The organism is Faecalibacterium sp. 7 (genome assembly GCF_049562865.1).
Classification (GTDB): Bacteria; Bacillota; Clostridia; order Oscillospirales; family Ruminococcaceae; genus Faecalibacterium; species Faecalibacterium wellingii.
On record NZ_CP186911.1, the window covers coordinates 55,567 to 163,912 of the forward strand.

The 108,346-nt window shown below is 54.7% G+C and carries 123 protein-coding genes, 7 tRNA genes and 3 pseudogenes (2 of these 133 running past the window's edge); 54 read left to right on the forward strand and 79 right to left on the reverse strand.

Translation table 11 applies throughout. The annotated features are described in order from the left end of the window. From ACKXF7_RS00300 to terS, 8 genes are all read right to left on the reverse strand, one after another. Positions 1 to 499 carry the 5' end (the start) of a major capsid protein gene (locus ACKXF7_RS00300; protein ID WP_417966721.1) on the reverse strand. It extends 551 nt beyond the left edge of the window, so 499 of the gene's 1,050 nt are visible here — the first part of the coding sequence; its start codon is at positions 497 to 499; its stop codon lies off the left edge, out of view. Positions 500 to 517: 18 nt separating this feature from the next. Next, positions 518 to 868, reverse strand: coding sequence for a hypothetical protein (locus ACKXF7_RS00305; protein ID WP_371290649.1), 351 nt, complete (start codon positions 866 to 868; stop codon positions 518 to 520). Between the two features lie 13 nt (positions 869 to 881). Next, positions 882 to 2,048, reverse strand: a complete 1,167-nt coding sequence (locus tag ACKXF7_RS00310) for a head maturation protease, ClpP-related (protein ID WP_423741831.1) — start codon at positions 2,046 to 2,048, stop codon at positions 882 to 884. Then, positions 2,005 to 3,603 (reverse strand): phage portal protein, encoded by a 1,599-nt coding sequence (locus ACKXF7_RS00315; protein ID WP_423741832.1) that lies wholly within the window; start codon positions 3,601 to 3,603, stop codon positions 2,005 to 2,007. The genes ACKXF7_RS00310 and ACKXF7_RS00315 overlap by 44 nt, the downstream gene beginning before the upstream one ends. A gap of 14 nt (positions 3,604 to 3,617) precedes the next feature. Next, a complete protein-coding gene (locus ACKXF7_RS00320) occupies positions 3,618 to 3,854 on the reverse strand; it encodes a DUF6148 family protein (RefSeq protein WP_112148796.1) in 237 nt (78 codons plus the stop codon). 3 nt (positions 3,855 to 3,857) lie between these two features. Then, complete coding sequence (locus ACKXF7_RS00325; RefSeq protein WP_423741833.1) at positions 3,858 to 5,696, reverse strand: phage terminase large subunit family protein; 1,839 nt, start codon at positions 5,694 to 5,696, stop codon at positions 3,858 to 3,860. Positions 5,697 to 5,785: 89 nt separating this feature from the next. After that, entirely contained in the window at positions 5,786 to 6,274 is a 489-nt protein-coding gene (locus ACKXF7_RS00330; RefSeq protein WP_120081099.1) for a hypothetical protein, read from the reverse strand. After that, the gene (terS, locus tag ACKXF7_RS00335) at positions 6,258 to 6,992 is read right to left on the reverse strand and encodes a phage terminase small subunit (protein WP_249235883.1); all 735 of its coding nucleotides are present in this window, start codon (positions 6,990 to 6,992) and stop codon (positions 6,258 to 6,260) included. Before terS ends, ACKXF7_RS00330 begins: the two co-directional genes overlap by 17 nt. A 686-nt stretch (positions 6,993 to 7,678) precedes the next feature. Between terS and ACKXF7_RS00340 the strand changes: the two genes are divergently transcribed. Beyond that, positions 7,679 to 8,311, forward strand: a complete 633-nt coding sequence (locus ACKXF7_RS00340; RefSeq protein ID WP_423741834.1) for a hypothetical protein — start codon at positions 7,679 to 7,681, stop codon at positions 8,309 to 8,311. 63 nt (positions 8,312 to 8,374) lie between these two features. On the opposite strand, the gene ACKXF7_RS00345 is transcribed toward ACKXF7_RS00340, so the two are convergent. Beyond that, entirely contained in the window at positions 8,375 to 8,605 is a 231-nt protein-coding gene (locus tag ACKXF7_RS00345) for a hypothetical protein (protein WP_423741835.1), read from the reverse strand. 528 nt (positions 8,606 to 9,133) lie between these two features. On the opposite strand from ACKXF7_RS00345, the gene ACKXF7_RS00350 reads away from it, so the two are divergent. Both ACKXF7_RS00350 and ACKXF7_RS00355 read left to right on the forward strand, forming a co-directional pair. Continuing rightward, positions 9,134 to 9,487 carry a hypothetical protein gene (locus ACKXF7_RS00350; protein WP_423741836.1) on the forward strand — a complete coding sequence of 118 codons (354 nt, stop codon included), beginning with the start codon at positions 9,134 to 9,136 and terminating at the stop codon, positions 9,485 to 9,487. A 20-nt stretch (positions 9,488 to 9,507) separates the two neighbouring features. Further along, on the forward strand, positions 9,508 to 9,846 hold the full coding sequence (locus ACKXF7_RS00355; protein WP_423741837.1) for a hypothetical protein: 339 nt from the start codon (positions 9,508 to 9,510) through the stop codon (positions 9,844 to 9,846). Positions 9,847 to 9,910: 64 nt separating this feature from the next. Here the strand turns inward: ACKXF7_RS00355 and ACKXF7_RS00360 are convergent, their stop codons facing one another. Next, on the reverse strand, positions 9,911 to 10,141 hold the full coding sequence (locus ACKXF7_RS00360) for a hypothetical protein (protein WP_112148792.1): 231 nt from the start codon (positions 10,139 to 10,141) through the stop codon (positions 9,911 to 9,913). A gap of 511 nt (positions 10,142 to 10,652) precedes the next feature. On the opposite strand from ACKXF7_RS00360, the gene ACKXF7_RS00365 reads away from it, so the two are divergent. From ACKXF7_RS00365 to ACKXF7_RS00415, 11 genes are all read left to right on the forward strand, one after another. Next, the gene (locus tag ACKXF7_RS00365; RefSeq protein ID WP_423741838.1) at positions 10,653 to 11,000 is read left to right on the forward strand and encodes a hypothetical protein; all 348 of its coding nucleotides are present in this window, start codon (positions 10,653 to 10,655) and stop codon (positions 10,998 to 11,000) included. A 14-nt stretch (positions 11,001 to 11,014) separates the two neighbouring features. Next, positions 11,015 to 11,227: a hypothetical protein gene (locus tag ACKXF7_RS00370; RefSeq protein WP_349189681.1), complete on the forward strand. Its 213-nt coding sequence runs from the start codon at positions 11,015 to 11,017 to the stop codon at positions 11,225 to 11,227. 114 nt (positions 11,228 to 11,341) lie between these two features. Beyond that, the gene (locus ACKXF7_RS00375) at positions 11,342 to 12,205 is read left to right on the forward strand and encodes a hypothetical protein (RefSeq protein ID WP_423741839.1); all 864 of its coding nucleotides are present in this window, start codon (positions 11,342 to 11,344) and stop codon (positions 12,203 to 12,205) included. A 122-nt stretch (positions 12,206 to 12,327) separates the two neighbouring features. Continuing rightward, complete coding sequence (locus tag ACKXF7_RS00380; RefSeq protein WP_158401821.1) at positions 12,328 to 12,918, forward strand: hypothetical protein; 591 nt, start codon at positions 12,328 to 12,330, stop codon at positions 12,916 to 12,918. Between the two features lie 20 nt (positions 12,919 to 12,938). Further along, complete coding sequence (locus tag ACKXF7_RS00385) at positions 12,939 to 13,118, forward strand: hypothetical protein (RefSeq protein WP_423741840.1); 180 nt, start codon at positions 12,939 to 12,941, stop codon at positions 13,116 to 13,118. A gap of 105 nt (positions 13,119 to 13,223) precedes the next feature. Then, on the forward strand, positions 13,224 to 13,868 hold the full coding sequence (locus ACKXF7_RS00390) for a hypothetical protein (protein WP_423741841.1): 645 nt from the start codon (positions 13,224 to 13,226) through the stop codon (positions 13,866 to 13,868). A gap of 20 nt (positions 13,869 to 13,888) precedes the next feature. Next, a complete protein-coding gene (locus tag ACKXF7_RS00395; protein WP_423741842.1) occupies positions 13,889 to 14,851 on the forward strand; it encodes a DUF4942 domain-containing protein in 963 nt (320 codons plus the stop codon). Positions 14,852 to 14,956: 105 nt separating this feature from the next. Beyond that, a complete protein-coding gene (locus ACKXF7_RS00400) occupies positions 14,957 to 15,175 on the forward strand; it encodes a hypothetical protein (RefSeq protein WP_112148788.1) in 219 nt (72 codons plus the stop codon). A gap of 346 nt (positions 15,176 to 15,521) precedes the next feature. Next, entirely contained in the window at positions 15,522 to 16,412 is an 891-nt protein-coding gene (locus ACKXF7_RS00405; protein ID WP_423741843.1) for an SWIM zinc finger family protein, read from the forward strand. 217 nt (positions 16,413 to 16,629) lie between these two features. Beyond that, the gene (locus ACKXF7_RS00410; RefSeq protein ID WP_423741844.1) at positions 16,630 to 16,914 is read left to right on the forward strand and encodes a hypothetical protein; all 285 of its coding nucleotides are present in this window, start codon (positions 16,630 to 16,632) and stop codon (positions 16,912 to 16,914) included. A 68-nt stretch (positions 16,915 to 16,982) separates the two neighbouring features. Beyond that, entirely contained in the window at positions 16,983 to 17,213 is a 231-nt protein-coding gene (locus ACKXF7_RS00415) for a hypothetical protein (RefSeq protein WP_371290203.1), read from the forward strand. Here the strand turns inward: ACKXF7_RS00415 and ACKXF7_RS00420 are convergent. The 25 genes from ACKXF7_RS00420 to ACKXF7_RS00540 form a co-directional block, all read right to left on the reverse strand. Continuing rightward, the gene (locus ACKXF7_RS00420; protein ID WP_423741845.1) at positions 17,196 to 17,507 is read right to left on the reverse strand and encodes a hypothetical protein; all 312 of its coding nucleotides are present in this window, start codon (positions 17,505 to 17,507) and stop codon (positions 17,196 to 17,198) included. The genes ACKXF7_RS00415 and ACKXF7_RS00420 overlap by 18 nt on opposite strands. Further along, positions 17,491 to 17,814: a hypothetical protein gene (locus tag ACKXF7_RS00425; RefSeq protein WP_423741846.1), complete on the reverse strand. Its 324-nt coding sequence runs from the start codon at positions 17,812 to 17,814 to the stop codon at positions 17,491 to 17,493. Before ACKXF7_RS00425 ends, ACKXF7_RS00420 begins: the two co-directional genes overlap by 17 nt. 161 nt (positions 17,815 to 17,975) lie before the next feature. Then, complete coding sequence (locus tag ACKXF7_RS00430) at positions 17,976 to 18,503, reverse strand: hypothetical protein (RefSeq protein ID WP_423741847.1); 528 nt, start codon at positions 18,501 to 18,503, stop codon at positions 17,976 to 17,978. A 20-nt stretch (positions 18,504 to 18,523) separates the two neighbouring features. Next, the gene (locus tag ACKXF7_RS00435) at positions 18,524 to 19,144 is read right to left on the reverse strand and encodes a hypothetical protein (protein WP_423741848.1); all 621 of its coding nucleotides are present in this window, start codon (positions 19,142 to 19,144) and stop codon (positions 18,524 to 18,526) included. Further along, positions 19,105 to 19,689 carry a DUF1064 domain-containing protein gene (locus tag ACKXF7_RS00440; RefSeq protein ID WP_423741849.1) on the reverse strand — a complete coding sequence of 195 codons (585 nt, stop codon included), beginning with the start codon at positions 19,687 to 19,689 and terminating at the stop codon, positions 19,105 to 19,107. Before ACKXF7_RS00440 ends, ACKXF7_RS00435 begins: the two co-directional genes overlap by 40 nt. Continuing rightward, the gene (locus ACKXF7_RS00445) at positions 19,686 to 20,513 is read right to left on the reverse strand and encodes a rolling circle replication-associated protein (RefSeq protein ID WP_423741850.1); all 828 of its coding nucleotides are present in this window, start codon (positions 20,511 to 20,513) and stop codon (positions 19,686 to 19,688) included. The genes ACKXF7_RS00440 and ACKXF7_RS00445 overlap by 4 nt, the downstream gene beginning before the upstream one ends. 286 nt (positions 20,514 to 20,799) lie before the next feature. After that, positions 20,800 to 20,973: a hypothetical protein gene (locus ACKXF7_RS00450; protein WP_165852610.1), complete on the reverse strand. Its 174-nt coding sequence runs from the start codon at positions 20,971 to 20,973 to the stop codon at positions 20,800 to 20,802. Positions 20,974 to 21,466: 493 nt separating this feature from the next. Next, complete coding sequence (locus ACKXF7_RS00455) at positions 21,467 to 21,787, reverse strand: hypothetical protein (protein ID WP_423741851.1); 321 nt, start codon at positions 21,785 to 21,787, stop codon at positions 21,467 to 21,469. A gap of 26 nt (positions 21,788 to 21,813) precedes the next feature. Then, a complete protein-coding gene (locus ACKXF7_RS00460) occupies positions 21,814 to 22,308 on the reverse strand; it encodes a hypothetical protein (RefSeq protein ID WP_423741852.1) in 495 nt (164 codons plus the stop codon). Further along, positions 22,292 to 22,636 (reverse strand): hypothetical protein, encoded by a 345-nt coding sequence (locus ACKXF7_RS00465; RefSeq protein ID WP_223388807.1) that lies wholly within the window; start codon positions 22,634 to 22,636, stop codon positions 22,292 to 22,294. The genes ACKXF7_RS00460 and ACKXF7_RS00465 overlap by 17 nt, the downstream gene beginning before the upstream one ends. Continuing rightward, the gene (locus ACKXF7_RS00470) at positions 22,617 to 23,288 is read right to left on the reverse strand and encodes a hypothetical protein (RefSeq protein ID WP_423741853.1); all 672 of its coding nucleotides are present in this window, start codon (positions 23,286 to 23,288) and stop codon (positions 22,617 to 22,619) included. The genes ACKXF7_RS00465 and ACKXF7_RS00470 overlap by 20 nt, the downstream gene beginning before the upstream one ends. Before the next feature lie 2 nt (positions 23,289 to 23,290). Continuing rightward, positions 23,291 to 23,560 (reverse strand): hypothetical protein, encoded by a 270-nt coding sequence (locus tag ACKXF7_RS00475; RefSeq protein ID WP_423741854.1) that lies wholly within the window; start codon positions 23,558 to 23,560, stop codon positions 23,291 to 23,293. After that, positions 23,553 to 24,182, reverse strand: a complete 630-nt coding sequence (locus ACKXF7_RS00480) for a hypothetical protein (protein ID WP_158401836.1) — start codon at positions 24,180 to 24,182, stop codon at positions 23,553 to 23,555. Before ACKXF7_RS00480 ends, ACKXF7_RS00475 begins: the two co-directional genes overlap by 8 nt. Beyond that, entirely contained in the window at positions 24,179 to 24,367 is a 189-nt protein-coding gene (locus ACKXF7_RS00485) for a hypothetical protein (protein WP_112148771.1), read from the reverse strand. Before ACKXF7_RS00485 ends, ACKXF7_RS00480 begins: the two co-directional genes overlap by 4 nt. A gap of 327 nt (positions 24,368 to 24,694) precedes the next feature. Next, entirely contained in the window at positions 24,695 to 25,048 is a 354-nt protein-coding gene (locus ACKXF7_RS00490) for a hypothetical protein (protein ID WP_423741855.1), read from the reverse strand. Next, positions 25,048 to 25,584, reverse strand: a complete 537-nt coding sequence (locus ACKXF7_RS00495) for a 3D domain-containing protein (protein WP_423741856.1) — start codon at positions 25,582 to 25,584, stop codon at positions 25,048 to 25,050. Before ACKXF7_RS00495 ends, ACKXF7_RS00490 begins: the two co-directional genes overlap by 1 nt. Next, positions 25,574 to 27,001, reverse strand: a complete 1,428-nt coding sequence (locus ACKXF7_RS00500) for a DNA cytosine methyltransferase (protein ID WP_423741857.1) — start codon at positions 26,999 to 27,001, stop codon at positions 25,574 to 25,576. The genes ACKXF7_RS00495 and ACKXF7_RS00500 overlap by 11 nt, the downstream gene beginning before the upstream one ends. Beyond that, positions 26,998 to 27,315 carry a hypothetical protein gene (locus ACKXF7_RS00505; protein ID WP_423741858.1) on the reverse strand — a complete coding sequence of 106 codons (318 nt, stop codon included), beginning with the start codon at positions 27,313 to 27,315 and terminating at the stop codon, positions 26,998 to 27,000. Before ACKXF7_RS00505 ends, ACKXF7_RS00500 begins: the two co-directional genes overlap by 4 nt. A gap of 484 nt (positions 27,316 to 27,799) precedes the next feature. Then, on the reverse strand, positions 27,800 to 28,309 hold the full coding sequence (locus ACKXF7_RS00510) for a hypothetical protein (RefSeq protein WP_423741859.1): 510 nt from the start codon (positions 28,307 to 28,309) through the stop codon (positions 27,800 to 27,802). A gap of 90 nt (positions 28,310 to 28,399) precedes the next feature. Continuing rightward, the gene (locus tag ACKXF7_RS00515; RefSeq protein ID WP_423741860.1) at positions 28,400 to 28,675 is read right to left on the reverse strand and encodes a hypothetical protein; all 276 of its coding nucleotides are present in this window, start codon (positions 28,673 to 28,675) and stop codon (positions 28,400 to 28,402) included. 231 nt (positions 28,676 to 28,906) lie between these two features. Continuing rightward, complete coding sequence (locus ACKXF7_RS00520) at positions 28,907 to 29,155, reverse strand: helix-turn-helix domain-containing protein (RefSeq protein ID WP_112148765.1); 249 nt, start codon at positions 29,153 to 29,155, stop codon at positions 28,907 to 28,909. A gap of 135 nt (positions 29,156 to 29,290) precedes the next feature. Next, positions 29,291 to 29,776 carry a 23S rRNA (pseudouridine(1915)-N(3))-methyltransferase RlmH gene (gene rlmH, locus ACKXF7_RS00525; protein ID WP_423741861.1) on the reverse strand — a complete coding sequence of 162 codons (486 nt, stop codon included), beginning with the start codon at positions 29,774 to 29,776 and terminating at the stop codon, positions 29,291 to 29,293. Positions 29,777 to 30,268: 492 nt separating this feature from the next. Continuing rightward, positions 30,269 to 32,518, reverse strand: a complete 2,250-nt coding sequence (locus tag ACKXF7_RS00530; protein WP_423741862.1) for a DNA gyrase subunit A — start codon at positions 32,516 to 32,518, stop codon at positions 30,269 to 30,271. A 292-nt stretch (positions 32,519 to 32,810) separates the two neighbouring features. Next, positions 32,811 to 34,802, reverse strand: a complete 1,992-nt coding sequence (locus tag ACKXF7_RS00535) for a DNA gyrase/topoisomerase IV subunit B (protein WP_423741863.1) — start codon at positions 34,800 to 34,802, stop codon at positions 32,811 to 32,813. Positions 34,803 to 34,828: 26 nt separating this feature from the next. Further along, complete coding sequence (locus tag ACKXF7_RS00540; RefSeq protein WP_423741864.1) at positions 34,829 to 34,981, reverse strand: hypothetical protein; 153 nt, start codon at positions 34,979 to 34,981, stop codon at positions 34,829 to 34,831. A 149-nt stretch (positions 34,982 to 35,130) separates the two neighbouring features. On the opposite strand from ACKXF7_RS00540, the gene ACKXF7_RS00545 reads away from it, so the two are divergent. The 5 genes from ACKXF7_RS00545 to ACKXF7_RS00565 all read left to right on the forward strand — a co-directional run bounded on the left by ACKXF7_RS00545 (position 35,131) and on the right by ACKXF7_RS00565 (position 35,684). Further along, positions 35,131 to 35,206 (forward strand) — tRNA-Phe (locus tag ACKXF7_RS00545). Between the two features lie 31 nt (positions 35,207 to 35,237). Continuing rightward, positions 35,238 to 35,313, forward strand: a tRNA-Gly gene (locus tag ACKXF7_RS00550). Between the two features lie 29 nt (positions 35,314 to 35,342). Further along, positions 35,343 to 35,419: transfer RNA gene (locus ACKXF7_RS00555), tRNA-Asp, on the forward strand. 86 nt (positions 35,420 to 35,505) lie between these two features. Then, positions 35,506 to 35,581 (forward strand) — tRNA-Gly (locus ACKXF7_RS00560). 28 nt (positions 35,582 to 35,609) lie between these two features. Next, a tRNA-Cys gene (locus ACKXF7_RS00565) sits at positions 35,610 to 35,684 on the forward strand. Between the two features lie 415 nt (positions 35,685 to 36,099). Here ACKXF7_RS00565 and ACKXF7_RS00570 read toward each other — a convergent pair. Next, positions 36,100 to 36,582 carry a GNAT family N-acetyltransferase gene (locus ACKXF7_RS00570; RefSeq protein WP_339395319.1) on the reverse strand — a complete coding sequence of 161 codons (483 nt, stop codon included), beginning with the start codon at positions 36,580 to 36,582 and terminating at the stop codon, positions 36,100 to 36,102. Positions 36,583 to 36,704: 122 nt separating this feature from the next. Here ACKXF7_RS00570 and recG point away from each other — a divergent pair, with 122 nt between their 5' ends. Next, positions 36,705 to 38,765, forward strand: coding sequence for an ATP-dependent DNA helicase RecG (recG, locus tag ACKXF7_RS00575; RefSeq protein WP_423741865.1), 2,061 nt, complete (start codon positions 36,705 to 36,707; stop codon positions 38,763 to 38,765). Between the two features lie 69 nt (positions 38,766 to 38,834). Here recG and ACKXF7_RS00580 read toward each other — a convergent pair whose 3' ends face one another. Next, on the reverse strand, positions 38,835 to 39,527 hold the full coding sequence (locus ACKXF7_RS00580; RefSeq protein ID WP_423741866.1) for a metallophosphoesterase: 693 nt from the start codon (positions 39,525 to 39,527) through the stop codon (positions 38,835 to 38,837). 175 nt (positions 39,528 to 39,702) lie between these two features. Between ACKXF7_RS00580 and ACKXF7_RS00585 the strand changes: the two genes are divergently transcribed. Further along, positions 39,703 to 41,043: a D-alanyl-D-alanine carboxypeptidase family protein gene (locus ACKXF7_RS00585; RefSeq protein ID WP_423741867.1), complete on the forward strand. Its 1,341-nt coding sequence runs from the start codon at positions 39,703 to 39,705 to the stop codon at positions 41,041 to 41,043. 79 nt (positions 41,044 to 41,122) lie between these two features. Here the strand turns inward: ACKXF7_RS00585 and ACKXF7_RS00590 are convergent. Next, a tRNA-Gln gene (locus tag ACKXF7_RS00590) sits at positions 41,123 to 41,196 on the reverse strand. 313 nt (positions 41,197 to 41,509) lie between these two features. Between ACKXF7_RS00590 and ACKXF7_RS00595 the strand changes: the two genes are divergently transcribed. The 6 genes from ACKXF7_RS00595 to ACKXF7_RS00620 all read left to right on the forward strand — a co-directional run bounded on the left by ACKXF7_RS00595 (position 41,510) and on the right by ACKXF7_RS00620 (position 46,392). Then, positions 41,510 to 41,968: an InlB B-repeat-containing protein gene (locus ACKXF7_RS00595; RefSeq protein ID WP_249238175.1), complete on the forward strand. Its 459-nt coding sequence runs from the start codon at positions 41,510 to 41,512 to the stop codon at positions 41,966 to 41,968. 55 nt (positions 41,969 to 42,023) lie between these two features. After that, positions 42,024 to 42,245, forward strand: a complete 222-nt coding sequence (locus tag ACKXF7_RS00600) for a hypothetical protein (RefSeq protein WP_339395324.1) — start codon at positions 42,024 to 42,026, stop codon at positions 42,243 to 42,245. 380 nt (positions 42,246 to 42,625) lie between these two features. After that, positions 42,626 to 43,099, forward strand: coding sequence for a hypothetical protein (locus ACKXF7_RS00605; protein ID WP_423741868.1), 474 nt, complete (start codon positions 42,626 to 42,628; stop codon positions 43,097 to 43,099). Between the two features lie 78 nt (positions 43,100 to 43,177). After that, the gene (gene lepB, locus ACKXF7_RS00610; protein WP_423742588.1) at positions 43,178 to 43,768 is read left to right on the forward strand and encodes a signal peptidase I; all 591 of its coding nucleotides are present in this window, start codon (positions 43,178 to 43,180) and stop codon (positions 43,766 to 43,768) included. Between the two features lie 200 nt (positions 43,769 to 43,968). Then, positions 43,969 to 45,450: a SpaH/EbpB family LPXTG-anchored major pilin gene (locus tag ACKXF7_RS00615; protein ID WP_423741869.1), complete on the forward strand. Its 1,482-nt coding sequence runs from the start codon at positions 43,969 to 43,971 to the stop codon at positions 45,448 to 45,450. Positions 45,451 to 45,546: 96 nt separating this feature from the next. Continuing rightward, positions 45,547 to 46,392: a class C sortase gene (locus ACKXF7_RS00620; protein ID WP_423741870.1), complete on the forward strand. Its 846-nt coding sequence runs from the start codon at positions 45,547 to 45,549 to the stop codon at positions 46,390 to 46,392. Positions 46,393 to 46,519: 127 nt separating this feature from the next. Here the strand turns inward: ACKXF7_RS00620 and ACKXF7_RS00625 are convergent, their stop codons facing one another. The 10 genes from ACKXF7_RS00625 to ACKXF7_RS00670 all read right to left on the reverse strand — a co-directional run bounded on the left by ACKXF7_RS00625 (position 46,520) and on the right by ACKXF7_RS00670 (position 58,911). Further along, positions 46,520 to 48,667, reverse strand: coding sequence for a polyribonucleotide nucleotidyltransferase (locus tag ACKXF7_RS00625; protein ID WP_339395329.1), 2,148 nt, complete (start codon positions 48,665 to 48,667; stop codon positions 46,520 to 46,522). Positions 48,668 to 48,864: 197 nt separating this feature from the next. After that, a complete protein-coding gene (rpsO, locus tag ACKXF7_RS00630) occupies positions 48,865 to 49,119 on the reverse strand; it encodes a 30S ribosomal protein S15 (protein WP_005933138.1) in 255 nt (84 codons plus the stop codon). 157 nt (positions 49,120 to 49,276) lie between these two features. Further along, complete coding sequence (locus tag ACKXF7_RS00635; RefSeq protein WP_423741871.1) at positions 49,277 to 50,116, reverse strand: lysostaphin resistance A-like protein; 840 nt, start codon at positions 50,114 to 50,116, stop codon at positions 49,277 to 49,279. 212 nt (positions 50,117 to 50,328) lie between these two features. Continuing rightward, positions 50,329 to 51,393 (reverse strand): dTDP-glucose 4,6-dehydratase, encoded by a 1,065-nt coding sequence (gene rfbB / locus ACKXF7_RS00640; RefSeq protein WP_423741872.1) that lies wholly within the window; start codon positions 51,391 to 51,393, stop codon positions 50,329 to 50,331. Positions 51,394 to 51,396: 3 nt separating this feature from the next. After that, a complete protein-coding gene (locus ACKXF7_RS00645; protein WP_348584710.1) occupies positions 51,397 to 51,828 on the reverse strand; it encodes a hypothetical protein in 432 nt (143 codons plus the stop codon). 9 nt (positions 51,829 to 51,837) lie between these two features. Next, positions 51,838 to 52,755 (reverse strand): dTDP-4-dehydrorhamnose reductase, encoded by a 918-nt coding sequence (gene rfbD, locus ACKXF7_RS00650; RefSeq protein ID WP_423741873.1) that lies wholly within the window; start codon positions 52,753 to 52,755, stop codon positions 51,838 to 51,840. A gap of 21 nt (positions 52,756 to 52,776) precedes the next feature. Continuing rightward, entirely contained in the window at positions 52,777 to 53,664 is an 888-nt protein-coding gene (rfbA, locus tag ACKXF7_RS00655) for a glucose-1-phosphate thymidylyltransferase RfbA (protein WP_249238165.1), read from the reverse strand. Positions 53,665 to 54,434: 770 nt separating this feature from the next. Further along, a complete protein-coding gene (locus ACKXF7_RS00660) occupies positions 54,435 to 55,244 on the reverse strand; it encodes a glycosyltransferase (protein WP_423741874.1) in 810 nt (269 codons plus the stop codon). Positions 55,245 to 55,307: 63 nt separating this feature from the next. Next, positions 55,308 to 57,731, reverse strand: a complete 2,424-nt coding sequence (locus ACKXF7_RS00665; RefSeq protein ID WP_423741875.1) for a glycosyltransferase family 2 protein — start codon at positions 57,729 to 57,731, stop codon at positions 55,308 to 55,310. Positions 57,732 to 57,861: 130 nt separating this feature from the next. Further along, complete coding sequence (locus ACKXF7_RS00670) at positions 57,862 to 58,911, reverse strand: SpoIID/LytB domain-containing protein (protein ID WP_423741876.1); 1,050 nt, start codon at positions 58,909 to 58,911, stop codon at positions 57,862 to 57,864. A 460-nt stretch (positions 58,912 to 59,371) separates the two neighbouring features. Between ACKXF7_RS00670 and ACKXF7_RS00675 the strand changes: the two genes are divergently transcribed. Then, positions 59,372 to 59,450: transfer RNA gene (locus ACKXF7_RS00675), tRNA-Leu, on the forward strand. A 64-nt stretch (positions 59,451 to 59,514) separates the two neighbouring features. On the opposite strand, the gene ACKXF7_RS00680 is transcribed toward ACKXF7_RS00675, so the two are convergent. The 9 genes from ACKXF7_RS00680 to ACKXF7_RS00720 form a co-directional block, all read right to left on the reverse strand. Further along, entirely contained in the window at positions 59,515 to 61,011 is a 1,497-nt protein-coding gene (locus tag ACKXF7_RS00680; protein ID WP_112145397.1) for a tyrosine-type recombinase/integrase, read from the reverse strand. 2 nt (positions 61,012 to 61,013) lie between these two features. Then, positions 61,014 to 61,379 (reverse strand): helix-turn-helix domain-containing protein, encoded by a 366-nt coding sequence (locus ACKXF7_RS00685; RefSeq protein ID WP_112145399.1) that lies wholly within the window; start codon positions 61,377 to 61,379, stop codon positions 61,014 to 61,016. 114 nt (positions 61,380 to 61,493) lie between these two features. Beyond that, entirely contained in the window at positions 61,494 to 62,303 is an 810-nt protein-coding gene (locus ACKXF7_RS00690) for a DUF6551 family protein (protein ID WP_112145401.1), read from the reverse strand. Beyond that, positions 62,294 to 62,968, reverse strand: a complete 675-nt coding sequence (locus ACKXF7_RS00695; RefSeq protein ID WP_097839050.1) for a type II toxin-antitoxin system PemK/MazF family toxin — start codon at positions 62,966 to 62,968, stop codon at positions 62,294 to 62,296. Before ACKXF7_RS00695 ends, ACKXF7_RS00690 begins: the two co-directional genes overlap by 10 nt. An 86-nt stretch (positions 62,969 to 63,054) precedes the next feature. Beyond that, positions 63,055 to 63,282, reverse strand: coding sequence for a hypothetical protein (locus ACKXF7_RS00700; protein WP_005927345.1), 228 nt, complete (start codon positions 63,280 to 63,282; stop codon positions 63,055 to 63,057). Positions 63,283 to 63,657: 375 nt separating this feature from the next. Beyond that, the gene (locus ACKXF7_RS00705; RefSeq protein ID WP_423741877.1) at positions 63,658 to 64,149 is read right to left on the reverse strand and encodes a sigma-70 family RNA polymerase sigma factor; all 492 of its coding nucleotides are present in this window, start codon (positions 64,147 to 64,149) and stop codon (positions 63,658 to 63,660) included. Positions 64,150 to 64,686: 537 nt separating this feature from the next. Continuing rightward, positions 64,687 to 65,139 carry an ImmA/IrrE family metallo-endopeptidase gene (locus ACKXF7_RS00710; protein WP_423741878.1) on the reverse strand — a complete coding sequence of 151 codons (453 nt, stop codon included), beginning with the start codon at positions 65,137 to 65,139 and terminating at the stop codon, positions 64,687 to 64,689. 254 nt (positions 65,140 to 65,393) lie between these two features. Continuing rightward, positions 65,394 to 65,675 (reverse strand): hypothetical protein, encoded by a 282-nt coding sequence (locus ACKXF7_RS00715; protein ID WP_156069504.1) that lies wholly within the window; start codon positions 65,673 to 65,675, stop codon positions 65,394 to 65,396. 43 nt (positions 65,676 to 65,718) lie between these two features. Further along, complete coding sequence (locus ACKXF7_RS00720) at positions 65,719 to 65,916, reverse strand: hypothetical protein (RefSeq protein ID WP_081027658.1); 198 nt, start codon at positions 65,914 to 65,916, stop codon at positions 65,719 to 65,721. 208 nt (positions 65,917 to 66,124) lie between these two features. Here ACKXF7_RS00720 and ACKXF7_RS00725 point away from each other — a divergent pair, with 208 nt between their 5' ends. The 4 genes from ACKXF7_RS00725 (at position 66,125) to ACKXF7_RS00740 (ending at position 68,768) form a co-directional block, all read left to right on the forward strand. Then, positions 66,125 to 66,952, forward strand: coding sequence for a LexA family transcriptional regulator (locus tag ACKXF7_RS00725; RefSeq protein ID WP_156069502.1), 828 nt, complete (start codon positions 66,125 to 66,127; stop codon positions 66,950 to 66,952). 19 nt (positions 66,953 to 66,971) lie between these two features. Then, on the forward strand, positions 66,972 to 67,175 hold the full coding sequence (locus ACKXF7_RS00730; protein WP_223383275.1) for a helix-turn-helix domain-containing protein: 204 nt from the start codon (positions 66,972 to 66,974) through the stop codon (positions 67,173 to 67,175). Positions 67,176 to 67,448: 273 nt separating this feature from the next. Further along, positions 67,449 to 67,784, forward strand: coding sequence for a hypothetical protein (locus tag ACKXF7_RS00735; protein ID WP_156069500.1), 336 nt, complete (start codon positions 67,449 to 67,451; stop codon positions 67,782 to 67,784). Between the two features lie 195 nt (positions 67,785 to 67,979). Next, positions 67,980 to 68,768, forward strand: coding sequence for a DUF975 family protein (locus tag ACKXF7_RS00740; protein ID WP_055185889.1), 789 nt, complete (start codon positions 67,980 to 67,982; stop codon positions 68,766 to 68,768). A gap of 242 nt (positions 68,769 to 69,010) precedes the next feature. On the opposite strand, the gene ACKXF7_RS00745 is transcribed toward ACKXF7_RS00740, so the two are convergent. From ACKXF7_RS00745 to ACKXF7_RS00765, 5 genes are all read right to left on the reverse strand, one after another. Continuing rightward, the gene (locus tag ACKXF7_RS00745; RefSeq protein ID WP_156069498.1) at positions 69,011 to 69,508 is read right to left on the reverse strand and encodes a hypothetical protein; all 498 of its coding nucleotides are present in this window, start codon (positions 69,506 to 69,508) and stop codon (positions 69,011 to 69,013) included. Beyond that, positions 69,489 to 70,994, reverse strand: coding sequence for a DNA methylase (locus tag ACKXF7_RS00750; RefSeq protein WP_423741879.1), 1,506 nt, complete (start codon positions 70,992 to 70,994; stop codon positions 69,489 to 69,491). Before ACKXF7_RS00750 ends, ACKXF7_RS00745 begins: the two co-directional genes overlap by 20 nt. Before the next feature lie 19 nt (positions 70,995 to 71,013). Then, the gene (locus ACKXF7_RS00755; RefSeq protein WP_156069494.1) at positions 71,014 to 71,301 is read right to left on the reverse strand and encodes a hypothetical protein; all 288 of its coding nucleotides are present in this window, start codon (positions 71,299 to 71,301) and stop codon (positions 71,014 to 71,016) included. Between the two features lie 162 nt (positions 71,302 to 71,463). Then, complete coding sequence (locus ACKXF7_RS00760) at positions 71,464 to 71,679, reverse strand: type I restriction enzyme endonuclease domain-containing protein (protein WP_227619334.1); 216 nt, start codon at positions 71,677 to 71,679, stop codon at positions 71,464 to 71,466. Positions 71,680 to 71,776: 97 nt separating this feature from the next. After that, positions 71,777 to 71,983, reverse strand: coding sequence for a DUF6219 family protein (locus ACKXF7_RS00765; protein ID WP_097839462.1), 207 nt, complete (start codon positions 71,981 to 71,983; stop codon positions 71,777 to 71,779). A 276-nt stretch (positions 71,984 to 72,259) separates the two neighbouring features. Here ACKXF7_RS00765 and ACKXF7_RS00770 point away from each other — a divergent pair, with 276 nt between their 5' ends. The 20 genes and pseudogenes from ACKXF7_RS00770 (at position 72,260) to ACKXF7_RS00865 (ending at position 90,943) form a co-directional block, all read left to right on the forward strand. Continuing rightward, positions 72,260 to 73,039 (forward strand): DUF134 domain-containing protein, encoded by a 780-nt coding sequence (locus ACKXF7_RS00770; protein ID WP_156069492.1) that lies wholly within the window; start codon positions 72,260 to 72,262, stop codon positions 73,037 to 73,039. 1 nt (position 73,040) lies between these two features. Then, complete coding sequence (locus tag ACKXF7_RS00775) at positions 73,041 to 73,697, forward strand: Crp/Fnr family transcriptional regulator (protein ID WP_097771467.1); 657 nt, start codon at positions 73,041 to 73,043, stop codon at positions 73,695 to 73,697. A gap of 87 nt (positions 73,698 to 73,784) precedes the next feature. Continuing rightward, positions 73,785 to 74,327, forward strand: a complete 543-nt coding sequence (rbr, locus tag ACKXF7_RS00780; protein ID WP_117506262.1) for a rubrerythrin — start codon at positions 73,785 to 73,787, stop codon at positions 74,325 to 74,327. A 21-nt stretch (positions 74,328 to 74,348) separates the two neighbouring features. Continuing rightward, the gene (locus tag ACKXF7_RS00785; RefSeq protein WP_005921786.1) at positions 74,349 to 74,723 is read left to right on the forward strand and encodes a desulfoferrodoxin family protein; all 375 of its coding nucleotides are present in this window, start codon (positions 74,349 to 74,351) and stop codon (positions 74,721 to 74,723) included. Between the two features lie 339 nt (positions 74,724 to 75,062). Further along, a complete protein-coding gene (locus ACKXF7_RS00790) occupies positions 75,063 to 75,266 on the forward strand; it encodes a 4Fe-4S binding protein (RefSeq protein ID WP_005946404.1) in 204 nt (67 codons plus the stop codon). Continuing rightward, on the forward strand, positions 75,263 to 75,838 hold the full coding sequence (locus ACKXF7_RS00795; RefSeq protein WP_156069488.1) for a 4Fe-4S binding protein: 576 nt from the start codon (positions 75,263 to 75,265) through the stop codon (positions 75,836 to 75,838). Before ACKXF7_RS00790 ends, ACKXF7_RS00795 begins: the two co-directional genes overlap by 4 nt. A gap of 28 nt (positions 75,839 to 75,866) precedes the next feature. Next, a complete protein-coding gene (trxA, locus tag ACKXF7_RS00800) occupies positions 75,867 to 76,187 on the forward strand; it encodes a thioredoxin (RefSeq protein WP_156069486.1) in 321 nt (106 codons plus the stop codon). Continuing rightward, on the forward strand, positions 76,184 to 77,878 hold the full coding sequence (locus ACKXF7_RS00805) for an FAD-dependent oxidoreductase (RefSeq protein WP_423741880.1): 1,695 nt from the start codon (positions 76,184 to 76,186) through the stop codon (positions 77,876 to 77,878). The genes trxA (ACKXF7_RS00800) and ACKXF7_RS00805 overlap by 4 nt, the downstream gene beginning before the upstream one ends. Continuing rightward, positions 77,875 to 78,546 carry a GTP pyrophosphokinase gene (locus tag ACKXF7_RS00810; RefSeq protein WP_156069482.1) on the forward strand — a complete coding sequence of 224 codons (672 nt, stop codon included), beginning with the start codon at positions 77,875 to 77,877 and terminating at the stop codon, positions 78,544 to 78,546. Before ACKXF7_RS00805 ends, ACKXF7_RS00810 begins: the two co-directional genes overlap by 4 nt. 342 nt (positions 78,547 to 78,888) lie before the next feature. Next, the gene (locus tag ACKXF7_RS00815; RefSeq protein WP_423741881.1) at positions 78,889 to 79,320 is read left to right on the forward strand and encodes an RrF2 family transcriptional regulator; all 432 of its coding nucleotides are present in this window, start codon (positions 78,889 to 78,891) and stop codon (positions 79,318 to 79,320) included. A gap of 22 nt (positions 79,321 to 79,342) precedes the next feature. Further along, positions 79,343 to 81,256: an acyl-CoA dehydrogenase family protein gene (locus tag ACKXF7_RS00820; RefSeq protein WP_005946387.1), complete on the forward strand. Its 1,914-nt coding sequence runs from the start codon at positions 79,343 to 79,345 to the stop codon at positions 81,254 to 81,256. Positions 81,257 to 81,279: 23 nt separating this feature from the next. Next, positions 81,280 to 82,491, forward strand: coding sequence for an FprA family A-type flavoprotein (locus ACKXF7_RS00825; protein ID WP_005946385.1), 1,212 nt, complete (start codon positions 81,280 to 81,282; stop codon positions 82,489 to 82,491). 165 nt (positions 82,492 to 82,656) lie between these two features. Then, positions 82,657 to 85,174, forward strand: a pseudogene (locus ACKXF7_RS00830) (ribonucleoside-diphosphate reductase subunit alpha). Positions 85,175 to 85,184: 10 nt separating this feature from the next. Further along, positions 85,185 to 86,227, forward strand: a pseudogene (locus tag ACKXF7_RS00835) (ribonucleotide-diphosphate reductase subunit beta). 34 nt (positions 86,228 to 86,261) lie between these two features. After that, entirely contained in the window at positions 86,262 to 87,125 is an 864-nt protein-coding gene (locus tag ACKXF7_RS00840; protein WP_055185895.1) for a nitroreductase family protein, read from the forward strand. A gap of 129 nt (positions 87,126 to 87,254) precedes the next feature. Beyond that, complete coding sequence (locus ACKXF7_RS00845) at positions 87,255 to 88,436, forward strand: FprA family A-type flavoprotein (protein WP_120081537.1); 1,182 nt, start codon at positions 87,255 to 87,257, stop codon at positions 88,434 to 88,436. A 162-nt stretch (positions 88,437 to 88,598) separates the two neighbouring features. Continuing rightward, positions 88,599 to 88,922, forward strand: coding sequence for a thioredoxin (gene trxA / locus ACKXF7_RS00850; RefSeq protein ID WP_112146291.1), 324 nt, complete (start codon positions 88,599 to 88,601; stop codon positions 88,920 to 88,922). 38 nt (positions 88,923 to 88,960) lie between these two features. Further along, positions 88,961 to 89,278: pseudogene (locus ACKXF7_RS00855) on the forward strand (NAD(P)/FAD-dependent oxidoreductase); the annotation flags it as partial. Then, a complete protein-coding gene (locus ACKXF7_RS00860; RefSeq protein WP_423741882.1) occupies positions 89,263 to 89,865 on the forward strand; it encodes an FAD-dependent oxidoreductase in 603 nt (200 codons plus the stop codon). The pseudogene ACKXF7_RS00855 and the gene ACKXF7_RS00860, both read left to right, overlap by 16 nt. Before the next feature lie 568 nt (positions 89,866 to 90,433). After that, on the forward strand, positions 90,434 to 90,943 hold the full coding sequence (locus ACKXF7_RS00865; RefSeq protein ID WP_015536768.1) for a ferritin: 510 nt from the start codon (positions 90,434 to 90,436) through the stop codon (positions 90,941 to 90,943). Positions 90,944 to 91,120: 177 nt separating this feature from the next. Here the strand turns inward: ACKXF7_RS00865 and ACKXF7_RS00870 are convergent, their stop codons facing one another. From ACKXF7_RS00870 to ACKXF7_RS00880, 3 genes are all read right to left on the reverse strand, one after another. Beyond that, positions 91,121 to 92,458: an FMN-binding protein gene (locus tag ACKXF7_RS00870; protein ID WP_117506318.1), complete on the reverse strand. Its 1,338-nt coding sequence runs from the start codon at positions 92,456 to 92,458 to the stop codon at positions 91,121 to 91,123. A 467-nt stretch (positions 92,459 to 92,925) separates the two neighbouring features. Further along, entirely contained in the window at positions 92,926 to 93,438 is a 513-nt protein-coding gene (locus tag ACKXF7_RS00875; protein ID WP_423741883.1) for a hypothetical protein, read from the reverse strand. Between the two features lie 112 nt (positions 93,439 to 93,550). Continuing rightward, on the reverse strand, positions 93,551 to 93,883 hold the full coding sequence (locus ACKXF7_RS00880) for a helix-turn-helix domain-containing protein (RefSeq protein ID WP_005921759.1): 333 nt from the start codon (positions 93,881 to 93,883) through the stop codon (positions 93,551 to 93,553). Between the two features lie 231 nt (positions 93,884 to 94,114). Between ACKXF7_RS00880 and ACKXF7_RS00885 the strand changes: the two genes are divergently transcribed. Then, a complete protein-coding gene (locus ACKXF7_RS00885) occupies positions 94,115 to 94,309 on the forward strand; it encodes a DUF3873 family protein (RefSeq protein ID WP_044959886.1) in 195 nt (64 codons plus the stop codon). A gap of 396 nt (positions 94,310 to 94,705) precedes the next feature. Here ACKXF7_RS00885 and ACKXF7_RS00890 read toward each other — a convergent pair whose 3' ends face one another. From ACKXF7_RS00890 to ACKXF7_RS00915, 6 genes are all read right to left on the reverse strand, one after another. Then, complete coding sequence (locus tag ACKXF7_RS00890) at positions 94,706 to 96,088, reverse strand: relaxase/mobilization nuclease domain-containing protein (RefSeq protein ID WP_423742589.1); 1,383 nt, start codon at positions 96,086 to 96,088, stop codon at positions 94,706 to 94,708. Between the two features lie 53 nt (positions 96,089 to 96,141). After that, the gene (locus tag ACKXF7_RS00895; RefSeq protein WP_156060023.1) at positions 96,142 to 96,399 is read right to left on the reverse strand and encodes a hypothetical protein; all 258 of its coding nucleotides are present in this window, start codon (positions 96,397 to 96,399) and stop codon (positions 96,142 to 96,144) included. A gap of 8 nt (positions 96,400 to 96,407) precedes the next feature. Further along, entirely contained in the window at positions 96,408 to 96,686 is a 279-nt protein-coding gene (locus ACKXF7_RS00900; protein ID WP_423741884.1) for a hypothetical protein, read from the reverse strand. 108 nt (positions 96,687 to 96,794) lie between these two features. Beyond that, entirely contained in the window at positions 96,795 to 97,127 is a 333-nt protein-coding gene (locus tag ACKXF7_RS00905; protein ID WP_005930840.1) for a plasmid mobilization protein, read from the reverse strand. Further along, positions 97,124 to 103,123 (reverse strand): DEAD/DEAH box helicase family protein, encoded by a 6,000-nt coding sequence (locus ACKXF7_RS00910; protein ID WP_423742590.1) that lies wholly within the window; start codon positions 103,121 to 103,123, stop codon positions 97,124 to 97,126. Before ACKXF7_RS00910 ends, ACKXF7_RS00905 begins: the two co-directional genes overlap by 4 nt. A 161-nt stretch (positions 103,124 to 103,284) precedes the next feature. Continuing rightward, on the reverse strand, positions 103,285 to 103,641 hold the full coding sequence (locus tag ACKXF7_RS00915) for a TnpV protein (RefSeq protein ID WP_423741885.1): 357 nt from the start codon (positions 103,639 to 103,641) through the stop codon (positions 103,285 to 103,287). A 130-nt stretch (positions 103,642 to 103,771) separates the two neighbouring features. On the opposite strand from ACKXF7_RS00915, the gene ACKXF7_RS00920 reads away from it, so the two are divergent. Further along, on the forward strand, positions 103,772 to 104,494 hold the full coding sequence (locus tag ACKXF7_RS00920) for a hypothetical protein (RefSeq protein ID WP_423741886.1): 723 nt from the start codon (positions 103,772 to 103,774) through the stop codon (positions 104,492 to 104,494). A 2-nt stretch (positions 104,495 to 104,496) separates the two neighbouring features. On the opposite strand, the gene ACKXF7_RS00925 is transcribed toward ACKXF7_RS00920, so the two are convergent. The 8 genes from ACKXF7_RS00925 to ACKXF7_RS00960 form a co-directional block, all read right to left on the reverse strand. Continuing rightward, complete coding sequence (locus tag ACKXF7_RS00925; protein WP_165852876.1) at positions 104,497 to 104,658, reverse strand: hypothetical protein; 162 nt, start codon at positions 104,656 to 104,658, stop codon at positions 104,497 to 104,499. 82 nt (positions 104,659 to 104,740) lie between these two features. Next, positions 104,741 to 105,070 (reverse strand): hypothetical protein, encoded by a 330-nt coding sequence (locus ACKXF7_RS00930; RefSeq protein WP_097778305.1) that lies wholly within the window; start codon positions 105,068 to 105,070, stop codon positions 104,741 to 104,743. A 61-nt stretch (positions 105,071 to 105,131) separates the two neighbouring features. After that, positions 105,132 to 106,067, reverse strand: coding sequence for a hypothetical protein (locus ACKXF7_RS00935; RefSeq protein WP_117530305.1), 936 nt, complete (start codon positions 106,065 to 106,067; stop codon positions 105,132 to 105,134). Positions 106,068 to 106,088: 21 nt separating this feature from the next. After that, complete coding sequence (locus ACKXF7_RS00940; protein ID WP_275253075.1) at positions 106,089 to 106,811, reverse strand: AAA family ATPase; 723 nt, start codon at positions 106,809 to 106,811, stop codon at positions 106,089 to 106,091. Between the two features lie 34 nt (positions 106,812 to 106,845). Beyond that, positions 106,846 to 107,232: a DUF2500 domain-containing protein gene (locus ACKXF7_RS00945; protein WP_055187002.1), complete on the reverse strand. Its 387-nt coding sequence runs from the start codon at positions 107,230 to 107,232 to the stop codon at positions 106,846 to 106,848. 1 nt (position 107,233) lies between these two features. Then, positions 107,234 to 107,581: a DUF6054 family protein gene (locus ACKXF7_RS00950; protein WP_423741887.1), complete on the reverse strand. Its 348-nt coding sequence runs from the start codon at positions 107,579 to 107,581 to the stop codon at positions 107,234 to 107,236. A 173-nt stretch (positions 107,582 to 107,754) separates the two neighbouring features. Next, positions 107,755 to 107,958, reverse strand: coding sequence for a transposon-transfer assisting family protein (locus tag ACKXF7_RS00955; protein ID WP_044954185.1), 204 nt, complete (start codon positions 107,956 to 107,958; stop codon positions 107,755 to 107,757). Next, positions 107,948 to 108,346: the 3' portion of a YodL domain-containing protein gene (locus tag ACKXF7_RS00960; protein ID WP_423741888.1), read on the reverse strand. It continues 117 nt past the right edge of the window; only the last 399 of its 516 coding nucleotides appear in the window; its start codon lies beyond the right edge, outside the window; the stop codon is at positions 107,948 to 107,950. Before ACKXF7_RS00960 ends, ACKXF7_RS00955 begins: the two co-directional genes overlap by 11 nt.

The window sequence follows — 108,346 nt, forward strand, 5'->3', positions numbered from 1 at the left end:
CTTCCAGTGTCACCTTGTTGGTGAAACCGAAGTCGATCACCTTGTTCACGCCGGGGCCGACAATGGGAATCTGTCCGTCCATGATAGTGCGCACGGCCATCCACTCTTCGCGGCGGGTGGCAGCATCGTTCAGGCGCTGGTAGTCCTCGATCAGCTGCTTGGCGGCGCGTTCTTCGGGGGTCATGCCAGAATACAGATCCTCGCCGGGCATACGCTCCAAAGCGTCGTTTGCGGTGGTGACGGTCAGAGGGTTAATCAGAGGCGGAGTAAAGCTCTCGGTCTGGTAGCCCTCATTCTTGAGCACCTGTCCGCCGACCAGAGGATGCACGAAGGAAGCCATGCGGCGGTCACCCTTCACCACGTCGATGTCCACGCTCTTGGTGGCAAAGGTCTTGACGTTGGTGAAATAGTTGTCCAGGAAGAAAGTGCGTACCAAGGGAGTGGTGCGCACAACCTCGGCCAGATACCGAGGCTCATAGATACTAATTTCGTTAGCCATAGTGTTGTTACCTCCTACTCACTTCAGGAAGATGCCCAGGTTGCGCAGAGCAACTTCAACGTCTGCTGCTTTTACGCCCTCAGGCAGTGCCAGACCGTCGGCGAAAAACTCACCCGTCAGATAGATGGGCACTTCCTCGTCTGCCGCTGCGCTGTCTGCGGTGATGCCGTACAGCCCAGTAACGGACAGCGGATTACTACCGTCCACCTTGGCGATGGGCTTCACCTTGCCATCGGCCAGCAGCACCGGGGCGTGTGCCTCAACCGCTGCGCTGGCTTTTTTGGTGGCCTTTGCGATACCGATGTCCGTGCCGGCGATAAAATACTCCGGGGCGGTGGAATAGGTCTTTCTTTCCAGATCCATGCTCATAACCTTGTCCTCCTTACTTCACGCCGTTCATCTTGCGGATTGCGTTCATCAGGCCCTTTTCCTGCGCCTTTTCCGGCTCCGGGTTGGCGGGCGGCGGATTGGTGATGTTGTTCGCGCCGGAAGTCTGGGCGTTGGCCTTTGCCTTGTCCAGATAATCCTTGCTCTGCTTCTGCTGCTTTGCCTTCATGCTGGCAATGACGGCCTTCGCAAAGGATGCGGAATCAATGGGCTTCACAAACTTCGCCTCATTCGCTTCATCCTCCGCGCCGGGCAGAGTGGCGTTTTCGATCTCCTGAATGCGGGTGCGCTCGGCATTGATGGCCTCGGTCTCGATCTTGGCTACCATATCCGGGCACGCCTTGCGGAGATCATCCACGGTCTTGATGTCCTTAATGTCCATGTCTGTTACCTCCCCATGGGTTTTGTTCCCCGGCTGATCCGCCTGGGGTGTATTTTCAGGCTGGGCCGTGGTCTTATCCACCACCCGGCTTCTGACAAAGTTCGGTGCTTTGTTGAACGGGGTGTTCATACTGATGCTGTTGACGAACAGGATGCCGTTGCGGTTCTCCACAACAGAATCGTTCGCTTCGTCGTCCACCTCGTCCACAAAGCCCTTCTCCTTGGCTTCCGTTGCCGTCCACCAGTTCGTTTCATCCATCCACTTGGCGCATTCGTCCTCGGTCTTGCCGGACTTCTTGGCGTACAGGGTGACGATGCTGCTGCGGATGGTTTCCAGTGCTTTCAGGCAGTTGTTGAGATCCTCTGCGGTCAGGTAATCGCAGACACCCATACTGACCGGATGCACCATGTAGCTGCTGTCTGCCGCCGCCACCACCTTGTCTGCATGGCAGGCAACAATGGTTGCTGCACTGGCGCACAGGCCGTCGATGTGGGCGGTCACGGTGGCCGCGTTGCGTTCCAGCATATTGCCAATGGCCTGTGCTGCAAACACATCACCGCCACCGGAGTTGATGTACACGGTGATTTCTTTCACATCGCCCAGGGCGGCAAGGTCATCCGCAAACCGTTTCGGGGTCGCGGCATCTTCCCACCAGCTGCGCTCGGAAATATCGCCGTAAAGCAGAAGTTCCGCCTTCTGGTCATCACCGGCCAGATTGCGGAACTGCCAAAACTTATCATTTGTCGTCTTCTGGTTCGTCCGGGAATTTGGTTTGCTCATTTAGCCCTACCTCCTTCATTTTTTCCATTTCGCTCTTGCGCTGCCTCATGTTTGCCCGCCAGTTTCCACCGGTCATCTGTGCAGTTTCCTGCTCATTTGTGCTGATGCCCTGCTGAACACGCAGAATCGCCGCCTCGATTTCTTTCTTGGCATCCAGATTGGTGCGTGCAGGACCGTTCCATGTGCAGCCCATGTAGGCTTTCGCCACAGCCTGGTCGTCAAAGAAGCCGGGCGCATTGATGCGCCCACGGGCTACTGCCTCGGCAAACCATTTTTCGTAGGCCGGCTGGCAGAAGTCCGCTGCAAAGCTATCCCGCAGCACACCGCAGGTTCGCCAAAACTCGTTCAGTGCGCCGCGGCTTGCGGAATAGTTGGAACTGAATTTCTTGTAAAGCACCTCACTTGGGATCTCTACGCCGGTCGCTACCTGATTGGACATGGCCGACATGAAGCCGTCAAAGGTCGTGGTCGGGTGCTTCGGGTCGAACGTATCCGTGCTCTCTCCCGGTGCAAGGTCGAACACCGCGCTCGGTGCAAGGTCGATGCCCAGTTCATCGGGCGGGGTGTTCGGGTCCTCCGCCTTATCCGCCGGTTCCTCGCCGAACGGTGCCTGACTGGTCGGGTTTTCATGCTTGATAAACAGCGTGATGGACGATGCCACGATAGCCGCCGCCAGCTCTGCTTCTGTGTATCTGCCCATCTGTTTCAGCGTGGGCAGCACCGGAGCCAGCAAGGGCACGCCGCGCCGCTGCCCGGCACGCTCCCTCTGTGTGACGCACAGAATGTTCGGCTCTCCCGTTTCGGGGTCGCGGGCTTCTACCCGCGTCCATGTCAGCGGCACCGTGCTGTCGTAAGCCAGCGGATGCCGACTTGCTATCCAGTACGCCACCACCGCGCCGTCCCGGTTCGTTTCCACGCCCTGCACGATCTGGAACACGTCATGCTTGTCTATCGTGCAGGGTGCCATTATGTCCGTGCGGTCAGGGCTGCAAATCAGATCAGCCTCGATCAGGCGCAGCCGCAGAGCATACGGCCAGTGCGGATGTTCGTCGAACTGCACCACCGCAAACACATCGCCGTTCATCAGGAAACTGGTGAACGCCAGCGTCTGCAACCGCCAGAAGTTATCCATGCCAGCAGCATCGCAAAGGGTGCTGTCCGCCCAAAGTTCAAATTCGCGGGAGATCTGCGCCTGCAATCTGTCTGCCTGTTCCTCGTTCAAGTGCAGATAGTCCGCATCCACCTGCGGGGTCGGCACAAGGCCGCTGCCCACCACGTTGGTGCGCAGGGTCTTGATGGCACCCGTTGCCAGAGGGATGCCCATATAAGCATCCCGGCTCCGTTTGCGCAGAATATCAAGATTATCTTCGATATCCTCTTTTGCGCTGCCGCCGCCAACGTGCCAGCTTCGCATAGCGCGGGAAATGCGGCTTGCTCCGTAGTTTCCGTAGCCGGTGCCGTTGTTCATGACGGACAGTGCGGCGCGTGCCACAGCGCGGCGATACCCTTTTTCAGGGCTGATTGCCGCAATGGCTTTATCCAGAATATTTGCCATGTAGTCCACCGTCCTTACACATCATGCGGCGAGAAGTGGTAGATTCGGTTTCTGCCCCGGCCTTTTTCTTCTGCTTCCGCTTCGGCTACTTTCTTTTCCCAGAAGATAATGCTCTCCCGGATCTGTTTCAAACTGGCACGGGTCAGCATCATCTGTTCGATCTGGTAGCTTTGCCCTGTCGAAACAGCAGCTTCTGCTTCCATCCACATATCAAGATGCCGCTGCGCGGCTTCTTTTGAGATGATCGGCATTGTTTAGATACCTCCTGATCTTCTTCTGCGGTACTGGCGCGGTGCGGTCTGGCGTGGTGCTTCCTCTCCGGGGATCTCCAAACCGGGGGGATTGCTGATTTCCAGCGCCGCCGTTGCGTAGTTCCGAACGTCAAACGCTTCGTTACGTTTCTGTGCCGGGTCTTTCAGCTCCCACCGCTCCACCTTGCGGCCAGACTTCCAGCGTGTGACCTTGTGCTCCGCAGTAAGCATCTTGAAATAGTTTTCGTCATACCCGGCATCCTCTGCCGCCGGGAAGTGGCAGTAGTTCGGGCCTTTGATAAGCACCTTCAACCGGGCAAGGACATGGTTCTTGCCGGTATCAACGCCCAGCGTAAACAGCTCGCCGCCTACGCGGTTGTTCTTTGTGGGGTTGCGCAGGTATGGTACGTCCATACCGCCACGGCCTTTGATGGGCCAGATGTGCCGTTCCTCGCGCTCTTTGCAGAACCGTATGACCTGATCCGGGAAGTGGCCGCCGCTGTCCATGCAGACACACCGCAGGGACAGTTCCGTGCCGTCCTTCTTTTTCCAAGTCTTTGATAGGAAATCGTCCAGATCTGCCCAGACCTGCCCACGTTTCAGGTCGCCGTAGATGCGCTGATACCGGATGCCCCAGCTTTCCTTGCCGATGCCCCAGCCCACGACTTCGGCCTCGAAGCGGTTATCCTGGGTATCGACACCAGCCGTCAGGTACACTACGCCGTCCGGGACTTCGGCCTCGTAGAACTCGCGGCGGTCCAGCAGGTTGTTTGCCTCCACCGCTTCGCCCGGTTCCTCCCACGGCAAGCCCAGGTCGGTGTTCACAAAGACCTGCATCTTCTCGTAATCGCCGCGCTGTGCATCCAGGTCAGCGGCAATAAAGTCCTCCACGATCTTGTCCCACCCGCAGAGGGTCGAGCCTATCTTGTTCATGTGGAAGCCCCGCACCGCCCGTTCCGGGTGCTCTGCGTGCCACTTGCCTTTCAGGCTGTTCTTCTTCCAGCGGTATTCGTTGTCAAGGCAGCCGCACTCGGCGCAGCGGTATTGCACGCCGCCTTCCGGCCACTTGTCTTTATCGAACACCATGTTGTCCCAAACAAAGGGCTGATAAAAGCCGCAGTTCGGGCAAGGCACCGTCCATTCCTCTTGGGTGGATGTGTTGAACTCGTCCAAAATGCGGCTGTTGTTTTTGTCAGTGGGGGTAGACACCAGCACCGTCTTGTAATCCCAGTAGGTCGTTTGACGCTGCTCGGCCAGCATGACCGGGTCGCCTTCTTTGCCGGCGCTGGCTTTGTAAGCGTCCACCTCGTCCGCCAGCAGCACCTTGATGGGGCGGCCGCGCAAATCGGTCGGGGCGTTTGCGCCAACGATGGTGAGCTGACCACCGGCAAAGTTCTTTTTCATGATGGTGTTGCCAGAGTAGCGGCTCTTGTTATCCACAAGGCCCCGAAGCACCGGAGTATCCCGGATCATAGTTGCCAGACGGTCTTTGCTGAAACTTTCACCCAGGTTCACCGTAGGCTGCACAATCATGATAGGGGCCGGGTAGTAACTCATGTAGTACCCGATGGTGTTCAGGATCAGGCCGTCCGTCTTGCCGGACTGGGCGCACATCATGGCAACCACCTTCCGGATGTGAACATCCCCGATGGCATCCATAATCTCCCGCTGGAAAGGTGCATTGTCCGTATTCCAGCGGCCTTGTGCTGCGGATGCTTCCGCCGACAAGCGGCGGTAGCTATCTGCCCACTGGCTAAGGGTCAGGTTCGGGGGCGGCTTCAGCGCACCCAGCGCTCGGCTGAACATCTGTGCAGTCTGCGGTTCCAGGTGGATCATCGCCATTGCTGCCGCCGCCTTTCTTCACACAGCCGCCGAACGGGCAGAACTGCTGGATCTCATTCAGCCGGGTTCCCCAGACACAACCCCGGCATTTATTCTTCCTGCTCATCTTCGGGTTCCTCCCCCGCTGGTGCTGCCAGCGCAATTTCGGGGTCACTCAATTCCACAAGTGCTTCCTGCACTGCTTTTTGCAGAATATCGTGGGCTTCCGCCGGGTCGGTCAGCTGGGCCATGGTACTTGCGTACTTAGTCGGGATGGTTTCCAGCCTGTTCTTGAAATTTGCAAAGATGGTTTTCAGGGCGCGTTCTACGTCCTCGGTGCGGTGCAGGTCGCCTTGGGCTTCCTCCATCCGCATTTTCTCGATCTTGCCGCGGGTTTCCTCCCGCTCGGCACGGGCAGCAACAAGACGGGCTTGATCGTCTTTGTTGCCGATCTTGAAGTTCAGGTATTGCCGGACGCAGACCTTCATGTCAAAGACACCGGGCCGGACTTCGGACAGCACGCCCTGATCCCGCAGGTTCCGCACCTGACGGTCAGTGATGCCCAGCCATTCGCCAACGGCCTTACTCGTGTACAGCATCTTTGTCACCGTCCCCCGGTTCTCCGATCTCGCCGGTCGCCCGGATGCGCAGCAGTTCAAGCCGCTGCTGTTCGGTTTCCAGGTGCAGCTTGTCCATTTCGTTTTTCTGCATCTGGGCCGCCGCAGACAGGATGCGGCCATGAATTTTGTTCAAGGCTTCCTGCAGCTGCAAGATACGCTGTGCCGGGGTCTCCTTCTGATACATACCGATCTGCTGGTTTGCGCCGTCCCGCTTCCGCTTGCCACGTCCGCCGGGTACTCGCATATCCATGACGCTGGATGTAATCATCTGGTCAGGCGGTAAAGCCTGATACTCTTTGATCTTGTCCAGAATGTACTTTTCCCGGAGCAGCAGTACACCGATTTCGTGGGATGTCAGCTCGGTGCTGTTCCGGGGCGCATTCTCTACGATCTGTTTTTCTTCCGGGGTGAGCTTGTCAAAGAAGATGGTCGCATAGGCTCCATCCTTCATTGCATTCTCATTCCCGACAGGTGCCCCGCCGCCGGGGTTGCCCACGGCGTTTTTGTTTCCCGGTTGTCCGCCGGGCTTCCGGGGTGCGGGCGGGTCCCACCCGTCCTTTGCCTTCCAGCGGCGGACCGTATCATATTTAAGATGGAGATCGTCCGCCAGCTGCCGAAGATTCACTTCTCCGTCTTTCTCCATCCGGGCAATGTACTCAGCGCGGGCGGCATCGCGCTCATCGCTTCGCCTTGCCATTTGGTTTTCCTCCAATAAAAAATGCCCCGTCTGGCAAATCATCCAGGCAGAGCATCCAGTTTCGCCGCCGGTCCTGCGGCATTTCTTCGGGTCGCTTACAACTTGTAAGCAACAGTGTATGAAAAAGGCCCCTCGGTTCGCCGCCGTGGGGCCTCTCTCCATAATTTCACTGTACTAAGTATAGCACCAAAACCGTCTTATAACGTCTTATCTTTTGGCGGTCGGGGCTTTCAAATGTAAACACTTTATGACATAGCCACCATTTTGCCAGCCCCGGCAAGATGGTCTATCCCGATTTTGTTGACCTCAACAAGATCACACCGGAATGATTTGTTGGCACCGGCAAAACGTGAGTTGCTTACAAATTGTAAGCGTCCGCCATCCCGGTGACGTTACCGCCATGTTTGCCCCGGACTTACAATTTTTTGACCCGTACCCCCTTTTCTGGGGGCAAAAACGCGGAAGCCCTTCAAAAAATTTGGAACCTAGAAAAATTTTGGGGCTTCGGAACCCGCACCGCGCCCGCCGGCGGGGGGCAGTACCTTTCCGGCGGCGGGGCCGGACGGGGCGACGGCAGGCCGGGCCGGTGCCGGGCCGCCGGTGGGCGGTGCCCAGGGCAGCGGCAGGCCGTCGAGGCGGAGAAGGAAGGGGGCAGGGGGTTAGATAAGGCGGCTATAGCCTAGCTATTGGCTATACTGCAAAGGCCATATGCCGGTCAGGTAAAGAATCTGACCCCTCCGGCGGCGGGCTGCGGTGGGCGGTTTTTGGCTGTTGGCGGGGTGATCTGCTGCGGCAGGTGGGCGGCAGGGCTGGCGGGGTGCGGTGTCGGTAGGTGCTGGCGGTGGGCTGCTGGCTGCTGTGAGGTCTGGCAGGGTGTGCAGGCTGTGCAGCTTGTGGGCTGCGGGGTCATCGGTGCGGCGCTGGCGGTGCAGGTGGTGGGCGTAATATCCGGGTACTGTGTCCAGCGCTCCCCGGGTACTTTCCAGCTTTTCCCGGGGCGGCTGCCGACAACACCCAGCGCGCGCCGGGCTGCTGATCCAGCAGGCCGGGCAGGCGGGAAGGCAGCGCAAAAGAAAAGGCCAGGGCAGACGGCGCGGCGTGCGCTGCTGCTCTGGCCTTTGGTCTGCACTGGCGGCAATGGTTCCGGCGGGGTGCGTCCCGGTGCCGGTGGTGGGGCTGATCTGCTGGCGGTGCCGGTGGGCATGGTCAGCGCTGGCGCCGTTCCCGCTGTCGGCGTTCCAGCGTCACGGCTGGCGCTGGCGGTGCTCCATCCGGGCCGGTTTTGGACGTTTGCCGGAGGGGTCAGATTCTCCACCTAACGGGAGTGAGAAGCAGGTGTAGGGCTTTAACCTAGCAGGCTAGAACTCTCCCCCAGTAACCCCCTATAGTCCCCCTTCTTCCCCGGATTCCACCGGGTCGATCTCTAACGGCTGCCCTTCCTGCTCCATTCTGGCATATACCGCCGCCAAAATATACCCTTGCAGGCTTTCCCCGTTTTCTTTTGCCGCGGCGCGGATTGCTGCGCCTTTTGCTTTTTTGGGCCAAACGGTTATGCGGTCGCATTTTGCGTTGTATTTGTCGTTATTTCGTCTTTTTGTTTCCGAAACTGGCATATTATTACCCCTTGCTTATTTTTATAAATATAATATAGCACAGTTCCGCCGACACCGCAACGTGCAATTTTCACAGCACCGCACCGTGTTTTTTGTGCAGACCGCCGAAAACACCGCAACGTGCTTGACAGGCGACACGTTGCGGTGCTACAATGCAGCCACAGCGAACGACACCGCAACGTGTCAAGCTGGTAACATAGCCGCCCCGGTCTGGGGCAGGAAGTGAGGTGAACAGCATGAGCATTGAATTTTTCAAACTCCCCGCCGCTTTGAAAAAAGCGATCTGGGCCGCCTACCTGGCAGAGTGGAAAAAGAAGCAGGCAGCAAAAAAGCCCGCCACCCACTAAAGCAGGTGACAGGCTTGCAAGATGAATTTTCCACAACGCATCTTGTAAGTCAGTTTACCACCGAAAGGCGGTAAAGTCAAGCGGATGCCCTGGCAGGGTCGCACCGCTCAAACAAAGCGGCCCCGCCCCATAACCCCGGCAGCCCGCCGGGCAAAGCTGAAAAAGCAAAGGAGCAAAGAACATGAAATTTGCAAAGAAGATCACCACCGCCGCCGCACTGGCGGCCGCACTGCTGGCAGGCACCGCACCGAAGGCCGCGGCACAATGCCCCTACACCGTCGGCCCCCTGGGCCGCTACATCGCCCCGGCCATTGTGCAGGGCATGACCGCCACCGATGACGGCGCGGTTGAAGTCTGGTGCACCGATGCGCTGGACGGTGACGACTGGTTTTTTACCGTCGATGCAAAAACCGATCTGCGGATTTATGACCGCGTTGACCTGGTGGTTGACGCGAACGGCACCCCGGACAATTTCGCAGATGACAGAGTGGTTGACGCTCTGTTTTGCCACGACTGCGACGGCGTGGAAGATTGAACCGAAAGGAGCGCGACAACATGATGACACTTGAACAGATCCGCACCGATCCGGCAGGCGATCCGGTGCAGCGGGCAGGCAGCAGGGCCAGTGGCGGGAAGATGGGCAAAAGAAAAAGGCCAGGGCAGACGGCGCGGCGTGCGCTGCTGCTCTGGCCTTTGGTCTGCACTGGCGGCAATGGTTCCGGCGGGGTGCGTCCCGGTGCCGGTGGTGGGGCTGATCTGCTGGCGGTGCCGGTGGGCATGGTCAGCGCTGGCACCGTTCCCGCTGTCGGCGTTCCAGCGTCACGGCTGGCGCTGGCGGTGCTCCATCCGGGCCGGTTTTGGACGTTTGCCGGAGGGGTCAGATTCTCCACCTAACGGGAGTGAGAAGCAGGTGTAGGGCTTTAACCTAGCAAGCTAGAACTCTCCCCCAGTAACCCCCCTATAGTCCCCCTTCTTCCCCGGATTCCGCCGGGTCGATCTCTAACGGCTGCCCTTCCTGCTCCATCCTGGCGCGGACAGCTTGCAATATATAACCCTGCAGGCTCTGCCCACTGGCAGCGGCAGCGGCCTTTATTGCATTTGCTTCCGGGGTCAACGGTTTCAGGTTGATTTGTGTGCATTTTGCGTTGTATTTGTCGTTATTCAGTCTTTTTCTTGCTGATACAGCCATGATATTACCCCTGTTTATTTTTATATATAAAATATAGCATTTTCGCCGAACCCTGTACAGTGTCAATTTGCACAAAGACACGGTATAGGGTTTTGTGCAAAACGCAGAAAGCACGGTACAGGGCTTGACAAGAAACCCTGTACCGTGCTAGAGTAAGGCCACAGCAAGCGACACGGTACAGGGTTGCAAGCTGAATACCAGCGAAAGGAGAAAAGCCGCATGAGCATTGAATTTTTCAAGCTCCCCGCCGCTTTGAAAAAAGCGATCTGGGCCGCCTACCTGGCAGAGTGGAAAAAGAAGCAGGCAGCAAAAAAGCCCGCCACCCACTAAAGCAGGTGACAGGCTTGCAAGATGAATTTTCCACAACGCATCTTGTAAGCTAGTTTACCACCGAAAGGCGGTAAAGTCAAGCGGATGCCCTGGCAGGGTCGCACCGCTCAAACAAAGCGGCCCCGCCCCATAGCCCCGGCAGCCCGCCGGGCAAAGCTGAAAAAGCAAAGGAGCAAAGAACATGAAACTTGCAAAGAAGATCACCACCGCCGCCGCACTGGCGGCCGCACTGCTGGCAGGCACCGCACCAAAGGCCGCGGCACAATGCCCCTACACCGTCGGCCCCCTGGGCCGCTACATCGCCCCGGCCATTGTGCAGGGCATGACCGCCACCGATGACGGCGCGGTTGAAGTCTGGTGCACCGACGCGCTGGACGGTGACGACTGGTATTTTGTGGTGGACGCTGAAACCGATCTGCGAATTTATGACCGCGTTGACCTGGTGGTTGACGCGAACGGCACCCCGGAAGATTTCAGCGATGACAAAGTGATTGACGCGCTTTACTGCCACGGCTGCACCGAAGATTGAAAGGAGCCTGCACCATGATGACACTTGAACAGATCCGCGAACGGAACCGCAAGGAGAACGCCGCAGCCCGCCGCCTTCAGGCCGCCGGGTATCGGCTGGAAGGATGGGACCCCCGCACCGGGCAGCGGATTGCCGCACGAATCACCAGCGAGAACACCAACGCAGAGCGCCGCACGTTCTACAGCTTTCCCACCTGGCAGGATGCCGCCGCCGCTCTTTTGGGCTGAACGCCCCGGACACCTTAGCAGGGCCGCACCGCAAAGCGACCCCGCCCCACTACCCCGGCAGCCGCCGGGAGATCATCCCGAATATCAACCACAACGAACAAAGGAGAACGAACCATGAAAGGCATGACCAACAATCAGATCATCATGAACGAAGCCGCGAAGCTGGACCCCGCCACCCTGCACGCCATCGCCACCGCGCACCACACCCCGGAGCAGATCGCCGCAATGGCTGCAAACGCAGTCACCACCGACGAGAACGGCGACGAACAGCCCGCCACCATCGCAGACGTTGAAATCATCCTTGCAGCGGCAGAGCTGCACACCTTCGATTACTGGAAGAAAGAAGGCAAGAGCGTCAAGAAGGGCGAAACGCATTTGATTGAATGCTACCTGTGGAAGTACACCACCCGCCCCAGCAAGGCCCAGCGGGAAGCCGCTGAAGCCGAAGGCAAGGAAGCAGCCCCCGCGCCGCATTTCTACCCCACGAAATCGCACCTGTTCAGCTGCTTGCAGGTACACGACGCAAAGCAGGCCCCCGCCGGCCGCTTCGGATCTGTCGCCGCCATCATGGAGTATAACAAAAAGCTGGCCGCAGAACGCAAGGCAAAGGCCGCCGCCGAAAAGGCAGCAGCAGAGCAGGCCGCCAGCACCCAGGCCCCCATCATCACCGAAGAGCGCCACGAATTGCCGGAGCTGGTGCACGTCGATCCGCTGACCACGAAAAAGGCCAGCAAGCCCGCCGCCACGAAAAAGCCCGCCCCGGATGTGCTCCGCAAGGCAGAGCGGGAAGCAAAGGCCGCTTTCCTGGCTGTCCCCGAAACCGACCGCAAGGGTCAGGCCGCCGCGCTGGATGCCTGGCGCAAGACCCGGAAGGCCGTAGAGGACGCAAAGCAGGCCCCCGCCGCCGTAGCCGCACCGGATGAAGCGCCCGTGAAACAGCTGGACTTTGAAAGCATCGCTGCCGGGCTGCTGGCATGACCCACCACCACGAAACCGGATATTTTGGCAGGGCTGCACCGGGTAAAGCAACCCCGCCCCACTACCCCGGCAGCGCACCGGGCACGAAAAACAGAACGAAAACGAAAAGGAGTTTTTGCAATATGAAAAGAGCAACCAGCACCCCCGCCGGGCTGAACGTGAAGAAGATCACCGCCTATCTGAAAGGGCAGGCAAAAAGCCGCAACGCCGTTCGGATCACCTGCCAGAGCGGCAGCGTGTACATCATCACCGGCTATGCAGCGTTCAAGCTGCCCGCCATCCTTTACCGGGATGTTATCCAGCCCGTGACCATGCAGGACGCACCCGCCGACGGCGTGACCATCGTTTCCAGTGATGCCGGGTTTGTGGTCAACGATCCGCACCAGCTGACCGCCGCGCAGATGTTCCAGAAGTTCAGCGCCTGCAAAGAAGAAGTCAAACGCACTTCGATCTTGCAGGAAGTCGAAGCAAAGGGCAAAGTCTGGGGCACGTTCCGAATGTTCCGCAACGGATCCCGGCCCATCATGATAAATTCGGAGTATGACGCTTTTGTGGATCATCACGAATTTGTTTACCACAGCAGCAACAGCCCGTTTGCGCCCATCCTGGCAACGGACACCGTAGACCCGAAGAAGGCCGCCGTTTCCGTGCTCATTGCCCCGATGAAGGCGAACGACGAAATACAGCAGGTATGCAACCGCCTGTTTGCATGATACGAAAGGAGAACGAAATCATGAAGAAGTTTGACAACATCTTTGAACAGGCCCGCGAGATCATCCGTCAGCAGTGGACACTGCAAGACCTGCGCCGGAAAGCCCAGTGCACCGGCAGGCCCGAAGAGGTCTGCCAGCAGATCGCCGCCGCCCGGCTCCGCCTCATCTGCGCCCGCCGCGGCTACCAGCTCAACGCCTGACACGAAACCGGATGCCCTGGCAGGGCCGCACCGGACAAAGCGGCCCAGCCCCACCGCCCAGCATTCCGCCGGGCATATCACGAAACACGAAAAGAGGTTTACACCATGACCACCCCCAACGATGCCCTGGACTTCTACCCTACGCCGGACAGTCTGGCCTTTGATATGGTCTTTTCCCTGCGGGAAGTAAAATCCGGGTTCACCACCTACCCGAAACCCATCCTTGAACCGTCCGCCGGTGATGGAGCACTTGCGCGTCAGGTCCATGCCCTGGCGTTCAACGTCCACCACGACTATAAAACCGGCGAGGTTGACCGCTACGACAAGGAAAAGGCACGAAGCGCAGAGCTTGACTGCATCGAGCTTTCCAGCGACTTCCGCGCCGTGCTGAAGAAAGACGGTTTCCGGGTGGTGCATGATAACTTTCTGACCTTCCGCCCCACCACGAAATACGCCGCAATCGTCATGAATCCGCCTTTCTCCGCCGGTGCCGCGCACCTGCTCAAAGCGCTGGATGTCATGCAGGACGGCGGCAAAATCCGCTGTCTGCTCAACGCCGAAACCCTGCGCAACCCCTGCACCAACGAACGGAAAGAGCTGGCCGCAAAGCTGGAAGAGCTGCACGCCACGGTAAAATATATCCCGGATGCGTTCAAGAACGCCCGCCGCGCCGCCCGCGTGGAGGTGGCGCTTGTGTCGGTGGACATTCCCGACCGGGAGCCGGTGAGCCGGATCCGGCTGGATATCTGAAAAACGAAACCGCAGAGCGTTTGAAAGAAAACCCGGAGTTTGCCGCCCTGGTATCTTCCGACCCCATCACGGCAGCCATTGAGCGGTACAACGCCGCGGCTGAAGGTGTGCGCCGGATCTATGAAGAGTACAACGGAATCAAGTCGTTGTTTTCCTCTGCCGGCGCTGGTAAGAAAGAAAACCCCGTGATGGCTTTCACGAAATCTTATAACGACGCTATCCGGGAACTGCGCGGGATGTACTGGAAGCAGCTGTTTGAAATGCCGCAGCTGTTCGATGCGATGACCTACGAAATGCAGCAGGATTACCAGAAGCGGATCAAAGAGCTTGAAGGCTACGACTTCAGCGCGTACAACATTCTGACCGTCCGGGAAGAAATTTCACGAAATCTTCTTTCCAGCATCGACCACGAAATTATAAAGCTGTTCGACGACTGGACGAATCTGCATTATAACGACGAGTACAGCAAGAACGTGCATTATTACAACGGCTGGTGCACGAACTCCGCGTACAAGATCAACCGCAAGGTGATTTTCCGCTGCAACGCCTTTGATACATACGATGGGCGTTTCTGCCCCCGGTACAACGCAACAGGCCATGTTGCCCAGATCGAGCGGGTGCTGCACTTCCTGGACACGAACGGCAAGCCCTACAATGGGGACGAACTCCGCGCCGTCCTGGATGCCGCCGAAAAGAGCGGCCAGACCCAGAAGATCCAGCTGCACTATTTCACCGCCACGTTTTACAAGAAAGGCACCTGCCACATCGAGTTTACGAACACGGACGTTTTGAAGTCCTTCAACCTCTACGCCGGACAGCGCAAAGGCTGGCTGCCGCCCACCTACGGCAAAAAGAGCTATCACGATATGGCCGCCGCAGACCGCCGGGTGGTTGACAGCTACGAGGGAGAGGCCAGCTACACCGACACCCTCACCCGGCACCTGATCCCCACGCAGAGCACGTTTTTACAGCTGAACGCTTAACACGAAACCGGATATTTTGGCAGGGCTGCACCGGACAAAGCAACCCCGCCCCATCTTCCCGGCATTTACGTCGGGAACATCACGAAACAGAAAGGAGGTATTTTCATGGTTCGATGTTGGATATACTCCGCTGGGCCGGATCAATGCCAATGCTACAACGTGGATGACGAAAACTTGGCCGATCTGGCAGCACAGGCGCAATTCCTAGAGGACTTCCGTGCCCAGCGTGCAGCAAACCCGGCTTTATACCGGCAACTGCTCAATATGCTGGTGCCCGCCGCCGATGCCATTCCCATGCGCAACTATACCGGCCTGCCGTTCTGACAGCCAGCCCCGGCAGCCGCCGGGAGTATCGTGAAATCCAGTATCACGAAAAGGAGCAGCAACCATGAAGAACCAGAGCACCAGTGCCCGGAACCGGTGACAGAACGTCACCACTTGACCGTGCCCCGCCTCGCCGACCTGGTAGCTCCGCCCACCGTCCACGTCTGAGCGCAGACCCGGAAGCTCCGGCAGGGCAGGCACCGTAAAGCAGTCCCGCCCCATCTTCCCGGCAGCCCGCCGGGGTCATTCTGGTGCCTCTGCACGAAATCTTCTTGCCTTTTATTGCTTTTATTTGCGTTTTGCTCTATCATGACAGTAACGAAACACGAAAAGGAGGTTTCCCGTTATGACTATGATTCCCGCCTTCGGCCCCTGGACAGAGCATCCCGCAGACACTGACGAAGAAAAGCGCCTTGCCAGCGCCCAGCAGAGCAAGACCAGCCCGCTTTCCGTGGACAAGGAACACGAAACCGGGGTTTTCTATGGATCCGGTAAAGAGCCGTACCAGACCAGCCTTGCAAGCTGCACCTGTAACGATTTTGTAAAGCGCAAAAAGCCCTGCAAGCACATTTTCCGGCTGGCTATGGAGCTTGGTATCGTTGATGCAGCCTATAAGACGGGCCGCAGCACCGGCGAACGAAACGAGGCGCAGATCAGCTTTGCAGACAGTGTTGCTCTGGTGGAGCAGCTTTCCGACGCGGCACAGAACGCAATCAAAGATATGCTGTATTACACCAGTGAGCGCATCGACGACCGCCAGAAGCCTGTAACCTGTCACGATCTGGATCTCGTGCCGGAGCTGCGCACGTCGCCCCTGTTGCACGAAAATCCGTACCCGCTGGAAGAAGTGCTGAACGATCTGCCAAAGCCCTTTGTTGTGCAGCTGCTGGATCTGGTGCACCGGGAAGGCAAGCCGAAACGAAATGCAGCCAAAACCGTAATGGCTGCATGGCTGGCGCAGAACGCACCCATGCTGGCAAAAGAGATGCCCCCTTGTGCATCCTTCTCTTTCGTGGAGGTGTTCGACAAAGCCCAGCGCGACGTTTACAAGTACCTGCACCGCAAGTACGACACGGAAACGGACTGGTACACCGGCGCAGAGTATCCCGCCGGGGCTGTTCCTGCGGCAGACGGTTCTGCTTACTACTTCCCAGAGGACAGAGTTACCGATGCCCTCACGAAACGCGGTTTCAATCGCTGCCTGAATGGGTACACCCCCACGAAATCGAAATTCTGACAACGAAACTTCATCTTTTTCTGCTAAAGATGATATTTCGGCATATTTAACCCGCCTTTTTGATACAAAACCTACAATTTAGGGGCTTAACTGCCCAGAAGGAGGCATTTCTACGAAAGATGCAGAGTTTTTCGCCCCTTGGCGGCTGGTCGCCGCCTTTGCTGATGGCTCCCGGCTCTTGTTCGACGGATTGACTGAAGAACAGGCACGGGAAGCGATGGAAGCCGCCCAGGAGCAGCACGGAGACATTGGTTACTGGAACCGGGTCACGGATCAGAACTATGAGGACGGCAGGTATTACAAGACCATCCCCGAACCGCCCTGCGTGAACGTCGTTGACTTCACCGGTTACGATGGGCCGCTCGACGAAAACGGTTTTCCTGTCGGCCTGATGGACGAAATCGCCCAGAACGCCAAAGAGGAAGGCCGGGATCCCAACGAGGCGCAGATCATCATCAAGCGCAACGCTCCGCCGGATGACCAGCCGCCACACGAAAAGTAAATCACGAAATCCAAAAAGCCCGCCAGGTCGATGACCTGACGGGCTTATAGTGTTGAAAGGATTCTGTTATGCAGGAAAAACGTCACGGAACTGCCCGTTTTGTCTTGAACAAAGAGGGGCAGCTTGAACATCTTATTCAAATTGGCGGTTACACATTGCACGTTATTGTCCAGCAGCAGCTTTCGTTTGAACAGCTGGACTATGTTGTTCGTCAGTATATCGCCTATAAGCATCACGGGAAGATACCGTTAAAAGGCGTAGAAACTATCGAAGTTCCCTTGTCACACTCTATCGAATGACCGCATGATAGCATCAAAGATCAGCTGTGTCGCTTCCTTGTCCTTGAATCGAATTACATTTCCGCCGGGGACAAACATAGAAACGTAGCCCTCTTTTTCCTTGGTGACTATCGGGCAAAAACTCCACTTGTAGCGCAGTTCATCCGTCAGTTCATCGTCAGTGCGATCATCCAAAGCAATCATGTGTGGCAAACCATCTGGAACTTTCACGGCCTTTCTTCTTGTCCACTTTCTGGCCGCTCTTTCCTTGATGATTTTCTCAATGTAGCTTTTCAATTCAATCCCGATTCCCATTTTTTAAGACCTCCGTAATTCTCAGCACATCTTTTGCGAAACGCAGCGTTTTCGTAAGATCTTCTGCGTTTTTGAAACGGACTACGTTTCCTGCGTTTGAAATCAGTTCAACGTCACCATCCGGTGCCATCCTCACGAACCGGCACAGTTCGCCCTCTTCCCGTGCGGCCTGCTGCTCTTTGGTTTTTTCGATAAAGCAGGTTTTGAGCGCGTTCTCTGCGTCACGGTATACGCTCCTGTCACTCCGCACCAGCCTATACATCCTTCCGGGCAGCACCCGAACCTTGTTTTTATGCTTCTTTCCCATAACTTTGTCCTCCTTTGCACGAAACCCGGTAGACCAACTGCCCGCCGGGTTATTTCTATGCCTGTTTTCAGATTTTTGGGGTAGTCGTGTTTGTTTTTCTACGGCCATCGGACACGATTTTGCGGAAGCGCCTGCACATGAAGTTCCGCAGGCAGCCTTTCCTATAAGAGAATGTCACCCTCCGCCCAGGCATCCGCTCGGCGCTGTTCCTCGCGCGTGTTTAACGCACGCGATAATAAAGCGGCGCACTCCGGGAGCCGTTCCAGGTTCCTTCCCAGCTGTGCAAGAGCGACGTTTCGCAGGTACTTCAAGTGCTGCACACTGTATGGAACTTTCTGCTGTACTTCGTGCCATTTTTTGTGGCTGATGTAGAACTCCGTTAAAATCAGATTGTGGCCACTGTCCAGCCTGTTCATTTGTCCCTGGATGATACGCTGATCTCCCAGCAAAACCGCCCGCTGCTGTTCCAGCTGACGCAGTTGGTCTCCAATGCCCAGTTCATCCATCCGGCAGGCCATCGCCGCCGTGCTGTCCCCGGGCGTTCCGCCACGGGGCATTCCATCGGTGCCCATGCCCCGCATAGGGTCCACTTCATCGCTCAGTGCGGTACACTGACGGCGGATGATCTCTATCCGCTGCGGGATGTCCGCATAATATTTCAAGATTGCCTCCGCCTCGTGTACTTTCACTGCTCAGTCCTCCCAAAAAATCAAAAATCTTTCTTGAAAAGGGGTTCTCCGAAAACGGGTTCTTCACCCTTGACGCGCTCCACCATGGCACCCACGCCGTAAATGTCCTCAATGACCCGGCGCAGACGATCATAGGCAAATTCTTCTCCGCCATCGTCCACCCAGCCGAGGAACTGTTGGTAATTTTTCTTGATTTCTTCCTTCACGACCTCGATCTGTTCAGGGGTGTACTCCATTTCTTCCAGCGATTCCACAAAGAAACGAACGATCATCTTTGCAGCGTCCCGGCGTTCAGCCAGAACACGCAGCTTTTTTTCAGAGCCTACCAGACCACCCGCCGGGAGCCAAAATTCTTCCGGCATCAGGTGGGCAGTGCGTGCTTCCAGCCGCTTGAGGGCTTCCGGTGCACCGTACTTGTCGTGATCCATGATATACCTGGATGCAGCATTGTTCATCTTCAAGGTCAGGAGCGTAGATTCTTTCTCGCCCCAGTCCCAGAGATCATGTGCCGCGGCAACTGCGCAGTACGAAACGACCTGCCCGATTGCCTCACGGTTCAGCGTCGTGCGGTGCTTCGACTTGCCGATGTTGATTTGCTGATTCACTGCATTCTGGATGCTCTGCTGGTAGAATGCTGGCATCCTTGCCCTGCTTTTTCCCATGATGAATCCTTTCCCGCCTGTTCGGCCAGGCGCTTCCACTTTCTGATTTCTTCCGCCGTATCTGGCGTGATATGCTCAATAAACCGCCAGTGCTGCGGTTCTGCCACAAGATCGATAAACATACGGCGGCGGTGGATGTAATCACGCTGCTGCCGCCGGGTGAATTTGCTTTTCACTTCCACCACCTCAACCGTGCCATCAGCATAGGTCAGCACAAAATCCGGGGTATAGTGCGCCGCCGGGAGCTTCACATTGCCGTATTCTTTTTCCGGCAGCATAGTAAACCTGCGGTGCAGCTCTACCTTCACGACCTCGCCACTCTGGACTTTGGGCAGAACAGTTCCCATGTAGTAGTCATACTCGCCCCGGCTGTCAAACTCGTGTCCGGTCGATCTGGCGGCATTCACAGCGGCTTCCAACGATGCAGGTGCAGCTTTGCCCCCGCACCTTCTCTGTGCAAGCTGCTTTTCCGCCTGTGCCCGGTAGCGTGGCGGCAGGTCAGAAAGTTCCAATCTCATGCTCATGGCTGGTTTCTCCTGTTCTTCCGCCGGGTCTCCGGTTTCTTTTTCAACTTGAGGATCAAATGCTTGGTGTTGTTGCCGGTGATATGCTGCTCACACTCACGCAGAGTATAGCCAGGGTATTTTTTCTCCCAGTACGCACGATCATCCGGTAGGGTAAACGCTTCGTCAAAGCGCTTGCGGCTCCATCTTGTGTCGTTCGGGCGCGGAGTTTTCGGCTTTTTCAGTCCTTGGCTCTGCCGCCAGCGGCGGATGCGGGCGCGGGCTTTCGTCATGTAGGTCGTCAAGCGTTCAAAGCTGGAACAGGTCAGATCGATAGGTTCAACTTTCACAAGCCCCATCGGCCGCCCGGTGCTGTCCCGCCACAAGTCCTTGATTTCCTGCCATGTCAGATTGCCTTGCAGGATCGCATGATGGTGGTGTCTGCCGGTAACTTTCCCGTCCTCGTCCACCACGCTGTACTCTGCAACCTGCATCCACTTGGATGCTTCTCGACCCATCTTTTTGCAGAAGCGCTTCAAGCGGCGGGTAAAATTCGTCCAGTCCCGGTCTACTTGGTCAAAATCTCCGGGTGCTGGCTGGTGGCCGTGGTCGTATGTAAACGTGACTGCCCAGTCGCTTTCCCCGAAATTCGTATAGGCCAGCTGGCAGAAATACCGTCTCGCTATCATGTCGTTATACTTCTGCTGCGCAATGGAGGTTGCCAGCTCTCTTTTGCGGCGGGTGCTCGCGGTGTGTTCCTTGTCCGTTGTTTCAAAGAGATCCACTTCTGCATAATCGGATGTTCCGAGAATGTGTTTCTGCTCCCGAATGTACCATGCCCGCACCGTTCACTTCCTCCTTCCGCAAAGTTCTACTGGGATTTTCTTTTCTGTGGACCAAACACACACGGCTTCGCAGGACAAAGGGGATACAACGCCGGGCAGGTCTTTCTAAGTTTCCTATTCCGTCAAGCCATACAGACCCGCCCTCGTTTTCTCCCCCTTGACCCCCGCTTTCCCCGGCTTGTGTTCTTCTGTGGTCGCTAGATTAAGTTACACATACAAGCCCCTTGCCGCCTCGTCAGGGCGGCAATTTAACGACGGGCTTGCTTAATTCTTGATTAGAGCTTGATTAGTTTACTTCGTAGTCACCGATGCTGTTTTCTTCCGTTCTGACTTCCCAGCACTCGCAGGTATCCTCCGGGTCAGTGAAGTCGGCACGGTTCGGAGAATTGCCGTTGAAGCATACCCAGGTGTAGCCCTCATGCCAGCGGCAGGTGCAGCAGGTTCTTTCAGGTTCCATCATCCTGTGTTCCTTTCGTCACGGTTCTAGCAGTGTGTGGCAAATCGGACAGGCGTGCGGTTCCCAATCTGTCCTGTACCCGCATACCGGGCACTCATACCAGCCGTATGGAAACACACCGGTAGCGTCATAGAATTCACGCTGCCATTTAAGTGGTTTCGGCAGTGGGGTGCCGGTCGCTTTCGCAAATTGGGCGGCCCGCATAGCAGTTGCAATGGCATCCCTTGCAGGTTTCAAAGAATCGTGTTCTTCCTTTTTCTGGGAGTTATCTGTCTTACCCTCCATGTCGGCCACCTTCATAAAAACGATCCATCGTTTCGCGGTACACTTTGTAGCACTCCGGGCACAGATCTCCGATTCCATGGATGTTTCTCATTTCAAGCGCCCAACCATCCAATGCTTTCTGGTCAAACACACCATCGTCGAACCGTTCCGCGAACACCTGCTTTCTGCACCGGTTGCAGATAAACATTGCTCCGTTTTTTCTCATTAAATTTCACCTTTCATCGAGCGCCGGAAGAGGCAAATCTTCCGGCTTTACGCCCGCATTTTTCATCCTTGCCCCGCACTCGCCGCAGTATTTAACGGCCACACAGTTGATGAAATGGCATTTCTTGCAGCGGAAATGCTCACAGGTACACCGTCCTGGATTCAGCTCCCATTCTGATTCCAGCGGCGGTACATCTGGAAGGAAGATTTTTGCCGTTTTCCTGCCCGGCTCTGCAACCGTCACCCGTGTTATCTTCTTGATATTTGCTCTGGATATGAGGATTTCCAGCGTTCCATCATTGTCCAGATCGAATAATGCAGCACTCATTTCAGTACACCCCCACACTTTGCGCATCAGCCATCACAGGCAGGCTTTGTGTTGTCCTGCACTTCGGTCAGCTTTATGGTCGGCTGCGGCTGATCCGAACGGTTCAGTGGTTTATCGAACTCCACATTCATCCAGTCGCCCTCCGGCTTGTCATGCCATGCCAAGGCGTGGCGAATGACAAGCCATACCTGTTCTGCCCGGTACGGAATCTCCATCAGGTCGGAGATTGGGGCAGGGAGAACGTACCGGCGATATAGGTTATCCAGTCCATCCTGCATATCGTTCCGGCGGTGGATTGAAACCGTGAAAGCGTTGTCCCGCTGTTCCTTTGTCTTGAACTCATTATGTTTGGCATCGGAATAGAACTTTGCCATGCACAGATCATCGGCTACATCCCAGAACTGGCCCATATGTAAGCGCAAGTACCACTCGCAGGCCGCTTGCACAGCCTCGGCCACCGGGCGGCTCATGGTCAGCGTGATGGTCTCGATTTCGGTAGGTGCGTCATTCTCCTTCGCCATAGTGCGGCTCCTTTGCCCCCGGCCAGTGACGGCGCTGGCTGCGCTCAAACTTCCGGGCCATCGCTGCTGTCTGAATAGCTTCCACGGCCAGAGCAACAGCCCGGTCATATACACCCTTCGTGGAAATCTGCGGATTGTTGGAGTAAACATTCATCCACATTGCATTGAGTTCCTGACGCAGACCGTTCATTTCCTGCACAGCTTCCACGACTTCTTCTTGGATGATTCCCGCGCCCTCATGCGGCCCTGCAAACATCCGAAACTTCTTGTTTGCAGCGGCCAGCTCAATTTTGACCAGCCGCTTCACGTCATTTTTTACCGCATCCATGATTAGCCCTCCGTCCGGCTCTTGATTTCGGCCAGCAGGTCATCCAGCGGAACATCGGAAAGCGAAAACCCGGCCTCTCTTTCGTCCTCGACAGAGACCAAGAGTGCAGAGGAAAAGCACAAAACGGGGCGAACACCACAGGAGTAGTTGTACCAGCCGTAGTGGTGCTGGAGCCATCGGTGCCGACGTACCAGACGTTGTTGCTATTGTAGGTGTCCGGAGAGCAATTCGGCGTACCGTAAGGCGTTGCCAACCACCACGGCGCATCTACCTTCGGGATCAGCCGCCAATATTTTCCGTACCCGCGCAGGGTCAACAGGCCAATCCTCACTTCAAAGATTCCGTATTCGTTCTGGCCGGTCGTGTCCTGAAGGTCGATTCTGAGCGGAATGAATGTGCTCAGCGGAGTGCCGTTCTTTGTAAACTCTGCCAGGCAGTTACCCAGATATGGCATAATCTCGCTCCGGCGCAGATCGTTGGGGCATTCCGGGTCGTCGCCGTCGCGGAACGGCATTCTCGTCCAAATGTCCTTTGCCAGTACTAGACAGCCGTGTTCGTCTGCATCCAGCTTCACAAACTCCTTGCCCAGCGCCCTGAAGATGCCGCCAATTTTCACGTCGCCCAGAGTTACGCTTTTCAAAATCTTACTCATCGTTATTCCTCCACTAAAACCACATTGGCCCAGCTGGTTTCGTATGTTTTCCCGTCAATCGTGACTTTCACGATACAATCATTGTGTGCAAACGAACTTACCTTGTCCGCCCGTCCTTTGTCCAGTAAAGTGCCGTCCGGCAGGTAAACATATACCGTCTTGACCGGTTTTTCACCGCTTGCTGTGCCCTTGACTGCTTCACACCCAGTCAGTGTTACGCACAGCGCGGCAGTGCAGGTGGACAAAGCCAGCAGTTCCAAAGTCTTACGCATCGTTTTTGTCCTCCTGTTCGCTCAAGTCCTCCACATCGGCAACATCCCTAGTCTTTTTCACCATGTCGGCAAGCTCACGCAGTCCAGACTTTGCCAGAGGTTCCAGCTTTACAGGAAGCACCGCGCCGCGCACCACCATTCCGTCCTTGATAACATAGTAGCGTCCGCCGCTCGCCATCTTCCTGGCGCAGTATTTGAAATATCCGCTCTTGCGGATTTCATCTGCTACTGGCATGATCTGCTTCGCATCCACAAAACCGACCGTTCCCGAAACAGGCTCGATCATTGGAACCAGTTCACACCCGCAGTACCGGATACCGATTCTTCCGGTCACGCAGTCCATTTCTCCGTCTGCCGTGTCGTCCAAATCCATCCCTTCGATGTGATGGAGATCATCCGGGCAGTCATTATCAAACTCGATGTCTGCCCATTCCTTTTTGCTGATGCCCAGGAGGGTTGCCAACTCACTTTCATTTTGTGCCTTCGGAAATCCGGTCAGCGGGAAGATTGCCGTTTTGGTTCCAATGTACAAATCATAGGTTCTGCAATCGTCATAGAACACTTTGTAGAGTTTACAGTACCCATCTGCCTTAATGAGCTTTGCGATTGCTGCCAGCTTCATTTGCTTCTCCTTTCAATTTCGATAGCCTGAACTTCAAACTTTTCGTACTCCGGGTAATGATTCTCGGCCTGCTCCTTGGCTTTTTCAACAGCCTGTTCGGCGCTGTCCGCATCCAGCCGGTACGGCAGCCAACCCGGCCACCCACCAGCACCGGTCGCTTTCAGCAAAATGTAGTACCTCTGCATCGGTGTGTTCTCCTTTCAGTTTTGGGCAATCCCGGAGTTGAACCGGGCCGGGCCTGTTCCCATGCTCACAAAAAAGGCCGCCGCAGCGGGCGGCCTGTGTCAGGAGTTGTGCGACCTTATTTTCAAGATTTTCTTTGCTTCCTCTGCGTGGAGAAGGACGCTGTCCCGGCAGGTCATACCCGGTTCTTGCAGCTCATAGAGTTTGCACTCTTTCGTGCATCCTTTACTGCCTTTTCTGGTCTGTTCATTACACGTTATAAACCGTGCCGAGAGGATCCGTGTCAGTGTTTCATTGTCCATCATGCCACCAGATACAGCCAAAGGAATTTAATCAGTGCGGCCGGCACAAAGAAAATCAGTGCCGCCCACAGTGCCACAGCTGCCAAAACCATCAGAACACCCAGTGTTTTCACAAATCCGTCCATTGCTTTTTCTCCTTTTAAGTTCAATTCTTGCCCAAGCTGCAAGGTCTTTCCAGTTTTCAGATTCCCGGTGACATGGAGTATCGCTGGCGCGTTTATCAACTGCTTCTGCAAGTTTTTCAACGCACAAGTCAGGCAACTCCTCAATGTGTGATTCAAAAAACATAGCCATGACATCCAACGGGGCACCCGCAGCAGCAATAGCCAAAACTTCTGCGTCATTTTTCTTGTCTCCGTGCGTTTGGAACTTGCCCCACATCACTTCGCTGCCTCCTGGATGATCCAGACCCGGTGCGTTCCATAGCCTTGCCAGCTCAGTGCATCTTCGTGGCTTCCAGAAACGGCTATGTCCAAGTGTTTTCCCTGGATTCCCGCTCCTTTGTCCTGAACGATCCGCACTCCTACATCCTCGATATAGAGGACAGTCCCAAACGGGAACACGTCCGGGTCTGCCGCCACCGTCACGTCAGCTTCCACGGGGGCACCGCTGGCTGTGATCCCGGTTCCTGTTCCGCAGATGTGCTCTCGCTTTTCGGTGCAATAGGCTGTACAGAGAAAATCTCCAGCATCTTCAACCAGCAGCTTCCCATCCAGCCGGTCCCGTGCTTTCAGAGAATCCCGCAGTGTGTCGGCGTATTCTGCCACTTCCTTTGAAACGCCTTCCCAGTCCTCATACCGGGACTTGTAAATATCCCGCTGACATTTCAGATCATCAATACGGTGATAAAGCACGCCAGTCTGTATGCCTGCAATCATGACCGCCACCAGAGCGATTTTTCCCACATCAATTTTCATATTCTTTCCTTTCCGGGAAGTGTTTCTTTGTAACGGCAATCGGAAATTCTTCAATCTCCGATGCCCACCGAGCAGTCCCGATGCCGTATGTAGTTTCCCATACCAGTGGGAAGCCGCCAATCCCGTCAAACAGGCTTCCCAACTTTGCGCCATCGCCCATGTATGACTTCATTTTTTGGGCAATCCAGAACCACTGCGGAAGTGCGATGCTGTTTCCCAGTGCCTTATAACGCGGGCTGTCTGCCGCCTTGTGCTTTTTCCCTTTGGTGTCCGTCCATTCTCCAATGTCCGTCCACCCGTCCGGGTAGCCTTGCAGGCGTTCACATTCCGTCGGGGTCAACCGCCGGACGATCCAGTGAATGGTTTTCTCTGCAATTAGACACTCACTACCGTTGCCAACATTCCCGGCTTTTGCTTTCATGGTTGAACATTTGTCGCTTTTCTTGTAGTAGCTGTAAGACTGTTCGCTGAATGTCTGACGCTCAGTTATGATGGCTGTGTAGTCCGTCGCTCTGCTTTCATGGTCTCCGGTAATGGTCGGCACTGTCTTGCCATCACCATTTCCCCGTGCATCAAAGACCTTATACGCTACTGCTGGACGGTCAACAGTGTTCAGCGTGTAGCTCTGGTTTTCCTTTACGCCGGAACCATTTGCGCCGGCCGTTTCAGAGCGATCAATAATGTTTCCTGCCAGGCAATAGACCGGCTGAAAAAGGGTCTGATCCTGTAGCGTCGAAAGTGTTCCTGTTTTTTCTGTCTGCACCAGTGCGCCTTTGCCGCCCCCGGCACAGCCTGACCGGATTTTCAAGGTGTAGGCTTGCCCCCCCTGCTGGCCCACCATTCGATCATTTCCAGCAGGGCGGTTTCCAGCAGTTCTTGCAACTTCTTGCCACGTCTGGATGCTCTGGTCAGGATGCCCCGGCAGGCTTTCGCGCTCAAATAATATTTTTCCGGCACGTCCACCTGCAAAATCCACGACAAGAGCGATCCGTTTTCTTCTCTGGGGCACTCCCCAATATTGAGCGTCGAGCTGTCGCCAAGCCAAGCTCCATCCGTTCCCGGCGATTGCTCCGGCTTTGCTCCATCTGCCCCCCCTCGTAGGTCTAGGAATTGAAGCGTCTGGTTGTTCCACGCGGGCAAGTTCTTCCAGCACGGCGCGGAAGTCTTCTCCGCCGTTTGAACTGAACGCTCCGGGAACATTTTCCCAAATAACGACAACTGGATAACTTCCATGTGTCGCCCTCCTCATTTCTTTTATGATCCGAACCGCTTCCATGAACAATCCAGACCGTTCTCCCGCAAGTCCTGCCCTGCGTCCTGCAATGGACAAGTCTTGACACGGCGAACCAAAAGTGATGCAGTGTACGGGTTCTATCTGGTCGCCATGTATCTTTGTGATATCTCCAAGGTGGATCACTTCTTGTCACCCCACCTTGCTTTATGGGGTAAGTCCTGGCACGGGCTGCTGCCGATCAAATAATCTGCCACAATTTCGTCATCTTCTGCCCACTTCATTCCCAGAAAATCCGCAACGCCGAAACTGCCGTCTTCGCAGCAATGCGTTTCATGCACAAGCGGTTGGTTTTCAAGTTCCTTCAACGGCCCAATTCCACTGGCGGCAAATATCGCATTTGCCGTTGCGGTCCAGGCTGTCTCTTTATCACCAGTTCCGCCGTTGGTGAAGGTCTTCCCGCACAGCCTGCACCTGAACGTCATGTAGTACCCTTTCATTGTTCTTCTCCCTTCTGCTTTTTGTTCTTGCACGGACGGCCAGCATCGAACTGGCTCACCTGTTCATGGGGGATTGTCAGAAGCAGGTGCATCCTCTATGCGTCCGCATATAAGACCCGCCCGGCAAGAGAGCGCCGGACGGGGCGGCCACGGCAATGGCCTACCGCTTTTGTTCCTGGGCGGATTGAACAGGGCATTTCTACGCTCATGCTGCGGCGCACCCGTTCCCGTCGATTCCATGCGGGTGCGGCTTTTGCGGAAATGGCAGCCCGGTTTTGCACCGGGCTTTAACGGAAAGGAGGACGCTGCTGTACAGCACCATTCCGCTATGTCGGCCGGCTGATTTCCTGACCGTACCGGCTTCCATGGAAAACTCAACTCGGCACATACAGGGTCCGGCCCTGCTTGCAGCGCTCAATGCCTAGAAAAAGCGCCATGCGCCATATAAAAGCAGCCCCGCTTCTGCGGTGCAGGGCTGCTTATTTCACGTTCGAGAAGAACCATGCTTTGTATCAGCGGCACTGTTTTTCTCGTAGTGCTTGCACTCCACGTTGTAACCACTGCAAGGTGCGCACCGGGCTGCGGTTATCTTGAATGTGTGCTTGCACTGTTCTTCAGTACCCTTTTGTTTTCCCTTGTGCAGGGATGCTCTGGTATGTGTACTTCTTGCCAAGCTCTTGATCTTCCTCGCTTTATATAAATAGGTGTTTCGGCCCAAAGGCTTTGGGTTTCGACGCTTGTCCTGCACCGCTTCCCAGCGCACCGGTGGATTGAAGTTTTTCCGCAATTTCATCCAGATTTTGAAACTGCTGAAGTCGCTTTCCCATGTTCCGAATGTTTCATCCATCCACTTGAACATTTCTTTTACGGCTTCTGGCAATTCAAATTTTCCATCACATAGGGGTCCCGGCACTTCCTCAACATCCGGCATGGTTGTCGGCAGTTCTATTCGCTCACCATTCGGAAGATCATAGTAGGCAGTGCCTCTGCTCACTCTTCTACCTCCATAGCCCGTACCAAAAGGCTGTTGAACTGGTCTTTCAGCGAGATTCTTGTTGCTTCATCCATAGGTCGTTCCCACCTCTCAATCCCAGTCCCGGACTTCATTGTTCCAGTCATAAGCCTTGTTGACCAAAGTGTTCAGCAACACCGGCACTGCCCATGCAACGGCAATGAGATCTGGGTTGTAATTGATTTTGAACAGCCAGCAGACACCCCAGATCAGGGTTGAAAAAATGCCATACAGCACGCCGAACACCAGCAGGCTTTCTCCCAGGTGCAGCGCATCGCGGCGGAAGCGCCGCCAGTTGAATGTCTTGTTGAAGTTGTTGATTGCTCTGTGAAGTTTTTCAAGAATCATTTTTTCTTTTCCTCCATGTGAAACAGGCTGGTTTGACTTGTGTACTCAGAAAACCGTTCTTCTTCCAACTGGAAATAGAACGGATCAATTTCAAATCCGATAAAATCAAGTCCAGCCTCATATGCTGCTATCCACAACCGCCAAATCAAAATAATTATCCGGGAACAGTTCCATTGCCGGCAGGCAGTCCATGTTATAGCAATGGTTCAGCTTAAACACTTCTCCCATGCCTTACTCCGCCGGGCAATCCGCCCGATACCTGAACCGCTGCTTTGCGTTGTATAATCGCTGCTGCCCAAGCTCTGCACTATATCCTGCGCGACCATTGGCATCCATCTTTCCAGTGTCACCGCGCTTCAGTTCCTTATAGATGGTGGAATAGTTGAAGCTCATCGCCCTGGCGATTCCGGCAACACTCTGTCCGGCATTGTACCGGGCTTCCAGCACCTTGCGGTCATCCTGCGTCATGTGTTTTGCCATTCCTGTTCCCTCGCTTTCCTGAAAAATGCGCAAAAAAATAACGCAAGAGAATCCGCTAAGATTTCTCTTGCGTTTTCTCTTGCGTTTATTTTACAAATTCAGCGCCTGCTTTGGGGAACAGACCGGTTTTTGCTCTTATTTATGGTATTTCATTCCTGCATTGATGGTGCAGGCACGGTAGATCTGTTCCGTGAGCACAAGGCGTGCCAGCTGGTGGGGCATGGTGATGCGGCCCATGCTGAACTTGAGGGCCGCCGCCTTTTTCACCTCATCGGACAGACCGTGGGACGAGCCGATCACAAAGGCCACGTCCCCTGCCCCGCTGTTCGCGCGGTCCGCAAGGAACTGCGCCAGCTCGTCGGAGGAGATCTGCCTGCCCTCGATGCACATGGCCACGATGACAGCGCCCTTGCGCACGTTGGACAGGATGGCCTTGCCCTCCTTGTCCAGCGCCTTTTTCACCACAGCGTCGGAAGCGTTTTTCTCTTCGATCTTCTCTTCCGGCAGTTCGATGATGCGGAAGGATGCGAAGGCGGCAAGGCGCTTCTGGTACTCCGCTACGCCCTCGGCGAAATATCTGGCATTCAGCTTGCCCACACAGATCAGGTCGATGTTTTGCATTGCAGTTTCCTCTTTTATATCGAAACGATTTAAAATTGTCTCCGCTTCGCTCTGGACGAGTTGTGGCACCCAGCGTCTGCTACGGCCCTTGAGCGGGCCTTGCATCCTGCTGGCCACGGCCCCAACAGCTCCTCCCTGCATTCCCTCTTTTGTCGCTATGCGACATCTTCCCCCGGCCGGGGGAAGTCTTTGGCCGCAGGCCGCAGTCGTCGCCGTTGCAATAACAGCGGAAATTCCCTTTTTTCGTGTTTGTCGCGGCCTGCGGGCCGCTCCAAACACATTTTCACGGGTGGGGTCGCTGCCGGAAAATGCACTTTTCCGCTGCGCGACGGCTACAAGTCGACAGCAGCAAGATGCCGTTTGCCGTTGCGGCCTTTCTTGTGAAAAGGCAAATTGGAAAAATCCGCAGATTTTTCCAATTTGCAATCATTAAAATCAACTTCCGCTAAGAATGGCAGAGCGAAGCGGAGCCATTTCGCAATAAAAAACGTTTTACAGCAGGCTCATCTGCTCGCCCTCGTCCTCGGCGCGGAGCAGCGCGCCGGTGGCGGGCAGGCTGCGCACCCGGTAGCGGTGGGGGTTCGCCAGCTCCAACGTGTCCGCCGACACCACCGAAGCGATGGTCTGGTTCTTTTTCAGAGTGACCACCGCCACGCCCTGACTGTCGCGGGTGGCCTTTGCGGCGATCTGCGCCGTGCCCACCAGCAGCATCCGGCTGGCACTGGTGCGGATGGCAAGCTCGGTTTCCTCCGGCAGGAACAGCAGCGTTGCCAGCGGTTCCTTGTCGCAGTAGGCCTTCAGCAGCTTGCGACGGTTCTGCTTGGTGGCGTAGGAGCTGAGGGGGATCTTGGCGCACCTGCCGCTGGCAAAGAAGAACAGCATAAAGCCGCTGTAATCGCCGGTGATGACCATGCTCAGCACATTTTCTCCCTCATCCATGCCCAGACGGCCCGGGATGAAAATGCCCATCTGGGCCACCTTGCCGTCCTCCAGCTCAGCCAGACGCACCTTGTACACCTGCTGCTTGTCGGTAAAGAACAGCGCCTCCACGTTGTTGCGGGTCTCTACCTGCTGGATGATCTCGTCTCCCTCTTTCAGCTTGTGGGCACCGGCGGTGCGCAGGCTCTGGGGCGGGATCTTTTTGAAGTAGCCCTCCCGGGTAAAGAACACGGTCACGGGATAATCCGGCACAGCCTCCTCCTCGGCAGAGCCGTCCTCCTCCGGCAGGTCGTACAAAATCTCGCTGCGGCGGGGCTGGCCGTATTTCTTCGCTACATCGTTCAGTTCATTGATGATGATGCGGCGAATGCGGGCGGGCTTTGCCAGCACATCGTTCAAATCGGCGATGTCCTTTTCCAACTGTTCGATCTCGCTGGTGCGCTTGAGGATGTATTCCCGGTTCAGATGGCGCAGCTTGATCTCCGCCACATAGTCCGCCTGCACCTCGTCGATGCCAAAGCCGATCATCAGGTTGGGCACCACCTCGGTCTCCTCCTCGGTGGTGCGGATAATTTTGATTGCCTTGTCGATATCCAGCAGGATGGCGGCAAGACCCTGCAGCAGGTGCAGGCGCTTTTCCTTGCCATGCAGATCATAATAGGTGCGGCGGCGCACGCATTCCACGCGGAAGGCCGTCCACTCCTTCAAAATTTCCCGCACACCCATGACCCGGGGCTGACCGGACACCAGAATGTTGAAGTTTGCGCTGAAGCTGTCCTCCAGCGGGGTGGCCTTGAACAGCTTCGCCATCAGCTTGTCGGCGTCCACGCCGCGCTTGAGGTCCAGCGTCAGCTTCAGGCCGTTCAGGTCGGTCTCGTCACGCATGTCGCTGATCTCCCTGACCTTGCCGGTCTTGACCAGCTCTGCGATCTTGTCCATGATGGCCTCCACCGTGGTGGTGGGCGGGATCTGGGTCACCTCGATCATGTTTTCGCCGGGCACCACGTTGTAGCGGGCACGCACCTTTACGCTGCCGCGGCCGTTCTCGTAAATTTCACGCATCTGCGCTTCATCGTACAGGATCTGGCCGCCGCCCACAAAGTCCGGGGCAGGCATGGTGGTGGAGATGTCGTGCTTTTCATCCTTCATCAGGGCCACGGTGGTGGCGCACAGCTCTGCCAGATTGAAGGAGCAGATGTTGCAGGCCATGCCCACCGCGATGCCCAGCGTGTTGTTGGCCAGAATGGTTGGGAAGGTGACCGGCAGCAGGGTGGGCTCGGTGGTGGTGCTGTCGTAGTTGGGCACAAAGTCCACGGTCTCCTTGTCGATATCCCGGAACAGCTCTTCGCACACGCCTTCCAGCTTTGCCTCGGTGTAACGGGCAGCAGCGCAGGACATATCGCGGCTGTAGGCCTTGCCGAAGTTGCCCTTGCTGTCCACAAAGGGCACCAGCAGGCTCTCGTTGCCGCGGCCCATGCGCACCATGGTGTCGTAGATAGCGGCATCGCCGTGGGGGTTCAGGTGCATGGTGCTGCCCACGATGTTGGCAGACTTGGTGCGTGCGCCCTTGAGCAGGCCCATCTCGTACATGGTGTACAGCAGCTTGCGGTGCGCCGGTTTGAAGCCGTCGATCTCCGGCAGCGCGCGGCTGACGATGACGCTCATGGCGTAGGGCATATAGTTGGTTTCCAGCGTGCGGGTGATGGGGTCCTCCAGCACGCTGCCCGCGTTCAGAATTTCAACGCCGTCGCCCAGCTGCGGGCGCACCGGCTTTATAGCTTTCTTGGTCGATTTTCTAGGCATCTTCTAACCTCTTGACGATTTTAAATGGGCGCCGCTCTCGCTCTGCCCATATTCAGCGGAAAATATTTTTTATTTTTGCAGCTCAGGATGGCCTGCGGGCCATCCTGAGCTGCTCTTTCACCGATGGAGCCGTTCCGGTTTTCTGCATTTTTCCCTTAAAATGCCGTGACCCGTTGGGGCCTTCTTCGTGAAAACGTGATTTGGAGCAGCCCGCAGGCTGCGACAAATCACCAAATTAAAATAACGTTACCTCTGTCATTGCCAGAGCGCAAGCGGAGGCAATTTAAAATCATCAGCTCACATCCAGATCGTCCAGATACTCTGCGCCGTGCTGGGCGATATGCTCCTTGCGGCCTGCAAGGTTATCACCCAGCAGGATGTCGAACACCTGCGCGGTCTGCACCACATCGGTAGGCATCACTTTAATAAGGCGGCGGCTTTCCGGGTTCATGGTGGTCAGCCACATCATCTCGGGGTCGTTCTCGCCCAGACCTTTGGAGCGCTGGATGGTATATTTTTTCTCCCCGATCTCTTCCAGAAAAGCGGCCTTTTCCGGTTCGGTATAGGCAAAATAGGTGCGTTCCTTCGTGGTGATCTCGTACAAAGGCGACTCGGCGATATACACATAGCCCTTCTCGATCAGGGTCGGCGTCAGGCGGTAGAGCATGGTGAGCACCAGCGTGCGGATCTGGTAGCCGTCCACGTCGGCATCGGTACAAATGACGATTTTATTGAACCGCAGGTTGTCGAGGTTGAAGGTCGCCAGCTCCTTGTTGTGCTTGCCGCCCAGCTCCACGCCGCAGCCCATCACCTTGATGAGGTCCACGATGACGTCCGACTTGAAGATGCGGGCATAGTCCGCCTTCAGGCAGTTCAGGATCTTGCCGCGGATGGGCATGATGGCCTGATATTCGCTGTCCCGGCTGGACTTGACCGCACCCATAGCGGAATCGCCCTCCACGATGTACAGCTCCCGGCGGGAGGCGTCCTTGGTGCGGCAGTCCACGAACTTCTGCACCCGGTTGGCAAGGTCGATCTGGGTGGACAGTGTTTTTTTGATGCTCTGGCGCGTTTTTTCCGCATGTTCGCGGCTTTGTTTGTTCACCAGCACCTGCTGGCAGATCTTCTGGGCCTCCTCCGGTTTTTCCAGAAAATACACTTCCAGATAGTGCTTGAGGAAGTCGGTCATGGCCTGCGAGACGAATTTGTTGGTGATGGCCTTTTTGGTCTGGTTCTCGTAGCTGGTGCGGGTGGAAAAGCTGGAGGACACATACACCAGACAGTCCTGCACGTCCTGAAAACTGATGGCGCTCTCGCCCTTTTTGTACAAATTCTTTTCCTTCAGGTACTTGTTGATCTGGTAAACAAAGGCGGTGCGCACCGCGTGCTCCGGGCTGCCGCCGTGCTCCAGCCAGGAGGAGTTGTGGTAGTATTCCAGCAGCTGCACCTTATTGGAAAAGCAGAAGGCTGCGCTCATGCGCACCTTATAGTCCGGCTGGTCCTCGCGATCCCGGCCCACAGCCTCGCTCTCGCAGCTGAACACCGGGGTCAGGGTGTCCTCCCCGGCGGTTTCGGCCACATAGTCCGCAATGCCGTGCTCATAGCACCAGCTCTCCTTCCAGGGCTTGCCGGTGGCAGGGTCTTTTTCCTTTTCGTCAGTAAAGTTGAGGGTAAGCCCTGCATTGACCACGGCCTGACGGCGCAGCACATCCTTATAGTAGCTGCCGGGCACATCGATGTCGGTGAACACCTCATCGTCCGGCTTCCAGTGGATGATGCTGCCGGTGCGGCGGCCCTTGTATTCCTCTTTGTGCAGGCCGCCCACATTTTCGCCCTTTTTAAAATCAAGGTGATAGTGGCAGCCGTCGCGGTAGATATCCGCCGTCATCCACGCAGAAGCATACTGGGTAGCGCACAGACCCAGACCGTTCAGGCCAAGGCTGAACTCATAGTTATCCTCGCCTTCGCCGTACTTGCCGCCTGCATACATCTCGCAGAACAGCAGTTCCCAGTTGTAGCGGCCTTCGCCGTTGTTCCAGTCCACAGGCATGCCGCGGCCAAAGTCCTCCACGATGACGCTGCCGTCCCTGCAGCGGGTGACGTTGATAGTGTCGCCGTGGCCGTCGCGGGCTTCATCGATGGAGTTGGAGACGATCTCAAAGATGGAGTGGGCACAGCCCTCCACGCCGTCCGAACCAAAGATAACAGCCGGGCGCTTGCGCACACGGTCGGCACCTTTCAGAGAAGTGATGCTCTCGTTGCCATATTCCTGTTTTTTTGCCATGCTGCTCCTCCCGGCCCCGCTCTCTTTTAAAAAACGGAGCCGTCTTGCTTCAAATCAAAACGCCTTTGCTCTTTTTGCTTATATATAAGTATACGCAAGAGTAAAGAGCAAAAGCGCCTGTGTTCTTTTTCTATTATTAAACCATAGGTTGTTAATCTTGTCAAATGTTCTTTGCGCATCCTTTTGATCTCCTTTCTGTTCAAAAAAGTCGTTCTTATTTTGTGCGATAAAGCGACCAAAATCAAGAAAGTTTTAATTTTCTTGAAAAAATTTGAATTTACCCCTTTACAAAATCGAAATTTCAGGTATAATAATCATCGTCCGGTGCGCCTCTGTAGCTCAGTCGGTAGAGCAGGGGACTGAAAATCCCCGTGTCATTGGTTCGATTCCGATCGGAGGCACCAGTCAAGGAAACCCAGCAGGGTTTCCGAATATGCGGCCGTAGCTCATCTGGTAGAGCGCCACCTTGCCAAGGTGGAGGTAGCGAGTTCGAGCCTCGTCGGCCGCTCCATAACGGAGCAGCAAAAGTTGCTCCAATATGGCCCGGTAGCTCAGTTGGTTAGAGCACCAGCCTGTCACGCTGGGGGTCGTCGGTTCGAGCCCGATCCGGGTCGCCACCAAGAAAGCGCAAGCTTTCACCTACTTTGAAACTTGTTTTCAGGGCATCAGAAATGATGGGTGCAAGGTAAAATGCACCGAATATGCGGCCGTAGCTCATCTGGTAGAGCGCCACCTTGCCAAGGTGGAGGTAGCGAGTTCGAGCCTCGTCGGCCGCTCCAATGGAGTGGTATTCATCACTCCCTATATGGTGACGTGGCCAAGTGGTAAGGCAAGGGTCTGCAAAACCCTCATCCACCAGTTCAAATCTGGTCGTCACCTCCAAAAGATTCCCGGAAGCTTCGGCTTCCGGGATTTTTTGTTTTGCGCTGTCCCTGCCGGGGGCAAGGCCTGTGACTGTTCACCCCCCCTGTGTATCATAGGGATTTTTGAACAGTAGCCCTTGCCGGGGAGTGGGACGATTTAAAATGTGCTCCGCTGCGCTCTGCACATATTCAGCGGAATGATTATTTTTATTTCGCGTTTGTCGCGCTCTGCGGAGCGCTCCAAACGCTATTTTCACAGAAGGGCTGCAATGATTAAAAGTGCGGTCTGAATTGCAAATGCCGTTTTCCTCCACGACCCCTCCCGTGAAAAGGGGATTCAGAAAAGCCCGCAGGCTTTTCTGAATCCCGAATAAAAAAACTAATTCCGCTATTTATGCGCAGAGCGCACGCGGCGCGCATTCCAAACCGTTCTCTCAGAACCGCAGCCGCATCTGATACCACACCACCCCGCCGTGGGTAGAGCCGGAAACGCCCTCGTTCACAAAGCCGAACTTGGCGTAATAGTGCAAAAGCTTTTCCTTGCAGGTCAGCACCAGCCCCCTGCGCCCCTGTGCGCGGGCATCTGCAATGGCCCGCTGCAGCAGCAGCCCGGCGTAGCCTTGGCAGCGGCAGCGCGGGAGGGTGTTCACCCCAAAGATCATCTGCCATGCGCCGTTTTCATCATGCAGGGCGGCATCTGCGTACATCGCATCGGTCAGGTCGGGCGTGTCGGTGCAAAAGCCGTCCACAAAGGCCGCCAGCTGCCCATCCTCAAACAGCAGCCAGAAGTGGTTTGCATAGTGTGCCAGCCGCCCGGCAAATTCCTCTGCCGTGGCAGCCTCCGCTGCCGGAAAACAGGCCGCCTCCACGGCGGCAATGGCAGGCAGGTCATCCATAGTCGCGTTGCGGATCTCCATGGTATTTCCCCTTTTCTTTTTTCTATTCAGTGTACCACAGCCGCCGCGCAAAGGCAAAGTGTTTGCATCTGTTCCCTGTCCGTGCTACAATGGCTATACTGCTATAGAAAGGAGCTGACGCCATGCCCACCGAAAACCATACCACCCTTACCCCGGATACGCCGGTGCGCTACCTGAAGGGCGTCGGCCCCAAGACCGCCGAGCGGTTCGAGAAGCTGGGCATCGTGACGCTGGCCGACCTGCTATGCCACTACCCCCGCAGATATATCGACTTCACGAAGCCCTACTCCATCGCAGAGGCCCCCGCCGATGTGGAATGCGTGGTAAAGGCTGAGGTGTTTGCTAAGCCCGGCGGGCGCATCCTGCCGGGCGGGCGGCGGATGGAGCGCATCACCGCCGGGGACGATGTGTCCAGTCTGGAGATCACATGGTTCAATAATCCCTATGCCGCCCAGAAGCTGCAGCTGGGGCAGGAATACTATTTTCAGGGCATCGTTACCGGCGGGATGCTGCGCCGCCAGATGGTCAACCCGCAGGTGCGCACAGCCGAGCAGATCAAAGTTTCTCCCTTTGAAGCCGTCTATCCCCAGACTGAGGGCCTGACCAGCAATGCCATTGCCAAATGTGTGCGTCAGCTTCTGCCCCACGCAGAGCTGCTGCCCGACCCGCTGCCGCCGGAAATGCTGGCAAAATACCGTCTGCTCTCCAAGGCAGATGCCGTGCGGGCCATCCACTGCCCTGCCACGGAAGAACAGGCCTATGCCGCCCGGCGGCGGCTCATTTACGAAGAGCTGCTGGTGCTGCAGCTGGGCATTGGCCGGATGAAAAACCGGGGTGCCGTTGCCACCGGTGCCCCCATGCAGCTTGCCGACCCATCCCCATTCTGGGCCAGTCTGCCCTTCTCCCCCACCGGTGCCCAGCGCCGGGCCGTGAGCGAGATTCTGGCCGACATGGCGGGCCAGACCTCCATGAACCGCCTTTTGCAGGGCGATGTGGGCAGCGGCAAAACGCTGGTGGCGGCTGCCGCCATCTGGGCGTGCATCCGGGCGGGGTATCAGGCCGCGCTGCTGGCCCCCACCGAAATTTTAGCCGCCCAGCACGCCGAGGGCCTGAACCGGATGCTTGCCCCCTTCGGGATGCGGGTAGCCCTGCTGACCGGCGGCATGAAGGCCGCTGCACGACGCACCACGCTTGCCGCCATCCGGAACGACGAAGCCGACCTTGTGGTGGGCACCCACGCCATCCTCAGCGAGGGCGTTGAATTTGCCCGGCTGGGCCTTGCCGTGATCGACGAGCAGCACCGCTTTGGGGTGCGGCAGCGCGGGATGCTGGCCGAAAAAGCCGCGAACCCGCATCTGCTGGTGATGAGCGCCACTCCCATCCCCCGCACGCTGGGCCTGCTCATCTACGGCGACCTGGACATCTCCATTCTGGACGAGCTGCCCCCCGGGCGCACCCCGGTCAAGACCCGGTGCATCACCGGCAAAAAGCGGCGTGACCTCTATCATTTTCTCGATCAGGAGATCGGCAGAGGGCGGCAGGTGTATCTGGTCTGCCCCGCCATTGAGGATGTGCCGGACGGCGGGCTGAATGCCGTCAAGAGCTACTACGAGGACATTGCCAAGGCCCTGTTGCCGGACCGCCGGGTGGGACTGATGCACGGCAAGCTGAAGCCCAAGGAGAAGGCCGCCGTCATGGAGGACTTCAAGGCCGGGCGTCTGGACGCGCTGGTGTCCACCACCGTCATTGAGGTGGGCGTGGATGTGCCAAATGCCAGCGTAATGGTGATCGAAAACGCAGAGCGCTACGGCCTGAGCGCTCTGCACCAGCTGCGCGGCCGCGTGGGACGCGGCGCTGCGGAAAGCTGGTGCTTCCTTGTCAGCGACAACCAAAGCGAAAATGTACAAAAACGGCTGAAATTTTTGTGCAGCACCACGGACGGCTTTGCGGTGGCGCAGTACGATCTGGAGACCCGCGGCCCCGGCGACTTTTTCGGCAGCCGCCAGCACGGCCTGCCCACCCTGCAGATCGCCGACCTGATGAACGACACCCGCACCCTTCACGCCGCCCAGAGCGAGGCCGCCGCCATGCTGGCAGAAGACCCTCTGCTGGAAGCACCGGAGCACGCGCTGCTGGAACAGCAGGTGCAGCAGATGTTCGAGAAAGCCGGAGCCATGAACTGATCCGGAGTTTTTTGCGCACAAACAGCAGCAAATGCAAAAGCCGTTGCACGGCTGGTGCAGCGGCCCCTGTTATCGAACGGAACGCTTTGCGTGCCGTTCGCCCATGCTTATCACATCGCAGAACACGCAGCGGCTTTTGGTGGAAAGCTGGGTATCCTTATGATAGCAGCCAAAAAACCACTTGTCGTAGGTCAGCTTCAACAAAATTTTATCCAGAAAACTGTGCAGCTGGTTGTTCTCGCCGCTGGCAAGGGCGGTAAAATCCAAAAATCTGCTTGGCGCATCGTGGGTCAGCACATAATCCACTTTGTAATCGCAGGCTGCAAGGTTCTCCTCACAGAAGGCGTATTCCTCATCCGAGGGCATTTCTTCCTTCCACCAGTTCACGCCGGGTTCCCGGTCCTCCCGGTCCTGACTTTCCGCACCGCCAAAGCACAGATACTTTTTTCCTTCCAGTTCCAGCACGCTGCCGCGGCACACATGGTACACATTGCCGCCCAGTGCCTGCACCTTCCCGCCAAAACGTTCCTCGGTGGGATACTGCTTCAAAAGATCATAGTTTTCGTGGCTGCCGTCCAGAAACAGCAGGGTATACGGGCGCTTGCGCAGCCAATCCAGCTTTTTCTGTTCCTCCCTGCTGCCGTCCCACACAAAACCGAAATCCCCCAGCACCACCACGGTGTCCCGTTTGCCCAGCCAGCGCAGCTTGCCGTGTTTGAAGCGGTCGATGTCGCCGTGGGTGTCCCCTGTCAGATATACCATTCCTGTCCTCCCTGACCGGATGTGAAATCGGCACAATAAGCCTTGTCACACCCCGCTAAACCTGTTATTATAAAGAATACAGCCTTCCGCTGTGATCTCGTTCTTACCCGGCGCACTGCGCTTGTGCCGTGCTGCCTGTTGTTTTATATTATCGCTTTTTAAAGGAATTGTCCACATGAAACGTATTTTTGCACTGGTTTTGTCGTTCGCTGTCCTGTTCAGCTGCCTGCTTTTGCCTGCCGGCGCCATGTTCGACCCCACCCCGGTCTATCAGGTGCAGGCGCAGAGCGCCTACATCGTCAACACTGACACCAACATCATCGTCTACGATAAGGACAGCGCAAAGCAGGTACCGGCCGGCGGCCTGACCAAGTATATGACCGTTGCCCTGCTGCTGACCAACTACGCCGACCATCTGGACGACACCTTCCAGATGCCGTTCGCCATTTCGGATTATGTATACAACACCAACAACGCCGACATGCGTTCCAACGAGACCTTCACTTACCGGGAAGCTGTCTACGCCATGCTGACCCGCAACGCCAACGAAGCCGCCATGGGTCTGGCCTACACCCTTTCCGGCGGCGATCTGGCCGGTTGGGTGAGCCAGATGAACACCCTGTCCCAGCGCATCGGCACCACCGGCAGCACCTGGACCGATGCCTGCGGCATCGACAGCGGCAATGTGACCTGCGCCGTGGATATGTACCTGATCCTGCGCTACCTGATGAGCTTCGATGCCTTTGCCGAGATCTCCGGTGCCCCCACCTTTACGATGCCCGCCAAGGAAAAGCACCGGTCCTCCTCTATTCTGGTCAGCCAGAACGCCGCGCTGAGCAAATCCAGCGGCGGCAAATACTACCGCAGCGCCATGCAGGGCGGCATGTGCGATGTGACCGCCTTTAAAAACGACAGCGGCCGCCAAAGCTATGTTTCATGGGCCAACAAGGACGGTGCCACCTATATTTTCTGCGTGATGCAGAGCCCCGACACCTGCGACGATTTCGGCTACGCCAACCGCCGCCCCGCCCTGTGCGAGACCGTGAAGCTGATGGACTGGGTGTTCGACAGCTTTTCCATTCAGGCCGCGCTGGACACCGACCTTACGCTGGCCGAGATCCCGGTGAAGTATTCCTCCGACACCAGCTCCCTGCAGCTGTACCCCGCCGACAGCATGATGACCCTGCTGCCCTCCACCGGCGACGGCAGCGTGACCCAGAAATATTTTCACCTGCCGGATGCGGTCAGTGCGCCCATCCAGCAGGGCGATGTGGTGGGCACCGTGGAACTGAAGCTGGCCGGTGAGACCATCGGCGTGGTGGACCTGATCGCCGGGCAGGATGTCAGCCTGAACCCGCTGCTGTTCACGGTGGCCCGGTTCCGGGAGTTCCTTGGCAGTCTGTATCTCAAAGTTGTGATAACGCTAAGTATTATCTCTGCCGTAATCTACTTTTTATGGACGTTCCTGAACGGCTGGAACCGCCGCAAGCCCACCAGAAAGATCCACCGCCGCTGAGTTTTGCACCGTCCAGCCGCACTTTGTGGAAAAAGTGACGCAAAAAGCCCCGCCAGCCTTTTCAGGATGACGGGGCTTTTGGTTGCGCCAGCAGGAGTCGAACCTACGATGGGGGAGTCAAAGTCCCCTGCCTTACCGCTTGGCGATGGCGCATCGTGCAAGATATTATACCATATTCTTTGTTTTTCCACAAGGGGAAGGCTCCACTTTTCCGCTTTTGCGGCCATCCTCCGCAGCCTTTTGTGCTGCTTGATTTGTAAAAAAGCGGTTTTTTTCATTCCTGCAGCAAAATCCGCCCGATTTGTTGCGCTTTTGTTGCACTCTGTGTGGTAAAAATAAATCTGAATAAACCTCCTCATCCCGGCTTTTTCGTCTGCTGCCCTGCGGCGGGGGACACGAGGTCTGTTCTGGTGTTTCCGCAGTCGGCTGCACCATCCCCCAACTCGTCAGGAAAGTGAGGAGTCCTATGAAAAAGATCCTGAAAATGCTGGTTCTCGGCCTGCTCAGTGCGGCGCTGCTGTGTTGTGCACTGCCCTCCGCCTTTGCTGCAGAGCAAAAGGACGCACAGATCTACACCATTGGTCTGGATGCCATGGGCGGCACCAGCTCTGTTGTGGCCGTTACCACCAACCTGAACGGCAAGCTCAGCGCTCTGCCCGCCCAGCCCACGCTGGACGGCTACACCTTTGATGGCTGGTACACCGAGACGGTGGGCGGCACAAAGGTCACCACTTCAACGGTGTTCACGGGGGATACCACCGTGTATGCCCACTGGACCGTCAAGAGCACCGCCGCTTCCAGCAGCACCAGCACCTCCAAGCCCGCTCAGCCCGAGCAGACGGAACAGGATGACGGCATGACCCTGAGCATCCTTACTGTTGCCGGTGCCCTGCTCACCACGCTGGCCGTGGCTGCCTTTATGTAACGACCTGTTTTCGCCTTACACTTCATCAAACCATCAATCGAAAGGAAGATCCCCCATGTCTGTTATGAAACTGCCTGCTAATTACGCCGTCATCAATGAAGAGGAAATGGTCTATCTGGACGGCGGTGCCAGCGACCTGTACAACGACTTCCTGAATGTGGGCAAGGTGTTCAACGCCATCGCCCGCATCTTCTCGGGTGCAAGCTCCATCATCAACAACGTCAACGTGATCTATCAGTCCTTCCTGACCCTGAGCGACCTGCTGAAGGGCTTCTGAGCGCATCCCGCGTTTTCTGTAATTTTCAAGAACTGTTCTCATTTAGGGGGACAGTTCTTTTTGTTTTCATCCATTCTTTCAATCTTCCGCAGCGGCACTCCATTTATTGGAAAATATTTTTTATGATTTTTGCAGAAAGATGCATAAAGCAGCCTTTTTGTTACGCTTTTGTTGCAGTTTCTGTGATAATATTGTTACACATTCGTGTCAGTGTTGTTGCACATCGTATGCTATCCTATAGATTATGCGTTTGACTTTTAAATATACGCAGTCCGGTGGAAAGACGGTATCTCAAAGCCGCCATTTTCACAACGGAAAATTTGTGTTTGATAACTTTTTTCCGGTCGCTCAGACCATCTTTTGCGGAGAAACAGACCATTATGCCAGACCGTGAACTGCGGCGGATGCGCCGCGCCGAATTAGTCGAGATCATTCTGGCTCTCAAGCAGACCGAGGACAGGCTCCGGGCAGAGAACGCTGCCCTGTCTGCCCAGCTGCAGGAGCGTCAGATCCATATTGAAAACGCCGGTTCCATTGCGCAGGCCGCGCTGGAGCTGAACAAGGTGTTTGAAGCCGCACAGGCCGCTGCGGACGAGTACGTTGCATCGGTGCGCGCCGCAAACAAAAACACCGATGCCGCCGCCAATGCCCTGCGGGCACAGGCTGAGGCCGAGGCGGAGCAGATCCTTGCGCAGGCCCAGACCGAAGCCGCGAACCTGAAGGCCCGCACCCAGAAAGAGTGTGACGAGCAGGCAGAGGCTGCGGCGCGCAGCCGTGCCCAGACCGAGGCCGACTGCAAGGCCATGCTTGCGCGGACCCAGCAGGAGAATCCGGCAGCGCTGGGCCGCCTTTGACCGCCGCGCCAGTGAGCTGCTGGACGGCTACCACAGCACGGAGTTCCTGCCGGAGGAGCGTGCCGACAAATGCGACAAATGAAAGAACAAAAGATCAAGTTCACGCCCATCCCCTCCACCGCCGAGGTAAAGGCAGAGTGTGACCGGCTGGCTTACCGCCGCCGCTACCTCCGCGTGCTGCGCAGCACGGTGTATGCCCTGCTGGTGGTTGCAGCCATTGCGGTGCTGTTGGCCACCCTGTTTTTGCCGGTGCTTCAGGTCTCCGGCGACAGCATGAACCCCACCCTGCAGGACAAGGACATCATTCTGCTGGTCAAGACCGGCGACATGAAAACCGGCGACCTGTGCGGTTTTTACTGGCAGAACAAGCTTCTGCTCAAGCGTGTCATCGGCCTGCCGGGCGATGTGATCACGCTGGATGAGGACGGCGTTGTTACCGTGAACGGTCAGACGCTGGATGAGCCATACGTGGACGAGCTGGCCTTGGGGGAATGCGACATCAAGTTCCCCTATCAGGTGCCGGAAAACCGCTATTTTGTGCTGGGCGACCATCGGGCCACCTCCATCGACAGCCGCAGCAGTGTGATCGGCACGGTGGAAAAAAGCCAGATCGTGGGCAAAGTCTTTCTGAGGGTCTGGCCCTTGTCCGGTTTTTCGCTGATGTCCTAGTTCCGGCGGGGCGTTATTATTTTGTATCAGCAGGCGGCGCAGCTTTAACGCTTACCGCTCTGATGTGTTTGGTCTGCAGAGTGTGCAGATGCAGAAGGCAGGGCTGCCCCCTTCTTACGCAGCGGCAAGGTCATTCCTGCGCTGTATGCGGACCCGATATAGGAATCAAAAGCAAAATTTGAGAGGAGTTTTTACAAACGATGAAGAAGACGTTCAAAAAACTCATGGCGGCTCTGCTGGCTGTTGCCCTGCTATGCGCCATGGCGGTGCCTGCGTTTGCGGCAGAGGATGCATCCGGCACCAGCAGCAGCAACGGTTCTATTACGATCAATAATGCTCGTGCTAATGCAGTTTACAAAGCATACAAGATGTTTGACGTCATCAGTTCCAAAACTGAAAATGGCGAGACCACCTATGTCTATAAAGTGGATTCCGCTTGGGAAACCTTCTTTAAGACCGGCGCTGGAAAAGATTACATTACTGTAGACGCTCATGGTCAGCCTAATTGGAACACAAATAAAAATTCTACTAACAAGTCGGATGATTTGGAATCCTTCGCAGAAGCTGCTCTGAGCTATGCATCGACTAGCAATATCTCTGTCACCGGCACTGGTAGAACTTCTGGTACCGATGGCTCTGAAGTCGTTGTCACGATCAATAATCTGCCTTTAGGCTACTATGTCATCGACACTTCTGTGGGTGCTCTGTGCAGCTTGGGTACTGTTGGTGATAATAACGCTACCATTGAGGAAAAGAACGCTATTCCTACTATCAATAAGACGATTGATACTGATAAAACCACCAACGATGCCGCTATTGGCGACACCGTGAACTATACTGTTACCATTCACGCGAAGAAGGGTGCCACCAATTACGAGCTGGTCGATACCATGACTAAGGGCCTGACCTTCAAGCAGAATTCTTTAACTGTGAAAGTGAACGGTGTTGCTATCGATTCTTCTAACTATGATTTGACTGTTGATAGCGCCGCATCTGACGGTAGTGTTACATTCCATGTTAAGTTTAAACAGACCTATTTGGATACTCTGACAAGTGATACGACTATCGTTGTCTCTTATCAGGCTGAGGTGAACAAGGATGCTTTGATCTACAACAGTGCCAACACCAATACCGCTAAGCTGAAGTATGGCAACACATCTACCGTTGAGTCTCAGACCACAACCTACAGCTATAAGTTCGATTTGGTCAAGACTGACAGCACCAATAAACTGCTGACTGGCGCAAAGTTCGTTCTCCATAAAACCGAGACCGGTTCCAATGATTTGGTATCTTTTATTAAGGTAAGCGCTAACAATTATCGTGTTGCAGATTCTACTGAACTTGACAGTGCAACCACCGAAATCGTTGTTGAGGACAAGGGAGCTGTTACTATTTCCGGTCTGAATAAGGTCAGCTACTGGTTGGAAGAGACTAAGGCTCCTGATGGCTACAATCTGTTGCTCGATCGTCAGAAAGTTGATATGACTCAGAGTTCCAATTATACTGCTATAGTTACCGGTGATACCTACACGAAGGACGGCGTGCAGGTCATCAACAACGCCGGTGCTACCCTGCCCTCCACCGGCGGCATGGGCACCACCCTGTTCTACGTCATCGGCGGCGGCCTGATGGTGGCAGCAGTGGTCCTGCTGGTCACCAAGAAGCGCATGGAGAACAAGTAATTCTTCTCCCCGGAAAAATCCTATAGCAACAGGAGATGCGGAGGTCTTGCGGCCTCCGCATCCTTTCCTTAATCTTATAACGTTAGGGAGCAGCCCATGAAAAAGAACAAAAGCACCATCATCCTGATCCTCGTCTTTTTCGTGGGTCTATCCGTGATGTTATACCCCACCATCAGCGACTACGTCAACCAGCTGCACCAGACCCGTGCTGTGGCCAACTACGCCGCCGATGTGGATAAGCTGTCGGATGCGGATTACACCGCCTATTTTGAAGCGGCCGATGCCTTCAATGCGCAGATCGCCGCAGATCCGGATGCCCTGTATTTTCCGGACCGGTTCCCGTCCTACGAGAGCACGCTGGACGTGACCGGAACCGGCATCATGGGCTACATCACCATTGAAAAGATCGGCGTGGAGCTGCCCATTTACCACGGCACCAGCGATGCCGTGCTGCAGGTGGCCGCCGGTCATCTGGAAGGCACCAGCCTGCCGGTGGGCGGTGCCAGCACCCACGCAGTCATTTCGGCCCACCGGGGCCTGCCCAGCGCCAAGCTGTTCACCAATCTGGATCAGCTGGAGGTAGGCGACACCTTCACCATCACGGTGCTGGACCGGACCCTCACCTACGAGGTGGACAACATTTCCATCGTCCTGCCCACCGAGACCGACAGCCTGAAGGTGTCGGAGGGCAAGGACTACATCACCCTGATGACCTGCACGCCCTACGGCATCAACACCCACCGGCTGCTGGTGCGGGGACGCCGCATCACCACACCGGACAAGCTCAAGCACATCCGTGTGACCTCCGACGCCATCAAGATCGAGCCCATCCTCACCGCGCCCATCATGGCGCTGCCCCTGCTTCTGGTGCTGCTGTTCTGGCTGCTGTTCGCTCCCCGCAAACGCAGCTCCGCAAAGGACGAAACGCACAAAACGCAATGAGCAGCCGCTTTTATCCGCGGCTTTGTACGGAATAAGATCTCCAACAAAAAAGCATCTGCAGCCGTAATGACTGCAGATGCTTTTTTTGCCTGTTCAGCGGTCCTCCCGGAGGGAGAGCCGGTTTTGTTTACTGCTGTGCCTGCTGCTCGGCGCGCTTGGCTTCCAGCGCCAGAATGGCGTCGCGGCGGCTCAGGTTGATGCGGCCCTGCTGGTCGATGTCGGTCACCTTGACCACGATGGCATCACCCACGGCCACAACATCCTCCACGCGCTCCACACGCTTGGTGTCCAGCTTGGAGATGTGCACCAGACCTTCCTTGCCCGGTGCGATCTCCACGAAGGCACCAAAGTTCATCAGGCGGGTCACCTTGCCCTTGTAGATGGCACCGATCTCGGGGTCCTCCACAATGGTCTTGATGGTAAAGATGGCGCGCTTTGCGTCCTCCTGATCCACGGCAGAGACGAACACATGGCCGTCCTCCTGCACATCGATCTTGCAGTTGCAGGTGGCGCAGATGTCCTGAATGACCTTGCCGCCCTTGCCGATGACGTCCTTGATCTTATCGGTGGGGATCATCATGCTGAACATCTTGGGTGCGTAGCGGCTCAGCTCGTGGCGAGGCTCTGCGATCACCGGCTTGATGATCTCGTCCAGAATATACAGGCGGCCCTTGCGGCACTTCTCGAAGGCCTCGGCAATGATGTCGTAGGTCAGGCCGTCGATCTTGATGTCCATCTGGATGGCGGTGATGCCCTTGCGGGTGCCGCCCACCTTGAAGTCCATATCGCCGTGGAAGTCCTCCACGCCCTGAATGTCCAGCATGGTCATCCAGCGGTCGCCCTCGGTGATCAGGCCGCAGGAAATGCCGGCAACGGGTGCCTTGATGGGCACGCCTGCGTCCATCAGTGCCAGCGTAGAGCCGCAGATGGATGCCTGAGAGGTGGAGCCGTTGGAAGAGAGCACTTCAGACACGCAGCGGATGGTGTAGGGGAACTCTTCCAGCGAGGGCAGCACCGGCACCAGAGCACGCTCTGCCAGTGCGCCGTGGCCGATCTCGCGGCGGCCGGGGCTGCGCGGTGCGCGGGCCTCGCCCACAGAGTACGGCGGGAAGTTGTAGTGATGGATATAGCGCTTGGTCTGCTCGTCGGTCAGATCGTCCATCAGCTGGTTGTCCTTGGTGCCGCCCAGAGTGCAGGTGGTCAGCACCTGGGTCTGGCCGCGGGTGAACATGCCGGAGCCGTGCACGCGGGGCAGGATGCCCACCTCGGCAGCCAGCGGGCGGATCTCGTTGATGCCGCGGCCATCCACGCGCTTACCCTCATCCAGCAGCCAGCGGCGCACCACGAACTTCTGCATCTTGTAGCTCACGAGGTCGAGGTCAGCGGCGGTCAGGTCGGGGTATTCCTCGGCGATGCGGTCCATGATGGGCAGCAGGGCGGCGTCACGCACGTTTTTGTCGTCGGTGTCCATGGCGGCCTTGAAGTCGTCCAGATACTTGTTCTGGATAGCGTGGAACACGTCCATATCCAGACCCACCACCTGAAAATCGATCTTCGGCTTGCCGCGCTCGGCCACGATCTTGTTGATGAACTCGATGATCTTTTTGATCTCCACGTGAGCGGCCTTGATGGCGTTCAGCATGGTGTCCTCGTCCACCTCGTTGGCACCGGCTTCGATCATCACGATCTTGTCCATGGTGGCGGCAACGGTCAGGGCCAGATCGCTCACCTTGCGCTGTTCCTGCGTGGGGTTCAGCACGATCTCGCCGTCCACCAGACCCACCTGCACGCCGCCGATGGGGCCGTTCCACGGGATGTCGGACACAGCAGTGACCAGAGAGGCACCGATCATACCGGCGATCTCGGGGCTGCAGTCCGGGTCAAGGCTCATCACGGTCATGGTGATGCACACGTCGTTGCGCATTTCCTTGGGGAACAGCGGGCGCATGGGGCGGTCCACCACGCGGCTGGTCAGGATGGCGCGCTCGCCGGGGCGGCCCTCGCGGCGCATAAAGCTGCCGGGGATGCGGCCTGCGGCGTAGAGCTTTTCCTCATACTCCACGTTCAGGGGGAAGAAATCCACGCCCTCGCGGGGCTTGGGGCTCATGACCACGTTGCACATGACGCAGGTCTCGCCGTAGCGGATCAGTGCACTGGCGTTGGACAGGCCGCACATCTTGCCCATTTCTACCTTGAACGGGCGGCCGGCCAGCATGGTTTCGTAGACCTTGAAGTTTTCAAAGGTCTCTTTGCGGGAACCAAATTCAATTGCCATTGTTTTTGCCTCCTTGTTTTTGCGGATCTTTTATTCTCCAAAGGCTGCGGCACGCGCATCATAGCAATAAATCCAGCGTCCCTGCCTGCAGGCACAGGCGCTCGATTTACTGCTGCAACACGCTGCCGCCGCCATTTGTACAGAAAATATAAAAAGCAAAAGGCAGGCACCTTTGCGGTACCTGCCCTCTGTTTAAATTACTTACGCAGACCCAGAGTTGCGATCAGAGCACGGTAACGCTCGATGTCCTTCTTCTGGAGATAAGCCAGCAGATTGCGGCGGCGGCCAACCATCTTCATCAGGCCGCGGCGGCTGTGGTGATCGTTCGGGTTCTTCTTCAGGTGCTCGTTCAGCTCGTTGATGTGAGCGGTCAGCAGAGCGACCTGGACTTCGGGAGAGCCAGTGTCCTTCTCGGTCAGAGCGACTTTGGCCATAACTTCCTGCTTGTTCATAGTAACATACCTCTTTATAAAATTTTATGTGCCAATGGAACAGCGGCGGGAAACGGCATTCCCAAAAGCGGGCATACTCCCAGCCCCGTACCACGGTAACAGATACAGTATACCAGAACCCTGTGCAAAATGCAAGGATATTTTTTGCATCCTGCCTTTATTTTTTTACGTACTGGTGCCAATACAGCTGCACCTCCGGCAGTTTTTTCCTGCGCAGCAGAAATGCGGTGGGGATCAGGTACAGCAGCACCGACAGAAGCATGGAGGCATCGTAGCCGCTCACGGCTTCGGCCACCGTGGTGGTGCCGTACAGCCCGCCGATGAGCATGGAGGAGATATCCATTGCGCCGTGCAGGAACACCGTCACCCAGAGGTTGCCGGTGCGGAAGTAGACTGCGGCAAACAGCGTGCCCAGCGAAGCCGCAAACACGCACTGCATCAGCACGCCAAAGGGTGCCGAGCCCAGAATATTGGTCAGGTGCGCCGCACCAAACAGCACGCCGGACAGCAGGCAGGCCTTCCACACACCGGCACGGCTGGTGCCGAAGTGTTCCAGCAGGGCCTGGGCGATGACGCCCCGGAAGATGAACTCTTCCGCCACGCCCACCATGGCCATGTTGGCCAGAAAGGTGCAGATGCGCACAGCGGGCTGCAGCATGCCATTCTCCGGCCGGCCCAGCAGCAGCGAACCAAAGGTGTTGTAGCCGATGAACACCAGCGGGTACATGCCCACCAGCAGACCGTTGAAAAAGCCGCTGCCGCGGCGGCGCAGCAGCCCGGCACGGTCTGTCCGCACCAGAAACAGCACCGCCACCAATGCGCCCACCAGCTCCTGCAGGGTGCTGTAGAGGTATGTATCCAGTGCAGAAAAATCTGCCCGGAGCAGCACCAGCACAATGGTAAAGATCAGGTCGGTGACAAACAGGCTTGCCAGAAAGACCACTTCGGCCAGAACACAGAATACGATCGGGTGCGCAGTGCGCAGTCGTTTGAGCATGAGGTACCCTCCTGAAATGTTGATAGCTCTATTCTAACACACTTTGCCGCAAAACGATATAGCCAACACAAAAAAGCAAGTGCCCCGCATCTCCATCAAAAATTTCCGGTCTTTGATGAAAAGCGCTGCACTTGCTTTGATGTCAGAACAGCAGTTTCAGAACGCCGCATTTTGCAGCAGCCCCATATGAGGGGGCTTTTCTATACCGTCTGTTACTTATTCTTATACATATCCTGATAGTAGTTCTGGTAATCGCCGCTGGTGACGTGGTCCATCCACTCCTGATGGTTCAGGTACCAGTCGATGGTGAGCACGATGCCCTTCTCGAAGGGGGTCTCGGGGTACCAGCCCAGATCGTTCTTGATCTTGGTGGGGTCGATGCCGTAGCGGCGGTCGTGGCCCAGACGGTCGGCCACATGCTTGATGAGTAGTTCGCTGATGCCCTCGTCCTGCAGACGGTCGTGCAGCTGGTTGATGATGGTCTTGATGATGAAGATGTTGGGGCGCTCGTTGTGGCCGCCCACGTTGTACACCTCACCGATCTTGCCGCCGTTGGCCACCATGTCGATGGCCTTGCAGTGATCCTCCACATACAGCCAGTCGCGGATCTGCATACCGTCGCCGTAGACGGGCAGCTGCTTGTGGTGCTTGACGTTGTTGATCATCAGGGGGATCAGCTTCTCCGGGAACTGGTAGGGGCCGTAGTTGTTGGAGCAGCGGGTGATGTTCACCGGCATACCGTAGGTATCGTGGAACGCCATAACGAACATATCGGCGCTGGCCTTGGAAGAAGAATAGGGGCTGTGGGGGCACAGCGGAGTGGTCTCCATAAAGAAGCCGTCCGCACCCAGAGCGCCGTACACCTCATCGGTGGACACCTGCAGGTACTTCTTGCCCTCTTTCCAGGTCTTGGCGTCGGCGTCGTACCATGCTTCCTTGGCACGCTGCAGCAGGTTGACGGTGCCCATCACGTTGCTCTGCACAAAGATCTCGGGGTTCTTGATGGAGCGGTCCACATGGCTCTCGGCGGCAAAGTTGATGACGTAATCGAAATCATACTTCTGGAACAGGCTTTCCACCAGCTCCTTGTCGCAGATATCGCCCTGCACGAACACATGGCGGGGGTCGCCCTCCACGTCCTTCAGGTTTTCCAGATTGCCGGCGTAGGTCAGCTTATCCAGATTGACCAGCAGGATCTCCGGGTACTTTTTGAGCATATAATGCACAAAGTTGGAACCAATAAAACCGGCGCAGCCGGTGATCAGATAGGTTTTCATAAATCAAGTTTCCTCTATATCGTTTGTATCCGCCGCAGCTTGCGCACTGGCGGTGTTGTTGTCTCTGGCTTCTTCTGCATGATAGTGCTTTGCAATCACGCATAACTCTCGGTTCATGGTATTGATCGTCCTGCTCATTGCTTTGGTATATTCTGCCAGACCGCTGCTCATGTTGCTCAGTTCTTCGTGGGTGGCTCTGGTATACTCCACCAGCTCTGCAAAAGCGTACATCGCCCATGCAAGGAACATCTGCAACATCCAGAGCACCACAGCAGCTACCAACCCCAGCACAATGGCTGCAAAGAAACTGAAGTATTTCAGCCCCTCATAAACATAGCCGTACAGCATGACCGAAAGCACAAACGCCAGCACACACTGCACCTTTGCAAGGAGCTTCAGGGCCTTAACAGGTCTGCTAAAAATCGCATCCAACATGATACATCATCAGTCTTTCATGCCGTTGTCGCCGTCCCAGTGGGTGAAGAAGCAGGCCAGAGCATCCTTCCAGTCGCGCACGTCGTTGCCCACGGTGCAGCGCAGCATCCGGTTGTCCAGTGCGCTCCACTTGGGGCGGTCGGCACTTTCCGGGTGCTTTGCCTTGTATTCCTCGCTGGTGCAGGGAGCCACAGCAGCATCCACGCCGGACAGACGGATGATCTCGGAAGCGAAATCATACCACGAGCAGATGCCCTCGCCGGTGCAGTGGTACAGGCCGTACTCGTGGGTGACGCACAGCTGCAGGATCTCGTGGGCCAGATCCACCGCATTGGTGGGGTTGCCGCACTGGTCGTTGACCACTTCCAGCTTGCCGAACTTTTTGCCCGCGTTCACGATGGTCTTGACGAAGTTCTTGCCGTAGTAGCTGTAGAGCCATGCGGTGCGCACGATGAAGTGGCGATGGCAGAACTGTTCCACGTACTTTTCACCCATGAGCTTGGTGGAGCCGTAGGCGCTGATGGGGCCGGGAATGGTGGCCTCGTCCTGTGCAACGCCGCCGTTCTCACGGCCGGAGAACACATAGTCGGTGGAGACGTGCACCAGACGGGCACCGGTCTTTTCGGCTGCCTGTGCCAGATTGCGGGGGCCCAGAGCATTTGCCTTGAAGGCGGCGTCATGGTTCACCTCACAGCCATCCACATTGGTGTAGGCGGCGCAGTTGATGATGACGTCCGGGCGGTTGCGGCGGATGAACTCGTCCACCATCTTATAGTTGGAGATATCCAGATCCGGCAGGTCCACGGCGATCACCGTAGCGTTGAGCAGTTTATCCGGGATGGGGCCGATCTCGCTGCGGCCTTCGTGCAGCTGCTTGATGATCTCGGTGCCCAACTGGCCCTTACAGCCGGTAACAATGATTTTCATATGGGTACGCCTCTCTTTTGCTTAGTAGCGCAGCTTGCCGTCTGCAACATTCTTCAGGTGCTGGCCATAGGGGCTCTTGCCATAGCGCTCAGCACTTGCCATCAGGGTGTCGCGGTCGATCCAGCCGTACTTGAATGCGATCTCTTCCGGCGCACTGATCTTGATGCCCTGACGCTTCTCGATCATGCGCACAAAGTCGGCTGCTTCCACCAGACTGTCCATGGTGCCGGTGTCCAGCCATGCAAAGCCGCGGCCCAGCAGCTGAACATCCAGCTCGTCCTTCTTCAGGTACATGTCGTTCAGGGTGGTGATCTCCAGCTCTCCGCGGGCAGAGGGCTTGACCTGCTTTGCCATCCGGACGACTTCCTTGTTGTAGAAGTACAGGCCGGTGATGGCGTAATTGGACTTGGGATGCTGAGGCTTTTCCTCCACGCTGAGCACCTTGCCGTCCTTGTCGAACTCCACGATGCCAAAGCGCTCCGGGTCCTGCACATAGTAGCCGAACACGGTGCAGCGGCCTTTGTTTTCCGCATTGGCGGCGGCGGTCTTGAGGATCTTGGAGAAGCCGTTGCCGTAGAAGATGTTATCGCCCAGGATCATGGCGCAGCAGTCGTCGCCAATGAACTCTTCGCCCAGAATAAAGGCCTGTGCCAGACCGTCCGGGGAGGGCTGAACTTTATACTGCAGATGGATGCCGTACTGGCTGCCATCACCCAGCAGCGCCTCAAAGCGAGGCGTATCGGTCGGGGTGGAGATGATCAGGATATCCTGAATGCCTGCCAGCATCAGCGTGGACAGAGGATAATAGATCATCGGCTTGTCGTAGACCGGCAGCAGCTGTTTGCTGGTGACCATGGTCAGCGGGTAAAGCCGTGTGCCGGCACCGCCGGCGAGAATAATGCCTTTCATATTTGTGCACTCCTTTAAAATAGATTGAAAAGTTGTGCAGCTGTACGCCGCCCGGACGGAAGGCCGCCCGGATGACGTATGGATTCAAAGCGGAGCTGCGTCCGCTGTAAACGATTTTGGGGCTGCTCTCCCCTGTCCGGAACGGCAAAATGGGATAGCAGTTCACTTTATTTTACTATCAATTCACATAAAATGCAAGGAGGAATGATGTTTTGCTGCGCAGAAATGAGGTGCTGGTGCAATGATGTTTGCGCTATGCGCAAAATGATGTGCCGCTGCGCGGCAATGGAGGGCGAATCATCTCAGGGAGAGCTTTTTGCAAAACTGCAAGCGTCCTCGCCCTCTCAGTCATCTCGCGCTGCTCAATGCCAGCTCTCCCAAAGGGAGAGCCCTTGGCAAAACCGCACACTTTGCAGTTGAGCTGGAAACGAACCCTCTCAGCCTGCTCACTGCATTCGCAGCCAGCTCCCCCGAAGGAGGAGCTTTTCGCCATCTGCCGGTAAGTAGAGTGAAACCTCCCCCTTTCGGGGGAGGTGGCATCGCGCAGCGATGACGGAGAGGGTACCCCGCCGCGCGGATGTTTCCGCAGGAAACCAGCGCGGCAGCTGCCGCTTTCTTCCACGACCCCTCCCGTGAAAATGGGATAGCGGAACGCCCGCAGGCGTTCCGCTATCCCGAAAACAAAAATAATTCTTCCGCTATTTATGCGCAAAGCGAACGCGGAGCGCATTTTAAATCGTCCGTCCCGCCATTGCCGCAGGCACTGCGGCTTACCACGCAAAGCCCCACTTGGAAAAATAGCGCAGCAGGCTGTGCAGCTGCCACAGAAAAGGCTTCAGGCTGCGGTGCGCGGCACGGTGCCATGCATGGATGGCGGTGTACTGGGGCACCAGATACGCCTTGCCCCGGGTGCGCATCTTCTGGGTCAGGTCGGCGTCCTCCACATACATGAAGTAATCCTCATCAAAACCGCCCACGGCCTTGAAGGCTGCGGTATCCACCGCCGAGAAGCTGCCGGTGCAGAACTCGATCTCGGTGGGGCTGGTCAGGTCCCTGTCTGCCATCAGATAGCGCTCGTTATACTTGGCCCAGAATTTCAGGCAGGGCAGCTGGCGGTACACCATGGCCCGCACGCTGCACCGGCGCAGCGGCAGACGCTGGGGCCTGCCGTCCGGGAAGGTAAGTGCGGGCCGCGCCATCACTACACCGGGGTGCGCCGTCATCCAGTCCGCAAGGTCACTGAGGGTATCCTCCGTCAGCTGGATGTCCGGGTTCAGGATGAAGTGCACCCGGCTGTGCAGCAGGCTGAGCACCGTGTTGTGTCCGGTGCCGAAGCCGCCGTTCTCTGTGCGGCAGAGCACCTCCACCTTCTGGTCCTCGCGGATGTGCAGGGTGCCGTCCTTCGCGGCCTTGGCAAGGCGCTGGCCGCTGCCGTCCGGGCTGGCGTTGTCCACCAGATACAGTGTCAGCGGGTGGCGGCGGGTGCAGTCCAGCACGGTCTGTGCCGCCCTGAGCGCTTCATCCGCGCCGTTATAAACTACGATACAAGCAGAAAGCTCCACCGGGGTTCCTCTTTTCAATCAAAAATTCCTCATAAAGCTCGCCCTTCGGGAGAGCTGCCTGCGCAGCAGACTGAGAGGGTTTTACTCCAGCGGTTTGATGTCAAAGCTGAAGTCCTCTTTCATCAGGTCAAAGTTCGGGTTCATGCAGGGGTCACCTGCGGCCAGCTGCTTTGCCCACCGCTTCTGGAAGCGCTCCACCTCCGAGATAAAGCGCTTGCGCTTGACCGGGTTCTCGTCCAGACCACGGCTCTTGCTCTCATAGTGGTACAGCTGGGCAAAGGGGGTGAACACGTTGGTATAGCCCGCCTCGCGCACGCGCACGCAGAAGTCCACATCGTTGAAGGCCACGGCAAAGCTCTCGTCCAGACCGTTCACCTGCTCGTAGACGCTCTTGCGCACCATCAGGCAGGCGGCAGTGACCGCATACACATCCTGTGCATAGACCAGACGTCCCATATAGCCGGGGTGGCCCACCGGGAAGTTCTTGTGCATGTGGGCCGCAAGGGTCAAAAAGCCGAAACCGATGCCCGCGTGCTGGATGGTGTTGTCCGGGTAGAGCAGCTTTGCGCCCACGCAGCCCACACGGTCCTGCTGGGCGTACATGAGCATTTCTTCGATCCAGCGCGGAGAAATGACCTCCGTATCATTGTTGAGCAGCAGCAGGTATTCGCCGGTGGCCTCCCTTGCGCCAAAGTTGTTCAGGGCGCTGTAGTTGAAGCCGGTGCCCTGCCATGTGATCACCCGCAGGTTCCGGTGTTCCTTCTGCAGTCTTTCATAGCAGCGGAAGGTGGCAGGCTCCCTGCTGTTGTTCTCAATGACGATGATCTCAAAATCCTCATAGGTGCTCTTGCGGCAGATGGACTCCACGCAGGTGCGCAAGTCGGAGGAATGGTCGCAGCTGGGGATCAGGATGCTGACCCGGCCCGGCTTTGTGATGGTGTAGTCCGTCTTATAAAAGCCCGGCGTGCCCGGGATCATGGACACCTCGTCCACCGGGATGCCCATACGCTCGTAGTGGGCATACAGGGCCTTGACCGCAGCTTCCAGACAGTAGGTCTTGGCCGAAATGTTGCTTGCCACGCTGGTGGGGCTGGAGCGCCAGTAGTACAGCAGGTGCGGGATATGCACGATCTTGTGCGCCTTTTCGGTCAGACGCAGATAGAGATCGTAGTCCTGACTGCCGTTGAACGCAGCGCGCTCATCGCCGCCCACAGCGGCCAGCAGCTTTGCGCTGAACACGCTCAGATGGCAGATATAGTTGTTGGAGCGCAGATTGTCCAGCATATAATCCGGCTTGAAGTGGTAGACAGTCAGGTGGTCGATGTCGCCCTCAAAGGTCACTTCATCGGTGTACACAAAGTCTGCACCTTGTTCGGCAATGGCCTGTGCCACATACCACAGAGCACACGGGTGCAGAATGTCGTCATGGTCCAGCAGGGCGATGAACTCACCCGTTGCCAGTGCAAAGCCCTGATTGGTGTTGCCCGCAATGCCCTCGTTCTTTTCCAGCTTCTGGTAACGGATGCGGGGGTCTTCCGCCGCACGGGCTGCTACGGTCTGGCCCACGGTCTCATCCTGACCGGCATCCACAAGGCAGAGCTCCCAGTTCTGATAGGTCTGGTTCTGCACCGAGTCCAGCAGCTCCACCAGAAACTGCTGCGGCGTATTGTACAGCGGCACCACGATGCTGATGCGCGGCGCGGCGGGCTGGTCGGCCGCCTGCCTTACCAGCAGCTCTGCGCTGGCAAAGCGGTCGGCGCGCATGGTCCTGCCCGGGAACAGCTTCGCATATTCCTTTCTGGCCTTTGCCTGCGCACGCACGCCGGAAATGCCTACCCGGCGCAGCTGGCCCAAAAAGACGAACGGTGGGAAGGTGTGTGTCAGCTGACGGCCCTTGCTGACAAAGTAGCGCAGCGGCCAGCTCATCTTCCAGAAGGTGGAGCTGGTCACATTGTTCAGCGTCTTTTCCAGATCCTTCTCGTGGCTGCGGCTGAGGGAAAGGTCGCTGCGCAGACGCTCCAGCTGAGCCGTCTGCTCTTCGCCGGTGCGTTCGGCCTGCTGCATCCGCTCCCGCAGTTCATCCAGCGTCATTTCATAGCCGGCCAGCAGCTGCTGCACGTCCTGCACTGCACTGCTGCGGCAGAACAGCGCGGTCTGCTGGGCTTTGCCGCGGTTCTTCCACTCAAAATCACGGTAAAGGCCCTGTGCAGCCAGCTGCTTTGCACAGTCAGCCATGGCCGATGCATCGGTGCACACCAGCAAGACCTGTGCACACTGCAGTGCGGGCAGGTCCACCCATTCCGGGTCCTCCACCACCAGCAGGGCAGCGGTGCCCAGTTCTGCGTTCTCCGGCAGCAGCTGTGCGCCGGTCTTTTCCAGTTCTTCGGCCAGTGCGCCGCTGCCGCCCAGCACCTGAATGCTGGCGGGGGTCAGCTCCCGCACGATGCGCTGCGCCAGTGCACGGCAGCGCTCGGCCTGTCGTTTGGTTTCTTTTTCCTGATCCATTCCGATCTCCGCTCCTATGGAACTTTTTTATCTTAAAATGATCTCTCAAAAAATCACATAATTTATAGTATACCAAATCCGGCACGATTTGAGAAGGTTTTTACCGGATTTCTTTGCCGGTTTCCGCTGTTTACCAGTGGAACAGTCTGTGCAGCCAGCCAAAGAACCCATCGCCGGAGCTGCCGGAAGCGGAAATACCTGCACCGGTGTAGTAGTGGCGCAGGATCTCCCGGTAGCCCATGCCCTGCTCCTGTGCGTAGCCCACAGCACCGCACTGGCTCATGCCCACGCCATGGCCGAAGCCGTAGTAGGTCATGCAGGGCGTGCCGCTTTCGTCCGCGCCAAAGTCGAAGCAGTAACGGGAGGAAACGAACTGGCCGATATAGCGGTAGCTGCGGCCATTGGACACAAAGGTGTTGTACTGCACAAAGCCGCCCAGATCCTTGTGGGTGGTGTCGGCGCTGACGTAGGGCTCACCGGTGCGGCTGTCGTTGTACTCTTTATAGGTATAGTCTTTTCCGATGACCCGGCGCAGCTTGTTGTGGTACTGCTCCTCGTAGGGGCTCTCCACGCTCTGCAGATACGGCACATCGGTGCCCCATGCGTCCCGGCTGGAACAGGTGCCGTATACGCCGGTCTGGGTGTTGTAGCCCGCACTGGCCGACCACACGGCGTCGCAGACGCTGCCGTTATAGGTGAGCACCTCGTTCTTCACCGGCTCCACCGCCCTGCGGATCGCCTCCCGTGCCGAGGACGGGATCTGATCCACCGGGGTGTAGATGAGGGCATTGGACGAGGAGCCGTACTGCTTGTGGTATTCCAGATAGGAATGGATGGCCACCGCCTGCGCCTTCCACGCCTGCTGGGCGGCGCTGGCACTGACATAGCTGCCAATGGACCCCAGCTCGGTGTAGGTGATGCCCACCAGACAGTCCACCAGATCCAGCGTGACGTTGCGCCGCAGGCCCTGCCCCTTGATGTTCAGGTAGGGCATGGTGATGGTATCCGAAGAGCCGAACAGCCACGCAAGGCAGTTTTCCTCCTCGGCAGGGATCAGGGTGGTATCCGCCCCGCCAATGGTGACCGCTGCCGAAGCCGCCGGGGCCAGTACGCAAACGCACAGTACAGCCGCCAGCACAAACGCCGCCGCGCGGCGCGCAAACCGATGCAGATGTTTCAAAAGTGATCTCCTCCTAGTATCCCATGTTTTTTACAGTGTAACACAGCCTGCGCCCGTGAGCAAGGACTGGACTTTCGTTTTTTGCTTCCGGACAAAAAGAAACCGGAGGGCTGCTCCCTGTGCAGGGCGGCTCTCCGGCAGTGTTTCCGGCTGACGGCGCAGGGTGCCGCCGTTCTCGGCAGACGTTCGATTTTTGCAGCTGCAGGAAACTCAGTCTTGATTTTGTTCCGAAAATCCGCTATAATAGCAATGTTCTTTCAGAATCATGATATCAGCCGATGTGTCGGAATGGCAGACGATGTAGACTCAAAATCCGCTTCGTGATTTTTCATGTCTGTGCAGGAAATCCACGAGTATTCGTTGAATTTTGAAAGTTTGTCGAAGCAGGATTTCTTACATCCCTCCTGAACATCCCTCCAATCTTCGGAAACCGGTACTAATGTCCCAAAATTGAATATAAGCCGATGTGGCGGAATGGCAGACGCAAACGACTCAAAATCGTTCGGGAAACCATGTGGGTTCGAGTCCCACCATCGGCACTCCATCATAAAACAGCTTAGAATCGAAAGATTTTAGGCTGTTTTTCTTTTTCTACTCAGTTCCTTATACTTTGGTGTTTTCTGGGAAGATGTTGACGATTGCATTCGCCGAGGACACCTTGCTGGAGAAATCCAGATGTGTATAAATGTTGCTTGTTGTGCTGATGTCACTGTGACCGAGCCACTCCTGAATCTCCTTCAGGCTCACGCCATTGGCATAGAGCAGACTGGCACAACTATGGCGCAGATCGTGAAAGCGGATACGCTTCATCTGGTGTGCGACCAGAAAATCCGGGAAATGCTGACTCAGAAAGTCGGGCCGAATCCGCTTTCCAATCGGGTCTACATAGATATAGTCAAGATAATCGTTGCAATAGCTTTTGCCGCAGACCTTCCGATTCTGCTCCTGCTCCTTTTTCATTTTATTGAGCATCTGCTCACAGGCAGGGATTAGGGGAAGTGTCCGGCAGCTCGACTTTGTTTTTGTCTTATCTCGTGCGATTTCCGTTACCGTTCCGTTGACCTTTGCGGTCACAACCGTATGCTGAATGCTGATTTTCTTGTTCTCAAAGTCAATGGCATCCCATTTCAAACCAACAATTTCACTGCGCCGCAGCCCGTAGAATGCAGCCATGATGACGCCAAACTCCGAAGGGTCACCTTGAATCACCTTGAAAAGTTGCTCCAGTTCTTCACCACTGTAAATCTCCGACTTGAACTTTTCCTTACGAGGACGTTCAACGCGATCTGCCGGGTTGGAACGGATCATGCCGATTTGAAAAGCATACTGTAAGCATTTGCGGATGTTGGCGTGATAGTGAATGACGGTGTTTGCCGTAAGGCCACGATCCAACTCATGCTGGTAGAAGTCTTGGATGTATTTGGGATGCTGTTCCATATCCTGTAATGTATAGTGGAGCGGTTCAAAATATGGGACGATCTTGTGAATGATTGCTCTTTCATAGCTGGCATAGGTTGTGATTTCCACTCGTGACTTCATCATTTTCAACCAGTCCGTGATGAAGTCGGTGAAAAGTACCGGGGAGTTATCAAGGCAGGGGTCAACTTCTTTGATGGGGCTGACCTTCAGCCAATTATTGGCAACGGCATATTGCAGGGCATCGGTCAACTCCTTGTGCCAATCAAGAAGCTGCTGTACACTGGCCTCCTCCTGCTGACGCTCATAGCGGAAGAACGTTTCCAGATCGCGCGGAGAGAGTGCTTTCAAAGACAGCCGCTTCTTTTCAAAGTATGGGACAACTACTCTTCCCAGATCATAAGCATATCTGCCATAGGTTTCGGGCGGAAGGTTCATCACACTTTCCCGAAGCCAGCGGTTCAGATATTCCGATACCGGCAGGTCGGAAACCTGCTGCATCGTTTCAGGGTTAAACTCTTTTTGTGTTTTACGCAACAGAGATTCAGCTCTTTTTTTGTTTCCTTTAACCGGAAGTCCTGTGCTGATGGATTTGGTTCTGCGCTTTCCATTTGTGTCTTTCCAGCTCAGAATCATCTGATACATACCGTTTTGTTCTCTTAAATGTCCGGCCACATTTGTCATAGTTATGCTCCTTTCTGTTCGCAGCCAAACGTCCTTTGCTTAGGCATCATAAGTTTAGAAGATTCTGGGGTGTTTTGCAAGGATGGCGCAAGAGAGTTTGATAGGCGCATCCCTCCAAGTTGCCGATTCTGATCGATCAGGTACTCTACCACGCAGAGTTTTGGTATCTTATAACTGCGTCCTACACGCGCCGAGTGGATCTTATTCTGCTTGACCAGCAGATACGCATTCTTCCGGCAGATGCCAAGCATTTCCTGAAGAATGTCTACGGATACCACATCCGGGTAATCCTTGAACATCATCATGTACCGCTCCGTCTTGCGGTCGGGCTCTTCCTGAATCAAAGTGCAGGCTGCGATCTCGCTCATTCCTGTCCTCTCCTTTCCAGTTCAATATGTCAATTATTTGAAAGAAAATACTATATGTAAAGAACGATGGTCTTTTCCGGGTACCATCGCCCTTGCCAAAGGAGATATTTGAGTTTAGAACTTCATCGGCAGCGCGTCTTTCCTGCACTTGCCGTTGTAGGTGGTGTAGATGGGATAAACGTACCGCCGCCAGCCCGGAAGCTTGGCGGGGTTATCCCGGCTGATACGGTAGAGCTCCATGGGATGGACGCCGCTCAGCGCACGGACAAGCCGCTCCGCGCTGTACTGCCCGTGGTACAGCTGTACAAAGTACATCACGCCCCGCAGGACAGCCGCCCGGAAGGAATCCGGTCTGCCCTCCCACGCTTCCACGATGTGCCGCAGAGCTTCGCAGTAGATTTCTTCGCCCAGCTGGTCGTACAGCTTCAGCGCCGTGCCCACGCAGCTGATACGGTAGTCGCTCAGCTGCATGCTGTCGTAGTTGAGGGACAGCCCCACCCGGTTGGTGGCTGCGACAAACGCCTTGGAAGGCGCATCGCCGCCCACTACCTTGGCGCGCAGCTTGATGCCCGCCGACAGGGGTGCGGCGTGACCGTTCTGCTCCGCAAAGAGCAGGGCTTCCTGCTCCATCGTCAGGCCGGTGTAGACCTTGCAGAGGATCGGGCGGTCCGCGCCACCGTTGAGGAGGATGCAGCCCTCGATGGTGTGCTGCCCGTCCATCACATAGTATCTGCCGTTGCGGAAGCTGACCTTCGGCTCGTTAACGATGTACTCATTGAAGTCTCTGGCGATCAGCTCCACCCGCTTGCGCTCCACGCCCCGCTGGTAGATCTCGCGGGGATAGATCAGCTTGCTGCTGTGGATGACCGAAAGCTGGTACGGCGGGTTGATACCAATGAAAGTATTGTTTTCGTTCAGGCGCATCGCATTTCCTCCTTAATTCTCCAAATGTACTTCTCGGCTTCCTCTAAGATCTCAGCCACCTGCTGCTTACGCTTCGGGCTGGTGAGCAGGCTGGGATTGAAGGTGAAGCTGTATTCCAACCGCTGGATCATGGCATGAACCGCGGATTGCAACTCGGTGTACAGCATCATTTCCTCGATGCTTCCGGCGTTCTCAAAAGACGATTTGATGGGCGTATAGGGGTAGACAGGTGGTTTGCCATCCACCACCTCAGGCGGCGCGTAAAGCGCCGTAGAGCGCCGGATAGGCTCCATCTGCTGGATGCTGCCCATGGGGTTCAGCGCAAGGCTGATACGCACTGCATCATCCACCCTGCGCATCTCCTCCGGGGTCAGATGCCCCAGATACTTCAGCGCCCGGCTCTTGTCGATGGTGAAGATCTGCTCTGCCTGCACAACGGACGGCATATTCAACCCTGCGTTTTCCAACAGGCAGTGGGTCGGCTGGTTTACTTTCTTTTCCGCCTTGCTTGTCATGGTCGCAACGATCAGGGTCGGAGAGTGATAGTTGCCCACGTCATTCTGAAGAATGACCGCCGGACGGTCACCGCACTGTTCCGAACCGGTGCTCGCCCCGAAATGGGTGAAGAAGATGTCTCCGCGTTGGAATTTCCAGTTTTGCTGCAAAATTGTACCTCCATGTTGTTATGTGCAAAGCCCGCTGCCGGATGTTCCGCAGCGGGCTTCGTTCACGGTATGGTGGTATGGTTGGATCAGCGGTGCATGACCACATAATCGTAGCCGCGCCGCATCTGGCAGACGGTGCAGGTGTCCATGCTCCGGTCTGCGCTGGGTACAAGTGCGATCTTGAATGCCTTTGCATCCACAAAGTGCCGCAGACAGGTACCGCAGAGGGTGCGGATGGACTTGACCATCTCAGGGGTCAGCTCCATCTCCTCGTAGATCTCCTGCTCGCGCACCGTGGGGTTCAACTCATCCATAAAAGTGTCCTCCTATATGTATCAAAGTGGATATTCGGATAAAGAATAAATTGGGATACGTAAAAAACGGAAACTGCCGGATGCGCAAAAACGTACCCGGCAGTTCCCGGATCAATATGATTAAAGGTCTCGCATATTCGCCCTCGGCCCCCTACGAGTGGGGCATAAACATCTGGCAGCGGACTTGTACCGCTTCATTGGCATTTCAGCCACCCCGTCTGCTTTGTGACCGGGCCGCGAATTACGGAAGTATCATTATCGGAGTACCAGATGACGGAACTATTCAGTTTTCAAGGACCATGAAGTCGGACGCTTTGCCCTGCGGCAGATGTCGCTTGGGAAATTGTCCCTTCACTTGGTAGCCGACGAGAATGGTCAATCCATAGCATCAAAATCAAACTTTTTCAGAAAATTAGTAATTCTCTTGATTTTTATGCTAATAGTTGGCTGCGACACCCCTAATACTTTAGAAATTTCAGTAACCGTGTAGCCCTCATAGGCGTAGAACGTCAAAAGTTTGAGGTCATCTTCCGATAAATTTTCAAGAGCAGACAGCAAACGCTCGTTCTCAATTTCGCCGATCCATGCAAATTTGCTCTTAGTTTCGTGATAGGTATCCGTTGTGGTAATAGCCTCCTGATAGCGCAACATCAAGGGAGATGCTTCTTCCTCGGAGCTTTCATACGCAGGTGCAGTGAACTCCTGTGTCCGCTCGATGAAGGTACGCTCCGAATTGAACTGCTGACGGTCATAGTCATACATCTTCTGGATAGCATCTTCCGTCATTCCCGCATCCGCGTACTCAATGCGCAGCTTTTCCCAGTGTGCTTCAAACTTCTTCAACTCATAGCCCTTATTAAAAGACATCGTAAACCTCCAAATTTTCGATAAGTCGTGAAAAGTCGAAAATTTGGAAGGCTACGGATATTTCGCCGCTTGGGGCATCCACGAAAAACAGACAAACATAAAGCCTGCTCCTTTTTACGGGAGCAGGCTACCTGAAGGCTAAAAAAATAGCCGGACAACCAACTAACAGAGCGGTTCTAAAAGCAGAATCACTCTATCAGCTGTTGCCCGGCTATTTGGTGCGCGTTTCATACATTGCCTTGCGGCAATGGCCCGTTGCTCGGTGACGAACAGTCCATATTCAGGGTGCAATGCACCCGATTTTTGAAATTGTGTTTTGCCTATAAAGCAATCAACGCCTGCGATAGGCTAAATCAACCGTTGCTACGTTGCCGCACTTGAGGCACTTTATGCGGATAGTGCCTGAACAGCTCTCATCTTTTTGGTAGAGCTTGTGTCCGCAAACGGGGCAAAACCTCCAGCCGATGCTGAATTGTGCCTGCTGTATATTGCTCAGTGGTTTATTTTTAAAAGGACGATTATTTGATTGAATCATGTTTATTCTCCAAATCGGATGATGTCCAATGGATGGCAGTGGATGGGTTTGCCTTTTATGACCTGCATCTGCTGTAGTCTGATCCTGATAGCAGACCACGATACTCCCATCTGCGCAGCCATCTCCAGAATTTTTTCATAGTTCGGGTCGGATGCGGATTTGTATAGGATTCCATTCGGCAGGCACAGCGCTGCCCGTTCTATTTCGGCGTTGACTAGAAATGTCGGCATCAGCAGCTCTGCTGCAAGGGTGTTTGCCTGCCATTCTTCCCATGAGGGTTGTCCGTTTCGTTCCCGATAGGCAATGTGCCCACGGCACTTGACTGCTTTTCCATAGTCGTTCGGGAACAGGTCAGCTAAAATCTGGTGTGCCGCCTCATGCGCTATCGTGAAATTCCGGCATCCGGTGCAGCCGTCTGCCGCAAGGGCAGAATCGATCACAATGTCCTTCGGCATGAATATCTCTACAAGCTTTGTACCATCCCCTAAAGTTACGGTAAAACCGCATCTTTGAAAAACGGTCAGTCCGAGGACGCTGCCATCGCTACATAGCGGCAGCATTTTCACATTCAGCCCAAGAACAGCGCTTGCAAGCCGTTCAGGGTCAATGGGTTCCGGGGCATCTTTGCTGATCCCGAAGCGGGTATAGTACTGGTCGATATACTTACCCGCTATGCGCGAAAGGTCTGCGCGGGATAAGTACCTTGCCATTATGAAGCACGGCTTTCCGGCACAGAGCAGTAGGCTTCCACGAACCACTTGCCCTGCTCAAGCCAAAGATTTCGCTTCTGCCCGCAAATCAGGCAGGTGAAGCAATGTCCTTTCACGCCAAAACGTGATGTACCATGCTTGACTGCCAAGACTCGATCAATTCCATAAGTGCGAGTCTTGTCATAGTTTATGGCAAGAGGACGGATCTTACCGTCAGGAGTAAAACGAACATCCACTTCGACGTATCTTTTCTCACGGCGAAGGTTGTAATCACCACACATCAGAAATCCTCCTTTTTGCAGATTTATCAGAATGCAGCGTGCATTACTTGCGAGTCATACTGCGTGCCACGAACTGTTTTTCGTTTAACAGAGGAACGGACACTGTATGCTTTTTCCACTCATCCATAGAGCAGGTTACCGCTTTGCACAGACGGCATTTTGTCCAGCCATCGGTTGCATCAAGATCTACATCATAGTTCATGGTTCCGCACATCGGGCATCTTACGTTTTCTTTTCTCATAATATCACCTCTTAAAAACACCGAACAAATACGATTTCGGTCCAGAATCAACACCAAAAAGCTGTTATTCGTGGATTTGATTCGATTATATACCTACTTTATGGAGATGTCAATTACGCATTTGTCGCTATTTTAGAGATTTCTTATTGATTTCCTGTATTTTCTATACTATAATAGAGCTACCGGATCACAAAGGAGTGTTCTTGTTATGAAAAAGAAAACCACGCTCACCAAAATGCACATAGCCCCATCCACAGTGCGCTATGATGCAGTCGCTGCGAGGGATAGCAATGAGGTTGGTCAGATTCTCGCAGGCACACGAAAAAGGAATGGCTATTCACTTGTAGCTTTCTCTGAACTTCTCCGTCACTATGGCGTCGATGTCAGTGATAAAGGAATCAGCAAATGGGAAAAAGGCTATACCACTCCTAGCATCTACCAACTAGTTGCTATCTGCTACGCATTGAACATCAAGGAGGGTCCTTCCTACTTTACAAAGAACTTCCAGAAACCCGCCCTTCTAAATGACATCGGGCAAAAAAAAGTCGCTGAGTACGAAATGGACTTGATTGCATCCCGGCGCTACCAGCCAGACGCAGAAGAGCCCGCGGAAATCGACTACATAATGATGCCTGTATCAGAGTTGCCAGTATCGGCAGGTCTAGGTGCTTTTCTTGAAGGTGAAATGTTCCAGCAGATACAGGTGCCTGCTAGTAGCGTTCCAGCAGGGGCTGAGTTTGGAATATATGTTAGTGGTGATAGTATGGAGCCGCGTTATCATAACGGACAGATTGTATGGGTGAAGCGCTGCGAAGAACTTGAATGCGGGGATATCGGGATATTCGTATATGATGATTGTGGATATCTGAAAAAATACGATGAACATACCCCAGACAAATCCCAAGCAGAGTTCCTTACCGACAGCTATGGCGTGGTGCATAACCAACCGGTTTTGATTTCTCTTAACACCAAATATTCGCCGATCCTTATATCTCCAGAGCAAAGATTCGAGGTTGTTGGAAAAGTTTTGAACTAAAAAGATGGGAGGAGTTTTCGTGGATACGATCAAGCGTGTTCAGGATTTGATGCAAGTGCGTGATATGAATCTATGTGTATTGGCAAAGAAATGCGGAATATCGTACTCCACGATTCAAACCACCGCCCGTCGGGGAGGGCAGTTAAGCGTAGAGACGATTGAAAGAATTTGTCAGGGTTTAGGAATTACATTAAAAGACTTCTTCGATTCCTCCTACCTGTAAATATAGGGGCAGCAAAAAAGCCGTTCGCCACGCTGGAAAATCTGCGTGGTGAACGGCTTTAATTGCTTCTATTTATCCTTTGGTAATCTCCAGATAAACACTAATCTCCATGATTGTTACCATTGAAGGAATACATTTGCGACGATCTTCGGGCATACCGAATAAGATTTGCATTGGCAGTTGAAAACGGCTCATGTTACCTATTGCAATTCTGACTATTTGGAAATATACTTGTAAGTATCAAATTATTTCACTTTATGGGAGGAAATTATTATGGCAAGACCCAAGGGAAGCAAGAATAAGGCTCGTATTGTAAAGGCCAGCGTTGATTATGCAGCCGTCATTGCAGAAAAGGCCGCAAAAAAAGAGAAAATCGAATCTGAGGTTGCTACGTTGACTGCAAATCTCGATGATCTGAAGACGCAGCTGAAAGCCAAGAAAGCAGAATTGAAAGCCGCCACCAAGGAACTTGCCAAAGCCGAAAACAAAAAAGCTGCCGCCGAAGCAAAGGCAGCAGAAGAAGCAAAGAAGGGCGAAGCAGAAGATGTGCTGAAGAAGCTGCTTGCCAGCGGTATGACGGCTGAAGAAATCCTTGCAAAGCTCCAGTAATGCAATATGATGAACTGGACAAGCTGCTGAAGTAAAGGAAGGGGCTGTTGCACACGGATAAAAGCCGGTGCAACAGCCTCTTTTTCATTCATTCATGCTGCAATTTTTTCAGCGTTTCAAACGTATCTAAATTAAAGTGGCATATCATATTCCTTTTCACACATACTTGCCATTTTCAGACAGGAGGTTGCTTTTATGAAAATATCTGCCGACTATCGTATGCTCGCTCTCGATGCTCTGCGCGGAAAATGGAAAACTGCTGTTCTGACAGGTATTGCCGCCAGTGCGCTCGGTGCTACCATTGTGAGCAGTTCCAACAGTGTCGTTTCCAATTCCAATCAGGCAAAGGACATTCATTTTAACCTGTTCGCCCAGCCAAACGGCGGTCGGCTGCTTGCTGTTTTGCTTGTCGGCATTGGTCTGTGGGCAATCCTCCAACTGATCGTGGGCGGTGCAGTTCAACTGGGATATGCTCATTTTAATCTGAACCTTGTAGATGGAAATGATGCTGCCATCTCGGACTTGTTCTCTCAGAAAGACCGTCTGTGGGATGGCTTCTGCATGAAATTTCTGCAGGGTCTGTACATCGCCCTCTGGTCGCTGCTGTTGGTGATTCCGGGAATCGTGAAAACATACAGCTATGCGATGACACCTTACATCATGTCCGAGCATCCTTCGTTGACTGCAAATGAAGCGATCACAGAATCCCGGCGGATTATGGACGGCAACAAATGGCGGCTGTTCTGTCTGGATTTCAGCTTCATTGGCTGGGAGCTGCTCTGTTCGTTGCCACTGTATGCCGGGGGTTTTCTGGTTCTCAAATATTTCACCGGTTCAGAGGCTATGGCGATTTCTCTTTTTCTTCTGCTGACAATTCCATTGAGCATTGGCTTCTTTTTTGTACGCCCCTATGAGGAAGCTGCATGGGCCACTTTCTACCGTGATATTACCGCAGCACCTACCGAACCGGATGAAGCATACTGACTTTTATACTATTTCTCAGATGTGACCGGACTTTCGAGGTGATCTGCGTATGGAGAAGAAACCTGACCGTTCCGAAATAATTGCAATGACCCTCTTATTTGCTTTAACGCTGGTGCTTACGGTATTAAAAGTGACGAGAACGGTTTCACTGCCTTGGTTGTGGGTGCTGGTCCGCTTTGGCTTGGCACATATCGGTACCGTGATTAGGGCTGCTTGCGCTGGGAGATTTCTCCCAGCGTTTTTTATTCCTCGGAGATGCCGAGATATTGGTCAATCTCCATGATACCCTCCCCGCTGAGTTCCACCAGATCTTCAAAGGGGACTACGGTTTCGCCCACCTGTAAGGTGCGGAACACCGGGTCGATGCGGTCTGCTTTTCCGGTCAGCGTGATGTAATTGCCCACTGCGGGAATCTCTGGGTGGGCGGTATCCTCTTTGAAATACCGCACTGTGATGGTCATGCCCTTGGTGACCTGCATCAGCCGATCGGACAGAGCCGACATTTCTTCCTCGGTCAAAATGCGCTTGGTCACCCGCTCGGTGCGCTGCTTTTCTGCGGCAAGCTGCTCATCATAACCACGCAAGGCTGCAAAGGGAGAGAAAATCTTTGCCCGGTTCTGTAAAGTCATGCGGGGGTGCTTGCGAAGGGATTCTTCGGTCTGGGGGCGTTTCATCTCTAGGATGTCCCCGTACTTTTGGGCGGTCTCTTGTCCGATCTTGCTATTTTTGTAGTTTTCCATCCGAACCTCCTGCGCTGTGACCACCGATCTGCGCATTGCGCTGGCGCATGGTGGCACCTTCCTCGTAGCTGCTGGCTTTCAGTACGGCATTTTTGCCGTACTTGTTCTTGATGCCCAACATGGCTTGCTGGAGTTTTTTCTCCTTTTCCAGCTTCTTGGTGTCCGTGAAAAAGTCCACCTGATAGATGCCCTCGTCCGGGGTGACCTTGTTGGCGTTGATGGTAATGCGCCGCACCGTCAGCGCCGGGTCGGTGATACGCTCAAACAGCTTTGCGCTTTCGCTGATGAGGGTGCTGCCCAGATTGGTGGGCGCATCAAACCGGATAGTGCCGTGAGCTGCCTTGGGGATGGTTCTGCCGTAGCGGTCGGTCTGGGTCAGACCACGGTAGCCGCCCTTGTCCACGTTCTCCCGGTCGTAGCCTATCTCCAAGGTGATGGATTCTGTCACCAGCTTCTTTTCGGTGAGCCGAAACATCAGAATCTCCGCCATCTCCCGGACAATGAGCTTGGCTTTGTCGTTGGGGTAAGGGCAGGTCAGCACCTGTCCCTCACTGATGCTGTTGGTGCTGGGCTTGTAGCTTTTGATTTGTTCCATGCCGCAGGGTTCGTAGCCCCATGCGTGGTCGATGAGAATTTCTGCATCCACGCCGAAAATCTCATACAGACGATCTTCTCCATGGATGGAGAACCGTGCCAAGTCCCCCATGGTGTAGATGCCATGAGCTTCCAGCCGCTTGACGGTTCCGGGACCGGTCATCCAGAAATCCGTCAGGGGTCTGTGGTTCCACAGCAGATACCGATAGGACTGCTCATCCAGCTCTGCAATGCGGACACCATCTTTGTCTGCCGGGATGTGCTTTGCCACAATGTCCATGGCCAGCTTTGCAAGGTAGAGGTTAGTGCCGATGCCTGCCGTTGCGGTGATGCCGGTGTTGTACAGCACCTCCCGCACCATGGTCATGGCAAGTTCATGGGCGCTCATGTGATAATAAGGCAGATAGCCCGTCACATCAATGAAAACCTCGTCGATGGAGTAGGGGTAAATGTCTGCCGGGGACACATATTTGAGGTAGGCCTTGTAGATCTGGGTGGACACATCCAGATACCGCTGCATCCGGGGCGGTGCAACAATGTAACTCAACCCCAGTGCAGGGTCTGCGTTCAGGGCGTTGGCATCGAAAGAGGTGCTGGCAAAGTGATATTTGCCGTCCTCTCCCCGGACTGCCTTTTTCTGCCGGATGGCAGTCTGCAGCCGCTGGGCATTGACCTCCCGGACACGCTGGACGGCTTCAAACAGCCGCGCTCTGCCGGGTATCTTGTAGGCTTTCAGGGAGGGCGATACCGCAAGGCAGATGGTCTTTTCGGTGCGGGAGGCGTCTGCCACCACCAGATTGGTGGTCAGGGGGTCGAGATGACGGTCTACGCACTCCACCGAGGCATAGAAACTTTTCAGGTCGATTGCCAGATAGGTGCGCTGCGCTGCCATGATTCAGCCCTCCTTTGTGTTATTTGGATTCCACCTCCACGAACCATCTTCCAAACCGGGATGGAAATCGTGGGTCGCTGCGTTCAAAGAACAAATGCTTTTCTTGACCTTTTACCATTACAGTATAGCAATCGCCGGGTAGATCGGCAATGGTATTTGCAGGGCGAAAATCTCGTACCTGTTCGATGGGATAAGTTCGCCCATCACCCCATGTAATTTGTCGGGGCTGCATATAACCTGTTGCATCAAAATCAGAAGTCACTTTCACATAGACCTTTTCCGTTTTGCGACGGCAGTTTCGATTCATTCTTCACAGCTCCTTTGCAAAGTCCACAACTATTTATCTTATTATAATAAATCTTTACGCTGTTTTCAAGAGAAAGCACAACAATTGTTAGCGATGCAAAAAAATACAGCTATATTTCAGTGTGAAGCCTGAATATAGCTGTATTTTTTCTTTATGGATGATTTAATTGTTCTCCTCAAAGTTCTCGACCTGCTCCATGACCTTTTTGAAAACTTCGGGGCTGTACTGTGGAGGATAGCCGTTTTTTACAAGGCAGATCTTGATCTCCAGCTTCAACTGATTGCGGACGTTCTGATTGTTCAGCCAGTCAGCAAACGAAGATTTGGTGTCGATAATCTCTTTGACCTTTTGCGCCAGAGCCTTGCACTTGTCGTTGATGACAGCACACCGTCAACCTCTTTATCGGTTCCGTATTCAAAATCATACTAGTCCCGCAGGGCAAGGAGAATAAAGATAAAGAAAGGAATTTTTTTGTTTAACTATTCTCACTATTATTTGATTTAGTGATTTTTTTCTTCTTTGGAGAAACCAGTTTGTGACCGGAATAAATGGACATGCCCATACAAATCAATGAAGAATAGGCAAAGTATTTATGCGCAGTCATAGATTTTTTGATTCCAGAATAAATGCATCCCAACATACAGAAAAGTGCGCCTAAGGCCCAGTATTTATGTGATTTCATGATTTGATGCCTCCTTTGATTTAACTGATTCAATTATAACGTTTTTTTACGAGAATGCAAGCATTACCGGGAACGCTTTCATGTGGATGCTGTGACTGCCGCTACGGTCATGCTCGGTGGGCATTACGAACAAGGCTCACATGTAGCATTCGACTCCGAATATCAGCCGGCACACATATGAGGACGGAAAATGTAGCAGCTTTTGAAAAAAATTGCTTTTTTCTGCTCAAAGTGCTACAATCGGAATATACCGAATACAAAGGGAAGAAAGCTCCCATGCCAAGACCGCCACGGTGCCGTCAAATTTGTGGCGTATCACAGGTCGATACATTCTGTCCCAACGGGTGCGAGAATACCGAGCCGATCCTGCTGACGCTGGACGAATACGAGGTCATTCGGCTGGTTGACTTGGAGCAGCAAACCCACGAGCAGTGTGCCGCGCAGATGGACATTTCACGCTCTACCGTGCAGGAGATTTACGAAGGCGCACGGCGCAAGATTGCAGCGTGTCTTGTCCACGGGAAACCGTTGCACATCACCGGGGGAAACTACCGCATTTGCGGAGGACAGGAGGCAGCTCACTGCGGCCGTTGCTGCCGGATGCAGAGAACCAACATGGAAAAATTAGGCAAAACTTGCAAAGGAGATTCCATTATGAAAATTGCAGTTACCTATGAAAACGGTCAAATCTTTCAGCATTTCGGTCACACCGAGCAGTTCAAGCTTTATGAAGCTGTGGACGGCAAAATCACTCATGCGAAAGTCGTTGACACCAACGGCAGCGGTCACGGCGCACTGGCAGGCCTCCTGATGCAGAACGGCGTGGACACTTTGATTTGCGGAGGCATCGGCGGCGGTGCGCAGGCAGCTCTGGCCGAAGCGGGCATCAAGCTCTACGGCGGTGTCAGCGGGGACGCTGATGCCGCGGTGAGCGCATTGCTCAACGGAAATCTGGGCTACGATCCCAATGTTCACTGTGACCACCATGACCATGAGCACGGCGAGGCTGGTCACTCCTGCGGTGACCACGGCTGCGGCAAGCATAGCTGCCATTGATATGGAACGCACACTGACACAACTTCCGTTCTGGTCATCCTTGACCGAACGCGAAATGGACACACTACGCCGAAGTGCCTTTGTCCGTCATTATAAAAAGGGTGCGTTCGTTCACAGCAGCGACAATGAATGTCTCGGAATGCTGTTTATTCTTTCCGGCGAGATTCGCACCTATCTTCTCTCTGATGAGGGGCGGGAGGTAACGCTGTTCCGCCTGTATCCGGGCGAACTATGCGTGCTTTCCGCCTCCTGCGTGATCAGTCAGATCACCTTTGATACGCAAATGACTGCCGGAATGGATACGGACGTTCTGATTATCCCTGCAAATGTCATTGCTGCACTCAAGGAGAAGAATCTCCATGTCCGCTGTTTTCTCTATGAACTGGCAACGAAACGGTTTTCTGATGTGATGTGGGCGATGCAGCAGATCATGTTCAAGGGGCTGGATCAGCGGCTGGCAGAATTTCTCTTTGCCGAAGCGGAACGTACCGGCTCCGACACGATACGTATGACCCATGAGCAGATCGCCCAGCACATCAGCTCGGCACGGGAGGCAGTGGCACGGATGCTCAAAAGCTTCTCGGAGGACGGACTGGTGGAGCTGAAGCGTGGTGCAATCACGCTGCGGGATAAGAACAGACTAAATCGTCTAAAATAAAAAGGAATGTGACTTCGTCACGGAATAAAATCATAGATTTGCTACAATAAAAGCAGAAAAGCAGAAAAGCAGGAAGGAGTATCCACCATGAAAGAAACGAAATACGCAGGAACTCAAACCGAAAAAAACCTGATGGCTGCCTTTGCCGGTGAGTCCGAGGCACGCAATAAGTACACCTATTTTGCATCCAAGGCCAAGAAGGAAGGCTTTGAGCAGATCGCGGCACTGTTCCTCAAAACCGCTGATAATGAGAAGGAACACGCCAAGCTGTGGTTCAAAGAACTGAACGGCATTGGCGACACCGCAGAAAACCTTCTCTCCGCCGCTGAGGGTGAGAACTACGAGTGGACGGATATGTACGATGGCTTTGCCAAAACTGCCGATGAGGAAGGCTTTCATGAGCTGGCCCAGCGTTTCCGCCTGGTAGCCGCCATTGAAAAGCACCATGAGGAGCGCTACCGTGCCCTGCTGCACAATGTGGAGATGGCGGAGGTCTTTGCCAAGAGTGAGGTCAAGGTATGGGAGTGCCGCAACTGCGGTCACATTGTGATCGGTGAGAAAGCTCCGGAGGTTTGCCCCACCTGCAACCATCCCCAGAGCTATTTTGAAATTCACGCAGAAAACTATTAAAGAAAGAAAAGGAGAATTATCATGGAGCAGAAGTTTTACATTTGCAAGCATTGCGGTAACATCATTGCCAAAGTTAAGGACGTAGGCGTCCCTGTCGTCTGCTGCGGCGAGCCGATGAGCGAGATCGTTCCCGGCACCACCGACGCCGCCGTGGAGAAGCACGTTCCTGTCTGGACGGTGGAAAACGGCATCGTCCATGTCAAGGTCGGCTCCGTAGAGCACCCCATGCTGCCGGAGCACTACATCGAATGGGTATCTCTCCAGACTAAGCAGGGCAATCAGCGTAAGGAACTGCATCCCGGCGAAAAGCCGGAGGTCTGCTTCGCTCTCTGCGAGGGCGATGAGGTCGAGGCGGTCTACGCCTACTGCAACCTCCACAGTCTGTGGAAAGCGTAATTCACCTTCTTAAAATCCGGTGCTCAAAAAGCACCGGATTTTTTTTATCAATGTAACCTCGTCACAGAAAAAGAATTTGTCCTGCGGTATGATAAAGCCACAATCAAGAAAGAGCTGGCGAACATGAAAATCAAGCTCAATCCCGATCAGGAGATTGTCAGCACCATCAGAAAAGGACTCTAGCGCACCGGCGGGCACTGCCCCTGCCGCAGGGAGCGCACAGAGGCAACCAAATGTATGTGCCGGGAGTTCAAGAATCCAGTTGCAGATCCGCGCTTCGAGGGGGTCTGCCACTGTATGCTCTATTACAAATCCTTGTAGGATTAAGGGAGGAAAGCTATGCTGTCAAAAAAACTGGCTGCCATAGATAAGACTCGGTGTGTCGCCTGTGGTGTGTGTGAAAATACCTGTCCACTGGGGGCCGTCAAGGTGCGCCGTGGCTGCTACGCCGCCGTGGAGGCGGAACGCTGCGTAGGCTGCGGCAAGTGCGCAAAGCTCTGTCCCGTCGGCTGCATTGAGGTGAAAGTGAGGGCTGACGCATGAAAGCAAAGCATTGGTACGATTACCTGTGGGTATATGCCATCATCTATTTTGCACTGGGCTTTTTCAATATCCTGTTCGCGTGGCTGGGTATGATCGATTTTTTTCTGCCGCTGCTTTTAGCCATCTTTGGCGGGAACAAATTCTTTTGCAACCACCTCTGCGGACGGGGTCAACTGTTCAGCAAGCTGGGGACAGACCTTAAATGCTCCCGCTGCAAGCCCACGCCCCGCTGGATGTCCTCCAAGTGGTTCCGTTATGCCTTTTTGCTCTTTTTCCTGACGATGTTCGGCAACATGGTGTTCCAGACCTATCTGGTCGCTGCTGGTGCTACGTCCCTGCGGGAGGCCATTAAGCTGTTCTGGACATTCCGTGTGCCATGGGGCTGGACTTATACAGCCGGTACAGTCGCTGATTGGATGGCGCAGTTCAGCTTTGGCTTTTATAGCCTCATGCTGACCTCTCTGCTGCTGGGTCTGATCGTTATGGTGCTCTACATGCCCCGCACATGGTGTGCGTTTTGTCCGATGGGAACCATGACGCAGGGTATTTGCAAGCTGAAAAACAAAGAATAAACAAAGATAACAGAACGGAGCCTTTCTCATGGCTGAACTGAAAATTACTGCTGCGAATTTTGAAAATGAGGTACTGCATTCCGACAAGCCCGTCCTGCTGGATTTCTATGCGGACTGGTGCGGACCGTGCAAAATGCTCTCTCCCGTACTGCATGAGCTTGCCGAAGAAAAAAGCGGTACGCTCAAGGTGGGCAAGGTCAATGTGGACGAGCAGATGGAGCTGGCGATGCGTTTTCAGGTATCCAGCATCCCGATGCTGGTCGTATTCGAGGATGGAAAGGCCATTACCAAATCGGTCGGCTATCGGCCTAAGTCGGAGATTGCCGCAATGGTGGAGGGCGCAAGATGAAAGTTGTAATCGTAGGCGGTGTGGCGGGCGGTGCTTCTGCCGCTGCCCGCATCCGCCGTTTGGATGAACACGCCCAGATCATCATGATTGAGCGCAGCGGCTATGTGTCCTATGCCAACTGCGGTCTGCCGTATTATGTGGGCGGTGTGATCAAGGAGCAAGAAGAACTGACACTGCAAACTCCGGAGAGCTTCTGGGACCGCTTTCGCATTGATGTGCGGGTACGGCAGGAAGTAACTGCGATCAATCCCATAGAGAAAACCGTCACCGTTCACGCATTGGATAGTGGAAAGGTCTACACGGAAACCTATGACAAACTGCTCCTCGCACCCGGCGCAAAGCCGACGGTTCCTGCGCTTTCCGGCGTCAGCAGTGAGCGTGTTTTCACGCTGCGCACCGTGGAGGATACCCTCCGCATTAGGCACTTTGTAGAGGATCAGAAGCCGAAAAGCGCTGTTTTGGCTGGCGGCGGCTTTATCGGTCTGGAAATGGCGGAAAACCTTACAGAAATGGGCGTTTCTGTCACCATCGTTCAGCGACCCAATCAGCTATTAGCACCACTGGATGCGGACATGGCGAGCTTTGTCCATGCGGAAATGCGCAGACACGGCGTGACTCTGCGGTTGGGTGAAACCGTCACCGGATTCCGGCAGGACGGAGATTCCGTGCTGACGCTGCTGGAGGAAAGTGAGCCGTTGCGCTCCGACATGGTGCTGCTGGCCATCGGCGTCACGCCGGACACCCATCTGGCAAAAGAGGCCGGACTTGAGCTGGGCATCCGGGGCAGCATCGCTGTCAACGAGCGGATGGAAACCTCCGTGCCGGACATCTATGCTGTGGGCGATGCCGTAGAGGTCACCCATTTTGTAACCGGGCAGAAAGCGTTGATTTCGCTGGCGGGACCCGCCAACAAGCAGGGACGCATTGCCGCTGACAATATCTGCGGCGGCAACAGCCACTTTACCGGCTCTCAGGGTTCGTCTGTTCTGAAACTGTTTGGCTTGACAGCGGCCTCCACGGGTATCAATGAAAAGGCAGCGCAGGCAGCAGGAATCGCTTACGACAAAGTCGTACTTTTCCCGGCATCCCACGCTGCCTATTACCCCGGCGCACAGTCTATGGCAATGAAGGTACTGTATGAAAAGGAAAGCCTGCGGCTGCTGGGTGCGCAGATCTTTGGCGGCGAGGGCGTGGACAAGCGTATTGATGTACTGGCAACGGCCATTCGCGCAAAAATGAAAGCTTTGGAACTGACGGAACTTGACCTTTCCTATGCGCCGCCCTATTCCTCTGCCAAGGATCCGGTCAATATGGCCGGTTTTATGATCGAGGATTTGGAGAGCGGGAAAGTGCAGCAGTTCCATTGGAATGATGTTGAGGACTTGCCCTGCGATGGCAGTGCGACGCTGCTGGACGTCCGTACGGAAGGCGAATATCGGCGTGGGCACTTGAATGGATTCCGCAATATTCCACTGGACGATTTGCGGGAGCACTTGGACGAGTTAGAGCGGGACAAGCCTATCTATGTGAATTGCCAGACAGGGCTTCGCAGTTATCTGGCCTGCCGACTTTTGACGCAGTATGGTTTCAGCTGTTCCCATCTCTCCGGCGGATACAGTTTTTATCAGGTCGTAACACAAGAGCAGCAGACAGCGCGGAGCGCCTATCCCTGCGGAATGGAGAAACTATGAGTGAAAATTTATTTGGCTTGACGATTGCGGCAGATAAAGGCTTAGATGATCTGCAGTGCCAGCGCCTTTTAAGCGAAAATCGCAGGTATCAGGAAGTCATGCTGCAATACCGATGTGCGCTGAAAGCACTGGAAAGCAGGTTGGAAATTCTAAACGAAGAGTTTTCATTGCAGCATGATCGCAATCCGATAGAAAGTATGAAAAGTCGCTTGAAGTCGCCGTCCAGCATTATGAATAAGATGCAGAAGCGCGGACTTTCTCTGGATTTTCCGACCATGCAGGCAAATATCATGGATATTGCCGGCGTGCGGGTGATCTGCTCTTTCGAAGAGGATGTGTTCTTTTTGGCAAAATGCTTAAAAGATCAGTCTGACATTGAAATCATCACGGAGAAAGATTATATTTCACACCCTAAGCCAAATGGCTATCGCAGTCTGCACCTGACGATCCGGCTGCCGGTATTCTTTGCGGAAAAAGAGATCCATGTGCCAGTGGAGATACAACTCCGTACAATCGCTATGGACTTCTGGGCAAGCCTTGAGCATACCATCCGCTACAAGAAAAACTTGCCGATAAATGCTGAAGTCGAAACTGAATTGAAAGAGTGCGCCGATTCCAGCAGAGAATGGGACAGAAAAATGGAACATCTACTGCACATCTTAACATAGTGCGTCGGATATAAAATGAAAAGCACGCACTTTGGTGCTTGCCTTGGACTTGCCAGGGATCGCCTCATCCGCCTTGGATGGGCGACCCCTGCGAGCCCCAACCAATTTCTCCGCTTTCTAGTTTTCAGGCATAGTCTTTTCTGCTTTCGGCGGACTGCCACGGCACAGCTTTTTCGGCTTCTATAATTGTAAGGAACATGGCTTTTCGCTAAATGGAAAGCGAAGCTGACCCGGGCTGGGGCGGTCTGTAATAAAGCGATATTTTTTTTGAAACTATCTTGACAAAATTTATCAAGATTGATATTATGGTATTAACAAGCAAGCGAAAAGAGGATGTGGAGCATGATCATCACCAAAGAGACGGACTACGCGCTGCGCATTTTGCGGGTGTTGCTGGACGGGGAGAAGCATTCGGTGGCCGAGATGTCGGAAACGGAATTGATCCCCAATCAGTTTGCCTACCAGATTCTGCGCAAGCTCTCCGCCGGCAATTTGGTGCGGGTGAGCCGCGGCGCTCTCGGCGGCTGCGAGCTGTCCTGCGATCTGGACGCGACCTCCCTCTACGATCTCATGGGGGTCGTGGGGGAGCGGGGCATCCTGTGCGCCTGCATGGAGCCGGGATATGAATGCCACTGGCAGGACAAGCATGGGCGGTGCGCCATCCACTGTCAGCTGGCGGCCTTGCAGCAAAAGCAGGACGAGGCGTTCCGTGCCGTGAGCCTGCGCAGGCTGCTGACCGGCGGATCCGATCCCCAAGATACAAGCAAGCTGTAAAATTTTAAAAGGAGGTACCCGTATGCTGTTTCAAACCACGTCGGCGCACGAAGAGCTGCGCGCGAAGATCCGGAGTTTTGCGGAGGAGGAGATCAAGCCCCTTGCATTTTTAATGGATCAGAACAATGAGTTTCCCGAGGAGGCTGTCAAGAAGCTGGGTAAGCTGGGCTGGATGGGCATTCCCTACCCCAAGGAGTACGGCGGTGCCGGTCTTGATGCTCTGAGCTACGCCATCGCGGTGGAGGAGCTGGCCCGTGTGGACGGCGGCACGGGCGTAATCCTCTCCGCCCACGTCTCCCTCGGCTCATGGCCCATTTTCGCCTATGGCACCGAGGAGCAGAAGAAGAAATATCTGGTTCCGCTGGCCAAGGGCGAGAAGATCGGCGCCTTCGGCCTTACGGAGACCAACGCCGGATCCGACGCCGGCGGCACGGAGACCACGGCGCTGGATAAGGGGGACTACTACCTCCTCAACGGCGGCAAGATCTTCATTACCAACGCCCCTAAGGCGGACACCTATGTGGTTTTCGCCGTCACCACGCCGGACATCGGCACCCGGGGCATCTCCGCTTTCATCGTGGAGAAGGGCTGGAAGGGCTTTGAGTTCGGCGACCACTATGACAAGATGGGTATTCGCTCCTCCTCCACGGCGGAGCTGATCTTCAACAACGTGAAGGTTCCCAAGGAAAACCTATTGGGCAAGGAGGGCGAGGGCTTCAAGATTGCCATGTCCACGCTGGACGGCGGACGCATCGGCATCGCCGCGCAGGCGCTGGGCATCGCCCAGGGCGCGTTTGAGCACGCGTTGAGCTATTCCAAGGAGCGCGTCCAGTTCGGCAAGCCCATCGCGGCCCAGCAGAGCATCGCCTTCAAGCTGGCGGATATGGCAACCAAGCTGCGCTGCGCCCGGTTCCTCATCTACTCCGCGGCGGAGCTGAAGGAGCAGCACGCGCCTTACGGCATGGAGTCCGCCATGGCGAAGATGTACGCCTCGGACATCGCGCTGGAGGTCACCAACGATGCCTTGCAAATCCACGGCGGCAGCGGCTACCTCAAGGGCATGGAGGTGGAACGGGCCTACCGCGACGCCAAGATCACCACCCTCTACGAGGGCACTAACGAGATCCAGCGGGTGGTCATCGCCTCTCATCTGTTGGGCAGGCTGGGCAAGAGCTCCGGCGGCGAGAGCCGTTCGGCGGCCAAGAAACCCGCGCCCATCACCGGCATTCGCAAAAAGACCATCTTCCGGGAGGGGGATGCTGCCCAGCAGGTGGCCGACCTTGTGGCGGCGCTGAAGAAGGATGGTCACGACTTCTCCGTGGGCATTCCTATGGATACGCCCATCCCGCAGGCGGAGCGGGTGGTCTCCGCGGGCAAGGGCATCGGGGAGAAAAAGAACATGAAACTGGTAGAGTCGCTGGCCAAGGCCGCTGGCGCGGCCATCGGTTCTTCCCGCCCTGTGGCGGAGACTCTCAAATATCTGCCGCTGAACCGCTATGTGGGTATGTCCGGTCAGAAGTTCACCGGCAATCTGTACATCGCCTGCGGCATCTCCGGCGCATCCCAGCACCTTAAGGGCATCAAGGACGCCTCCACCATCGTGGCCATCAATAAGAACGGTAACGCGCCTATCTTCAAGAACTGCGACTACGGCATCGTGGGCGATGTGGAGGAGATCCTGCCCCTGCTCACTGCCGCGCTGGATAGCGGCGAAAAGCTGCCCGCGCCGCCCATGGTAAAGATGAAGCGGCCCACGCCGCCGAAGCCCGCCCCCATCGGCGACCGCTACGTCTGCAGCGGCTGCGGCTACGAGTATGTGCCGGAGTTGGGCGACGAGGACGGCGAGATCGCGCCCGGTACGCTCTTTGAGCAGCTTCCCGCCGAGTGGGTGTGTCCCGAGTGCGCGGAGACGAAGGATCAATTTGTAAAGGCTTGAGGCCGTGAAGGAGGCAAGATAAGATGTATTGCGTGCGTAAAGTAACGAACGACCTCTACTGGGTGGGCGCCAACGACCATCGCCTGGCCCTGTTTGAAAACTGCTTTCCCATTCCCCGGGGCGTAAGCTACAACGCCTACTGCCTGCTGGATGAAAAGACGGTGCTCTTTGACACGGTGGACTGGTCTGCCTGCCGCCAGCTTTTGGAAAATCTGGCGTATGTGCTGGATGGCCGCGAGCTGGACTACCTGCTGGTCAACCATCTGGAGCCGGATCACGCCGCCTGCATCGAGGAGATCCTGCTGCGCCATCCCAAGGTGAAATTGATCTCCAACGAGAAGGCATTCATGCTCATGCGGCAGTTCGGCTTCCATGTGGACGGACATGAGTGCATCGAGGTGAAGGAGGGCGACACCTTCTCCTTCGGCAAGCACACCGTAACCTTTGTGGGCGCGCCTATGGTTCACTGGCCGGAGGCCATGGTGACCCTCGACGTCACCGACGGCGTCCTCTTTTCCGCCGACGCCTTCGGCACCTTCGGCGCGCTGGACGGCAAGCTGTTCGCCGACGAGGTGGACTTCGAGCGGGACTGGCTGGACGACGCCCGTCGCTACCTTACCAACATCGTGGGCAAGTACGGCCCCCACATCCAGCTCCTGCTGAAAAAGGCCGGCGGCGTTTTGGATCAGATCAAGTACATCTGCCCGCTCCACGGCCCCGTGTGGCGCAAAGATCTGGGCTGGTTCATTGAAAAGTACGACACATGGAGCCGCTATGCCCCTGAGACCCAGGGCGTGCTCATCGTCTACGCCTCTATGTACGGCAACACGGAGAACGCGGCGCAGGCGCTGGCGACGTCGCTCTGCGATAAGGGCATGAGCAAGGTGGCGATGTACGATGTGTCCTCCACTCATGTCTCCCAGCTGATCTCCGAGGCGTTTAAGTACAGTCACATTGTCCTGGCCTCTGTGACCTACAACCTCGGCATCTACCCTGCCATGCATGACTTCCTCATGGATATGAAGGCACTGAATCTGCAAAACCGCACCTTTGCCATCATTGAAAACGGCTCATGGGCGGTGAAGTCCGGTGACCTCATGCAGAAATTCGTCAACAATGAGCTTAAGAACATGACGGTGCTCAACGAGCGGCTCAGCCTCGCCTCGTCCATGGGCACGGACAAGCGCACTGAGCTGGAAGCACTGGCGGACGCCATTCTGGAATCTATGAAGTAACTGGCAGGAAAGCCAAAACCAAGACAACAGACAACAAACAGCCCCACCGCGTCGGCTGCAGAAAAACCGGCTTTCAAAAACAGAGCGGGCAAGCGTGATACTGCGCTTGCCCGCTCTTTGCCCAAAAGGACATGAGAAGTGACCGGAGAAGATGAGAGGATCGAAATGGAGATCAGAAAACGAAACGGGGAGTCTGTTCCCTTTCAACAGGAGAAAATTTTCAACGCCATGAAAAAGGCGTTTGACGGACAGGGCAAGGAGATCGGGAGCAGAGAGATGGATGAGATCCTCGCCACCGTTCTCAACAATCTCTCCGTCACAGTGCCGCTCACCGTAGAACGTGTGCAGGACGAGGTGGAGCGAACGCTCATGGAGCGCGGACACTATGAGGTGGCCAAGGCGTACATCCTCTACCGCGAAAAGCGGTCTGCGCTGCGCCGTGTCCGGCATACCATCGCGCGGACGGTGGGGGATGACTCGCTTGACGAGGTGCTGCGCCGCATCCAGATGGATTTTACCGAGGAAGTCTACTCCCTCGCGGCGCTTCAAATGAAGTTTGAGAGTTTCTGTCGCCTGGGCATGACGGAGGATGAGCGGGCTGAGGCACTGACCAAGGCGGCGGTAGAGCTGACTACGGCAGAGGCACCCAAGTGGGAGTTCATCGCGGCGCGGCTTCTGAACCACTCCTTTCGCTGTCGCAACGCACAGGAATGGGAGGGGCGCGGCGTCTGCGACCTCTATGGCAAGCTTCGCTATCTGACGGATAAGGGACTCTACGGTGACTATATCCTTGCCCACTATACCCACGAGGAGATTGCCATGGCGGAGGACTTTCTCTGCCCGGAACGGGACGAGCTGTTCACCTACTCCGGCCTTGACCTGCTGCTCAAACGCTATGTGATCCAGTCACGCAGCCGCGTGCCGCTGGAAACACCGCAGGAGATGTTTTTGGGTATCGCGCTGCATCTTGCTATGAACGAAGGCTCTGACCGCATGGGGTGGGTAAAACGCTTTTACGATATGCTCAGCCGTATGGAGGTCACGATGGCGACACCTACCATGTCCAACGCACGAAAGCCCTACCATCAGCTTTCAAGCTGCTTTGTGGACACTGTGCCGGACAGTCTGGACGGCATCTACCGCTCGCTGGACAACTTCGCAAAGGTCTCTAAATTCGGCGGTGGAATGGGGATGTACTTCGGTAAGGTGCGCGCTGCAGGCAGCACCATCCGCGGCTTTCAAGGGGCGGCGGGCGGTGTTATCCGCTGGATCCGGCTGGTCAATGACACCGCCGTTGCGGTGGATCAGTTGGGGATGCGGCAGGGCGCTGTGGCGGTTTACTTAGACGCATGGCACCGGGATCTGCCGGAATTCCTTCAACTGCGCACCAACAACGGCGACGACCGCATGAAGGCACATGATGTGTTTCCCGCCGTGTGCTATCCGGATCTCTCTTCTGGCAACTGGCGGAGGAGAACATAGACGCGCCGTGGCATCTCATGTGTCCGCATGAGATCCTCACGGTCAAGGGCTACGCACTGGAGGATTACTGGGGTACAGAATGGGAGAAGCGGTATCTGGACTGCGTCAATGACCCGCGCATCGAAAAGCGCAGCGTCACCGTCAAGGACATCGTGCGGCTGGTGCTTCGCTCGGCAGTGGAGACCGGCACGCCCTTCGCTTTCAATCGAGACAGTGTAAATCATATGAACCCAAACGGCCACACGGGAATGATCTATTGCTCCAATCTCTGTACGGAGATCGCGCAGAACATGGCGTCCATCGAGCACATCAGCACTGAGGTGCACACTGAGAACGGCGACACAATAGTGGTGACGGCCACACGCCCAGGTGAGTTTGTGGTCTGCAATCTGGCGAGTCTGTCTCTCGGTAATCTGCCGGTGGAGGACGAGGCCTATATGGAACGCACGGTGGAAACGGCCATCCGCGCACTGGATAATGTGATCGACCTCAACTTCTACCCGTTGGAATACGCGCGGCTTACCAATCAGAAGTACCGCAGCATCGGCCTGGGCGTCAGCGGCTACCACCACATGCTGGCAAAGCGCGGCATCCACTGGGAGAGCGATGAGCACCTTGCCTTCACCGACGCAGTGTTCGAGCTCATCAACTACGCCGCCGTCAAGGCGGACACAGCACTGGCACGGGAAAAGGGTCGTTACGCGCTCTTTGAGGGCAGCGACTGGCAGACGGGCGCGTATTTTGAAAAGCGGGGTTATACCTCCGAAAAGTGGCGGGCGCTTGCGAAAACGGTGGCGGTGCAGGGAATGCGCAACGCCTATCTGCTGGCGGTCGCACCGACCTCCAGCACATCTATCCTCTCCGGCACGTCGGCGGGCATAGATCCAATTATGAAGAAATTCTTTTTAGAGGAAAAAAGGGCAGCATGCTGCCCCGCGTTGCTCCGGAGCTTTCTATGGACACATGGTGGTACTATAAGGCAGCGCATCTGATCGACCAAAGCTGGTCGGTACGCGCCGCGGGCCTTCGCCAGAGACATATTGACCAGGCGCAGAGCATGAATCTCTATATCACCAACGACTATTCCATGCGTCAGGTGCTCAGACTGTATTTGGAGGCGTGGAGAGCCGGCGTCAAGACCATTTACTATGTCCGCAGCAAGGCCCTTGAGGTCGAGACCTGCGAAAGCTGCTCGTCATAAGGAGGATAGCATGACGGAACTGAAGAAAAAGCCCCTCTTTAACCCAGAGGGCGACCCTGATGTGCGCCTGCGGCGCATGATCGGCGGCAATACCACCAACCTCAATGACTTCAACAATATGAAGTACGCTTGGGTCAGCGACTGGTACCGGCAGGCCATGAACAACTTTTGGATCCCTGAGGAGATCAATCTCTCGCAGGATGTGAAGGACTATCCCCGCCTGCTGTCAGCCGAGCGCAGCGCCTACGATAAAATTCTGAGTTTTCTTGTCTTTTTGGATTCCATTCAGACAGCGAACCTGCCTAATATCGGCGCCTACATTACCGCCAACGAGGTCAATCTCTGCCTGTCCATTCAGGCGTTTCAGGAGTGTGTCCACTCACAGAGCTACAGCTATATGCTCGACACCATCTGTTCCCCGTGGAGCGCAATGACATCCTCTACCAATGGAAAACGGACGAGCATCTGCTGCGCCGCAACACCTTCATTGGGGACTGCTACAACGAGTTTCAGGAGCGGAAGGACGCTCCCACGCTGCTGCGCGTGATGATGGCAAACTATATTTTGGAGGGCATCTATTTTTACAGCGGCTTTATGTTCTTCTACAATCTCTCCCGAAACGGGAAGATGCCCGGCTCGGCGCAGGAGATTCGCTACATAAACCGCGATGAGAACACGCACTTGTGGCTGTTCCGCAATATCATCACGGAGCTGCAAAAGGAGCAGCCGGAGTTGTTCACCGCCGAGAGCGTACAAGCGCTGCGCGAGATGATGCGTGAGGGCGTGGAGCAGGAGATCGCATGGGGGCATTATGTAATCGGCGACGACATCCCGGGGCTGAACCGGCAGATGATCAGCGATTACATCCGCTATCTCGGCAATCTCCGCTGGACGAGCCTTGGCTATCCCGCATTGTATCCTGGCTTTGAGAGCGAACCGGAGAGCATGGAATGGGTCAGCCAGTACGCCGACGCCAACATGGTCAAGACCGATTTCTTTGAGGCACGCAGTACCGCCTACGCCAAGAGCACCGCACTGATAGACGATTTATAAGAAAACCAAAGACATCAGAATAGGAGATACTACTATGAATTACAGCGCTATGATTCAAAATCGCAGATCCGTTCACGCATTCCGCGAAAAGGAAGTTCCGAGCGAGGCTATCGGCCAGCTCCGATCCTACTATGAAAAGACCTGCCCCCGTCTTGTCCCGGAGATTGCAACGGAGTTGATCGTCTTGGACAAGGATGCACAGCCGGCGCTGGAGAGCTCAGCGGGCTATAATCAATTTCTCATCGGAGCACCGCACTACCTGCTCCTTATGTCTGCCCCGCATTCCTATGCGGCCATCAACGCCGGCTACATGATGGAAGATCTCGTCCTCAAGCTGACTGAGTTGGACATTGACACCTGCTGGATGACCTTCACCGACAGCGACAAAATCAAAAAGGCACTGTCTCTCGCCACCCCGTTAGAGGTGGCGGCAATCGTTGCCTTTGGCTACGGGGAAAAGACCGCAAAAAAGCTGCGGCTGAATATCCTAAGTATGTCTCAGATCGATGTGCGGGCCGAGCAGCAGTACTACGCGCCCAAAAAGGGCGTGCACGATTTGGTTCACATGGGGAGCTGGAGCAACAAGTCTGGGCTTGACGAGATGATGGACTTCTACGACGATATGCTCTGGCAGTCCGTCTACGCCGCTTCGCTCTCCCCCAGCTATCTCAACCGTCAGCCCTATGGCTTCCTTGTGCAGGACCACAGCATCTATTTGGTGCAGCAGGAGGATGCCTACACCGATAATTTGGATGCCGCATTGGATCTCGGTATTGTCATGCTCCACTTCTCCGCCGTCGCCTCCCAGTGGGCGGGGCAGGTACGCTGGGAACTTTCACCTGCTGCGCCCGACGGCCTGCCGGAAGGACTTCGCCCCGCTGCGGTGTACCACATGTAACGACTCTGGGGGGAAGCAAGGCAACGGTGAAATGCGCGACCGTCGATCCGCGGTTGAGCGTATGTTTCGTTAGAAAAGAAGAACCTATCAGTCAGAGTCTGAGTAAGGAAAATAGGAGGTATATTTTATATGGCTATCCAAACGGTAACAGATGCCATCCGCTATGTAGGGGTGGATGATAACACATTGGCACTCTTTGAAAACCAGTACCCCGTCCAGCCTATGGGAGTGAGCTACAACTCCTATGTCATTCTGGATGAGAAGATTGCCGTGATGGACAGCGTGGACGCACGGGCAACGGAAGAATGGCTTTCCAATGTGGCGCGGGTGTTGGAGGGGCGCAGGCCCGACTATCTTGTGGTCACACACATGGAGCCGGATCATTCCGGCAGTCTCATGCGGCTGGCACAAAAGTACCCGGAGATGAAGATCGTGGGAAACGCGAAAACATTTACCCTGATCAAGCAGTTCTTCGGCACAGGTGCATTGTCGGAAGACCGTATGCTGGAGGTTGGCGAAAGAGATACGCTTTCCTTGGGTTTGCACCGGCTGCGCTTTCTGCTGGCGCCGATGGTACACTGGCCGGAGGTGATGACGGCGTATGAGGAAACGGAAAAAATCCTGTTCTCGGCGGATGCCTTCGGACGCTTTGGCTCACTGGAACGGACTGCCCGTGCCCCCTGGGTGCCGCAGGCCCGACGGTATTATTACAATATTATCGGGAAATATGGCGCACAGGTGCAGGCGCTGCTGAAAAAAATCTCCGCGCTGGAGATCAAAACAATCTGCCCGCTCCACGGTCCCGTGCTTACAGAAGGGCTGGAGGAGTGTCTGCGGTTCTATGATCTCTGGTCACAATGGGAACCAGAAGAATCGGAGAGCATACTGATTGCCCACGCATCCATCCATGGAAATACTGCCCATGCGGCGAAGACCCTCAAGGGTAAATTAGAGAAAAAAGGCGTACAGGTCAACATATGTGATCTCACTGTGACAGATCTTTCCTACGCTGTTGCCAGTGCGTTCTACTGCGGGAAGTTGGTTTTAGCCAGCGCCACCTATGACGGAGGACTGTTTCCGCCCATGAGGGAGTTTTTGGAACATTTACGGACAAAGGGATTCCGAAACCGCCGGGTTGGCCTTATTGAAGACGGCTCTTGGGCACCTGATGCCGCGCGGCTGATGCGCACCAAATTGGAGGAGATGAAGGATATCCACCTTTACGAAACGGTAGTGTCTCTGCGTGGTGCATTGAACCAAACCAGCGAAGCGCAGATGGACGCTCTGGTGGCTGAGCTCTGCGCAGAATAAGCTGCAAATAAACCGCAGCTATTTTCGTACAGATGATGGTCTTACTCATCTGCTTTATGTCCCAAGGGCAGAGTACCGTCATCTCAGGATGAGGTCACAATGTGGTGTGGGGCGAGACCGGAGTCTTGAGAATACCCAAACAAAGGAAAGGAGCTGACAGATATGGCAGCTATGAATATGAATCAGGAGCAGTTTAAGCAGTTGATCCGGGAGGAAAAGCCTGTTTTGGTGGATTTCTGGGCGCCCTGGTGCAGCTATTGCCGGAGGATCGGCCCTGCGTATGAGAAGATTGGAGAGGAATACGCGGACAGCCTTGCTGTCGGCAAGATCAATATTGACGAGGAGCCGCAGCTGGCGGGGGCCGAGGGGATCGAGGACATCCCAACTCTGGTGCTGTACCGGAACGGAAAGGCCGTGGATTCCATCATCGCGCCCGGCTCAAAGGCAGAAATCGACCGTTTCATTCAGGAAGCCTTGGCGAAATAACGGAGGGTTCAGATATGAACAACAATCATGTTTATGATATGCTCGTGGTGGGCGGCGGACCGGGCGGCTACACCGCTGCCCTGTACGCGGCACGGGCGGGGCTGGACACCATCGTGCTGGAAAAACTGTCCGCCGGTGGGCAGATGGCCCTGACCGAGCAGATCGACAACTACCCCGGCTTTGAGAACGGGATCGACGGCTTCTCTCTGGCGGAGAATATGCAAAAGCAGGCGGAGCGTTTTGGGGCACGCAGCGAATACGCGGAAGTTCTCCGCATGGATCTGACGGCGGTTCCCAAGCTCGTGGAGACCAGCGAGGGATCTTCCGGGGGAAAACCGTGGTGCTGGCCACCGGCGCAGACCCCAGAACGCTGGGCGTTGCCGGAGAGACGGAGCTGTTGGGCCGGGGCGTGGCCTACTGCGCCGCCTGCGACGGGATGTTTTACAAGGGCAAAACGGTGGTCGTGGTGGGCGGCGGCAATTCCGCCGCGGCAGATGCCCTTCTTCTCAGCCGCGTGGCGAAAAAAGTGATCCTCGTCCACCGCAGAGACACCCTGCGGGCCACCAAGATCTATCACGAGCCGCTGGCACAGGCCGAAAACGTGGAATTCCGTTGGAACAGCGTCGTTTCCGCGCTGCTTTCCGGGGACAGACTGACCGGCGTCCGCCTGCGGGACACCGTCACCGGTGAGGAAAGCGTGGTGGACTGCGACGGCGTATTTGTCAGCGTGGGCCGACAGCCCGCCACGGCGCTGGCGGTGGGTCAACTGGCGCTGGACGGCGGCGGCTATATCGTGGCCGGAGAGACCACGGAAACCAGTATTCCCGGCGTTTACGCCGTGGGTGACGTGCGGACGAAGCCCCTCCGTCAGGTGGTCACCGCCGTGGCGGACGGCGCGGTGGCAGTTCACATGGCGGAGAAATATATCGCGGAAAACCGATAAGGGAGGTAGATTCAAAAAGCCATGTTTAAGGTCAGGCCGGATACGACCGCAGCGGGAATGCCGACATATCTGCAAGGCAAACTGCCAGAGTGATGGCAGATAAGATAACCCATGTAAGATCGGGAGATATGTTGTCTCTCCATATCCAGTCCACACAACAGTGAGCAACTGAACACAAAGCACAGCCACAGATGTACTCTGCGGCTGTGCTTTTATGCGTAGTATTACCGCGTGACAAGCGGTTTTACTGTGACGGCGTCACATAATTTGAGAAAATCGGCTTCGAGGCAGCTTTTGGAGCACAAGCCCTTTGTGGTTGTTGACAGAGAAAAAAATATAGGTATAATAAAAGCAAAATAATAAGATTCATTCTTGCATTTGGGGAGTTGGCGGTATGCCAAAATACGCAGAGGAGATATTGGCCGCCGTAACGGAGCTGCAGCAGCATCCCAAGGCGGAGCAGGTGTTCCTGGAGATGAAAAGGGAGCATCCCAGCATCGCTCTGGGTACGGTATATCTGCCCCCATGCCGGGAGCAGGAAAAGACAATCTTATGGAGGAGAAGTATCATGAACGCTAACGTATCTCTTCTGCTCAACGAGCAGATCAATAAGGAGTTCTACTCCGCCTATCTGTATCTGGACTTTGCCAACTACTACGCCGCCGTCGGACTGGACGGCTTTGAGAACTGGTACCGGGTACAGGCGCAGGAGGAACGGGATCACGCCATGCTGTTTTGTCAGTATTTGCAGAATAACGGCGAGGGCGTCACCTTTGAGGCTATCGCAAAGCCGGAGTGGGAACGAGGCGACCACATGGCCCCGCTGAAAAGAGCACTGGAACACGAGATGCTGGTCACCGCCAGCATCAATGCCATCTACGCCGCCGCATACGAGGTCAGGGACTTCCGCACCATGCAGATGCTGGACTGGTTCATCAAGGAACAGGGTGAGGAGGAGAAGAACGCCGCTGACCTCATTACCAAGATGGATCTGTTCGGCGGTGACAGCAAGGGGCTGTATATGCTAAACAGCGAGCTGAAGGCACGGGTCTACACCGCGCCCTCGCTGGTGCTGTAAGCCCCGCGTGTCTGCGGGCTTTCGCATCCGGCAAAAGGCAGACTGCATACAGGTGGCCTGCCTTTTCTTCCACCAGATGGTTAGATTATGCTAACTGCGTATAATAAATAAGCAGCGCCCTCCGGGAAATCTCCCGGCGGGCACTGCTGTGTTCAGAGGAACGTTATTTTTCTTGCCTTACTTTGCGGCATCCACCAGCACACCAACGTAGCCGGCAGTATCCACCAGCGTGGCACCGGAAACGGCGTCCACAGCCTTTTCATCTTTGCTCAGAGCCTCGGCGTCGGCAATGCTCATGCCGTTCACGTGGTTCTGGATGGCGTCGTAGTTGGCATCCAGCGAAACGGTGGAACCAGCCTTTTCGGCCATCATCTTGCTGTAGTAATCGGCGTTGACCCGCTTGGACATCAGCACCTTGCCCTCGGCGTAGCCTGCGCCGAAGTCAGAATCGGAGTTGGGCACACCGACGACCCCGGCGTCCGAACCGGCAAACTGGAACTCGTCAATGTAGCTCAGCACGATGGTGTCCCCGGCGGTGGCGACAGCGCCGGAGGTGAAGCACTTGGTGCCGTGTGCGGCCCCATAGACCACATTCAGCTTCAGGTCCTCGGAGCTGCCGTTGAACTCCACGGCCTGCGTGGTCTGGGCGTTTTTGGCGGCATCCACGATGGCAGAGAGATAACCGGCGGTATCCACCAGCGTTGCGCCGGAGACGGCGTCCACAGCCTCGGCACCCTTGGCGGCTACATCCTCCAGCTCGGAGATGGTCTTGCCGACGGCAAAGTTCTGGATGGCGTCGAAGTTTGCATCCAGAGCGACCGTGGAGCCGCCCTTTTCAGCCATCATCTTGCTGTAATAATCGGCGTTGGCCCGCTTGGACATCAGCACCTTGCCCTCGGCGTAGCCTGCGGCAAAGTCGGAGTCGGAGTTGGGCACGGCGGTCACGCCTGCATCGGTGCTGGTGAACTGAAAATCGTCGAGGTAGGCGGCGAGGATGACGTCATCCTTCACCACAGCCACCGCTTCGGTGAAGCACTTGGTGCCGTGGGCGGCAGCATAGGCCTGACCGATCTGGATGCCGCCTTCCACCGGGACGATGGCGGCGGGCTCAGCGGGGGCTGCGGCAGCAGAGTCGGCGGGGGCTTCTTCGGCCAGCTCCACACCAAGTGCGGCGGCAACGGCCTTCCGGACGGCCTTGGTTGTCACCGTGGCACCGGCAACGCCGTCGATGGCGGGGCCGTTGGCGGCCACGACCTGCTTGGACAGCTCTTCCAGTGCAGCGCCGCCGATGCTCTCGGTCTCCTGTGCGCCTTCCAGCTTGCAGTCGGTAACGGTGCCGTTGGCATCCACGGTCAGGGTGGCGGTGACAGCACCGCCAAAGCCTTCGGCAGAGCCGGTCTTAGTCACACCAGCGGCGGTGGAGCTGCTGCCGCCGCCGCAGGCGGCCAGAGAGACGCCAACAACGAGGCTCATGGCCACGGCAGCGCTCAGTTTGCGGATGATCTCCTGTTTCATGGGTCTTTCCTCCAGAGAAAAGTCGGTTTGTGTTCGGTCCCCAGAAAAGGTCATATCTTTTCAGGGATGTTTACAAAAGATAACATATTTTGTGAGGTGCTGTCAAGAGATTTTAGCACATACTTCGTGAAGAATGATAAATTGGTGTCAATTTGTGACGCTGACTGTATACGAAGCGAACGGACGGTCTACGCTGTTAGTAATTCCTGAATGGAAACCAAGCAAGCAGTTTTGCCACTTTCAGCCCCAGTTAGTACTTCAATATTACTATGTTTTGGAAATCGGCACAACCATATAACCGTCTTTGATGAAACTATTTTTGTTTCATCGATGACATTGTACCAGCAAGCAGTGCAGACGTATATACATCTGCTTATTTTGCGTTGCAAAACGCTTGTTGGGGAATGCCCCAAGCCCCTTTAATCTGCATTTTCCAATGCAGGCTGCGCATCCCTTCGGGACGCTTTTTACCCGGTGATGTGCTCTGGGTCGTTCAAAACTTGCATGAGGTGAGAAGCGGCTTCTGCAAGAGAATCGTACTTCATCTGTTCAGGAACAGGCGCATCCAGAAGCGTAATGCCCCATTTCTGCATACATTCCGCAAGCTCCTTCTGCGCCAGCAGTGCAGCCTCCCGGCGCATTTCCGGGGAAGTGTTTCTGTCCAGAACGTAGGCAGTATTAAATCTGCCGTTGCGATCTTCCGTCAACTGCACCATGGAGTAGTGTTCCTCCCAGTAGTGGCAGTACCAGACTCTGCCGCCGATGTTCGCCATGTCATGATGCAATTCTTCTTCGCTGCTCCATTGTGGAGTTTTGGACAAAATGCGCTCCAGTTCCGAAAGAGCCTGCTGTTCTTCGTCCGATAACTTCTGACGGTGACATTCACGGTATAGGTCGTTCTGCCAATACGGACTCAGCTTTCCATTCCGGGCATCTTCCATTGCTTCTTCGATATTGGGTAGGATTGTCATGTCGTTCACCTCAAACACTCACTGTTAGCGTTATATGCACGCTTATAGTGTTGATTATAGACTATTTGTGGGCAAAAAGAAAGAGCGTCAGCACGTTTGCTGGCGTTCTTTGACATAGGTGTTATTTTGTAATATAGGGAATGTTGTCGGTGTATGCATTCAGAATGTCAATGGCAGCTTTCTTCTGCCCCGGTGTGAGCTGGCTCAGCTTTCTGCTCAGTTCGTCATCTGCCACATGGGATGCGGATGGAACGGAATCCCGTATCAGCACATCAGCAGATACGTCCAACACCTCTACGATTCGGATAAAGGTTTCCAGTTTTGGGATTTTTACTCCGCGCTCTAAATCTCCAACATAATTTGCCGACAAATCGACCCGTTCTGCAAACTGTTCAATCGTCCAGCCTTTTTCCTTGCGCTGTTCTCGTATTCGTTGACCCAAAAGCGTATTCATAGCGACCTCACATTCTAATTGTGTTTGTTACACACAAATAGCATACCTGTCGCAATTTTTGTTATACACAATCCAATAGCGTTTACTCAACGCCATCTGAATACTTTTGGGACGAAAAATTTTTGTGCGCATCTTTGGTCAAAAAAGCAATGGTCTTTTGGGACGGCACATGGTACAATAGCAAATGTTGTGCCCTTGGCACATGAACGAAGGTAAAAGGAGCTGCTGAACGTGGATACGATCTATCTGCTGCCCGGTGAGGAACGCTGCGTTGATTTTCGAGATGCCAATGGAGTCCCGAAGGTACACTACACTTACTGTTCTATCCGTGGCAAACTTTTCAACTGCACCTGCTGCACAAAGGACGAGGCCCAGCGGCTGTGTGAAGATTGGCTTATAAAACAGGACCGCTGCTACATAAACTAAAAAAGCCGCCGAGGACAATTCTCCCAACGGGAAGATTCCTCGACGATTCGCTATAACATTATAATCCGAAATTTGAAACGGTGGTCCTTGTCGCCAAAGAACTGAATATCAGCGTGGACGCCGCCATCTTCCCGGAAATGGCAAATCAGACAGTCTCGAAAACAGTTGTGGACTTCTTTGTTAGGAAAAGCGAAGCAGAGATTGAAAATTTATCGTGCTCTGCAAACAGGCGGAAGCCTTCCAGAAAGACGAGTAACGCGGTCGGGTTCGATGTGCCCGGCCGCGTTACTGTTTTACCCGTTTGCTATTCACATTCTTAGAAATCAGTTTTCAAAAGCAAAAATCCGCCGAGGAATTCTCCCGAAAAAAACGGGAAGAATCATCGGCGGATTTCGTTTATCGTGTTGGCTCTTTTTCGGCTGTGTCTTTTTCCTCTGCAAAAAATATTTCTACATTTTTCTGAGCTTTCATCAACTCCTGCATCTCATCTCGTGCCTTCCGGTAGTCTGGGTATGCTTCTTTCTTCTTTTTCAGAAGTTCAGCGTATTCGATGCTCAAGTCCTTAGCCTTTGGCAGCTTTTTCAATCCGGCTTCATCAAAAGCAGCTTTTGCAGCCTTATGCAGCGTGATTTCTTCCCGGTGGGCTTCCAGAAATCTCTTACTGTACCCGGCTTTGCGGTAGGCATCATAAACCGGACGTGTCCGGGCGTAATTGACGATGTGCGTCCGCAGCACGGCAATCTCGGTCATGCGCGTTTCTGCCGCCTTGATGGAATCGCCCATGGCATGATAGCGTTCCGTTGCCTCCGCTGCACGTTCCTGCAGTTCCTCGGCACTGCTGATCTTCTGCTCCTGTAAAAATAGCAGTGTCTTGGACATCTCCTTCAGATTGAACTTCGTTGCCCACTTTTTGTAGCCAACACTTTTGCCCTCTGCCATTTTCTCCTGAATGTCCACCAGCAACTGGAAGGGCTGCTCTTTGGCCTGCTTTTTCTGGTACGGCTGATGCTTCGCCTTTCCCTCCAGCACCGCCTTGATTTCATCCTCACTGTACCCGGTGCCCAGCGTTCGGAACCGGATGAATCGTTTCTGCCGTGCGCCCTTGACGGAGGTGTACTTTCCGCGTTTGACTTCATAGCCCTGCTGCTCCAGCTTTTGCAGAAAGTCCTCGTAGTCCTTGGGCTTTTCATCCAAAACACTATCGATCACTCTGCATAGCCGGTCACGATTACTTTCTTTCGGCGGGTAGAGCGTGCGCTTCTGCCGCTCCCGGTAAGGCTTTATCTCAATGACGGAGAGCTGATGTTCCAAGCAGATCAGGTCACTCAACCGCTGCACTGCCAACGCCGAAAAGAAAAAATCCCGGAACTTTTTGGTGCCATCCAGTGCCGTAGAGTTGAAGATCACATGGTTGTGGATGTGCTGCCGGTCCGTGTGCGTTGCCACCACAAAGGCGTGCTTGCCCTTGGTAAAGCGCATGGCCAGTTCGTAGCCTACTTTGTTAGCCTCCTCTGCGGTGATTTCCCCCGGACGGAAGGACTGCCGTATCTGATAAGCGATTACATCACTCTTCTGTCTGCGTCCGTTTACGAGATCATACTGCCGCTTGGTAAGCATAAATTCTTCATCTGCTGTCAGGGCGCTGCAAGCATAGCTGCTGACAAACTGCCCCTGCTCGGTCTTGTCCGGGTTTTCAATATAGTCCGTGCGATTTTTCAGGCAGGCCGCAACGGTCAAGCCCTTGTTTTTGTGCAGCGCAATCAGCCGTGTTGCTGCCAGCATCATCACCCCCTATTGCAAAGAAAAAATGCCGCCCGGAGGCGGCATTGAGATCATTTGGTTATTTTTTCGTAATCGGCAGCACCCGCCAGATACATTGCCTTGTATCTGGCGCATTCCAACTCATTGCAGATTTCATCTAAGGCGAGATATTGATTCCACGCTTCTTTGCTGATAACGCTCTGCAAGGCTTCCTCAGCTGCTCTTTTGGCTTTTTTCAGTCGCAGATACTCTTCATCCTCACCCAGCATCTCAGAAAAAATCGTGCTGTTGTGTTCAAAATAATAATCCTCTATCCTCTGTTTGCTCATAGCATCCCTCACAGTTCTGCAAGCCACTCACTGAAACGCCCGATGCCCTCGGTGATGGCAGTTGCACCGAAAAAGAGGATGAAGCAGATGAACTCGGCCACCAGCAGGATAAAGAACTGATTCCAAGTCTGGCGATAGGCAGTGTAGATGCCGCAGCCGAAGATGTAGAGCATCAGCGGAGCAACTACATAGCTGGACAGGGTTAGCAGCCACCTTGCCATCAGAGCTAGAAACGCCACAAAGAGAGAAATCGGGAAAATAACAATTTTCTTCAGCATAGACATCATATCAAGCACTTCCTTTCTGTTCGCCCTTATTATAAAGGTATCGACTACTACGTTGCAAGGATGTCAAGCATTATATGTATCCCCGCAGTCCTCCAACTGCGGGAATTTTTACAGCTCTGCCAGCTTGGAAAGAATTTGCTTGCCAATGTCAATCAGTTCGTCCAGACGCTGCCGCAGGTCCTCCATGTCAGCGGCGTAGACCCGACCGTTTTCATTGGCGGCTTTGGCGTACTGATTCAGATTGTTGCTGCAATTCTGGAGCAGATAAGCCATTCGGCGTAGCTGCGGCAGATCGAGATTCAGGCAGTATCCATCCAATGCCATTTTGCGGATATAGGCACTCAGGCTGCGGATGCCCATGCTGAACATCTTTTCATAGATGCGGTTCTTTTCTGTTTTGGTCAGGCGCAGGATGATGATTTCATCCCGCTTCTCTTTCATCGTGCATCACCATCCTTGTCGTAATAACTGCGGAAGGGCTTCACCGGCTCCGGCTGATTGGTCTTTTCCCCCAGTGCAGCCAGCACAGACGGACGAATTGCGGGTGTTTCGGTTTCCTCGGTTTCTTCGGGAGCATCCTGCGAGGAACTGCGGTCACGGTCGATGTTTAGCAAGGCGTTCAATTCAGCAAGGCGGGCAGACTTTTCGGCCAGTTCTTCTTCCTGCGCGAATGGCTTTGCCACTTCGACCTCTGCGGCCTGTTTCTGCTGTTCCAGATTTTGCAGAGCATTTTCAGCGTCTGCAATTCGGTCAGCAAAATTGTCGATGGCATTGTCCAGACGAATGATGTTGCCGCGCGCATCATCGCCCAGCGACACCGGGTAGCTCAACTCTGCCCGGAGTACGGCCTGATGCTCATTCTTGAAGCTGTCGAACCGGATGTTCAGTTCAAACCCACGGTAGGTGCCCAGCAGCATCATATCAGCATTGGGCATCTCCTGCCGAGCCAGCAGCAGCCGTTCGCCCGCAGTCTTTTTATCATCGTACACCATGCCCTTGATGGTCATGCCGCAGAAGTTTTCTTTGTCCTGCGGGTGTGCTGCTGCAATCTGTGAATCCTGCTGCAAAGCAGCAATGCGGGTTTTCTGTTTCTGGATCTCTTCCGGGAATGTTTTGAGCAGCTTATCTTCCAGACGATATTTCTGATTCTGGAAGTCACCGCGCAGAACTTTCAATTTTGCTACCTGCACGTCCAAGTCCATCTTTTCCCGGATGCGAGGGTCGCCTGCACACAGAGCCTTGATTTCTGCGTAAGATAAAGCCTGTTCGTCAATATCATCGCAAGATCGCATAGGCGATTTGCTCGTCATGATCTGCGAGATAAACTTCTGTTTATTCTCAAGGGTCTGATAGAGGTAGGCGTCAAATGTCGATTCCGTGACGTAGTTATAGACGTAGACTTGTTTGTTTTGGTTGCCTTGGCGGATGATTCTGCCGTTACGCTGGGTCATATCAGACGGACGCCAGCCTACATCCAGATGATGCACCGCTACGAGCCGCGTCTGGACGTTGGTCCCTGCTCCCATTTTGGCAGTGCTGCCCAGCAGCACACGCACCTGTCCGCTGCGTACCTTGGAGAAAAGTTCTGCTTTCTTGTTCTCCGTATCTGCGTTGTGGATGAACTCAATCTCCTGTTCGGGCACACCGGCGTTGAGCAGCTTGGAGCGGATGTCATCATAAACGTTGAACGAACCGTCACCCTTGGGCGTAGACATATCGCAGAAAATCAGCTGGGTAAGCTTCTGCTCCTTGGTGTCATTCCAAATGCGCAGGACGTTGTTGACGCAGGCATTTAACTTGCTGTTGGGGTCATCGGGCAGAGCGGAATTCATCAACCGCTGATCAAGACCGATTTTGCGGCCATCCGACGTAATTTTCAACATATTATCCACAGAAGGGTCAACAGAACCGCTGTGGACTTCGGCTGCACGTTCGCTCAACGCCTGCACCATATCCTGTTGGATTTCCGAAGGTTTGACCACCACCGTCTCAAATTTTGCATCAGGCACTGGGAGATGAAGCTGGTCGCTGGTCTTGATATCTGCTGCTTCTTTGAACATCGCCATCAGTTCAGGCAAGTTGAAGAACTTCGCAAAACGAGTGCGTGCACGGTATCCGGTGCCTTCTGGGGCAAGTTCGATGGCAGTAGTAGTTTCACCAAAAGTAGAAGCCCACGCATCAAAATGGGTCAACCCTTTCTGCTGCAAGGTGTTGTACTGGAGGTAGCGCATGAGGGTGTACATCTCGGTCATACTGTTGCTCAGGGGTGTACCCGTTGCAAAAATCACGCCACGGCCTCCGGTGATTTCATCCAGATAGCGACACTTGCCGAACATATCGCTGGATTTTTGTGCCTCGCTCGTACTCAAACCTGCGACATTACGCATTTTCGTGTACAAGTAGAGGTTCTTAAACGCTTGGCTCTCATCCACAAACAACCTGTCTACGCCCAATTGTTCAAACGTAACCACATCATCTTTACGGTCTGCGCCTTGCAGCTTTTCCAGTTTCTGTTTCAGAGACTTGCGCAGCTTTTCCAGCTGCTTTACTGTGAAATGCTCGCCAACCTGTGCTTTCGCTTCTTCGATGGCCTCCTCGATTTCATCCATCTGTTCCTGAATCAGACGCTCCTGTCGTTCTGCGGACAAGGGTATCTTTTCAAACTGGCTGTGTCCGATGATAACTGCATCATAATCACCGGTCGCAATTCTCGCACAGAATTTTTTTCGATTACCGGGTTCAAAATCTTTCTTGCTGGTAACCAGCAGCTTCGCATTGGGGTACAGGCGTAAAAATTCGCTGGCCCATTGTTCCGTCAAATGGTTTGGCACGACAAAAAGACTTTTCTGACACAAGCCCAGGCGTTTCAGTTCCATAGCGGAAGCCGCCATCTCAAAACTCTTGCCAGCACCGACTTCGTGCGCCAAAAGGGTGTTGTACCCATACAGCACATGGGCAACCGCATTGCGCTGATGCTCTCGCAAATTGATCTCCGGGTTCATGCCCACAAAATGAATGTGACTACCGTCATACTCACGGGGGCGGGTGCTGTTAAAAAGCTCGTTGTACTTTTTTACCAGTAGGGCGCGTCGCTGTGGATCTTTCCAGACCCAGCCAGCAAATGCGTCCTTGATGGCCTGCTGTTTCTGCTGGGCGAGGGTGGTTTCGTTTTGATTCAGCACACGCTTTTCTTTCCCATTCTCCTCGATGGTATCATAAACGCGGCTGTCACGCAAATTCAAGGTATCCTCCAAAATCTTGTAAGCGTTGGCTCGGCGGGTACCGTAGGTTTCAGTGGCCATAATGTCACCAAAGCCAGTAGCAGATTTATTGCTGATCCGCCATTCGGAAGTGTAAGGGGAGTAGCGAACGGTGATGGCATTGTTGTAGCGGATACGATAGGGCGGCTGAAAAGTTTCCATCATAAACTGTTGTACGATAGAGGGGTCAAGCCATGTGGCACCCAAACGCACATCAATTTCAGATGCCTCCAGATCTTTGGGCTGTGCCTTGGTCAGTGCGTCCACATTAACCTTGAACTCCGGGTGACTTTCCGCAGCAAGCTGTGCCATCCGCAGCTTATCGCGTACATTACCCGAAAGGTATTCGTCCGCGGTCTGCCAGCCGGCTTCCGGGTCAGTAGGGTCGGCACTGGGGTCTTTGAAGATCACGCCGGAGAGTTCGGTGGTGATGCGCCCGTACTCGCCGGGTGTGCCCAGCAGATCTGCCATATAAGGCAGATCAACCTTGCCATGCTCCCCGATGGACACTGCCAGTGCTTCACTGGGGGTATCCACGCTGGTGACAACACGCTCTGGCCGAATCGTCCGCTTGGTGAACATATCTGCCTTGGACTTGAGATTTTTATTCTCGTCCAGATTCTCCAGTGAGCAGAGCAGATAGTAGGAACTATCATCATCGAACAGGCGGGCATTTTTCTTGTCGTTGATCAGCCCGTATTTTGCAGTAAAGGCATCATAGGCGGCATTCAACTTGGCCTGCGATGCCTTAATGTCCTCGTCCGGGAAGTCGTTCAGCTGCTGCTGAATCAGTTCGTTGACGATCTGCCGCAACTCCACCATACCAGCTACACGGCCTTTGGCGTTGTCGGACAGTTCGATCTGCGTCATGATAGAGTTCTCTCGGTAGTAGATCTCGCCATCAACAACCGTATAGCTGAAATTCTTCACAGTCGGGTCTGCGGGCAGCGTTTTGCGCTGTGCTTCCGCATCTGCGACGTCCGGGGCAGCAATCTCCACCGCAGTGTAATTGCCCTCGATGTGCTGTACCGCTTCTGCAAGCTGGTCGGAAAGGTTTGCGCCCTCGATGGGGGAAACGGTCAATTCCTCTCGTCCGTATTGGGTGCTTTCTGTGGTCAGCTCGCCCAGCACCATCTCCGGGTGGTCTACGAAATACTGGCTGATGGCAAAGCCGTCCTCGGTCTTGCCAAGCTGCACCCATGCAGGCTCAATGTCCGCAGGGCGGTCACGCTTTTGCAGGAAGATGATGTCCGAAACGACTTCGGTGCCTGCGTTCGCCTTAAACGCATTATTGGGCAGGCGGATAGCACCCAACAGATCGGCACGTTCTGCCATGTGCTTGCGGGCGGTGCTGTCCTTGCTGTCCATGGTGTAGCGGCTGGTGACGAACGCCACCACGCCGCCCGGACGCACTTGGTCGATGGCCTTGGCGAAAAAGTAGTTGTGGATAGAAAATCCCAGCTTGTTATACGCCTTATCGTTGACCTTGTACTGACCGAAAGGCACGTTGCCGACAGCGAGGTCATAAAAATCACGGCGATCAGTGGTCTCAAAGCCCGCCACGGTAATGTCGGCCTGCGGGTACAGCTTTTTGGCGATGCGCCCGGTGATGGAATCCAGTTCCACGCCGTACAGACGGCTATCCTGCATGGTGTCCGGCAGCATTCCGAAGAAGTTGCCCACACCCATGGACGGCTCCAAGATGTTGCCAGACCGGAAACCCATGCGCTCCACGGCATCGTAGATGCCACGGATAACGGTGGGGCTGGTGTAGTGGGCGTTCAGGGTGCTGGAACGGGCAGCAGCATACTCATCCTCGGAGAGCAGCCCTTTCAGTTCAGTGTACTCTTTTGCCCATCCGTCCTTGTTGGGGTCAAAAGCATCTGCAAGACCGCCCCAGCCCACATACTGGGAAAGCACCTGCTGTTCCTCGGCGGTGGCACCACGGTGTTCCTGTTCCAGCTTGAACAGGGTGCGGATGGCTTCGATATTTCGGGCATATTTCTGCTTTGCGCCGCCCTCGCCCAGATGGTCGTCCGTGATGTGGAAATTTCCGGCAGGCTCCGGCGCAGGTTCAGCATTCAGGGCTTCATCCAAGGCAACAGCATCCGGGAAGGTCTGCACCTTTCCGTCCATTACGTTAGAGATGGGCAGTTCGTCCAATTCTTCGTCCGTAAGTGGCGGTTTGTCCTCGTCCGGCTCATGCGCAGGAGTGAGATTGACCGTCAGGTTGTGCAGATGGATGTTGCCCGGCTGGCGCAGCAGCCGTTCCAGATTTTCCTTGCTTTCCGAGCGGGCAACCGGATAGACCTCATCCGGGTCACGAAGCTGGATGTTCAGAGTTCCGACAGTTTCGACCGTAAAATCCTTACCGTCCAGACGGATTGTATCGCCCACACGGTAATCACGCTCTTTTGGGAGAGCGGGAACAGGTTCATTTTCTGCCAAAAACTTTGCCTTTTCCACTGCAAGCCAATCGGCGGCGGTTCGTTCATCCGTCTCTTTTTTCAAAGCGGTGCAATAGGATTCGGCCTGCTCCTTGTCTGTAAATTGCGCCATTCCGTTATCATTTGCATAGTAGCCCTCATTGAGATCATCCCAGATAGCAAAAAGCTGGGACGTACCTCCGACCACTTCGCGGACAAAAAAACGCTCATATTCCGGCACCTCGGATTCCTTGTAGATGGTTTCTGCCTGCTCCAGCATTTCATCCACACGCTGGCTAGGTTCATTCTGCCGCAGACCGTCCTCGAATTGTCGTTTGTTGATAACTTCGTTATCCCACGACTGTCCGTGTGCGCTGGTGTCGATGCGAACATCCGTTTCGCCGATATAGCCAATGGTGCCCTCGATGGTTCCAGTGGGCAAATCAACCATTACATCGTCACCGACTTTGTAGCCGTTTTCTTCCTGTACAGTGGTACGCTGCTCTTTTTCCTCATCGGTCAGGTAGCGGTCGGATTGGATCATCAGGTCGATATACTTTTCCACCTGTGCCCATTTCAGAGTGATTTTCTGGTGGTCGGGGTAATGGTCAAATTCCAGTCCCTTCCAGTCGTGATTCACAAAACCCCAGCTTCCGTCCAGAAAATCGTAGGAGTGCCCACCAATGCCGTACTCCTTTGCCAGTGCTTTGGCACGGAGTTTGCGGTCAGGCTGGGTCTGGTACAGCGCCATAATGCGCTGTTTGCCGCCGGCAAACCCTGAACCATGCCGCCGCAGCTCGTTCTCAATTTCAGCCTGCGACAAAACAAAAGCGGAGGGCGTTTTTTCGCTCTCCGCTCGGTCGATTTTTTCAATTTGCTGGGCTTCGGTGGGGATGGGCGCATCCAGAAAACTTAGCTGTAAATCAGCTCCGTCATCACCAGTTCCTCTGCCTGCGCTTTCAGGCTGTTCATGTGCTGCACCCACATCAGTTGGTTCTGCGCTTTGTCCGGGGCCGGGTTCTGCTTCAGCAGTTCGGCCATCATCTGCTGCATCTGGCTCTCTGCCGTCTGCTCCACCTCCATCAGATGCGGGTACAAGCTCCCCGACAGGAGCATCGTGTGGTACAGCACTGGGCGCTGCTCCTTCAGGTAGGTCCGGCGCAGCCTGCCGTACTTGCCCAGCGGCTTCCGGGGCTGGTTCAGGATCAGGTTCGGGAGCTGGTAGTCCCCGACGGTCGAGTAAGTCACGTTCCTGCTGTTCGTATTCATATTGGCTCCTTTCTGCATTGCGGCGGCGGATGGTAGTTTTCACGGTGCGCTCGATGTTCCGCAGCACCTCCCGGCTCATGTCGCTGACGGCTGCGCCGAGGGCAAAAACGGCATCCGGGGTGGAAAAATCGTGGATGGCTTGAAAGTCATCCTTATCGAACCAGCCCGCCGGCTCAAAGCCGCAGCGTTCCAGCAGCGTGTAGGTGACGCTGATGGCGGCGGCGGACTTGAACTGCATCTCCACCCCGGCTTCATCATAATCCATCAAGAGCGAACCGTCAACGATGGCGCGGATGTCGCCACCGTTGTTGTCCCAGTAATCTGCCACCAGTTTCCCTGCAACGTCCGCAAGCTGCTGACTTACACGCTCTCCGCTGATGCCGTAGGTCTTGCTCAACATTTCCGAAACCGGCTGCACCAAATCGGGACCGAGCTGCCACACCTCCGGGTCACGGGAATTGCGGCGCACCCCGGTGTCGCTTACGTCAAAGACGTAGTGCAGCCGGGGGAATCCGCTGGATTCATCCAGCAAGGCGATGCCCTTAGAGCCACGCCTGACATAGCGGTTCATCCGGTTGCGCCAAATGTCAAATTCGGCGCAGGCGGTGGCATCGGGTCGCTGAGCGTAGATCATCAACTGGTCCGGGAAACTGTACTTGTACAGCCGGGATGCTGTGGTCAGGTAGTCCGTCCAGCTTTCCCAGTACCGTGTCAGACCGTTTGCCGTGCGCTGGGCAAGGGCGAGATATTCCTCGGTTTTGTTTGGCATTTTGGCCTCCTTTTTCAGATTTTAGGGTATAAAAATAGCGGGCAACCGTTTTGGGGTTGCCCGCTGGAAAGTGTATCGAGATAAGATTATTTGCTATTGCCCTTTATGTACTTCATAACGCAGCACCCCATCACGATGACGGGAAGCACGGTTCGTAAACCGAGGTCGCCGACCCGCACATTTACATCAATCACAAGCCCTGCAAACCATGCCGCTAAAGTGAAAACAGTTGCCCAACCGTAACTCATAGAACTGTACTCCTTCATATGTGAATATTCAAAACTCTCTTCTCAGCTTCAGCTTTCATAGCTGCCCGCAAGGAACTTACATTTATTCGACTCGAATGTTTACCGGATTCAGTGTAAGGTTGCCTCCGCCCGCCACCTTATACCATTTGCCCCTTTCGAGTTTGATTCTTTCCGTTACGCCCTGTGTAATATATCCGATTCTGTATTTTTCTCCAGTCTCTACATCGGTAAAGACCACCTCAGTATCACAATCACCGCTCACTTTTACAGTTCCCCAAAGTGGCTGTATTTGTTCTGTCTTTATGGTGCCTTCATCGTTTGAAAGGGTGAAAGTATGGCTTCTCTGAATATTGATATAAATCGCCACCAGAAAAACCGTTGCCAGACATAAAGCAAACCTTCTTGTTTTCATCGAAACACCTCCTGCAAATTCGGTTTTATCGAATCATATCACATAAGCGGACTCTTCAAACTTACAGTTCGGTTTCCACCGCAAGCTGCTCCTGCTTCTCTTTTTCGTCAGCGATTTGGACATCAACATCTTCGCGCATCTTTTTCAGAAGTGCAAGGACTCGCTTGATTTGACCTTTGGTATTCTCTACTCTGCTCTGTGCCTGATTGATGTGATCCAGAACTGCCCAGTCTGCAAAGAGCCCGTCAAAGAAGAAATCCGCAAATTTTAGAAAGCTGTCCACCGTAACCTGAAGGTCTGCGGTGATCTCAACATCGGCAAGCTCAGTTTTGAACCGCCGCAGTTCCACTTGAAGCTGTTCGATTTGTTCCTGCGCATCGTCCAGTTCCTCATACTTGGCAAGATCGGCCATCAAACCGCCGCCCATTACGTCCCATGTACTCCAGCCCTCGGCATTGTCGAGGGTTTCCAGAACTTCATTGACCGTATGCAGGGCGGTCTTTCCTGCGTTGATGGCCTCCAGCAGCTCCCGTTTTTGGACTTTCAGTGCGGCAATACGGCTTTCACTTTCCGCAACCAGCTGTGCGGCAGGGTGGGCAGATGCTTTGATGCTTTTGATTTTTTCGGAAAGAGCAGCTTGATACTGCCTTTCGCAATCGGACAGCCGTGCCAATCTATTTTGAATCTGCTCCAAGTCGGCATCAACGGAAGAAAGGTCATGGAGAGCCACATCGTACTTGACACGGGCTGCATAGGCTTCTTGCCGTTCCTTGTCCAGCTTCTCATCCATCTTTCCGATGACCTGATAGAAAAATGTGGCAAGGCTGTGTCCCTCCAGACGGTCCACGTCAGCCTGTTCCGCCAGCTTGGATTTTTCCAGCTTTTTCAGACGATCAGCAAGCGTATCTCTCTGGGCGGTCAGTTCTTTCTGCTTTGCTTCACAGTTCTTCTTTTCTGCGACCTGCTGCCAAAGTTCTTTCAATGTAGAATCACTCATATGGAATGACCTTTCCAGGCATTACGTTTCTTCATTCAGAAGCTGGTTCAAAAAATGCTGCCGATTATTTACAAATGTTTTGGTGATAACGTAGCTGTCCGTATCTTCATACTGACAAGGATGAATCGTGCCATTGTCGAAGCTAAAAATTTCAGCATCAGGCATTCCGAGGAGAATGGGTGAATGTGATACTATAATGAATTGCGCCCCTTCTTGGGCACACCGATAAATGTTAATCAGTAACGTGAGCTGCCTCTGCGGGGATAGCGCAGCTTCCGGCTCGTCAAAAATATAGACTCCATCTGCATCCATGTAGTCCTGCGCAATGGCGAGGAAACTTTCACCGTGTGATTTTTGGTGATAGCCTTTGGAGGGGTGATTGTCATCGGAATAGTCGATTTCCTTGGTGGCTACATTGTAGAAGCTCTCTGCCCGGAGAAAATACCCGAACTTTGGTCTACGATACCCTTTGGAAATCGTCATAGCCTCACATAGTTCCGAATGGGAGTTGTATGTGGAAAATGAATAATTCTTCGTTCCACCCTCTGCGTTGAAGCCGTAAGCAACAGCGATTGCTTCCAGAAGCGTAGATTTTCCGCTTCCATTTTCGCCAACAAAGAACGTAATGGGCTTATGGAATGTAAAAGTGTCGATTCCGCTGATGGCAGGAATCTGACGAATATAATTGTAGGGGCGAACTCTGTTCCAGTCGATGGTCAGCCCTTGGATAAACAGATCGTTCATACAGCACTCCTTACTATATAGTGTAGGAGAACACTTAGTTCCGCTCAAACCCAAGATAGCGGGTGCCCTGAAAACTCAGCTTTCCGATGTCGCCCTGCACGAGCAGACCATAATCGCTTCCGTCCACTTCAAATTCCATCCGGTCTCCGCTTTCTACCTGAAAGGTCACATAATAGGAAGTGTAGGTGCTGGTTCTATATCCATGTGCACCAGACAAATCTCCAGCATTTGCAGTGTCGGAATGCGAAATATCAGTTCGCTTTGCTACTACTGCTGCCGGAATAGATAGACGGGGTGAGTGATTGTTTTTGTTCCATGTGCGAAGATTTGAAATCAGCGTAAAAATAAATAGACACATCAATCCGAAAAAGATAAGTGGGAATACTATGCTGAACACAGCGTTAAACCAGCCAAAAAACATATTACTCCTCCAGAATTTCTTCCAGCAGCTCTTTTACATCGTCCAGAAAAGATTCTTCTCCGAGGGTGTTCACCTTGAAGAACACCGCTTGACTGCCTCCTGCGGTGATGGCAGACAGCCGGATCGGACTGTCCGCATTCTGGAACATGGTCAGTGTCAGACTCAGGCGGTTGCCGCCCATCATGCTGTACCGTTCAAATACACGGACACTGCACCGGGCATCGCCCTCTTTGAAATCACTGCCTGCCTCCAAATCTGCCGACCAACTGCTGTCCGGGATTTCTTGTTCCAGCTTCCGAAGCAGCTTGTCAAAGCTTTTGTTTCGGATGGTCTTTTCAAAGATTGCCATAATGGTTCCTCCGTTCTGACAATTAAAATTCAGTCCCTTATTTTTGATACGAGCAGAGCCACAGGAAAATTGCGGAGGAATCGCTTGAAGAGAGGAATTTTGTCTAATTTGATTATAGCATATCTTTTGGAAGAACAAAATACTTTATGTACGCCGCCCGCAGGCGGCAAAGATCAGTCCAGTGGAAATTCCAGTTCGGCAAATTCTGCATCGGTCAGCAGTTTCAGCTTTTCGATAACCACCACCGATAGTTCCCGCAGAGCGGTCTCGTCCGGCATCAGGTAGCACTGCATGAGCCGCAGTTCGTGAATGAGCCCCAGCCGGGTGCCGGTGTTGTAGAGCATCATCAGCATCAGTTCCTCATGGTTAAAGTTCATGCGCATCCCTCACTTTCCGGCAGGCGGCAGGATTGCACTCCGGGGCATCGCATTTTTCCTTGAGATTCATCAGCACCGAAGGACGTTCCGGCTTTGTATCCAGAAACCCCGGCAGTTCTTTGAAGCCGATGCTGTCCACATAATGCACAGACACCTCGCCATTGCGTTTAAGTGCGATCACATCGCTGACCGACAGGCTGTGCCCCTCAAAATCCTGCGGACGGGAGAGGTTGAACATCTGAAACAGTTCTTCCAGAATCTCGTTGTTCGGCACATCCTGCCACATGGCGGGCAAATCAGCATAGTAGGTGACCTCATAATGCTCCGGGTCTGGCGTTTTGCCCCGACGATGCAGTTCCCGCATGGAAGCAAATCTTTCATCGAGGAT

What these genes read in the sequence shown, in the direction of transcription:
- ACKXF7_RS00305 (WP_371290649.1), bottom strand. Translation starts at nt 868, where the DNA reads ATGAGCATGGATCTGGAAAGAAAGACCTATTCCACCGCCCCGGAGTAT.
- ACKXF7_RS00310 (WP_423741831.1), bottom strand. Translation starts at nt 2,048, where the DNA reads ATGAGCAAACCAAATTCCCGGACGAACCAGAAGACGACAAATGATAAG.
- ACKXF7_RS00315 (WP_423741832.1), bottom strand. Translation starts at nt 3,603, where the DNA reads ATGGCAAATATTCTGGATAAAGCCATTGCGGCAATCAGCCCTGAAAAA.
- ACKXF7_RS00320 (WP_112148796.1), bottom strand. Translation starts at nt 3,854, where the DNA reads ATGCCGATCATCTCAAAAGAAGCCGCGCAGCGGCATCTTGATATGTGG.
- ACKXF7_RS00325 (WP_423741833.1), bottom strand. Translation starts at nt 5,696, where the DNA reads ATGGCGATGATCCACCTGGAACCGCAGACTGCACAGATGTTCAGCCGA.
- ACKXF7_RS00330 (WP_120081099.1), bottom strand. Translation starts at nt 6,274, where the DNA reads ATGCTGTACACGAGTAAGGCCGTTGGCGAATGGCTGGGCATCACTGAC.
- terS (WP_249235883.1), bottom strand. Translation starts at nt 6,992, where the DNA reads ATGGCAAGGCGAAGCGATGAGCGCGATGCCGCCCGCGCTGAGTACATT.
- ACKXF7_RS00345 (WP_423741835.1), bottom strand. Translation starts at nt 8,605, where the DNA reads ATGCCAGTTTCGGAAACAAAAAGACGAAATAACGACAAATACAACGCA.
- ACKXF7_RS00350 (WP_423741836.1), top strand. Translation starts at nt 9,134, where the DNA reads ATGAAATTTGCAAAGAAGATCACCACCGCCGCCGCACTGGCGGCCGCA.
- ACKXF7_RS00355 (WP_423741837.1), top strand. Translation starts at nt 9,508, where the DNA reads ATGATGACACTTGAACAGATCCGCACCGATCCGGCAGGCGATCCGGTG.
- ACKXF7_RS00360 (WP_112148792.1), bottom strand. Translation starts at nt 10,141, where the DNA reads ATGGCTGTATCAGCAAGAAAAAGACTGAATAACGACAAATACAACGCA.
- ACKXF7_RS00365 (WP_423741838.1), top strand. Translation starts at nt 10,653, where the DNA reads ATGAAACTTGCAAAGAAGATCACCACCGCCGCCGCACTGGCGGCCGCA.
- ACKXF7_RS00370 (WP_349189681.1), top strand. Translation starts at nt 11,015, where the DNA reads ATGATGACACTTGAACAGATCCGCGAACGGAACCGCAAGGAGAACGCC.
- ACKXF7_RS00375 (WP_423741839.1), top strand. Translation starts at nt 11,342, where the DNA reads ATGAAAGGCATGACCAACAATCAGATCATCATGAACGAAGCCGCGAAG.
- ACKXF7_RS00380 (WP_158401821.1), top strand. Translation starts at nt 12,328, where the DNA reads ATGAAAAGAGCAACCAGCACCCCCGCCGGGCTGAACGTGAAGAAGATC.
- ACKXF7_RS00385 (WP_423741840.1), top strand. Translation starts at nt 12,939, where the DNA reads ATGAAGAAGTTTGACAACATCTTTGAACAGGCCCGCGAGATCATCCGT.
- ACKXF7_RS00390 (WP_423741841.1), top strand. Translation starts at nt 13,224, where the DNA reads ATGACCACCCCCAACGATGCCCTGGACTTCTACCCTACGCCGGACAGT.
- ACKXF7_RS00400 (WP_112148788.1), top strand. Translation starts at nt 14,957, where the DNA reads ATGGTTCGATGTTGGATATACTCCGCTGGGCCGGATCAATGCCAATGC.
- ACKXF7_RS00405 (WP_423741843.1), top strand. Translation starts at nt 15,522, where the DNA reads ATGACTATGATTCCCGCCTTCGGCCCCTGGACAGAGCATCCCGCAGAC.
- ACKXF7_RS00410 (WP_423741844.1), top strand. Translation starts at nt 16,630, where the DNA reads ATGGAAGCCGCCCAGGAGCAGCACGGAGACATTGGTTACTGGAACCGG.
- ACKXF7_RS00415 (WP_371290203.1), top strand. Translation starts at nt 16,983, where the DNA reads ATGCAGGAAAAACGTCACGGAACTGCCCGTTTTGTCTTGAACAAAGAG.
- ACKXF7_RS00420 (WP_423741845.1), bottom strand. Translation starts at nt 17,507, where the DNA reads ATGGGAATCGGGATTGAATTGAAAAGCTACATTGAGAAAATCATCAAG.
- ACKXF7_RS00425 (WP_423741846.1), bottom strand. Translation starts at nt 17,814, where the DNA reads ATGGGAAAGAAGCATAAAAACAAGGTTCGGGTGCTGCCCGGAAGGATG.
- ACKXF7_RS00435 (WP_423741848.1), bottom strand. Translation starts at nt 19,144, where the DNA reads ATGCCAGCATTCTACCAGCAGAGCATCCAGAATGCAGTGAATCAGCAA.
- ACKXF7_RS00440 (WP_423741849.1), bottom strand. Translation starts at nt 19,689, where the DNA reads ATGAGCATGAGATTGGAACTTTCTGACCTGCCGCCACGCTACCGGGCA.
- ACKXF7_RS00450 (WP_165852610.1), bottom strand. Translation starts at nt 20,973, where the DNA reads ATGATGGAACCTGAAAGAACCTGCTGCACCTGCCGCTGGCATGAGGGC.
- ACKXF7_RS00455 (WP_423741851.1), bottom strand. Translation starts at nt 21,787, where the DNA reads ATGAGTGCTGCATTATTCGATCTGGACAATGATGGAACGCTGGAAATC.
- ACKXF7_RS00460 (WP_423741852.1), bottom strand. Translation starts at nt 22,308, where the DNA reads ATGGCGAAGGAGAATGACGCACCTACCGAAATCGAGACCATCACGCTG.
- ACKXF7_RS00465 (WP_223388807.1), bottom strand. Translation starts at nt 22,636, where the DNA reads ATGGATGCGGTAAAAAATGACGTGAAGCGGCTGGTCAAAATTGAGCTG.
- ACKXF7_RS00470 (WP_423741853.1), bottom strand. Translation starts at nt 23,288, where the DNA reads ATGAGTAAGATTTTGAAAAGCGTAACTCTGGGCGACGTGAAAATTGGC.
- ACKXF7_RS00475 (WP_423741854.1), bottom strand. Translation starts at nt 23,560, where the DNA reads ATGCGTAAGACTTTGGAACTGCTGGCTTTGTCCACCTGCACTGCCGCG.
- ACKXF7_RS00480 (WP_158401836.1), bottom strand. Translation starts at nt 24,182, where the DNA reads ATGAAGCTGGCAGCAATCGCAAAGCTCATTAAGGCAGATGGGTACTGT.
- ACKXF7_RS00485 (WP_112148771.1), bottom strand. Translation starts at nt 24,367, where the DNA reads ATGCAGAGGTACTACATTTTGCTGAAAGCGACCGGTGCTGGTGGGTGG.
- ACKXF7_RS00490 (WP_423741855.1), bottom strand. Translation starts at nt 25,048, where the DNA reads ATGTGGGGCAAGTTCCAAACGCACGGAGACAAGAAAAATGACGCAGAA.
- ACKXF7_RS00495 (WP_423741856.1), bottom strand. Translation starts at nt 25,584, where the DNA reads ATGAAAATTGATGTGGGAAAAATCGCTCTGGTGGCGGTCATGATTGCA.
- ACKXF7_RS00505 (WP_423741858.1), bottom strand. Translation starts at nt 27,315, where the DNA reads ATGAAAGGGTACTACATGACGTTCAGGTGCAGGCTGTGCGGGAAGACC.
- ACKXF7_RS00515 (WP_423741860.1), bottom strand. Translation starts at nt 28,675, where the DNA reads ATGATTCTTGAAAAACTTCACAGAGCAATCAACAACTTCAACAAGACA.
- ACKXF7_RS00520 (WP_112148765.1), bottom strand. Translation starts at nt 29,155, where the DNA reads ATGGCAAAACACATGACGCAGGATGACCGCAAGGTGCTGGAAGCCCGG.
- rlmH (WP_423741861.1), bottom strand. Translation starts at nt 29,776, where the DNA reads ATGCAAAACATCGACCTGATCTGTGTGGGCAAGCTGAATGCCAGATAT.
- ACKXF7_RS00530 (WP_423741862.1), bottom strand. Translation starts at nt 32,518, where the DNA reads ATGCCTAGAAAATCGACCAAGAAAGCTATAAAGCCGGTGCGCCCGCAG.
- ACKXF7_RS00535 (WP_423741863.1), bottom strand. Translation starts at nt 34,802, where the DNA reads ATGGCAAAAAAACAGGAATATGGCAACGAGAGCATCACTTCTCTGAAA.
- ACKXF7_RS00540 (WP_423741864.1), bottom strand. Translation starts at nt 34,981, where the DNA reads ATGCGCAAAGAACATTTGACAAGATTAACAACCTATGGTTTAATAATA.
- ACKXF7_RS00570 (WP_339395319.1), bottom strand. Translation starts at nt 36,582, where the DNA reads ATGGAGATCCGCAACGCGACTATGGATGACCTGCCTGCCATTGCCGCC.
- recG (WP_423741865.1), top strand. Translation starts at nt 36,705, where the DNA reads ATGCCCACCGAAAACCATACCACCCTTACCCCGGATACGCCGGTGCGC.
- ACKXF7_RS00580 (WP_423741866.1), bottom strand. Translation starts at nt 39,527, where the DNA reads ATGGTATATCTGACAGGGGACACCCACGGCGACATCGACCGCTTCAAA.
- ACKXF7_RS00585 (WP_423741867.1), top strand. Translation starts at nt 39,703, where the DNA reads ATGAAACGTATTTTTGCACTGGTTTTGTCGTTCGCTGTCCTGTTCAGC.
- ACKXF7_RS00595 (WP_249238175.1), top strand. Translation starts at nt 41,510, where the DNA reads ATGAAAAAGATCCTGAAAATGCTGGTTCTCGGCCTGCTCAGTGCGGCG.
- ACKXF7_RS00600 (WP_339395324.1), top strand. Translation starts at nt 42,024, where the DNA reads ATGTCTGTTATGAAACTGCCTGCTAATTACGCCGTCATCAATGAAGAG.
- ACKXF7_RS00605 (WP_423741868.1), top strand. Translation starts at nt 42,626, where the DNA reads ATGCCAGACCGTGAACTGCGGCGGATGCGCCGCGCCGAATTAGTCGAG.
- lepB (WP_423742588.1), top strand. Translation starts at nt 43,178, where the DNA reads ATGAAAGAACAAAAGATCAAGTTCACGCCCATCCCCTCCACCGCCGAG.
- ACKXF7_RS00615 (WP_423741869.1), top strand. Translation starts at nt 43,969, where the DNA reads ATGAAGAAGACGTTCAAAAAACTCATGGCGGCTCTGCTGGCTGTTGCC.
- ACKXF7_RS00620 (WP_423741870.1), top strand. Translation starts at nt 45,547, where the DNA reads ATGAAAAAGAACAAAAGCACCATCATCCTGATCCTCGTCTTTTTCGTG.
- ACKXF7_RS00625 (WP_339395329.1), bottom strand. Translation starts at nt 48,667, where the DNA reads ATGGCAATTGAATTTGGTTCCCGCAAAGAGACCTTTGAAAACTTCAAG.
- rpsO (WP_005933138.1), bottom strand. Translation starts at nt 49,119, where the DNA reads ATGAACAAGCAGGAAGTTATGGCCAAAGTCGCTCTGACCGAGAAGGAC.
- ACKXF7_RS00635 (WP_423741871.1), bottom strand. Translation starts at nt 50,116, where the DNA reads ATGCTCAAACGACTGCGCACTGCGCACCCGATCGTATTCTGTGTTCTG.
- rfbB (WP_423741872.1), bottom strand. Translation starts at nt 51,393, where the DNA reads ATGAAAACCTATCTGATCACCGGCTGCGCCGGTTTTATTGGTTCCAAC.
- ACKXF7_RS00645 (WP_348584710.1), bottom strand. Translation starts at nt 51,828, where the DNA reads ATGTTGGATGCGATTTTTAGCAGACCTGTTAAGGCCCTGAAGCTCCTT.
- rfbD (WP_423741873.1), bottom strand. Translation starts at nt 52,755, where the DNA reads ATGAAAATCATTGTTACCGGCTGTAAGGGCCAGTTGGGCACCGAGATC.
- rfbA (WP_249238165.1), bottom strand. Translation starts at nt 53,664, where the DNA reads ATGAAAGGCATTATTCTCGCCGGCGGTGCCGGCACACGGCTTTACCCG.
- ACKXF7_RS00665 (WP_423741875.1), bottom strand. Translation starts at nt 57,731, where the DNA reads ATGGATCAGGAAAAAGAAACCAAACGACAGGCCGAGCGCTGCCGTGCA.
- ACKXF7_RS00680 (WP_112145397.1), bottom strand. Translation starts at nt 61,011, where the DNA reads ATGACAAATGTGGCCGGACATTTAAGAGAACAAAACGGTATGTATCAG.
- ACKXF7_RS00685 (WP_112145399.1), bottom strand. Translation starts at nt 61,379, where the DNA reads ATGAGCGAGATCGCAGCCTGCACTTTGATTCAGGAAGAGCCCGACCGC.
- ACKXF7_RS00690 (WP_112145401.1), bottom strand. Translation starts at nt 62,303, where the DNA reads ATGCGCCTGAACGAAAACAATACTTTCATTGGTATCAACCCGCCGTAC.
- ACKXF7_RS00700 (WP_005927345.1), bottom strand. Translation starts at nt 63,282, where the DNA reads ATGGATGAGTTGAACCCCACGGTGCGCGAGCAGGAGATCTACGAGGAG.
- ACKXF7_RS00705 (WP_423741877.1), bottom strand. Translation starts at nt 64,149, where the DNA reads ATGTCTTTTAATAAGGGCTATGAGTTGAAGAAGTTTGAAGCACACTGG.
- ACKXF7_RS00710 (WP_423741878.1), bottom strand. Translation starts at nt 65,139, where the DNA reads ATGCCGAAGGACATTGTGATCGATTCTGCCCTTGCGGCAGACGGCTGC.
- ACKXF7_RS00715 (WP_156069504.1), bottom strand. Translation starts at nt 65,675, where the DNA reads ATGTGTGGTGATTACAACCTTCGCCGTGAGAAAAGATACGTCGAAGTG.
- ACKXF7_RS00720 (WP_081027658.1), bottom strand. Translation starts at nt 65,916, where the DNA reads ATGAGAAAAGAAAACGTAAGATGCCCGATGTGCGGAACCATGAACTAT.
- ACKXF7_RS00725 (WP_156069502.1), top strand. Translation starts at nt 66,125, where the DNA reads ATGAAAAAGAAAACCACGCTCACCAAAATGCACATAGCCCCATCCACA.
- ACKXF7_RS00735 (WP_156069500.1), top strand. Translation starts at nt 67,449, where the DNA reads ATGGCAAGACCCAAGGGAAGCAAGAATAAGGCTCGTATTGTAAAGGCC.
- ACKXF7_RS00740 (WP_055185889.1), top strand. Translation starts at nt 67,980, where the DNA reads ATGAAAATATCTGCCGACTATCGTATGCTCGCTCTCGATGCTCTGCGC.
- ACKXF7_RS00745 (WP_156069498.1), bottom strand. Translation starts at nt 69,508, where the DNA reads ATGGAAAACTACAAAAATAGCAAGATCGGACAAGAGACCGCCCAAAAG.
- ACKXF7_RS00750 (WP_423741879.1), bottom strand. Translation starts at nt 70,994, where the DNA reads ATGGCAGCGCAGCGCACCTATCTGGCAATCGACCTGAAAAGTTTCTAT.
- ACKXF7_RS00755 (WP_156069494.1), bottom strand. Translation starts at nt 71,301, where the DNA reads ATGAATCGAAACTGCCGTCGCAAAACGGAAAAGGTCTATGTGAAAGTG.
- ACKXF7_RS00765 (WP_097839462.1), bottom strand. Translation starts at nt 71,983, where the DNA reads ATGAAATCACATAAATACTGGGCCTTAGGCGCACTTTTCTGTATGTTG.
- ACKXF7_RS00770 (WP_156069492.1), top strand. Translation starts at nt 72,260, where the DNA reads ATGCCAAGACCGCCACGGTGCCGTCAAATTTGTGGCGTATCACAGGTC.
- ACKXF7_RS00775 (WP_097771467.1), top strand. Translation starts at nt 73,041, where the DNA reads ATGGAACGCACACTGACACAACTTCCGTTCTGGTCATCCTTGACCGAA.
- rbr (WP_117506262.1), top strand. Translation starts at nt 73,785, where the DNA reads ATGAAAGAAACGAAATACGCAGGAACTCAAACCGAAAAAAACCTGATG.
- ACKXF7_RS00785 (WP_005921786.1), top strand. Translation starts at nt 74,349, where the DNA reads ATGGAGCAGAAGTTTTACATTTGCAAGCATTGCGGTAACATCATTGCC.
- ACKXF7_RS00790 (WP_005946404.1), top strand. Translation starts at nt 75,063, where the DNA reads ATGCTGTCAAAAAAACTGGCTGCCATAGATAAGACTCGGTGTGTCGCC.
- ACKXF7_RS00795 (WP_156069488.1), top strand. Translation starts at nt 75,263, where the DNA reads ATGAAAGCAAAGCATTGGTACGATTACCTGTGGGTATATGCCATCATC.
- trxA (WP_156069486.1), top strand. Translation starts at nt 75,867, where the DNA reads ATGGCTGAACTGAAAATTACTGCTGCGAATTTTGAAAATGAGGTACTG.
- ACKXF7_RS00805 (WP_423741880.1), top strand. Translation starts at nt 76,184, where the DNA reads ATGAAAGTTGTAATCGTAGGCGGTGTGGCGGGCGGTGCTTCTGCCGCT.
- ACKXF7_RS00810 (WP_156069482.1), top strand. Translation starts at nt 77,875, where the DNA reads ATGAGTGAAAATTTATTTGGCTTGACGATTGCGGCAGATAAAGGCTTA.
- ACKXF7_RS00815 (WP_423741881.1), top strand. Translation starts at nt 78,889, where the DNA reads ATGATCATCACCAAAGAGACGGACTACGCGCTGCGCATTTTGCGGGTG.
- ACKXF7_RS00820 (WP_005946387.1), top strand. Translation starts at nt 79,343, where the DNA reads ATGCTGTTTCAAACCACGTCGGCGCACGAAGAGCTGCGCGCGAAGATC.
- ACKXF7_RS00825 (WP_005946385.1), top strand. Translation starts at nt 81,280, where the DNA reads ATGTATTGCGTGCGTAAAGTAACGAACGACCTCTACTGGGTGGGCGCC.
- ACKXF7_RS00840 (WP_055185895.1), top strand. Translation starts at nt 86,262, where the DNA reads ATGAATTACAGCGCTATGATTCAAAATCGCAGATCCGTTCACGCATTC.
- ACKXF7_RS00845 (WP_120081537.1), top strand. Translation starts at nt 87,255, where the DNA reads ATGGCTATCCAAACGGTAACAGATGCCATCCGCTATGTAGGGGTGGAT.
- trxA (WP_112146291.1), top strand. Translation starts at nt 88,599, where the DNA reads ATGGCAGCTATGAATATGAATCAGGAGCAGTTTAAGCAGTTGATCCGG.
- ACKXF7_RS00865 (WP_015536768.1), top strand. Translation starts at nt 90,434, where the DNA reads ATGAACGCTAACGTATCTCTTCTGCTCAACGAGCAGATCAATAAGGAG.
- ACKXF7_RS00870 (WP_117506318.1), bottom strand. Translation starts at nt 92,458, where the DNA reads ATGAAACAGGAGATCATCCGCAAACTGAGCGCTGCCGTGGCCATGAGC.
- ACKXF7_RS00880 (WP_005921759.1), bottom strand. Translation starts at nt 93,883, where the DNA reads ATGAATACGCTTTTGGGTCAACGAATACGAGAACAGCGCAAGGAAAAA.
- ACKXF7_RS00895 (WP_156060023.1), bottom strand. Translation starts at nt 96,399, where the DNA reads ATGAGCAAACAGAGGATAGAGGATTATTATTTTGAACACAACAGCACG.
- ACKXF7_RS00900 (WP_423741884.1), bottom strand. Translation starts at nt 96,686, where the DNA reads ATGATGTCTATGCTGAAGAAAATTGTTATTTTCCCGATTTCTCTCTTT.
- ACKXF7_RS00905 (WP_005930840.1), bottom strand. Translation starts at nt 97,127, where the DNA reads ATGAAAGAGAAGCGGGATGAAATCATCATCCTGCGCCTGACCAAAACA.
- ACKXF7_RS00910 (WP_423742590.1), bottom strand. Translation starts at nt 103,123, where the DNA reads ATGGCGCTGTACCAGACCCAGCCTGACCGCAAACTCCGTGCCAAAGCA.
- ACKXF7_RS00915 (WP_423741885.1), bottom strand. Translation starts at nt 103,641, where the DNA reads ATGAATACGAACAGCAGGAACGTGACTTACTCGACCGTCGGGGACTAC.
- ACKXF7_RS00925 (WP_165852876.1), bottom strand. Translation starts at nt 104,658, where the DNA reads ATGAGTTACGGTTGGGCAACTGTTTTCACTTTAGCGGCATGGTTTGCA.
- ACKXF7_RS00930 (WP_097778305.1), bottom strand. Translation starts at nt 105,070, where the DNA reads ATGAAAACAAGAAGGTTTGCTTTATGTCTGGCAACGGTTTTTCTGGTG.
- ACKXF7_RS00935 (WP_117530305.1), bottom strand. Translation starts at nt 106,067, where the DNA reads ATGAGTGATTCTACATTGAAAGAACTTTGGCAGCAGGTCGCAGAAAAG.
- ACKXF7_RS00940 (WP_275253075.1), bottom strand. Translation starts at nt 106,811, where the DNA reads ATGAACGATCTGTTTATCCAAGGGCTGACCATCGACTGGAACAGAGTT.
- ACKXF7_RS00945 (WP_055187002.1), bottom strand. Translation starts at nt 107,232, where the DNA reads ATGTTTTTTGGCTGGTTTAACGCTGTGTTCAGCATAGTATTCCCACTT.
- ACKXF7_RS00950 (WP_423741887.1), bottom strand. Translation starts at nt 107,581, where the DNA reads ATGGCAATCTTTGAAAAGACCATCCGAAACAAAAGCTTTGACAAGCTG.
- ACKXF7_RS00955 (WP_044954185.1), bottom strand. Translation starts at nt 107,958, where the DNA reads ATGAACTTTAACCATGAGGAACTGATGCTGATGATGCTCTACAACACC.